The sequence below is a fragment of the Duncaniella sp. genome (genome assembly GCF_029056165.1).
Lineage (GTDB): Bacteria > Bacteroidota > Bacteroidia > Bacteroidales > Muribaculaceae > Duncaniella.
In genome coordinates this window covers 1-115,343 of sequence record NZ_JAIDBW010000030.1, presented here as the reverse complement: position 1 = coordinate 115,343, position 115,343 = coordinate 1, and the positions used below count along the sequence as shown (strand labels likewise).

Annotated in this window: 83 protein-coding genes, 2 tRNA genes and 1 pseudogene (1 of these 86 running past the window's edge); 21 read left to right on the top strand and 65 right to left on the bottom strand. The window is 47.2% G+C overall.

Going from position 1 to position 115,343, the window contains the following annotated elements; genetic code table 11:
- From K2G41_RS06690 to K2G41_RS06640, 12 genes are all read right to left on the bottom strand, one after another.
- A protein-coding gene (locus K2G41_RS06690; protein ID WP_300116655.1) for a macro domain-containing protein crosses the window boundary here: on the bottom strand, positions 1-388 show its 5' portion. The gene continues 308 nt to the left of window position 1, outside the view; 388 of the gene's 696 nt are visible here — the first part of the coding sequence; it begins with the start codon at positions 386-388; the stop codon falls past the left edge of the window.
- A complete protein-coding gene (locus K2G41_RS06685; RefSeq protein WP_300116653.1) occupies positions 385-5,769 on the bottom strand; it encodes a DarT ssDNA thymidine ADP-ribosyltransferase family protein in 5,385 nt (1,794 codons plus the stop codon). The genes K2G41_RS06690 and K2G41_RS06685 overlap by 4 nt, the downstream gene beginning before the upstream one ends.
- Positions 5,759-10,066, bottom strand: a complete 4,308-nt coding sequence (locus K2G41_RS06680) for an AAA domain-containing protein (RefSeq protein WP_300116651.1) — start codon at positions 10,064-10,066, stop codon at positions 5,759-5,761. The genes K2G41_RS06685 and K2G41_RS06680 overlap by 11 nt, the downstream gene beginning before the upstream one ends.
- Positions 10,067-10,098: 32 nt before the next feature.
- On the bottom strand, positions 10,099-11,520 hold the full coding sequence (locus K2G41_RS06675; protein ID WP_300116649.1) for an ATP-binding protein: 1,422 nt from the start codon (positions 11,518-11,520) through the stop codon (positions 10,099-10,101).
- 402 nt (positions 11,521-11,922) lie between these two features.
- Positions 11,923-12,927, bottom strand: coding sequence for a DUF2971 domain-containing protein (locus K2G41_RS06670; RefSeq protein ID WP_300116648.1), 1,005 nt, complete (start codon positions 12,925-12,927; stop codon positions 11,923-11,925).
- A 31-nt stretch (positions 12,928-12,958) separates the two neighbouring features.
- On the bottom strand, positions 12,959-14,395 hold the full coding sequence (locus K2G41_RS06665; RefSeq protein WP_300116646.1) for a phage integrase SAM-like domain-containing protein: 1,437 nt from the start codon (positions 14,393-14,395) through the stop codon (positions 12,959-12,961).
- A gap of 550 nt (positions 14,396-14,945) precedes the next feature.
- A complete protein-coding gene (locus K2G41_RS06660) occupies positions 14,946-16,142 on the bottom strand; it encodes a reverse transcriptase/maturase family protein (protein ID WP_300116645.1) in 1,197 nt (398 codons plus the stop codon).
- A gap of 8 nt (positions 16,143-16,150) precedes the next feature.
- The gene (locus tag K2G41_RS06655) at positions 16,151-17,917 is read right to left on the bottom strand and encodes a hypothetical protein (RefSeq protein ID WP_300116644.1); all 1,767 of its coding nucleotides are present in this window, start codon (positions 17,915-17,917) and stop codon (positions 16,151-16,153) included.
- A gap of 324 nt (positions 17,918-18,241) precedes the next feature.
- On the bottom strand, positions 18,242-18,538 hold the full coding sequence (locus K2G41_RS06650; protein ID WP_300116642.1) for a hypothetical protein: 297 nt from the start codon (positions 18,536-18,538) through the stop codon (positions 18,242-18,244).
- Between the two features lie 496 nt (positions 18,539-19,034).
- Positions 19,035-19,115 (bottom strand): zinc-ribbon domain-containing protein, encoded by an 81-nt coding sequence (locus K2G41_RS12395; RefSeq protein ID WP_366145404.1) that lies wholly within the window; start codon positions 19,113-19,115, stop codon positions 19,035-19,037.
- 320 nt (positions 19,116-19,435) lie between these two features.
- Positions 19,436-20,644, bottom strand: coding sequence for a relaxase/mobilization nuclease domain-containing protein (locus tag K2G41_RS06645; RefSeq protein WP_300116640.1), 1,209 nt, complete (start codon positions 20,642-20,644; stop codon positions 19,436-19,438).
- Positions 20,641-21,036 (bottom strand): hypothetical protein, encoded by a 396-nt coding sequence (locus tag K2G41_RS06640; protein ID WP_300116639.1) that lies wholly within the window; start codon positions 21,034-21,036, stop codon positions 20,641-20,643. The genes K2G41_RS06645 and K2G41_RS06640 overlap by 4 nt, the downstream gene beginning before the upstream one ends.
- A 267-nt stretch (positions 21,037-21,303) precedes the next feature.
- Here K2G41_RS06640 and K2G41_RS06635 point away from each other — a divergent pair, with 267 nt between their 5' ends.
- On the top strand, positions 21,304-21,912 hold the full coding sequence (locus K2G41_RS06635) for a hypothetical protein (protein ID WP_300116637.1): 609 nt from the start codon (positions 21,304-21,306) through the stop codon (positions 21,910-21,912).
- Positions 21,913-22,055: 143 nt separating this feature from the next.
- On the opposite strand, the gene K2G41_RS12390 is transcribed toward K2G41_RS06635, so the two are convergent.
- Together K2G41_RS12390 and K2G41_RS06630 are read right to left on the bottom strand one after the other, a co-directional pair.
- Positions 22,056-22,178: a helix-turn-helix domain-containing protein gene (locus K2G41_RS12390; RefSeq protein ID WP_366145403.1), complete on the bottom strand. Its 123-nt coding sequence runs from the start codon at positions 22,176-22,178 to the stop codon at positions 22,056-22,058.
- Positions 22,124-22,375 carry a hypothetical protein gene (locus tag K2G41_RS06630; RefSeq protein ID WP_300116635.1) on the bottom strand — a complete coding sequence of 84 codons (252 nt, stop codon included), beginning with the start codon at positions 22,373-22,375 and terminating at the stop codon, positions 22,124-22,126. Before K2G41_RS06630 ends, K2G41_RS12390 begins: the two co-directional genes overlap by 55 nt.
- 1,523 nt (positions 22,376-23,898) lie before the next feature.
- On the opposite strand from K2G41_RS06630, the gene K2G41_RS06625 reads away from it, so the two are divergent.
- Genes K2G41_RS06625 through K2G41_RS06615 form a run of 3 tightly spaced genes read left to right on the top strand, consistent with a single transcriptional unit; the run spans position 23,899 to position 27,925 of the window.
- Positions 23,899-25,380: an ATP-binding protein gene (locus K2G41_RS06625; protein ID WP_366145402.1), complete on the top strand. Its 1,482-nt coding sequence runs from the start codon at positions 23,899-23,901 to the stop codon at positions 25,378-25,380.
- Positions 25,381-25,394: 14 nt separating this feature from the next.
- The gene (locus K2G41_RS06620) at positions 25,395-27,089 is read left to right on the top strand and encodes an AAA family ATPase (protein ID WP_300116631.1); all 1,695 of its coding nucleotides are present in this window, start codon (positions 25,395-25,397) and stop codon (positions 27,087-27,089) included.
- A 2-nt stretch (positions 27,090-27,091) separates the two neighbouring features.
- A complete protein-coding gene (locus K2G41_RS06615; protein ID WP_300116629.1) occupies positions 27,092-27,925 on the top strand; it encodes an HNH endonuclease signature motif containing protein in 834 nt (277 codons plus the stop codon).
- Positions 27,926-28,199: 274 nt separating this feature from the next.
- Here K2G41_RS06615 and K2G41_RS06610 read toward each other — a convergent pair whose 3' ends face one another.
- Positions 28,200-29,606 carry a phage integrase SAM-like domain-containing protein gene (locus tag K2G41_RS06610; protein WP_300116627.1) on the bottom strand — a complete coding sequence of 469 codons (1,407 nt, stop codon included), beginning with the start codon at positions 29,604-29,606 and terminating at the stop codon, positions 28,200-28,202.
- A gap of 254 nt (positions 29,607-29,860) precedes the next feature.
- On the opposite strand from K2G41_RS06610, the gene K2G41_RS06605 reads away from it, so the two are divergent.
- Entirely contained in the window at positions 29,861-30,322 is a 462-nt protein-coding gene (locus K2G41_RS06605; RefSeq protein ID WP_300116625.1) for a hypothetical protein, read from the top strand.
- A 753-nt stretch (positions 30,323-31,075) separates the two neighbouring features.
- Here the strand turns inward: K2G41_RS06605 and K2G41_RS06600 are convergent.
- Both K2G41_RS06600 and K2G41_RS06595 read right to left on the bottom strand, forming a co-directional pair.
- Positions 31,076-32,260, bottom strand: a complete 1,185-nt coding sequence (locus tag K2G41_RS06600; protein ID WP_300116623.1) for a hypothetical protein — start codon at positions 32,258-32,260, stop codon at positions 31,076-31,078.
- A 208-nt stretch (positions 32,261-32,468) separates the two neighbouring features.
- On the bottom strand, positions 32,469-32,693 hold the full coding sequence (locus K2G41_RS06595) for a hypothetical protein (protein ID WP_300116621.1): 225 nt from the start codon (positions 32,691-32,693) through the stop codon (positions 32,469-32,471).
- Between the two features lie 660 nt (positions 32,694-33,353).
- Here K2G41_RS06595 and K2G41_RS06590 point away from each other — a divergent pair.
- The 3 genes from K2G41_RS06590 to K2G41_RS06580 all read left to right on the top strand — a co-directional run bounded on the left by K2G41_RS06590 (position 33,354) and on the right by K2G41_RS06580 (position 35,389).
- A complete protein-coding gene (locus K2G41_RS06590; protein WP_300116619.1) occupies positions 33,354-33,863 on the top strand; it encodes a hypothetical protein in 510 nt (169 codons plus the stop codon).
- A 27-nt stretch (positions 33,864-33,890) separates the two neighbouring features.
- On the top strand, positions 33,891-34,445 hold the full coding sequence (locus K2G41_RS06585; protein WP_300116617.1) for a sugar O-acetyltransferase: 555 nt from the start codon (positions 33,891-33,893) through the stop codon (positions 34,443-34,445).
- A 95-nt stretch (positions 34,446-34,540) separates the two neighbouring features.
- The gene (locus K2G41_RS06580; protein WP_300116616.1) at positions 34,541-35,389 is read left to right on the top strand and encodes a GNAT family N-acetyltransferase; all 849 of its coding nucleotides are present in this window, start codon (positions 34,541-34,543) and stop codon (positions 35,387-35,389) included.
- 8 nt (positions 35,390-35,397) lie between these two features.
- Here K2G41_RS06580 and K2G41_RS06575 read toward each other — a convergent pair whose 3' ends face one another.
- From K2G41_RS06575 to K2G41_RS06535, 9 genes are all read right to left on the bottom strand, one after another.
- The gene (locus tag K2G41_RS06575) at positions 35,398-37,512 is read right to left on the bottom strand and encodes a TonB-dependent receptor (protein WP_300116615.1); all 2,115 of its coding nucleotides are present in this window, start codon (positions 37,510-37,512) and stop codon (positions 35,398-35,400) included.
- 14 nt (positions 37,513-37,526) lie between these two features.
- Complete coding sequence (locus tag K2G41_RS06570) at positions 37,527-38,072, bottom strand: sigma-70 family RNA polymerase sigma factor (RefSeq protein WP_300116614.1); 546 nt, start codon at positions 38,070-38,072, stop codon at positions 37,527-37,529.
- The gene (locus K2G41_RS06565) at positions 38,059-38,427 is read right to left on the bottom strand and encodes a hypothetical protein (protein ID WP_300116613.1); all 369 of its coding nucleotides are present in this window, start codon (positions 38,425-38,427) and stop codon (positions 38,059-38,061) included. The genes K2G41_RS06570 and K2G41_RS06565 overlap by 14 nt, the downstream gene beginning before the upstream one ends.
- Before the next feature lie 216 nt (positions 38,428-38,643).
- The gene (locus K2G41_RS06560) at positions 38,644-45,531 is read right to left on the bottom strand and encodes a C10 family peptidase (RefSeq protein ID WP_300116612.1); all 6,888 of its coding nucleotides are present in this window, start codon (positions 45,529-45,531) and stop codon (positions 38,644-38,646) included.
- Between the two features lie 128 nt (positions 45,532-45,659).
- Positions 45,660-49,709: an InlB B-repeat-containing protein gene (locus tag K2G41_RS06555; RefSeq protein ID WP_300116610.1), complete on the bottom strand. Its 4,050-nt coding sequence runs from the start codon at positions 49,707-49,709 to the stop codon at positions 45,660-45,662.
- A gap of 505 nt (positions 49,710-50,214) precedes the next feature.
- The gene (locus tag K2G41_RS06550) at positions 50,215-53,097 is read right to left on the bottom strand and encodes a hypothetical protein (protein WP_300116608.1); all 2,883 of its coding nucleotides are present in this window, start codon (positions 53,095-53,097) and stop codon (positions 50,215-50,217) included.
- Positions 53,098-53,497: 400 nt separating this feature from the next.
- Complete coding sequence (gene rd / locus K2G41_RS06545; RefSeq protein WP_300116606.1) at positions 53,498-53,665, bottom strand: rubredoxin; 168 nt, start codon at positions 53,663-53,665, stop codon at positions 53,498-53,500.
- Between the two features lie 124 nt (positions 53,666-53,789).
- The gene (gene fmt / locus K2G41_RS06540; RefSeq protein WP_300116604.1) at positions 53,790-54,758 is read right to left on the bottom strand and encodes a methionyl-tRNA formyltransferase; all 969 of its coding nucleotides are present in this window, start codon (positions 54,756-54,758) and stop codon (positions 53,790-53,792) included.
- Positions 54,759-54,811: 53 nt separating this feature from the next.
- Positions 54,812-56,194 (bottom strand): TrpB-like pyridoxal phosphate-dependent enzyme, encoded by a 1,383-nt coding sequence (locus K2G41_RS06535; protein WP_300116602.1) that lies wholly within the window; start codon positions 56,192-56,194, stop codon positions 54,812-54,814.
- A gap of 1,805 nt (positions 56,195-57,999) precedes the next feature.
- Between K2G41_RS06535 and K2G41_RS06530 the strand changes: the two genes are divergently transcribed.
- The gene (locus K2G41_RS06530) at positions 58,000-59,331 is read left to right on the top strand and encodes a radical SAM protein (RefSeq protein ID WP_300116600.1); all 1,332 of its coding nucleotides are present in this window, start codon (positions 58,000-58,002) and stop codon (positions 59,329-59,331) included.
- An 88-nt stretch (positions 59,332-59,419) separates the two neighbouring features.
- Here K2G41_RS06530 and K2G41_RS06525 read toward each other — a convergent pair.
- Positions 59,420-59,503: transfer RNA gene (locus K2G41_RS06525), tRNA-Leu, on the bottom strand.
- Positions 59,504-59,818: 315 nt separating this feature from the next.
- A tRNA-Arg gene (locus K2G41_RS06520) sits at positions 59,819-59,893 on the bottom strand.
- Positions 59,894-60,114: 221 nt separating this feature from the next.
- Between K2G41_RS06520 and ung the strand changes: the two genes are divergently transcribed.
- The 4 genes from ung (at position 60,115) to K2G41_RS06500 (ending at position 63,177) form a co-directional block, all read left to right on the top strand.
- Positions 60,115-60,792, top strand: a complete 678-nt coding sequence (gene ung, locus K2G41_RS06515; protein ID WP_300116598.1) for a uracil-DNA glycosylase — start codon at positions 60,115-60,117, stop codon at positions 60,790-60,792.
- Positions 60,793-60,844: 52 nt separating this feature from the next.
- On the top strand, positions 60,845-61,243 hold the full coding sequence (locus tag K2G41_RS06510) for a C-GCAxxG-C-C family protein (protein WP_300116596.1): 399 nt from the start codon (positions 60,845-60,847) through the stop codon (positions 61,241-61,243).
- Positions 61,233-62,516, top strand: coding sequence for a DUF5103 domain-containing protein (locus tag K2G41_RS06505; RefSeq protein ID WP_300116594.1), 1,284 nt, complete (start codon positions 61,233-61,235; stop codon positions 62,514-62,516). Before K2G41_RS06510 ends, K2G41_RS06505 begins: the two co-directional genes overlap by 11 nt.
- Before the next feature lie 70 nt (positions 62,517-62,586).
- On the top strand, positions 62,587-63,177 hold the full coding sequence (locus tag K2G41_RS06500; protein WP_300116657.1) for a DUF3109 family protein: 591 nt from the start codon (positions 62,587-62,589) through the stop codon (positions 63,175-63,177).
- A 201-nt stretch (positions 63,178-63,378) separates the two neighbouring features.
- Here the strand turns inward: K2G41_RS06500 and K2G41_RS06495 are convergent, their stop codons facing one another.
- Together K2G41_RS06495 and xseA are read right to left on the bottom strand one after the other, a co-directional pair.
- Positions 63,379-63,762 carry a hypothetical protein gene (locus K2G41_RS06495; RefSeq protein ID WP_300116592.1) on the bottom strand — a complete coding sequence of 128 codons (384 nt, stop codon included), beginning with the start codon at positions 63,760-63,762 and terminating at the stop codon, positions 63,379-63,381.
- Positions 63,763-63,846: 84 nt separating this feature from the next.
- Positions 63,847-65,145, bottom strand: coding sequence for an exodeoxyribonuclease VII large subunit (xseA, locus tag K2G41_RS06490; protein ID WP_300116591.1), 1,299 nt, complete (start codon positions 65,143-65,145; stop codon positions 63,847-63,849).
- A 331-nt stretch (positions 65,146-65,476) separates the two neighbouring features.
- On the opposite strand from xseA, the gene K2G41_RS06485 reads away from it, so the two are divergent.
- The gene (locus K2G41_RS06485) at positions 65,477-66,025 is read left to right on the top strand and encodes a hypothetical protein (protein ID WP_300116589.1); all 549 of its coding nucleotides are present in this window, start codon (positions 65,477-65,479) and stop codon (positions 66,023-66,025) included.
- Here the strand turns inward: K2G41_RS06485 and K2G41_RS06480 are convergent.
- From K2G41_RS06480 to K2G41_RS06395, 18 genes are all read right to left on the bottom strand, one after another.
- Entirely contained in the window at positions 65,967-67,259 is a 1,293-nt protein-coding gene (locus K2G41_RS06480; RefSeq protein ID WP_300116587.1) for a hemolysin family protein, read from the bottom strand. The genes K2G41_RS06485 and K2G41_RS06480 overlap by 59 nt on opposite strands.
- 39 nt (positions 67,260-67,298) lie before the next feature.
- On the bottom strand, positions 67,299-67,994 hold the full coding sequence (gene lptC / locus K2G41_RS06475; protein ID WP_300116586.1) for an LPS export ABC transporter periplasmic protein LptC: 696 nt from the start codon (positions 67,992-67,994) through the stop codon (positions 67,299-67,301).
- Positions 67,995-68,025: 31 nt separating this feature from the next.
- Positions 68,026-69,267, bottom strand: a complete 1,242-nt coding sequence (locus K2G41_RS06470) for a hypothetical protein (protein ID WP_300116584.1) — start codon at positions 69,265-69,267, stop codon at positions 68,026-68,028.
- Positions 69,257-70,024 carry a type III pantothenate kinase gene (locus K2G41_RS06465; RefSeq protein WP_300116582.1) on the bottom strand — a complete coding sequence of 256 codons (768 nt, stop codon included), beginning with the start codon at positions 70,022-70,024 and terminating at the stop codon, positions 69,257-69,259. The genes K2G41_RS06470 and K2G41_RS06465 overlap by 11 nt, the downstream gene beginning before the upstream one ends.
- Before the next feature lie 58 nt (positions 70,025-70,082).
- The gene (locus K2G41_RS06460) at positions 70,083-70,490 is read right to left on the bottom strand and encodes a hypothetical protein (protein ID WP_300116580.1); all 408 of its coding nucleotides are present in this window, start codon (positions 70,488-70,490) and stop codon (positions 70,083-70,085) included.
- A 96-nt stretch (positions 70,491-70,586) separates the two neighbouring features.
- On the bottom strand, positions 70,587-70,877 hold the full coding sequence (locus K2G41_RS06455; RefSeq protein WP_300116578.1) for a hypothetical protein: 291 nt from the start codon (positions 70,875-70,877) through the stop codon (positions 70,587-70,589).
- Between the two features lie 100 nt (positions 70,878-70,977).
- Positions 70,978-71,862 (bottom strand): 1,4-dihydroxy-2-naphthoate octaprenyltransferase, encoded by an 885-nt coding sequence (gene menA, locus K2G41_RS06450; protein WP_300116576.1) that lies wholly within the window; start codon positions 71,860-71,862, stop codon positions 70,978-70,980.
- A complete protein-coding gene (locus K2G41_RS06445; RefSeq protein ID WP_300116574.1) occupies positions 71,862-72,272 on the bottom strand; it encodes an HIT family protein in 411 nt (136 codons plus the stop codon). Before K2G41_RS06445 ends, menA begins: the two co-directional genes overlap by 1 nt.
- Positions 72,273-72,282: 10 nt before the next feature.
- Positions 72,283-72,753, bottom strand: a complete 471-nt coding sequence (gene greA, locus K2G41_RS06440; RefSeq protein WP_300116572.1) for a transcription elongation factor GreA — start codon at positions 72,751-72,753, stop codon at positions 72,283-72,285.
- A gap of 394 nt (positions 72,754-73,147) precedes the next feature.
- Positions 73,148-74,062: a site-specific tyrosine recombinase XerD gene (xerD, locus tag K2G41_RS06435; RefSeq protein ID WP_300116571.1), complete on the bottom strand. Its 915-nt coding sequence runs from the start codon at positions 74,060-74,062 to the stop codon at positions 73,148-73,150.
- Positions 74,063-74,106: 44 nt separating this feature from the next.
- Positions 74,107-74,712 carry a hypothetical protein gene (locus K2G41_RS06430; RefSeq protein WP_300116570.1) on the bottom strand — a complete coding sequence of 202 codons (606 nt, stop codon included), beginning with the start codon at positions 74,710-74,712 and terminating at the stop codon, positions 74,107-74,109.
- Positions 74,696-77,263: a hypothetical protein gene (locus K2G41_RS06425; protein WP_300116568.1), complete on the bottom strand. Its 2,568-nt coding sequence runs from the start codon at positions 77,261-77,263 to the stop codon at positions 74,696-74,698. Before K2G41_RS06425 ends, K2G41_RS06430 begins: the two co-directional genes overlap by 17 nt.
- Positions 77,264-77,343: 80 nt before the next feature.
- Positions 77,344-77,922 (bottom strand): hypothetical protein, encoded by a 579-nt coding sequence (locus K2G41_RS06420; protein WP_300116566.1) that lies wholly within the window; start codon positions 77,920-77,922, stop codon positions 77,344-77,346.
- A gap of 315 nt (positions 77,923-78,237) precedes the next feature.
- The gene (locus tag K2G41_RS06415; protein WP_300116564.1) at positions 78,238-78,450 is read right to left on the bottom strand and encodes a Phr family secreted Rap phosphatase inhibitor; all 213 of its coding nucleotides are present in this window, start codon (positions 78,448-78,450) and stop codon (positions 78,238-78,240) included.
- 1,118 nt (positions 78,451-79,568) lie between these two features.
- Positions 79,569-81,365, bottom strand: coding sequence for a 30S ribosomal protein S1 (gene rpsA / locus K2G41_RS06410; RefSeq protein WP_300116563.1), 1,797 nt, complete (start codon positions 81,363-81,365; stop codon positions 79,569-79,571).
- Positions 81,366-81,565: 200 nt separating this feature from the next.
- Positions 81,566-81,796, bottom strand: a complete 231-nt coding sequence (locus K2G41_RS06405) for a hypothetical protein (protein ID WP_300116561.1) — start codon at positions 81,794-81,796, stop codon at positions 81,566-81,568.
- A gap of 234 nt (positions 81,797-82,030) precedes the next feature.
- Positions 82,031-83,704: a hypothetical protein gene (locus K2G41_RS06400; RefSeq protein WP_300116559.1), complete on the bottom strand. Its 1,674-nt coding sequence runs from the start codon at positions 83,702-83,704 to the stop codon at positions 82,031-82,033.
- Positions 83,705-83,862: 158 nt separating this feature from the next.
- Positions 83,863-84,231 carry a YccF domain-containing protein gene (locus K2G41_RS06395; protein WP_300116557.1) on the bottom strand — a complete coding sequence of 123 codons (369 nt, stop codon included), beginning with the start codon at positions 84,229-84,231 and terminating at the stop codon, positions 83,863-83,865.
- A 146-nt stretch (positions 84,232-84,377) separates the two neighbouring features.
- Between K2G41_RS06395 and K2G41_RS06390 the strand changes: the two genes are divergently transcribed.
- Positions 84,378-85,484: a DUF4421 family protein gene (locus K2G41_RS06390; protein WP_300116555.1), complete on the top strand. Its 1,107-nt coding sequence runs from the start codon at positions 84,378-84,380 to the stop codon at positions 85,482-85,484.
- A 14-nt stretch (positions 85,485-85,498) separates the two neighbouring features.
- Here K2G41_RS06390 and K2G41_RS06385 read toward each other — a convergent pair whose 3' ends face one another.
- From K2G41_RS06385 to ruvB, 11 genes are all read right to left on the bottom strand, one after another.
- Positions 85,499-86,695: an ABC transporter permease gene (locus K2G41_RS06385; protein WP_300116553.1), complete on the bottom strand. Its 1,197-nt coding sequence runs from the start codon at positions 86,693-86,695 to the stop codon at positions 85,499-85,501.
- A 15-nt stretch (positions 86,696-86,710) separates the two neighbouring features.
- A complete protein-coding gene (locus K2G41_RS06380) occupies positions 86,711-87,865 on the bottom strand; it encodes an ABC transporter permease (RefSeq protein ID WP_300116551.1) in 1,155 nt (384 codons plus the stop codon).
- Between the two features lie 80 nt (positions 87,866-87,945).
- Complete coding sequence (locus K2G41_RS06375; RefSeq protein ID WP_300116549.1) at positions 87,946-88,965, bottom strand: efflux RND transporter periplasmic adaptor subunit; 1,020 nt, start codon at positions 88,963-88,965, stop codon at positions 87,946-87,948.
- 62 nt (positions 88,966-89,027) lie between these two features.
- A complete protein-coding gene (locus K2G41_RS06370) occupies positions 89,028-90,512 on the bottom strand; it encodes a TolC family protein (RefSeq protein WP_300116547.1) in 1,485 nt (494 codons plus the stop codon).
- A 465-nt stretch (positions 90,513-90,977) separates the two neighbouring features.
- Positions 90,978-91,622, bottom strand: a complete 645-nt coding sequence (locus K2G41_RS06365) for a ribonuclease H family protein (RefSeq protein ID WP_300116545.1) — start codon at positions 91,620-91,622, stop codon at positions 90,978-90,980.
- A gap of 25 nt (positions 91,623-91,647) precedes the next feature.
- Complete coding sequence (locus K2G41_RS06360; RefSeq protein WP_300116543.1) at positions 91,648-92,829, bottom strand: hypothetical protein; 1,182 nt, start codon at positions 92,827-92,829, stop codon at positions 91,648-91,650.
- 32 nt (positions 92,830-92,861) lie between these two features.
- A complete protein-coding gene (locus K2G41_RS06355; protein ID WP_300116541.1) occupies positions 92,862-93,401 on the bottom strand; it encodes a shikimate kinase in 540 nt (179 codons plus the stop codon).
- A gap of 124 nt (positions 93,402-93,525) precedes the next feature.
- Positions 93,526-95,016 carry an oligosaccharide flippase family protein gene (locus K2G41_RS06350; protein ID WP_300116539.1) on the bottom strand — a complete coding sequence of 497 codons (1,491 nt, stop codon included), beginning with the start codon at positions 95,014-95,016 and terminating at the stop codon, positions 93,526-93,528.
- Between the two features lie 38 nt (positions 95,017-95,054).
- Positions 95,055-95,480: a DUF2442 domain-containing protein gene (locus K2G41_RS06345; protein ID WP_300116538.1), complete on the bottom strand. Its 426-nt coding sequence runs from the start codon at positions 95,478-95,480 to the stop codon at positions 95,055-95,057.
- A gap of 12 nt (positions 95,481-95,492) precedes the next feature.
- A complete protein-coding gene (locus tag K2G41_RS06340) occupies positions 95,493-95,726 on the bottom strand; it encodes a DUF4160 domain-containing protein (RefSeq protein ID WP_300116536.1) in 234 nt (77 codons plus the stop codon).
- A gap of 127 nt (positions 95,727-95,853) precedes the next feature.
- Entirely contained in the window at positions 95,854-96,870 is a 1,017-nt protein-coding gene (gene ruvB, locus K2G41_RS06335; protein ID WP_300116534.1) for a Holliday junction branch migration DNA helicase RuvB, read from the bottom strand.
- Between the two features lie 207 nt (positions 96,871-97,077).
- Here ruvB and K2G41_RS06330 point away from each other — a divergent pair, with 207 nt between their 5' ends.
- A complete protein-coding gene (locus K2G41_RS06330) occupies positions 97,078-98,328 on the top strand; it encodes a peptidase U32 family protein (protein ID WP_300116532.1) in 1,251 nt (416 codons plus the stop codon).
- Between the two features lie 6 nt (positions 98,329-98,334).
- On the opposite strand, the gene K2G41_RS06325 is transcribed toward K2G41_RS06330, so the two are convergent.
- The 5 genes from K2G41_RS06325 to K2G41_RS06305 all read right to left on the bottom strand — a co-directional run bounded on the left by K2G41_RS06325 (position 98,335) and on the right by K2G41_RS06305 (position 102,741).
- Positions 98,335-99,711, bottom strand: a complete 1,377-nt coding sequence (locus K2G41_RS06325; protein ID WP_300116530.1) for a TlpA disulfide reductase family protein — start codon at positions 99,709-99,711, stop codon at positions 98,335-98,337.
- Between the two features lie 101 nt (positions 99,712-99,812).
- Positions 99,813-100,670, bottom strand: a complete 858-nt coding sequence (locus K2G41_RS06320) for a hypothetical protein (protein ID WP_300116528.1) — start codon at positions 100,668-100,670, stop codon at positions 99,813-99,815.
- Positions 100,667-101,041 (bottom strand): GntR family transcriptional regulator, encoded by a 375-nt coding sequence (locus tag K2G41_RS06315; RefSeq protein WP_300116525.1) that lies wholly within the window; start codon positions 101,039-101,041, stop codon positions 100,667-100,669. The genes K2G41_RS06320 and K2G41_RS06315 overlap by 4 nt, the downstream gene beginning before the upstream one ends.
- An 18-nt stretch (positions 101,042-101,059) precedes the next feature.
- Entirely contained in the window at positions 101,060-101,890 is an 831-nt protein-coding gene (locus K2G41_RS06310) for a hypothetical protein (protein WP_300116523.1), read from the bottom strand.
- Positions 101,887-102,741: an ABC transporter ATP-binding protein gene (locus K2G41_RS06305; protein ID WP_300116521.1), complete on the bottom strand. Its 855-nt coding sequence runs from the start codon at positions 102,739-102,741 to the stop codon at positions 101,887-101,889. Before K2G41_RS06305 ends, K2G41_RS06310 begins: the two co-directional genes overlap by 4 nt.
- 295 nt (positions 102,742-103,036) lie before the next feature.
- On the opposite strand from K2G41_RS06305, the gene K2G41_RS06300 reads away from it, so the two are divergent.
- Positions 103,037-104,134 carry a TlpA disulfide reductase family protein gene (locus K2G41_RS06300; protein WP_300116519.1) on the top strand — a complete coding sequence of 366 codons (1,098 nt, stop codon included), beginning with the start codon at positions 103,037-103,039 and terminating at the stop codon, positions 104,132-104,134.
- Between the two features lie 519 nt (positions 104,135-104,653).
- Here K2G41_RS06300 and K2G41_RS06295 read toward each other — a convergent pair.
- Positions 104,654-105,427: pseudogene (locus K2G41_RS06295) on the bottom strand (rhamnogalacturonan acetylesterase); the annotation flags it as partial.
- Positions 105,428-105,829: 402 nt separating this feature from the next.
- On the opposite strand from K2G41_RS06295, the gene K2G41_RS06290 reads away from it, so the two are divergent.
- The 4 genes from K2G41_RS06290 to K2G41_RS06275 all read left to right on the top strand — a co-directional run bounded on the left by K2G41_RS06290 (position 105,830) and on the right by K2G41_RS06275 (position 115,257).
- Positions 105,830-107,929, top strand: coding sequence for a hypothetical protein (locus K2G41_RS06290; RefSeq protein WP_300116517.1), 2,100 nt, complete (start codon positions 105,830-105,832; stop codon positions 107,927-107,929).
- A gap of 129 nt (positions 107,930-108,058) precedes the next feature.
- A complete protein-coding gene (locus tag K2G41_RS06285; RefSeq protein WP_300116515.1) occupies positions 108,059-111,190 on the top strand; it encodes a DUF4450 domain-containing protein in 3,132 nt (1,043 codons plus the stop codon).
- A gap of 31 nt (positions 111,191-111,221) precedes the next feature.
- Positions 111,222-114,062, top strand: a complete 2,841-nt coding sequence (locus tag K2G41_RS06280) for a glycosyl hydrolase (protein ID WP_300116513.1) — start codon at positions 111,222-111,224, stop codon at positions 114,060-114,062.
- Between the two features lie 61 nt (positions 114,063-114,123).
- Positions 114,124-115,257: a glycoside hydrolase family 88 protein gene (locus tag K2G41_RS06275; protein WP_300116511.1), complete on the top strand. Its 1,134-nt coding sequence runs from the start codon at positions 114,124-114,126 to the stop codon at positions 115,255-115,257.
- Positions 115,258-115,343 lie beyond the last annotated feature (86 nt).

Here is a 115,343-nt window from a genome sequence, read left to right as displayed (position 1 = left end):
GCACCTCAATCTTATCCAAACCGCCATTATGTGTACCTAATAACGGAAATGCTATAGATGTGATCCCCTTTTCTTCGTAAGTGTCAACAAATTTTTGAAGACCTGCTTCTATATATTCCATCTTGCTAGGAAATTTCCAATGAATTTTTGTGGGAAAATTCAATATCCATTGTAAGCCTTCTCTCGATTGCTTATATAGCCATAATTTACCTACAGCAATCTGTCTAGTTTTACATAATTCTCTATACTTCTCATACATTTCCGGGTATCTGAGACGAAAGCCAAGAGCGACCCCCTTGCCCATTACTCCGACGCAATTTATCGTATTAACAATAGTTTGCTTATCTGATGAGAAGATATTTCCTTTCGTGAATGTTATATTACTCATATTATTACAGATCTCAATTGTTCATAACGGCTCCAATACTCAGCAGACATAGCCAAAAGTCCGTTTTCTTCATCGAATATCTTTTCTTTATTTTCATACACAAACATGTGTTCCAGATATTTCAGGCCACCTGCATCTTTTGTATATGAAGCAATATCACATTGATATAGTACCATCTTTAGTTGTAGCAAACATGATGCATCAATCTGGAGATCTTCTGCATCTTTCTTGATTTCATCTTGGAGCATACTACAATCATATCTTCCTTGGAAGAAATTGCCAAGGTGATCATCCTTCAATAGAACTTCAACAAGTTTCAGCTCATAGTCAGTGAAGGGAGCTTTTGACCAGAACTCCCTTATCAAGGAGAGAGTGTGTGTATGCTGGGTTGCTCTGTCCATAGCCTTTCCGATATCATGCATTGCTAAAACCAAACGCATCAAGTCTATATTCATCACTTTTGTGTTTAGTTCAAAGGCATACTTTTCGAATTGCTGACATACGAGTAAAGTGTGTTGTTTAATAATATAATGGCGCACTTTCGTATTATACAATTCTTCAAGTTTTGGCATTATTATTTCGATTGCTGTAATAAGTTCTTCTGGAGAAAACTCATCGTCATCAAAACTAACGCCAAGATACTTTTCGATATCTTCACTACGTGTGTATCTTACTTCACGAACTATAGGTTCGTGCTTATACACCAACCATCTCGGTGAGCGAGCAGCAGGACTCATATTGACGTAATAAACCTCAAAAGGAGTATCGCCAAGTTCTACAGAAACTTCATTAAACAATTGAATAATATTCTTCTTTTCGAATTTGATGTCTTTTGTGTTATGAACCTTAACTTTTGTGATATTATTACTTTCTATCTGGAAAATATAATCTCCATTATATCTTGTGTTTATAGAAAGTTCGTCATTTTCGATATCAAATAAAAGTTGAGGATTTTCATGTTCAAAGACATCCTCTGCTTCATATTTAGAGAAAATATGTTCACATATAGGGTCGTCCTTAAATATTGAACGTAGAATATCCGTCTCTTCTCTATCATAGCAGATAATCTGATAATCATTTATGTCAGAGAAATCGAACTCATTCTTAACCAAAAACTCCTGCTGTTTTTTGTCTCTAACCACCTCGTCATAATTGTTTTGGCTATATAAATGCACAGCATCAATTTTATATGGGTCATCAATTATCCTGTACACACTTGCCCAATTCGTCTGAAGATTGCCGGTGCTATATGAACATAAATTTGCACGTTTAGACAATACTTCCTGCAAATCAAATTTGAAGAATACTGGCATTGGACACATTGGCAAACCATTGCTTAATGCACGCTGGTAATATTTTGTATTTCTCTGCTTACCCAGGCATTCATTATAGAACTGAGTCTGGGTGCCTGTTCTATAGTAAAATCTTGCATAAGGATGTGCTTTTGCTGATCGGTGAACAACAGAACCTGCAGCATCGTATTTCAGAAGCCCAAGTTCATTTGCCCTATTTCTACTCAGAATCTTACGAGTTCGCATTACCTCAATTGCATTAAACATATGGGTAAAATGATACACATATGGCTTTCCATGACAGTTGGATTTCAACTCGTTATAAAATTTCATCAGATTGAATTCCTTCTGAAAAGAACTTTCTACACCAGAGGTTCTAAATGCTGGATTTTCTGATAATGAAACCCAATCCCATCGGTATCTGTATTTGTCAACGATTTCCTGTGTAAACTCAATATTGCCTGATTTTGAAATTCTAGACCAATCAAGTTTCACTTCAAACTTTTCAAGGATTTCTGCAGTAATAATGAAATCAGTTCTTCTGCATACAATAATCCAGTTCAAGTAATCCTTGAACTCATCAAGAACCTCTTCCGTCAACGACAGATTAGGACTATTAGAAATAAAATTCCAATCAAGATATTCTTTATATCTTTCAAGCTCTTTAGGATTGGAGATATCAATGTGGGAACTCTTAGATAATACCTTCCAGTCCAATTTATCTTTAAACGCAAATATGACATTTGCAGCCAACTCTTCACGGCGTGAAATCTGAGACCAATCAATGCTTTTATCTTTTAGAATATTGAGTACTTCCAATGTTGGGTAGAAATCATCACGTTGTGAAATAGTCTTCCAGTTAAGATCTTTATCTATTATCAATCTTAGTAGGTTGGGGGTAAATTCAATATCCTTACGTCGTATAAGCTCATTCCAGTCCCATTCTTTTGTTACTAATGCAATTAGAGTATCTGTATTTAGAATAATCTCCTTTCTCTTTGACAGTATTGCCCAATTCCAATCCTTATCCTTATTTTCTATGATGAACTCTGCTGTAAAAATACAGTCATTTCGAGAGGAAAGTGTAGCCCAATTCCAATCAAAATCTTTATGCTCCATTACAAACTCTGCAGAAAGAGCAAGCGATTTGTTTTGTGAAATAATATTCCAATCCCATGGATATGAAAGATGGGCTGAGATTGCATCAATGCTAAGTCTTACATCTCTTCTTTCAGACAATATAGTAAAATTCAGATATTTATCAAACTTTTCTATATGTTTAATCAGCTCCTTGGGGCGCTTAGGATTATAACTAAAACACTTGCTGTTTTCTGATAGATAGTTCCAATCCCACTCTTCACTTCTGATTTTTAGAATATTATCACACCAGTTAATTGAAGTTAGAGTAGATAGATACTTAAAGTTCCAATCATAATCTTCATTTTCAAGGATAGAAACAACTAAATCCTCCCAATTATTGAAGTCTTTAGCTATATTCTTATCCCATCTTAAGATACGATTCAGTGCCTTTGATGAGGAAAGTGCATCCCAATTTACATGAATACCATCCTCCTGATAATATTGTAGATATTGTTCAATCTCAAAATCAGAGCGATTATAGAGATCGCTATAGTTCCATTCAAATCTAACAGCCCTCAAAGACATGTTTCTCTGTAAAGATATTATGTCTTCAGTTGAGTAGCGCTTTGTGAACAAAGCCCATAAATGTGTATTGTCTTCAATCTTAGACAGAATGATAGCAATCTGTATTCTTATGTTTTCATCGGCAAGATCTTCCTCTGTAAGAATAGTTTGCAGTAGAGACTCCCAGTCCCATGAATCATAATACTCAGGAAGGTTCGATAATATAAAATCGTGTTCTGCACGTAAAGTAATGCATTTCCAGTTCCATCTGTCAACATATAATGACAGATTTTCTTGGATTTTTATTATATCAAGATGTTCTGACAAATAGTCCCAGTCCAGTTTGTCCACCCAACGTTTATCACCTAACTGAGTAATGTTCATACTGGCACAGAAACGCCTGGTCAGGACTTTCCAGTCCCAATTCTTCTCATTAAAGTTCCTACGAATTATGCCTTCAGAGACCTTTTCTGTAACCAATGACCATAGTTCTTTTGCTGATGCAATCGTCCTAAACGAAGAATCCTCATACAATTGATCAACATAATCTTCTCTTAGATTGGAAATTACCACGTCAAGAGTAAGAAAAGTTATGTGTTTCTTGATAAATTCAATATCGTTCAGAACAATATCTCTACGAGACAATTGCGACCACGACCATTTGAAGTCAATATTTGAATCAACGATATGGCATTCTGTAACCGAAGCAGAAATGTGATTTAGACCCTTAACGCTAAAATCCTTTTCTTTATAATGTTCAAAGAACTCAGAGTTCCATACAATATTAGGATTGCATTCAAAGCCATCTGCATAATTAGTAGATTTCCATGTGATGAAGCCCATCTTCTCATGCCAATCAATTAATTCTATTGACCATTGATAATCAGCCTTGTTTGCATTGTAATTGGTTACAAGACGGTCTTTACTCTCAATGACAGCAAAAGCGAACGCACTAGATTCGCAGTATGAATGAACCCAGCTACTGTCAGAGAATGCACGAGGCATCACATCCTCTACATAAATATATTTGCCTAATGCAGATATATTATCAAGGATGAATCCAAGTTCAGAATTCAACGACAGGAATTTCCAGTCCCACTTGCGAGCTGGATATGTGCATATAGATTTTGGATGTAGAGATAAGTATCTTTCCGTTTGAGAATACATAACAAACGGAATGGTTTCGATATATTGAAGAACGAACACGTCTTCCAATTTAGTCATCAATGTCTCCCAGTCCCAATCAATAGTATTATTGTGAAGTTCTGGAATAATAATAATTCTCTTGACAAAATCTATACTACGATTTGCAGACAGAGATTCAAAGTCCCATGGGTACTTTGTGGCATTCTCAACAATAAAGTCATCATCAAATCTTTCCGAAATGACAATCCAGTCTAATGATTCCTCATATTGCTTAAGGTTTAACTTTAATGATTCTATCGGACATACTGACGAAATCTTTGACCATTGGGCTCCGTTTGCAACTTTTGCAATACTGTCAAACAGTCTCTTGTCGTTCCAGTCTAAATACTCACTATCCAGAAAATCATCCAATGACCATACATCCATATAAGGGTACAAAGACTCGTAAGTCAATTTCATACCACTTTCTCTAACCAGGCACAGGTATTCTCCTATATGAATTTTATCACGAATGTATTGAGCGTTACAGTCATTGAACAACAAATCGTTAGCTTTCAACGAGACTTCATCTTGATAGAAGACTATAGGGTACTTTTGACCATTATATTCATATAATCTAAAATCAACATAAGCTTCACCCATTCTTGCATCAGTTGATGCCTTAGCTCTGAAAATCGAAGCACTATCATCTGACTGCAGTAACAAACGCGCCACAAATTCCTCTGGAGTGCCATACAACTCTTCTTCAATTGTATTGTTATTGAAATCATCATAAGGCAACAATTTGCTTCCTTGAATTTTCGATACGATACCAAGAGAGTCTCGGAAAGGGAAATACAGGAACTCCTTTTCTGTCTTTTGAGTCAGGTCAAAGCATTCGTTCAATAGCTGTGCCCCCGAATAGAATTCGTATTTAACACATTTCTTAAGAGCCAATTCTCCTAATGGAGTCACAGAAACCTTATGATCGACATTACTGATCAATGCGAACTTTGTTAGTTCAGAGAGGATTCCGCCAAAGATAGATACCTCTCCGGCATCTTTGTATCTTTTTGGAATCACGTCAAAATCATCCTGAACGTTGAATCCAAGAATACCAGCTAACCTGTTCTCATAGATAGAACCACCGTTATATTTTATGGTCATCAGTAGGACCTTATCCAACTTGGTCAGTTCAACTGTTTTATAGTAGGTAATATAACATGCCGTCTTGTTCAATCTCCACAAACGGAAATTAGAATCTGTGGAACGTGAAGCATAAACGAGCTTACCTTTATTGATAATTTCTTTATAATCCATATTCCTCAGCTGTTAAAATTTTACCATTTTCATGATTGCATACTGTATTGTACACATTATCATAAATTGCCTTTGTTCTAAAGAGTTGGCTGTCACCAACGATTATCAGCAAACGTTTTGCTCGTGACAAAGCAACATTCAATCGGTTTGGAGATTGAGCAAAGCCAAGATCTTCCTGTTTCGGATAACCATCTTCTCCGTATTTCGTATAATTCGGCTTTTGCCCTTTCTCTGTTTGGAGGCAGTGGCTTCTTACCATTGATACAATGATAAGATTTCGTTCCATTCCCTGAAATCTATCTACAGTACTAACTCTTATAGGCATCTCGTTAGGGTTGAATTCTCTTGCCATTTCCATGAGCAGTCGCAATTGCTTACCATAGAATGAAATCAAGCCAATCTGCTTGTCCTCAACACTGCTCCATCTATTATTATACTCATGGAATGAATCCGAGTCGTTCAGCTCACGAAGCAATTTGCGAATAATATCAACCTCTCCATAATTTACTCTTGACGTACCATCAAGCATCTCTGGAGAAGAAGAATCAATCCACAACACATGAACATTGGGATCAATAGGGCCTGCTGTGATACCATGGAATCTTGATGCTCCATTATTGATATAGTCAGGGTCATTGATTCCCAAGTCTTTTGGATAAACCAAACCGCACTCCAAACCACCTTCGTCCTTATAGAATTGTTTTATTACTTCATTTATTGCTGGATGCATTCTGAACTGATAGTTAAAAACGCCTTTGAGTCTTTCATCTATCTGATTGTATAATCGCTCAAAATGCGAAATTTCAAGGACATTGAAGTTTTTGACAACAAAACTCTTCAGTTCTTTTATTCGCTGCAATTCAGTATTGTCATTCGCGTGTTTAATCAGATAATCAAAAGAATTAGTGAATGACTCTTTTGAGATCATTGGAGGCAACTGTCGATGGTCACCAATGATAATATTCTTCTTTCCATAAATCAGAGGTAGGGACAATTCCGCTGGAGTTGCCTTACTTGACTCATCCTGAATTACAACATCAAATCTAATTTTAGGATTGTATTCGTTATCTCTTTGTGAGAAAACTCTTCTATAAGTCTTATAGAATGCGGTCGGAATAAATTTGTTTTTCTTACTCTGAGTAGCTATGTTTTCAGTAAGGATTATGTTTTTCTGTCCAATTGAGCTACATGTTGCACCTATTACATTACAGTTTGCAACGTAGTTGTCAAAAAATAGACCTTTAAGATTGTCTGTTGGATTCTCCAGCAGATCCTCCCATAGCTCTTGAGCTTCTTCTGGCATACCGTCCTTATCCATTCTTCTACTGATGTTCTCCATCCAATTCAGAAGGATTAACTTTTCGGGTGCTTCATAAACAGTATCTTCTACAGCTATAGCAACATCATCGTCGTCATCATCGTCAATGTCAAAAGACTTCTTCTTTACTGTAATGTCTTCACCTTTTGCCCAGCGGTACATGGCGGAATATGAAAATTGAAGACCTTCTGTTTCCAGACGAGACTCGTCACCAATACGGATAGGTTTAACCAAATTGTGATATGGATTCACTACTCTATCTATAGCATTATCAACAGCAAGATTCGTTTCCGATGTTAGCAGAATCCTCGTATTTTGATTCTCACGTACATGTTGCCAAATAAGCTCGGCAATAGCCGTTGACTTTCCAGAACCCGGAGGACCTTGGATTAATGACAATTCTGGAGCAAGAATAGCCTTTGCAATGGCAACTTTTTGTGGCTCATTATTAGCAATCCTTTTATTCAGAAGGTGTTTGTCTACTTCTTGTAGTTCTAATCTGATTTTCTCTTCATAATCCTTAATACCTGCAGCTTTAGAAGCATCAAAGATGAAAGTACCAAGTGAGGAATTCTCTACGTCACGACCTTCTACGATTCGGTTCAACGATTCTTTCAAACGTGCCAGTTTCTCCAAATCGCCCGAAAGGTCTGGAGTTATTTCCGTGACATCAGTGTCTTCAAACAATTGCTTGGTAACTTCATAAAAATCACCAGATATATCTAAGACCAATTCCGGGTAGTTTGCAGTTCTTATCAGTTTGCCGATTTTCAGTCCTCCAACTGTAAAATCAGCACCTTTGAGTTCTCGCGCTGCATCCAGCCTATCCTCTTCTCTGCTGGCAATATCATTGAAATATGCCAGTTTAACTTTATCAGAAGGCACTTCTGATAAAGTACACAAATATCTGGATTGATCAAATGTCTGTAGTTTATGGATTAACTGAGTCTTAAACGTCAATAGGTCTTCTATTTTCTGGAATTCTCGTGAGAATACAAGTTCTGTTCCCTTCTTCTTCAATTCAAGATGCAAATCATTAGAGAAATCATGAAGTTGATTCATGACTTCTGTCATATCTGCTTTTCTATATTGAACGTCGAAGTTGCACTTATGACCGTTCTTGAACAAACCAAAATCAACAAACGGATAGTCTCTGCTCAACTCAGTAAGAAGTTCGGGAAGGCTCTTTTCCTTCCAATTGAAATCTATACCGATTGAAGTACCCTTTGACGATATCGAATGCTCAATTGACGGCTTAAACGATACGTGCAGGTCATCATTAAACTTATCAAGCTCTTCTACCGATGCCCAATCTCTATTCTCACGGTACTTGTAATAGTACTTCTCTGTATAATCATAATTATCCTGACCGAACAATCTTTTCATCAGTTTATTCCAGAGATAGAAGTCAAAGTTAAAATCGGTAGTATCCTTCGTATTAAAGAACTCTGACGATATCATATAAGCAATATCCGAAGCGTCATCACCTTCGTCTTCCACATTCACAACATCATCTGCCATCTCTTCTACCTCTTCTTGCAACTTAGGACGTTTTACATTCTTATAGAAGGTAATTGTATTGCCATTTAGCTTAGGCAGTCCAAGCTTGTTTGCCTGCCAATCATAATTGTTAAGAGCATCCTCATGAATTATAAAGGTAAATTCAACCTTACACATTTGCAATTCAAACACAGGCTTTATCTTATCCAAGAATTCTTGAGAAAAATATCCACCTTCTACAGACACTTGCTTGTCTATACTTACACCTGTGTTCCTTTTCTTCCTATTATTCTTGAATGTTTCAATATTACTCAGTTTAAGACCAGGGCATATTTTCTCCAGATAAACAATTATGCTTGGGTATGTAGGAATGATAGCGGATGCTCTATCAGGCAAAGCCAATTGAAGATTAATGAATTCTTCATTATCCTTCAGTCTGTTTAACTCTTCAATGGATATTTGCAGGCGATTGTTCTTGTCAAAATCATATTCTACTTCCAGCTTATCCAGCAACTGTTTTACACCAGTAAACTGAGCACGTCTATCAACAACGCTGCCATCAACTACAGGGTTGTAAGTGAACGTGACATACTCTTTGTTGGCTTTAGTGCTTATTCTGGCTTTCGCAGATTCATCAAGCTTCTGCCAGTTAGAGATTGGAGCAATGATGTAGCCTTCTTCAAAGTGACAATCTGAAGAATCAATGTCCAAACTATCAATTATCTGTTGTTGCAATTCTTCTGTGGCATCAGAGGTATCAACTCTGACATACAATTTTTCATTGATAATAGTAGTGGTTTCCGGCAAAATAACAATAGGAGCAGTTCTTTGTCTAAGAATTTGTTCCTGTACTTCTGTATGTTTTTGCCATATTTCCTTCAGCAATGCTTTATCAGTAGTTTTCTTTGCTAGATTCTCCTCTACAACAGCTTTTCTGCTTACAACAACATTACGGTAGCCCTTATTTATCTTTATTACTTTAACATCTATAGTCTGACCCACAAAAGTTTCTAAATTCGCCCGGACTATATCAGTCTGAGAACCTGGCATAAATGCTTCTATCCCACAGACATCTACAATTGTGCCGCCCTTTGTACGACATTTAACATATGCTTTTATCGTATCGTTGTTGTCAAGAGCTTCATTTAACCGCTCCCAAGCTTTTAACTCTCTTGCTTTCTTGTGTGACAAAATTAAATTACCTAGACAATCACTTTTTGATTCTATGTATACATCAACGACATCACCAACCTTCAGCTCTGGATTATATATGAATTCATTTGCTGATATGATTCCATCATTACGACTACCTATATTAACCAAAACCTCATGCTGGTTGATGGAAACAACAGTTCCGGAAACTACTGTATCTTCGTCCATAACAGTAGTTTCTTCAGTTGACTCTTTTGTCGATTGTGATGAACCTTGATTGACATAGGCATCCCAATCAAAATCCTCTATTGGTATATTCTTCTCCATGCTTACTAATGTTGTAGAATATAATTCTATGATTATGCGTCCACAAACAAATCATCGGCTGTGACTTGCGAATGGATGCTGTTCATTGAATAGGAGTTCTTCACAAGTCCGGAACTTGTTATCATCGTCAGGGCAATTCCTTTGCGAGTCTTTGTCAGCTGCCGGAATAGAGCTGCCTTGTTGCGCAGATTCTCCATATATTTCTTGTCAATCGTATATGGTCCGTCGGAATATTTAATTTCACAAAGGTTTATTGCTTTATCACTACGGTCAATCAATAGATCTATCTGTGCTCCCAGATGCTCATCATTTGCAGCGGTACGCCATGAGTATTCGTTTGTGATTACACCGCTTATCCCAAGTGCCTTCTTTATCTGATCTGAGTGCAAGAGACATACCCGCTCAAAAGCAAGTCCACACCAGTTATGATATAAAGGTGCAGTCTGTATTTTAGACCAGTAATTGGCATCTGTAATATTCTTTCCATCCATAAAACGGAAATAGAATAACGTGAAATTGTCGACTAACTGATATAGTGCATTCTTTGTCTTTGAACCGATGGCCTGATAACGACGGATGAATCCGCAATTTTCCAGATCTTCAAGATAAGCTGTCAACTTTCCTCCGCTGTCAAGTTTTGCCGAACTAATAATTTCATCTCGGGTCATTCCAACTTTCTTAGTGCCGAGAGCCTTTATTATCTCAACGTAGACTTCCGGTTTTGCAAACAATGACCTATAGAGTTCTTGAAATTCATCTTTCAACTTAGCATTCCTTCCGAAGAATAGTGAGTCAATATTCTGTGTCAGACTCTTATTCCGTTCAAAAAGCGACCAATAAAAGGGGATTCCACCAAATACCATATATCCCTCGATTACCTGTTGGCGGTCCAATGGTAAATCCATTTCTTTTGCATAATCCTCGCACTCCTTCAGATTAAAGGGCTGAAGACAGATTTGATTCGTTAGCCTGTTATGCAACCCACCCCGATTATGAAGAATTTTCTTCACAATCCATGATGTGGCAGAACCACATATTATCAGAAGGATATCGTTTCGAGCAGACGCCCACGCATTCCAGAAATTTTCAAAAGCAGGAAGAAAACTTGACTGACGACCATCCATCCAAGGCAATTCGTCAAGAAATATGACTTTCTTGCCTTCCGGTTTAGATGCAACGAGTTCCCTTAACATAAAGAACGCATCCGTCCAATTTTTGGGAGCAGACTGAGCCTGGCAGCCCTGCGCCAGTAATTCTCTATAGAAATTATGTAGCTGAATCTTAGTCGAAACATTCGGCATTCCTGAGTACGTGAAGGCAAATTTATCAGCAAATAACTGCCTTACAAGAAATGTCTTGCCAACTCGGCGGCGACCGTAGATGGCGATAAACTCTGATCGGTTAGAATGATATGCTTGCTCTAAGAGTTCTATTTCTTGCTTTCTTCCTATCATAGAATTTGTTTTAGGCTGCAAATTTAATAAAAACCCACGAAGGTGCCAAATGTGGGTGTAATTTTGTTGATTTGGCACTGTCGCGGATTAATTAATCTGTATTTCCTACATCAGTGTGCCAAATCGCATATTTTTTACACACATTTGGCACCGTCGTGGATAATAGAAGTAAGATTAGTTTGGTTCGGGCTATATATAGGCCCGATGAACTAAACTATACTATATATGGGCTGATGAAAAGAAAAACATAATCTTAGGGGTTGACTTGGGAGACAACCCCTAAGTCAACCCCCAAGTCACTTCCCCAAGTCAGGGCAAAATTCAGGGCACAAGATAATAAGCGTAGAATTCTAACTTGACGCCAAACGTGAAGAATATGGATCAAGCTAATGAAAATGCGCGTTATTCAATTGATAACGGTCGTATTCTCATCTGGTAATCAGATGAACTCCTATCCAAATACATCTCATACTCTTTCAGCCCTTTCTCAATAGCCATGTTATGCAGGATCTTTTTATTGATCTCTGAAATCCTACTGCCATAGTATATTCCAGTTGGAGCGTATTTCAAACTTGGATGAGTATGAGCTTGATCTGCGGAGTTGATTAGACGCCATTCTTTCTCATAAGCCCATTCTGAAGATTTATACAACGCACTCTTTATCTTGTCCAGTTGATCGATACGATTCATCGGTAATCCTAACATTTTCGCTGTAGCCCAACCCAATAAGTTGGTTGCGTCATATCTTACATCGGAGTATATAACCGGCAGAATCATTATTCCATTAGGCTTAGATAGAATTAAAGATTTCATATCGTATGAGAGCGCAAATCCTTTATGATAATCGGCATAATGCGCCCACATTGTAGAAGATGTTATAGATTCACTGAAGCAAGCATAGGATTCGCTGTCCCGTAGGTCATTTGCAAAGTTTGCTACCATATCCTTGAGCTTCGCTTGAATTTCATGCCAATTAGGTTCTGTCATTTCTCCACCTTCCTCTGCTTCTAACTGCATCTTCATAAAACCCAACATCTGGTCCAACAAAGAGGGTGGGAATAGATCCTTTATATTTTGAGGAATTTCCATGCCTTTCAATAGTTGATCTCTAAATGCATTCATGAAACATGCAATACTCTCAGCGGGACACTTCATTATATCCTCAAAGCTGGGAGAGGTCAGCAGGGAATCATACGGATCGTTGAAATTTTTAGCTCGTGAGAAAAAGATTAGATCCTTGTCAAAAGCACTCAATGAGTATTCGTTAATAGTACGAAAACGGTATAACGGAACCGGCATAACTTCCATTAGAGCATCAGCAATAGGTTGTAAATACGGAGTCATGTCCGTACACGATGCTGGAATTATCGTATCTTCCAACAACTTTATCAATTCATCTTTATTCATAGTCTCATATCTGTATTGAATCTTTTCTTTGTCAGAACACATCTTCTTTCGTACCGTTGACGATTGCGTCTATCTCGTCGGCGATTTCGTCGGAGGAGAGTTTGATGTAGTCCATAAAGGTCTTTTGGGTTTTGTGGCCGCTGACGTGCATCATCTGCACGATGGTAAATTTGTGGGATAGGTACATGTTGGTGATGCCACTGCGTCGAGCGGTATGGGTGGTAACGCAATCGTAACGGGGCATCAGGACTTCGCCTTTATCGTTGCGTTCGACGGACATTTCGCCAAGTTCCTCCTTTTTCTTTTGTTTCATCGTCAGTTTGGTGGGTACTTTAACAGCTAATGTCGGCACTGTTTCCGAGAGGTCTTTCAGTATATCCTTGATATAGCGGTTTAAAATCTGGTCAACAACGGACGGCAGACGATAGTTGTATTTCTCGCATATAGCTTTGAGGTTGGGATTCATTATGGGGATTTTCACCTCGTTGCGTGTTTTCTGCTGAATCAACCGGATTATGGGTGTACCTTTTGCCGTTGTCGTGAAATCCTCCGGCTGGATATTGTTGTAGTCGCTGACACGCTGACAAGTGTAGCAACCAACGAGAAAAATATCACGGACTTGGTCTTTAAGTCCCGTCAACTCCATATCTGCCAATGCTTGCAACTCCGTTTCCGTCAGATATATCTCAACCGCTTTGTCGCTTTCCTCAACTTTACGTTTTGAGAAACAGCTTAATGCACGGTCATTGTTATGCAGACCGTCCTCGTAAGCATAACCAACCATCGCTCTGAAAGAAACAAGGTATTTGTTTACGGAACTACCCATATAGTCCAGTCTCTGCATGTGAACAAGGAATTTTGTTACCAATTCCCTGTCAACGTCTGCCCATGTCAATTTATGGCGAGGGTCGAAACCGTTATAAAGTTTTCGGAAACTGCTCCAAGCCTTACAGCTACCGGGAGTATATGGGTTATTTCCATTGAGACGCTTACCAGTCTTAATGTCATTTACAAAGCGGTCAAGGAAATTCCAGATGTTTGCACGTTCGGCAGCGGCAGCACGTTGAGCCTTTTCTGCTTCCTCGCGCTGCTCCCGCTCCGCCTTTTCTTTTGCCAAAACCTCCGCCTCCTGTTGGCGACGCATAATCTCAGACTTTTCCGGATCAGCGATAGACATTATTTCCTGCTTTACTTTTTCGCGGTCAAATTCCGGGGCATCCATTTCGCGCTTCAGCATAACTTCAATGCGTCCAAGCTTATCATGCAGTTTCGGATACTCCTTACGATGACGCGCCAACGCGTCTTCAGTTGATACCGCAACTTTCCATTCCGGCACCGATACGCGAAGCCGAGTGGTAAACTGAACATCAATCTTGCGTATCGGGTCCTGTACTCTTACGAAGAGAGTTGCCTTATCCTTATTCTCATCCTTTTTTAGGAAATAGAACCTGGAGAGAGTCTTTGCCATAATAGGTAACTTTTATAAATTAGCCGGAATTTCAATAAGTTCGATTCCCGAATGCAAAGATAGTAAACTTTTCATAAGTTACCTATAAAGTTACCTATAAATTTTGAAATTTAACATATCCAAGTAAATTCAGTTTCGTTTAATTGTATTGATAATAAGAATATTAGCGTTTAGAATGGTTCAGACAGATTCATTTCAATTCAATAAAAATGGTGCTGGTAGCACCACAGAAGACCGCTAATTCTCAATGAGTTAGCGGTCTTTCTTTCACCCATACCCCTCCAAGTCACCACACCCGCCCTAATTCACTGAATTATTGCATGTTATGCGTGTTATGGGATACGCACATCTATCCCGCAAGCATTGTAATATATTGATTATCAATATCTAATTTACTATCATTCATCATCATTCGCTGCCGTTCAACCCACCTCTCTCCCCCAAGACAGGTGAGCTTTAACAGACTTTAACTATAATCGAAGGGTAAAAATATGGTGACCTCAGCCAAAATCGCTACTGGTCACCACATTTAAGTTCAATATTGATTAATTCAGTCATATATCATTAACCACTTGTACTTTTCATCAAACTTAGCCGGAGGCAGATAACGTTTTAAACCTTTTCGACTTTGCTTTTCTCTAAATTTTTTGATTTTCTTTGACAAATCTACGGGTTCCCATACACTATCATTAAACGCAGAATTACATAATTTGTTAATTTTCCTACTGAGAAATTGTAGACGCGCATCAGTAATGTGGGTAAAGGCATAATACCCACACCATTGACTTATACAGGTATTGATTTCAACAATCTTATCAGCCGTATCAACTGTTGACTTTACAACAGATTTAATTTTTGTAATAAATCTACTTTGACACTCTTTAGTAAGCAACAGCCTTTCTCCATCGAATTCTACGCCCAAGAATTTTAACTTATTCTTCTTGGAATCAAGCTTAATCTGTGTTTTTGCATCTTTCTCAAAACTTAGTGGATATATTTCAAGATTCCGTTGAGATTTGAGGTAATTCTTTACCCAGCCTAAAATGGAATGAGCTTCGTCAATGTTTCTACAAATAAACACCATATCATCAGCATATCTTACCATTTTAAATCCGTTGATTTTTGATTGCATATCCAACTCAAGCAACATAAGATTACTAAGCACCGCAGAAATGGCATTTCCTTGTGGGATTCCATTTTTTATTTGGGTTAGAGCATCATCGTAGTAATCATTAATCTTCAACTTTGGAGATAAACTTTGGTCAATTAAAGATCGAACAAAACCACGTATATTATACTCATTAAGCAGAGAGGCAAGTATTTCTTTATCAATATTGTCGAAAAACTTACGAATATCCACTTTAAGGATTACTTCTCCTGAAGCATAAAGATACTTTAGTTGCATAAGAGCTTCACGAACTCCTTTACCTTTCTGGTAAGCAAAGCTAATATTGTCAACTTTTGCAAACGACGACTTGAGTTGTTGGGATACATATGAAGCCAATGTTCTTAATACAATCCTGTCATAAAAGGGAGGAATTATAATAATCCTTTGACCTCCATCCTTCTTGTGTTGGGATGAGGGCTTCCACTCTGAAAATTTATAGTCTTCGTTGTTCAGCTGTTTTGTTAAGATATTCAAACGTTTTTGATCATAATTAGATAAATTCTTCTGTAATCCATGCTTAGAATTGCTTTTTGATCGTATAGCTTTGAATGCTTGTTTAAGATTTTGCTTCCAATTCATCTGTACCCTTAATATATTTTTTGAAGTCGTTCCTTGGCAGTTTTATTTCCTTGAGTAGCGGATAGGTACCAATAATATTTCGCACTGTCTAAGTCTTGCTTAATGATTGTTTCATAGTCATCTACCATATGATACCCCATCTTATAGTTCCAACTATAATAGTACGCCTCAGCGTCCTTCTCCCAATGCCCTCCTACTTTAGTTTTATGCCCATCCCTAAAGCAGTCTCCTAAATTTAATTGCCCGTACGAATTGCCATTTTCTGCAGACAAACGATACCACTTGATTGCCTCTCTAATATCAGCTTCTACACCAGTTCCATTTTCATAGCACTGTCCAAGATTATTCTGCGCAGTACTATGTCCCTGCTCTGCAGCTTGTAGATACCAATACGCAGCTTTTTCCATATCATAATACGGATTACAATTATATCCTTCCGTATTATAATTCCACACTTCTCTACTAAAATCATAGCCATTATATCTAAGAGCAATGAGGAATTGTGCATCTGCATTACCGCGTTCAGCAAGTACTGATATCTTAGCCCAGGCCAAAGATGTTAAATCATTTAGATTATCTCGATCTCTCCATTCTTTACCACATCTCGATATGCTATGATAACGTATGATATTATCACACTTAACAAACAAATCATCACCTGTAAGATTATTCAGCTTGGATGTTTCATCCGCCAAGATTCTTTCAGCTTCTTGTTGAGGACGAACTTCATCAAAATAATAACATATTGCACTACAAACTCCTATTATTGCCAGTGATAACAATGAAATAACAATCCATTTCATTGTCCTTTTTATTTTTCCTCTATTGGTTTTAGTCTTAAATAATGACAGTTGTACATGCCTCATTTTTTGAATAAACTGAGCCCATTTATTTCTTATTATTTGAAGGGTATAATCAATTATACTTGATTTTGAACCAACAATTTTACCACCACAATATTTACAAAAAGAGGAATCGGTTTCTATTTTCTTTCCACAGTATCTACAAAACTGCATATCCGGTTGAGTGGGTACGGTATCTACTTTTTCTTCTCCCAATGAAGAGCAAGGAGTTGCTTTGTCAGTTACCGGGTTTTGATTCTCATTAGACGCTTCTTCACTATTTAAACATACAACACTATCATCTATTGATGCACCCGAAAAGGATTTCGCAAAAATATCCAACTGTTCTTCTTTAACAAATTCGATTTCATTCCTATCAGACTGAATAGGCTTATCTTTACGATTGACAATAACTATCCAAAGGATGCAATACAAAATGGGAGATATAAATTCGGGAAAGTCGAAATAGTGGAAATTTGTCGCTGATGCCATAAAAGCATATAGTAACAAGACAACAAAGATTTTTAACACCTTCTTCCACCATTTGCTATGGGAACTCTTGAAATACAGAAAATAAGCACCAATACCAAGAAAGTCAAAGGTTGCCAAAGCCATTGTTAGAGTTGAATTCTGTATTAAAGTTGGATACCCCCAGTAAAACACGGCAGAAGCTAAGCGTATAATTGTATTTGGCCCAATAAAAGGTCCTCTTAACTGTTGCGGAAAATCAACAATAGTCAAGTAATACACAGATACAAAAAGGCATATAATACTAACCCCTATGAGAATCCAGCCTATTACATGCATAACCTTGTGTGGTAGAGGAGTTGCTTCATGGTTATTGTGCTTTGCCATTTTATATAGTGCATAAGCGAACATAATACCAACTATAACGTTAAGTATTAATCTAATATAAAATTGTCCTTCAGTCATAGGTTATAATTGATTTCGAAGTTGATGACTACAATTATTCTTTAATATAACATAAGGTATTGTAACATCTACACTATCGGTAGAAGCAACATTCTTCATTCGATATGTCAGATATGAATGTGATAGTACAAGCATATTCATAAATTCCATCATATTGGCATCTTCGGAAAGGAGCATCGCAAAATTCTCAATAAAAAATGGATTGTTTAGATATTCCCGAATTTCGGGAATTGAAGTCTCCTGCTCATTTGTTTCACAAACAAAAATGACATTATTACTATCATGTAAAATCTTGAGTAAATTTTCACCCTGTCCCATCGTAGATCATATAGAATTAGTTACAATTGTATTAACACAACCAAGATAGTTCGATTCCATCGGAAGACTCAAATTTGCCAGTTTTATATGCGTATCAATAATTGTACAGAGAGCCTCAGTCGGTGATATTCTAATTGATTTCATAAAATCCAAAATATCCTTTCCGGTATAATTCCATTGAAAAATTTTATTACTTGGTGTTTTGAATTCAATACGCATAATTAGTCCCTTGCTATCCAAAAGTTTTGCAAGATTATCCCCAGCATTATGTTGCCCATTCAATGTAATCGCACCATATTTCATAATTTCTCCAATTTCGTTATAGTTATCCTAATAGAACGAGTCTATTGAGGAATCTCCGAAATTTGTAAAATGGTAGATTATAACGTTGGAATCATAGGTTACACAATCTAATTGTCCAATAGTGCCAATCTTGCGAGGTAACTCTATATTCAGTTTTTTAATCGTTTTGATTAATCCCTGTTTGTCAGAAAAAGACATTTTTGGTTTTGGCAGAAACTGCACAATAATAATCGCACCAATAATTATTGATGCAAATATACATAGTATTTGTTTAAACGATATCTGCATTTTAATAATCTACGACAGATACATCAACGGTATTATCTATACGAACAGATCCCTCTATCTCAACCTCATTAGTAACTTTGACTCGTTGGCTTACTGGGATAATTCCCAGATTTTGTAATACAAGTATCCAAATTCCTATTGCTATCGCTAATAAGATTGTTCTTAGCGAAAAATTTGTTGGAATACGAAATTTCCTTCGTTCAGAATTTCATAAGCGATTCTCTGACCCACAATAAGGACAGTATTTGGAGTCGTCGAGTAGGGGTCTATCACAATGCTTACAATTCATATCTAATAATGTATATTTAAACAAAAAGTGGACTACTAAAGCTACGTCGTAATTGGAGGTCCTGAGAAAACCTGTGAGCAGATGTAACAATAGCAGCCCACGCTATTCGCGTGAGGGCCACTATGCCATCTTTGCTCGTAGAAATTTCTCAGGTTTCCAATTACAAGATTAGCATAAAGCTTCCGTATGTCTTGAGAATATCTTGCAATTCTCAACTGCAAAATTACAAAAAATTCTTGATAATACAGTCTAATACTTTAAGAAATCAGGATATTACATACTGAAAATACCTCAAGCTTAATTTAGAATAAGATATTTCGTTACAGTCGTAGTCCTTTCATGCTTTTCTTGGCTTTTTGCTCGTCTCTGTAACGGTGAAGGGCTTCGTCAATGCTGAGACCGGGATGACGGCTCAACCACAATTTGAAATCATCCGATATTCCCTCTCCAGAGACGAAACCTTGATCGTCTTGTACTCCGGCTCTGAAAGAAGGTGATGACAGGGTAATTCCTGCTCCCTGTGATTGTGTACTTGTCGACCGTTGTGGAGCATCAGGATTGGAGCTGTAAAAGCCCGGAATCATCCGATCCGGATCGAATTTGATATACATTGTCGGATGATTACCTTGGCAACCATCAACCCTGATTGTCTTTCCGGCGACATAATCATTGATCTGCGTCCGGGTAAGCTGAACCCCCTTGTAACTTCTAATGGGTACGATAGTGCCATCGGCATACATCCATTTCGACTGCGGATGTAGCGGTCTGTTCTTGCCAAGATGAGCCTTGATATTCCCATAACTGAAACGACGGTCAATCTTGGATGCAGGGAAACGCTTGCCCTTTCGGGTGTACCATAGTCCCTGAACTTCGCTCGATCCTCGCTTGAATTTATATCCCACACCGACACCTGAGGCTTTCAGCTTTGCCTCAAATTGCTCGAATGTTGAGATTGAATTATCATTCCAAGCGTCATCAACGGCATTGAAAATCTCATAGCGGATTTTCTCGTTTCCGCGAAGTTTGTTTACGTTGGTCTGTCGCTTGTTGTCAGAAATATGAAGCCCATATTCTTTTGTCAGGTCAAGACAGATGTCCTTATTTCGCTTATAATCGTTCTTATCGGAGATTGTCTCGGCATGATTATCTATGCGGCTGAACACTATATGGCAATGCGGATAATCCTTGTCAAGATGCTGGACGATTATGTACGGTGTATCTACAATACCCATTCTTTCCATGTACTTACGAGCAATCTCCACCATTTTTGTTTCGTCGATTTTATCTTTATCGTCGGCGTGGAAGTTGAGCGAGATATGACCGACAGGATTTTTCAGACGTGGATTAAGGGCACGGTTATCCTCGAAAGAAGCGATGATATTTTCTCTTCCGTCCAAGTCTGACACATCTTTAAGATCAATTATGCGCCACTTGCTGCATGGCGTTCCGTCAGGATTATCCTTCTTTTTGCGGGTTACATAATCGACACACCCTCCGAAACTGCTGCCTTTTGTAATCTTTCCCATCATAGGCTGTCGGGGGTATCTCGGTAGTTTTTAATCAGTGAAAGAACGAAATTCTTGCAAGCGATCATTTCCTGATATGTACGGATAAACTGCTCGTCATTCGCTCCACCTTTGATTATCGCACTTACAAATTTGGCATTGCGGTTCAGGTTTTCAGCTATGCCCTGAAGGTCGCGGATTGCTTTCACGTCTTTCGGTTTGAGCCGTTCCACCACCTTACAGTGAAGAGCGGCATGGCGCATGTATTCCGAACGGTTGAGTCCGGCAACGAATGCCTTGTCGGTTATCTCCTTGTACTGGTCTATGTCGAGTTTCACCGACACGAGGATTGACTTGCGTTCCTCGGCTGGGAGTTTGGGTCGCCCTTTTGATGGGCGTGAATTGGTTTGTCTCATTGTCTGGGGGATTTAAAGTTTGTGACCATCGGGAGCGGAATGGGGGGCGAGTCGTTTTCGGATTACTTGTAATACGAAAACATAAACTCGCTCCATCCCATTCCGAACCCTACTGATAGTTTCAAACTGCGCGAAACTACGAGGTCTATTCATTGATATTTCTCACTTTGAATACTTGAGTGCAAATGCTTACCGGCATTACAATTTTGATTCTTTGAATAATTAATATTATCTTTGTACCATATTACCATTCTAAGCGTATACCATATGTTTCCTATTGAAAAAGAATTTGGTTTAAAAGAACTCAGATCTCAGTGCGACAATTCCACCTCTCGGATCTTTGGATTTATCATGTATACCCGTAGACATTCATACATCGCAAAAGTGTTAGAGGATATTCACTTTTGGAATGAGCTAGATGAGATTTCAGGACCCCGGTGGCCTATATTTGCAGTAAGACCATTGGAACAAGGGTATTATAGTTATCCGAACTTCCCTCCTGGGTTCATAGGGATGATGGTTCAAACCTGGAGTGAACCGAATGAGAACAGAAAATACCTTGATGTATTCTCCTTAAAAGAATCATCGGACTTGCCATGCTTTATCGTGTTCATTTGGAACGATGATAATGAACTTGAGCAAATAACATTCAAACTTAGCAACCAGAATCAAGACGCTGCGTTTGATTCAATAAGGGAAATTGTATCGATTATCGCAGATGCGGAACAGCAAATAGTCCCAACATATCGTAAAACAGATAGTGTGTTTAGAAATGTAAAAGAAGATTTAAAAGCCCACTTTTTTTATAAAAAACTAAAAAAGTCCTCTAAATATTTTCCTTACATATATGATTTTATATCCAAATTTTTGCCGTAAATAGCTCATGCTGAATAGCCATTGAAATAATAATCATTCCACAGCTAAGCTTTTGTAAAATTTTGTAGTAGATCGTACCGATTCGCTCAAAGCGGTCTTCGGGAATGTCGGATGTGACAGGGTAAATGTTCTCTTTCATTGGCTCAGTCGTTGGTGGAGTTGAGAATATCGGTAACTTCGCTCTGGCGGTAGCGGACACTCTTGCCCACTTTTACGGCGGTAAGTCTGCCTCGCTTGGTGAGATTCCAGACGGAGGTTTCGCCGATGCCGAGTTGCGAGCATACCTCTTCTTGGTCAGTAGATGGTCTTCCTCTGATTTCATGTAGATTGGGAGGAGTTTTTCACGGGTGGCGTCGATTGTGTCAACCACAAGCTGATGGAGGTCGGCAAGGGTGACGTTGAGGAGGATATTGGGAGAGACAGGATCGGTGGCCGAAGCCTGAAGAAGGGAGTACAAATTCATTGCGGTGAAAAAAATGAATTAAATAAAAATCGCCTGAAAACTTACATCTCCATGCCTCCGGCGACAAGATTGAGGCACAAAGACGGTCCGCAAAGGGACATAAGGGTGGCTGTCGGCTTTCTTCCCATTGAAGCCAACATGCAGTGTTGCCAACCCACCGGATCAGCATAAGACGTACCTTGCTATGCCGTTGTCGTCTGTGTCAAGAGACAACAACAATATCTATCCGCCCTATCCGGACGGACATATATCAGGGCTGTCGCAAACTTATAGCGACAAGCACGTCTTTTTCTTAAGTTTTAATAGGGTTTTAGTCGTGACAACGTTTCATTCACACTCCGCGAGAATTCCTGACTTCTAATAATCAGATGTTTACTGCATGACATTAAAAACTTACGCCGCCACTATATCCACAAAATCCGGCGCGTCTTTGTCATTACATCCAACTCTTAAAGTGCTTGAACACACCACAGAGTCTTTCGTTGTCAGGGTCTCAGAAGCCGCAAACTGAGGAATTTTAAGTCCGTTGAGCATCGCTTCCTTAGGGCGAGTTGTTATCGGACTGGCGGGGCGTACCGCCATAATACACGGCTTGTCGAGCATTTCCGGGTCTTGATACCCTTTTCATAGTAGTGTTGCAACATAATCGGGCCCACATCGTCAAGAGCTTCATTCCGGACTAACCTATGTATAATTCAATGTGTCGGACGATGGCATTGCCCTCTCTTGTTACCTAAAGATACGAAAAAATTTTCATATCTGCAAATCTTCAGAAGAAATCCACATTTCTTTTACCTTTACGTTTCACTAGAAATCGTTCCTTTGAACCGTATGGATACAGCAAGGTCAAAGAGCTGAAGGTGTCTTATGGCTGATTATCACCGACAATCTTATCCGCCAGCGGATACGCATAACCATTCAGACCTCTTCGTGTGGTCTGACGCATTCAACGTAGTGCTTCTTAATTCTACATACACCGCCACGACAGAGCATAATAATATTAGAGAATCCATCCTTATGATGGGCTGAAAGCTCTGCTATGGACACATGAGTTATCACCACGATTTCATAACTCAAAATTAGTTCAAAAGGTTCATCCGAAACAAATTTTTTCGGTCTATGTCCGCATTTGTCCGTAAAGGATCCGGTTCGGTCCGCGTAATGTCCGGCATGACCTCTGAATTTCGTCTGCAAAGATACTATCACACTCAGACTACTCCACCATAAAAATATGGGAAATTGCTGAAATAAGGATTATTTTCAAGGATAAGAGCTCCTTCTCATCTCTGATTGCCATGCAAAGTTAAGTCGCACATCTCATATCCTCCAAATTTTTCAGCCCGGATAGAGCATTTGATTGTGCACATCTACCTTATGATGCTCATCTACCTTATGATGCTAATGATAGATAGAGGAATTGGGGACGGCCAGAAAAGGATGGTCCAAACCTTTTAGATAGTCCGAAATATGCTTATAACCCCCCAAATCCACCTTATTTCACCTACTTTTGGGGGATTATAACGATGTTTTCTCGAATATTTTTATTAACTTTGCGATTGAAATTATACTTAATCCCAATGATAATAGGAAGGAAACCAGAACAAAAGGAGCTATTGGAGGCAGCAAACTCAGAATATTCTAAGTTTGTGGCTGTATATGGACGTAGACGTGTTGGCAAAACATTTCTTATACGGGAGACGTTTAACTACTCGTTTACCTTTCAACATACTGGGTTGGCACGTGGAAAAATGAAAGATCAGCTGCTTAACTTCCGCGCTTCCTTGCAGACTGTTTCTGGGAAGAAGTATACTCAGTTCAAAAACTGGTATGAAGCTTTTTTCGCGTTGGAAGATTGGCTCGGGTCATTGCCAGAGGGGAAAAAGATTATTTTTTTCGATGAACTTCCTTGGATGGATACCCCACGCTCCAACTTCATATCCGGATTAGAGCATTTTTGGAACAGTTGGGCATCAGCAAGAAAAGACATTCTTCTTATTGCATGTGGATCGGCAACCTCATGGATTGTAAACAAGCTTATTAATAATCATGGAGGTTTACACAATCGTCTGACAAACAAGATTCTGCTTCATCCATTTACTCTTGCTGAATGTGAACAATATTCAGAAGCTAACAACTTGGGATTAAGTCGTTATCAGATAGTGGAAAACTATATGATAATGGGTGGTATCCCATTTTATTGGAGTTTGCTCAAAAGAGAGTTAAGTATGGCGCAAAATATTGATGCATTGTTCTTTAATCAGGATGCAGAAGGACTTAGTCATGAATATGACCAGTTATATTCATCACTTTTCAATAATCCAGAGCCATACATGAATGTTGTCACAGCACTTGCTAAGAAAAACAAAGGTCTTACTCGTGATGAAGTGGCTAAGGCAAGTGGAATAAAATCCAGTGGAGATCTAACCCGTTACCTTAACGAATTGGAGTGGTGCGGTTTTATACGAAAATATAATTGTATTGGAAAACAATCAAAGGATGCTTTATATCAGCTTATAGACAACTTCACGCTGTTCTATTTTCAATATATGAAAGGTAATAAAAACAATGATTCTCATTTTTGGACTAATAATATAGATTCTTCTTTGCATAGAGCATGGAGTGGATTGGCCTTTGAAAGAGTTTGTCTTCAACATATAGCTCAAATCAAGGAAGCTCTCGGTATATCCGGTGTACTATCTAATGTCTACAGCTGGCGAACAGAGACAGATGAAGATAAAGGTATCGACAAAACTCAGATAGATCTACTGATTGACCGCAACGATGGTGTAATAAATCTATGCGAAATGAAATTCTCCGTGCAAGAGTATGCCATCACTGAAGACGAGGAGATGAAACTCCGCCGTCGTCGTGGTAACTTTATTGAAGCTACCAAAACAAAAAAGGCTGTTCACATTACACTTGTCTCGCCTTATGGACTTAAGAAGAATTCACATTCTGCAATCGCCCAGAATGAGATTATGATGACTTCTTTGTTCAATCGCTAATATTTGATTATAAGATGATTACCTATATAAGATTTCATATTATTTCTAAATGTTTTCAGGATGCATCAAAGACAGTAGGGAAACAGACCCAGCCGATGTTCTTTCTTGAAGAAGATGGATGGAATGATCATGGTTACCACACGATGTATCACTTGCATTATGCAGGCGCCGAGACAGAGGGTATACCAGAATACTTTGGACCAATAAGAATAATGAAATTTGGCCAAAAAGAATATGAATCAAATCTGTTAAGGTTAGAATTTCCCAATCTTTATTTTTCAAATCTGCCCGACACATTTGTATCATTAAGTTTGTCAAAGGAGTTATATTCAAATGTTTGTAAAATCCTTCGGACAAAAGAGAGACGACTTCAATTTATCAAATCTCTAAATCTGCTATTGTCTTCACAAGATAATAGATATGAGCAATTGGAGAATGATGATTGTTTTTCTAAGTCCCTTCTTAGAGATACTACGATTGATAATTATGTACTTACATATGCAAGAAAGTGCCTTCTGTCAGAATATACTAATTATGATTTATTAAAACAATCAATAACTTTTAAATTCAAGGATTATAAGAATAATATAACTTTAAAGTTTGATTACTCAGAAGGAAGACATAATAGCTCTATGCTTCCAAGTAGGATTGTCGCTTTTATTGGAGAAAATGGAAGTGGTAAAAGCACATTACTCTATCGAATTGCAAGATTACTTTATGCTTCCCCCGACCAACGTAGATTAGACGAGACGGTCGTATCAATTCTACCTAATGATATAGGTTTTTCTAAACTTATTATGGTTAGTTATAGTGCTTTTGATAATTTTGCGCTTCCTGGTATCAGTGCTACAGATTATAAGCTAATAGGTGAGGGTCTGAATAACCCAGATTCACGTTTTGTGTTTTGCGGCCTCAGAGATATTAATAAAGAGTATTCGACAAGATTAAACGAAATATCAAAAGAGACTACTGAAAAGCACCACATTGTAGTTAATGAACGCTATGCTACACATTACATCAAAGACCCAGCTACATTGGCTGATGAATTTGTTAGGACTATGGATATAATATACCGGAATAATGAGAAACGCAAAAAGTGGGAAAGCTTTCATCAATATCTAACAGCACTTGGATTATGGGATATTCCATTGTTTTTACAAACGCTCGATCCATTTGAGGGAAAAGATACGCGACATAGTGATTTTAATGCATTATCAACTGGATGGAAATTCGTCTTGCACTCTATATCTGCGATTATTTCGAATATTGAAAATAATACATTATTTTTATTTGACGAGCCTGAAAATCATCTACACCCACCCTTATTATCAACATATCTTACAATCATACGTAATCTGTTGAATGAACATAATTCCGCGATGTTAATTGCTACACATTCCCCAGTCGTAATTAGAGAATTATATAGCTCTAATGTTTTCATCGTACATAGAAATAAAGATGAAAAAGTAATCTTTAAACCCTCAATTCAAACGTTTGGTGCTACTTTTAGTGAAATTCAAGCTGAAGTTTTTAGCCTAAATTCTGATTTAGCAGAATTTTATGATATTATCGATGAGATAGTTAATAGCATGCAAAACGACAATCTAAATAACCCTGAAACTGCAATAAAGCAAATAGAAAAAATATTAGGAGTCGAACTTAGTTTACAACTTCGAGGATATGTAATCTCTCGTATAATGACTATGTAAAGATGTGGAAATTACCTAAACCATCCCTTGAGATTGCGATCTCAGATATTGATGAAGTTATACAAAAATCAAATGGTCAGTTATCTATTAATGACAAGACTGGTCTGATAGAACTATATCATAAATATGATCTTGCTTCTGGTGATATATCAGATGCAGATCATGATTCTTTTAATCATACTAAAGCAGAGGTTATACATAAATTATATACTAAAACCCGGGATAGCTACAAAGGAGAGGGATTAAAGTTTATCCGAAATGAATTATCTCAATCTGTACCTAAATGTCCTTATTGCGGATTTGGCGAGCCAACAACCCTTGATCATTATAAACCAGAAAGTCGGTATAAAGCACTAAGTGTCTGTAGACTTAATCTTGTACCCATGTGCTATAAATGTAACAATTTAAAAACAACTGGCACAAATTTCGTTCATCCCTACTATCAGGTATACCCATCAGGAATTCAGTTTTTTGCAGCTCGTTCTCAATTTATATTTGGATACTATACTTTTGAATTTTACATTGATCCAAGTCATTTAGACAAACGTTTAGCTGGAATTTTAACTAATCAAATATCCATTATACAACTCTCAAATAGATTAAACAAAGAGGCTGGAGAACTTATCCGAGATTTATTTATGAGTAATGTTCCTGAGCGAGATGACATTTTGAATGCAATAATAGAGTCACATCATAGAACCTTTATACAAAAATACGGACTTAACCATTGGAAATCTGTCGTCACTGCGTCATTAAAGAATTGTGCTGATTTTAATTTGAAAAATTTAAAAATATATATTAGAAAGATGGAGTCCCAAAACGACTTTCTAGTATAATTGGCTTAATCCTCAAATAACAAATATTATAAGACGGTATTCGAGTTATTGCTATAAAAGAGCGACTTCATAATGTACACAGATTAGTTGATACATTGATTCCTCAATTCATAGCCCTCATCCATATCTTATTCCTCGTCACTGTTCTTATTTTTAAGATATGGCATTTGACCACATTTTCGGAATAGATGTGTATGATAAATAAACTATCCTTATCCTATCTTGCCACTCCCAAAAGTTGACATAAATGTCACTTTTGGGGAGCAGCATAATTCTACCACATCTCGTTGTCTTTCCTTGCCATCTCTGCAATTTCATCGGCTATCTCCTCGGAGGATAGCTTAATGTAGTCCATGAAGGTCTTTTGGGTCTTGTGGCCACTAACGTGCATCATCTGGAGGATGGTGTACTTGTGGCTCAGATACATATTCGTAATTCCTGTGCGTCTGGCAGTGTGGCTTGTCACGCAGTCATAACGTGGAACGATTACATTGCCATTAAGGTCTGTTTCCGGGGCTATGTTGTCCCGGCGCATTGCATCCTTCTGTTTCATCGTCAGTTTGGTCGGCACTTTTTCTTTCAGTGACGGCACAGTCTCCGATAAATCTTTAAGGATGTTCTTTATGTAGCGGTTCAAGACCTGTTCATTGGCTTTAGGCACGTTATAGTTGTATTTCTCAAAGAGAGCAATGAGATTGTCATTGAGAATGGGGATTGTTACCTCAGTCTTTGTCTTCTGCTGAACGAGGCGAATTATCCTCGTCCCTTTACGGGTGGTCTCAAAATGGTCTTCGTTTAGATTGTTGTAATCACTGACACGCTGACAGGTATAGCAACCAATGAGAAAAACATCACGGATATGATCGTTCTTCCCGGTCAGCGGCATTTCATACAATGCTTGCAGTTCAGCTTCAGTCAGATAGATTTCTACCGCCTTGTCTCGGTCTTCTATTTTGTTCTTTACAATCAGTGATGCCGCGCGTTGGTTATCATGCACACCGTCTATAAACGCAGCGTTGATAAGAGCCTTCAAGTTTGTCAGATGCTTGTTGACAACTTTCGGCATATAGCCATGATTACGCAGATAGTTGATGTAACGAGCAACGAAAGCTCGGTTTATATCTGCCCATTCGAACTGGTGCAATGGATCGAAGCCTTCATAAACTCCGATGTAGCTTTTCCATGCCTTACAGGATCCGGCGGAATAATCGGCACTGCCGATTTTGCGCGCACCGCTTTTGATGTCATCGACAAACTGAACGAGGAATGACCAGATAAGACGATTCTTCTCATCCTCTTTGCGTTTCTTTTCCTCGGCTTTCAATCGTGCCTTTTCTCTCGCTGCCTCACGTTTCGCCAATGCTTTCCTTTCGGCTTCGGCAGCTTCCTCTTTTGCCTTGCGCTCTGCCTCAACTTTTTCAGGCTCGGAAATGTAACGAATATCCATATCAAGAGCCTCGCGGTCAAAGTTGACTTTCGCAAGATACGTCTTTACGATACCCTCAATCTGTGTCAGCTTGGCGTGAAGCTGATAATTCTTTTTCTGATGTGCAAGCCATGCACGTGGCGATGCCGTAGCTTTCAGCCATTCTGATACCTCCACTTGCAGGAGTGTTGAGATTAGCACATCCACCTTGCGGGTGTGGATGCGGATAAAGAGTGTCGCAGTATCTTTCTTCAAGTCCTTATTGCGGACATGAAACAGGGGTCAGCTTCTTCGCAGAGCGAAGCGACTGCGTCGATGACTTTGGAGAGGATGTTGTTGCCATATTTTTGAGGTTGCTAAAAGTTTGAACATTGACGTTCACAGTTATTCACAATCAGTCACTTTGGTTCTGCAAATATAACAACTCAAACCGCTATTTTGCAAATCGGGTCACCACGCAGGTCACTACGTTTTGCGAACAAATATGAAAACTCAAAATTTCAACAAGAATGCTGAATCTTTTCGTAAGCATGAATTTCTTCACTTACGTTCATTTATCCAATGAGTTAAATGACATCTCTTTACAGGATGTTTTTGAACGAAAGAATGAGTTATTCATCAATGAGACATGCGAGCAGACATCTCCGTCTCCATTCTGTACGCCAATGGAGGAATGGCCAATATTGGAAACTGTCAATCGATCAGAGAGAGAATTTGAAAAATTCATTCGGGATTTCATGCTTGACAGAATCGAAAGATACTACAAAGTTTTTATTGCAATGCACGAAAAGAAATCATTTATGTTGTTAGCAAACGTATTGCTTGTCGAACCATTTAATGTTGAGTCAGATGCAGTCTTCTCTTATGAATTTGATTATGCACCGACATTGAAGGAAAAAGAATTACAAACTTTTAAGCGTGACATCGACGATTTAATAACATTCCTATCAAGCGACAATAACCTTCCTTAAGACAGAGGTTGCGATAAGCTGACTATCTACAGGGGGTGATATTCAAAACTACATATATAATCATCATTAACCTCGAAACATTGTGTTCTCAGTTAGAAATGTCTTTAATAAGACTCGCTCAAAATATAAAGACGAAGGAACTTGTAATACTGAAAAACGGCGTATGTAAGTTGCGAAGTAAACCTTAATGATGTTACAGTGCTATCTCTGAGATGTAGTGAACCGAAAAGATTTTGGGAGAATCAAATATTGGAAGCACCACAATAGCACATTTGAATACACTACGGGAAGAATTAATCCTCCTGAGGCGTAGAAGTTAGTTGCTAAACATTCATACCTTTGACTTTCAGTTTGGCTTTTTGTTCGTCTCGGTAACGGTGACGGACTTCATCAATGCTGAGGCCGGAGTGAAGGCTCAACCACAATTTGAAATCATCCGATATGCCTCTGCTTCCTATTCCGAAACCTGATCGTATTGTGCTCCGTCTCTGAAAGTAGGCGATGTCGGAGTGATTCCGACTCCATGCGATTGTATATTCATCGACCATTGCGGATCATCAGAGTTGGAACTATAAAACCCCGGAACCATATGGTATGGATTGAATTTGATATACACGGGCTGACAATTACCTTGGCGACCATCGATCCAGATTGTCTTCATGGAGGCATAATCATTGATTTGTGCTTGAATAAATCGAATACTGCTATACTAAATGAAAGATACTACAATATGTCATCATTATAGAGCTCCTACTAATCATGGCTTTCATCACCGCCAACCACGGCTTCCTGTTGAGATAAATTAGTACGGAATATAGTGTCTTTGTTAAGGTCCTCTCCAAAAGTCGTTTTAAACAATTGTCTAAAACCCTCATTTTTCCTGATTTCTTTAAAAATTGGCCAAGTTCTATAGGCGGTAGCTGTAAATGTCTTACTCCCTGATCCAATTGATTTCATCAATTCTATTGCAGTTTTATAATCATCAAGAAGTACACATTTAGCCATTTTCAATTCAGAATTCCATGCTGAAGAATCTTCATCATTAAGCAGTTTTACACATGCTTCACTATTCCCAAACCATTTATAGGCTTGAGCCATATTTAGTACCATGAATATTCTATTCACATTAACATGTTCAAATTTACTCGTTAAAGCGAACTTCGATAATTCTATGGCAATCTGATACCTCTCTTCAAGGATGAGATCAAAGATAATTGAAATCATAACCTGATCAATTTCCTCAAGGAGAGTCTTGTCTTTTTTTAAAAGAAGACACCTTAAAACCATTTGAGATAGTTTCACTGCAATTTCGTAAAATATGGCATAAGCATTCTCAAAATATTGCCTTGAAACATCTAATTTTTGTCCTTTCTTTATTTCTGAAATATTAGGAACTTGATTAGCTGTGCAAATTTGAATATATTGTGTAGACACTATACCATTTGCATGGACAAATAAATTCCTACGTTGGGTTATTTCAATGAAATTTGCCCAATTATCAAACTGCTTTAATGTTTTAATGGAAAGCTCTTTTGCCAGCCAATCAAATTGATCTTGATGAGAATCTCGTAATATTGTTTCAATCTTTGACTCTATTATTGCTTCTTTTGCTTCTTCAATACTACCATATCGAGATAATTCAGCGAAAGATATTTTTTGCTCTGAATTATTTAATTTCTCCGGACATACCAAATAAACGTTTCTTATAAGTCCTCCAATAAAAGCATCGAAAAGAGAAATTAATGAAACGATGTAACTACGAGGAATTAAGTCAAAGGCAGCTGTCGAGCGCTTTTGTCTATTGTAAAGACGCATAATCTCACGAACTTCTGAAGGTGGCACCTCGAAACTATCCTCCGATGATTCTTTTGTCAGTCCATATTTCTTCAACTTTTCTGAGATTTCCTTACTTACACGTTGCCTCTGCGATCTAAGCATAACTTCGCTGTACTCAAAAGTTTCATAAAGACAATTAATATTCTCTATAAAAGAATTGAGATTCTTTAAGTTATCACTTATGCGAGTATCGTAATCTTTTCTGCATTCATTTTGTAAAATTACTAAAAAATATTGACACTTCAGTCTGAGACTGTGATAATTTAGGTCTTACTGTCTGAAATATGTTTACTTTTATATAAGACAGTAGCTATATTCTCGGTCTTTTGCGACGTTGCTTGGCCTTTTGTTCGTCTCGGTAGCGGCGAAGGGCTTCTTCTATACTGAGACCGGGATGACGGTTCAACCATCGTTTGAATTCTTCGCGGGGCGAAGCGGCAGAGCCGATGACATCTGATATTCCGGCTCCGGAGGCGAAACCTTGATCGTCTTTTACTCCGCCTCTGAAAGAAGGCGATGACAGAGTTATTCCCACTCCTTGCGACTGGGAGGTTGAGGATACTTGGGATGAAGCAGCATGCTGGCGGAATGCATCGGGAATATAACGGCCATCGGGTGACGGTGTTAGTTCATATCGAGGTTGACCAGTCTTAAAATCATACCATATCCAATGATGCTTGCCGACAATTTCATTTGGATTGCAGATATAGGCACATATAGCCTCCCCTTTCTGATAACAGGTGAGTTTATGTGTCGCATAATACTACTAAGGTTAGAGCAGGCTTCTTTCAGGGATAATTTGGATCAAAGACCATGAGACATGCTCATGTGCTAAGAGTGGCCGTAGTTGAGTTTGCACATTGACATTGCTTCCTGATTTGTCAGCATGGGGTGTGGCGGCGGAAGCGTTTGAACGCCTCTTTGTCAAAGTCGCTCAAGCCGTTGTAGAATGCCTCGTATTCGGGATGTACGCACTGAACGAAATGAATTGGCCTGTCAGTTATTGAAGAGGTTTGCTTCCGTGTATTGCGGCGTTGATTTTGGTGTAACCGCTTTTTTCGTAACTTTGCATCCGGAACTCTTGGTTCTACCGGGCGATGCGCCGATTAGCCTGCCATCCATCCGTGACATTTTGAAAATAATAAACGGTAGGCAATCTTGTAAGTCAAGAACGTAATAAACTATAGAAAAAATCATGAAACTGACATCACAATTAGTACTTTCTTCCACATTGGGGTTGCTGTTCACCTCATGCAGTGTTTCCAATCAAGCGTCAGACCGTGTCGCCGATAAAGGGGCGATAAAGTTTGGAGATGGTGTTGATTCCATCAAAGTTGAAGTGTCAACCAAGGTTGGCGGAACACGCAGTATCATCCTGAAAGACAATGCCGATGCTGTAGCACGTTTTGAAAATAAACCTGACAGTACGCTTTCCTCTTCGACAACAGAAGAATTAATTGGACTTGCCGACTCTCTGTTTGTGGAGAAGAACCGTGAGATAATCCTGTCGCAGGAGGATGCCGAAGGACGCACGGGTTATCCCATTTTCACAGTATCTCTCTATAAAGACGGTCAAGGAGAAACTATACGCTACGACATGGGGACACAGGATGGAAATATAACACACTGCACAACCTGCGACATCCATTATAGCCCTGAGTTCCGTCATTTTACTTCCCAAGTATTTGAAATATTAGGACGTTAACATAATACTTCCATTATTCTATATTCCATGAATGAACTGGAAAAGATGCGTCGTGGAGAGCTTGCCGACATGAGCGTGCCTGAATTGCAAGAAAGCTTTATCCATGCGAAAAAACTTATTGCAAAACTTCGGTCCATGAGCTCATACGACGATGGCTACCGTGAATTGCTCAAAGACCTCATTCCCGGAATTCCGGATACTTCGATCGTATGTCCGCCATTTTACTGTGACCACGGTCATGGCATCAGGCTTGGTGAGCATGTGTTCATCAACGCCAACTGCACTTTTCTCGACGGTGCATTCATCACCATAGGCGATCATACGCTTATCGGTCCGGATGTGAAAATCTACACCCCACATCATCCGATGGATTATATCGCACGGAGGGAAAGCAAGGAATATGCCTATCCGGTCACCATCGGAGCTGACTGCTGGATTGGCGGAGGAGCAATCATCTGCCCCGGAGTCACCATCGGCGACCGCTGCGTGATAGGTGCCGGAAGTGTGGTCACCAAAGATGTGCCTGATGATTCCGTCGTGGCGGGTAATCCGGCAAGACCAATCAAACCATCCCGACAGTGAGATTTGAGCGATTGACTTCCCCTTTCAGCCATTTTTTCGATGATGGAATTGCCGATAATGCAATCCCGAAAATTCAATATTCCGCTTAGCCTATAATGAAAATCCGCAGTTTAGAACATACAGATTTCGACACGCTCTTCCGTGGATTTGAAAGAGCCTTTTCCGACTACGAAATCCATTTTGACAAAGATGAAGTCCGCTCCATGCTCATAAGACGCGGTTATGACCCACGCCTTTCGTTCGCGGCTTTCGACAATGGCGAGATTGCGGCATTCACGCTCAACGGGATCGGTCAATTCAACGGTATCCCCACAGCCTACGACACCGGTACTGGGACTGCACCCGAATATCGCGGACAGGGACTCGCAGGTGAAATCTTCACCCATTCCCTGCCGTTTTTAAAGGATACCGGCATACGGCAATACCTCTTGGAAGTGTTGCAGACCAATCAGAAAGCCATCGCCGTCTATCGTCGGATGAAGTTTGAAGTTACGCGCGAACTTGACTGCTTCCGGCAGACCATTGACAGCATCCATACCACCATCAACGTCAATGCCGACTGCCGCATCGGACCGATAGACGTATCTTCCATAAAAGAGGCCGCCTCATTCCGTGACTTTGATCCTTCGTGGCAGAACAGCATTGAATCCATCGTGCGCGGTGAATCATCGCTCACCTGCCTCGGAGCTTTCCTTGACGGAGAATTGGCGGGCTACTGCGTCTTCGATCCCTCGACCGGTGACCTGACACAAATTGCCGTCAGCCCGGAACATCGCCGTAAAGGGATTGCCTCACGCCTTCTCCATGAAGCAATCCCCCGCTTCTCCACTGACTTCATCAAGGTCCTCAACGTAAGCGCGGACAACTCCACTCTCCCGTCCTTTCTCCGGAGCATGAACATCACCCCGGCAGCCAGTCAGTTCGAGATGATATTGCCGCTCTGACTTGACTGTTACTTCGTCCCCGTAAGGATTCCCGAATCGTTGTCCGGCTCGTCATCCCTCACCGTCACATCCCGGCCCTTGCGTCCGAAATCAAGCGACAGATTGAACTTCACGGCTATGTATGAACTGCTGCGTCCGCTATGCGCCTTTGACGTATAGGGTGCAAGAGCCGAGAGATTGCGCGTCTCCATCCAGTAATTCTTCATAAAGGCATTGAACACCCCCAGATGCACCGACCACCTGTCGCGTTTATAACCGGTCATGATCTGATTCATATCCTTTTCCTCAATGATCTCCTCGCCATACATGTAGTTGGCCGGTCCTGACATTATATTGCCGTAGGCAAGCCACTTTCCGTAACTGAAATCCACGCTCAGCCCCACACGAAATATGTTGTGACAATGACGGTAATCCCTGCCATGACTGAAATACCTCATCAGCACCGGCTCGGCCATTATTGACAGATGATCCTTCCACGGACGTAATGAGACAGCACCTCCGACCGTCAGACGCTCAAACGAACGCTGATTGAAATATGTGCGGACGAATCCCCCGTCCTTGAATATCACGGACTCCATTATCGGTTTATTCTCATTGCGGTATTCAATCCTTGGATTAATCCCGATGAAACGGCTCTCGAACGAAATGTCAAACGCCTGCTCCGTCACCCTGAACGGCTTCAGGTCAGGATTGCCGTGCCGTACCATCCCCGCCTGTATCGGCTGTTCTACGTCACTGATTTCCGCTGCCGACGGCATTTTGTAGTCTAGCGATGCCGAATACCGCACAAACCATCCCTCCCGGAATCGGTAAGAGATGTCCATTGACGGCACCACAAATACTTTGTCGATCTTTTTGTCGTCCTGTCCGAGATGACGATATGCGGCCTTTACATTTCCCCTCACACCCCAGTTGCCGAAGCGATCGGTATATTCACCCATAATAGCCGTCTCCGACTGGTTCACGCGCACATTCACCGTTTCCTCCTGTCTGTAAGTGTTGTCAATGAAGGAAATGTTATTGGAAACACCGGCACTCCACACGCGGCTTCCGTTACGCACCTCATACATTCCGATAAACTTCACCGTATATTTATCGCCCTCCACCCGGCTGCTCTCACCGATTCCGTTCTCGGCATACTCATGAAGCATTCGGGAACTCATGTAGGAGGTCTGCCCGTCAAGAATCAGACTACGATTCTCCGACAGCCTGTGCTGATAAAACAGCCCTACATTCGGCCTGACCGAACGCTCTTGCGTATGTTCGGTCACCAGAACCGGCTCTTCCGCATCCGAAATATGCAGCATCGCCCGGCGATCGCCCTCCTCTTTCTCAGGCTCGTAATTCAGATCAAAGCCCACTCGTAGATTGAACACATTGCCCGATGGATGGAGATAATTATAGTTGACGGCACTTTCAAGCCCGTGCTGTCCAACGCTTACCGGCAATCCGTCCTCATGGCGGCTGACGGCGGCCTCCGGATAGTGCCACGTCTCGTCATAATCCCGCAGCCACTTATCTTTTCGTTGGCCGAAATAACTGATGTTGGCTGTCCATACCGAACGTCCCTGATTGTACTGGCCGGCCATATTGTCGATCGAAGCCCAACGACCCTTGGCAAAAGCTCCGAAAGCATCAACCATCAGATTTCCTCCGGAATCATGACGCGAGGTAATGTAATCAATTACCACTGCAGCTCCATCGTATCTCATACCGGGACTGTCGTGATACTCTATTCTCCTTATATCCTCCGGCCTTATGGCAGCTATCTGTGCGGAAGTCGCCTCGACGCCGTTGATGCAGAGCATTACCTCGCCCCCACCCCTGACCTCGACACTATTGGTCAGCGGATTTACAGTGATACGCGACAGCTGCAATTTGCGAAGCAGATCCATTCCGTCAGCCGATGTCCGCAGCATTTCGCCGTCAGGATACATGACCTTCCTGTCCGTCTTGTTTATCACGGAAGCGGCCTTTACGGTAACCTCATCAAGAAGCATCGGAGATATGGAGTAGTCGGCTATTGAGTCACAAGCGATTGAATCAGCAGATATCCATTCGTGAGCACACACGACGGGGGCTGTGGCGCATAGACATGCCCACATAGTAAAAATTTTAAGCATAATGAATTTTGATTTTAGGACTGTGTGATCAAGGCATCGTAAAGATCATGGAATCTTCCGCGCAGATACTTCACAGCATAGTGTTTTCGTGAGAGAAGTGTGGCGACAGGTATCCCAGTAGCGGTGGATATGTCCTTTACCGGTATGCCGTCAAACACCGTCATGCAGAACACCTCGCTCTGTTCAGGAGGCAGATCGGCCAATGCATCGTCAAGCTCCTGCCACACCAAGCGGCGCATAAACACGGTGTCAGGCGCATCCTGTGGAGCGCAGAACAGAGTCCGGGCAATGTCATCACACACCGGATCTTCCATGTCAAACGTCACCTCCCTCTTCTTCCGCCAGAAATTGAGCACCATATTGCGGGACACGCGATAGAGCCATGCCGAGACGCGCTCTATCTCCGATCCCTCTTCGGCTGACGAACGGGCAAGTTGATAAAAGACATCCTGAAGTATATCCTCCGCATCCTCCCTATTGCTGACCTGCGACTGTATGTAGCCCAACAGTCTCGGAGAATACTCGGCGAATACATCCCCTATGTTGTCATTCCGCGTCATCCGCCGGAGTGTGATTATGATTGCGGAATCCGAAATGTCTCATATCCCTGCGCCGACGCTCGATGAATTCGCGCCGCTGCTCGTCGGTCATGCTATGCCAGTGACGGTGCCAATGCGCACGTGAATGGATTATCGCATGAAGACTCCCGAATGTCATGAAAAGCACGATTATGAAACCGCTGCTCAGAAGCTGACCGAGAAGGAACAACCCTACCCCCTGCCAGAAACTTATAGCCGCGAACCCGCACACCGGGGTGACAATGTTGTTCCAAAGCGCAGCGATACCGAGACCCGCAAGTGCAGATGCACCGGCAAGGATCATCAGCAGGAATAATATCTTGATGGTCTTTCTCATAATTCTGTAATTCTTGTTCTGTTATCGTTTCTTTAAGTTCATTAATCAGAGCTGCTCTATCAGTTAAGACACGCGAATCATTATAATATTTTACACCGGTTGAAAAAAATTTCGGGAAAAGTCACTTTTTTCGTGAAAACAAAAAAATCCGGAAGCATCGTTGAAACCGATACTTCCGGACATTACTATTTCAGATTCTTATCGAGAGAAGCTGATTTACTTCACGAGTACCTTGCGGTAGCTGCTGCTGTCCTCAGTGCGGACAACAATGATCACCACACCGGGTTCGAGGTTACCGACAGTCAACTGACCGTTGTCAACCTTGCTTGCCATGGCGATTCTCACACCGGCCACGTCATAAACCTCAACCGACTTCACTGCCGAGAGATCACCCTTGACAGAGATGCTGCCGTTTTCGCAGATCACGTCGTAAGAGTCATCGTAGATCGAACCGATAGCCGAGCTACCCTCGATAGTGATTTCGTAAGGATTGCTGAACGAGCTTACAGGCATTTCCTCGAAGCGCATTGCAGTAGCGGAGAGCATTTCCTCATCCATCGGGGTGATGAAGCGGAAGCTGATGTGATCACCGGCGTTACCGTGAACATTGATCATCACGACTCCGTCAACCCATACACCGACACCGCGGCACTCATTGCCACAGAAGGCAGCCACTGCATACTCTTCTCCATCGACCTTGCTACCGTCTCCTCTTACGAGACAAGCGGTGACAGGCATAACGGATGCATACTTATGGTTGTCGGCCATCCAGACACCACGGGCCTTCGAGGGAGCTTCAGCCCTTGCGGGAGCTTCTTCCTCCGAAGCGGGAGTGAGCGTATAGACAAACTCCTTGTCAGAGTTGCTGAAGTACATGTAACCGACACCGGGTTCGAGGCTCGAAAGCTCACCCTTCCATGTGCCCTCGGCGTCAGCCTGAGCGAAGCCGTCGAGACCGACAAGCATATCACCCTCCTCAGCCTTGAGGTCAGAGAGAAGATCGGCCACGAGCAGACTGCCGTCCTCGATAGGACAGCCGATCCAGTTCCAGCCACGCTGGAGTTTCACGGTAGCGATGGGGTCGAAAGCAACACCTGAAACCGAACCGGTCCAGCCGGCATCGGCTACGCAAACCTTGTAAGCCACGGTCGGGAGGAGTTCCTTGAGGTTACCCACGAGACCAAGCTTCGGATCGCGGATCACTTCCTGAGTCTGCGAAACAATATTGCTGATACCCTTGTCACCGGCGAAATCAGCCACTGCGACTGCGTTCTCGGCGTTGTGTGAGATCCAGTTCCAGTTCTGGGCGAGATCATAGTTCAGGTTCACTTTCTTGAGCTCATAGTCAAGCTCGATGCTTTCAGAAACATTGCCCTTGTACTCGGCGATAGCTTTCACTGTCATGCTCTCGCCTTCCATAGCGAAGGGAGCTTCATAGAGCTTTCTTGTACCGTCGGCCACTGCGGGATCGCTACCGTCGGTAGTGAAGTAGATCGAAGCGCGTCCGGTTGCGGATACGAGCTCAATCTTATCCGAGCGGTAGAGACGGGTACCGTTGACGCTTGCAGCCTCAGGATTGTGGATCCAGAGCGGATGTTCACCGATCGCAAGTTCATTCTTCGCGCTATTCTCGTTGGCGCAGAGATATGCGGCAAACGGGAGCAGAGCAGCGATGGTGTCACCCTCGGCGGGACGGACGAATGTGCTTCCATCCTCGTTGAGCGTGTAGCGCACGACAGTCGAGCGGGCCTCGCCGTCAAATGTTCCGTAGAGCGAGAAGTCCTTACCGGTTGCCACGGTCTCTTCAGGCACGGGAGTAAACACTACGTCATAAACCAGTTCGTCACCCTCTGACTTGCCTTCGGCGAAGAATGTCACGGGAACGGTAGCGAACGGAGCGCATACGTTGGCCATGTAGGGACGGTTGGCGAGGAGCGAAGCCTGCTTGGTCATGGTCTCGGCATTCTCGTCGTCAAACGAGATCAGGTTAATGCCACTGCCTTCGCGCTTGTCGAACTCGACACCATATTCCATACCGGTCGGTTCGAAGGGAAGCATGATGCCCTTCCAGCCGCCGTTCACGTCATTGAAGTCACTGCCGGGGATATCGACTGTGAATGAAATGCGATGCTTGCCGAGGCTGAAGCTTGCGGGAGCATTGAACGGATGGTTGCCGTCGAGCACGATGTCCGATGCGGCCACGCGGTGTCCGTTTTCATTGAGGATAAGGTTGATCGACTCTGCATCGGGGATCTCGTTCTCGCCGACATAGATGATACAGTTGGGGTTGAGACCCTTGAACGAAGCAGCGGTCACGCCGTCGCCGGCAGCTCTTGAAACAGCCTTGCCTACGGACGGGAGGAGGATGCTGGTAAGATTGTCGCAACCTTCGAATGCACCTTCACCGATTTCGGTCACGCCGGGAAGTGTGAGTGATTCGATGTTACCGCAATCCTTGAAGCAGCCTTCGCCGATGACGACAACATTTTCAGACACGATCACATCCTTGAGCTGATCCATGCCTTCGAATGCGTTGGCAGGGATGGTGCTGTTCTCGATACCTGAAAGGTCGAGGCTTTCAAGTGAATCGAACTTATCACGGATAGCTTCGAATGACTCCTCTGTCATGTTACCTGTGAGGGTAAGTTCTGAGAATGTTCCTACGTCCTCCTTATCCATATTGTTGAGGGCTTCGGCAGGAATCAGATCACCCTCCTCGTAGTGGTGAATACCTGAAATTCTGATCCAAGTATCGCCTTGGAGGGCAGGAATGGTGTAGATACCGTTGTTGCCCTCAAGAGTCATTTCTTTCTCCTCATACTCAGGCTTAGAACCGGTCTTGGTCATGACCTTGGTCATGAGGTTGACCACATAGTCGGTGTTGTCGTTAGTATTGCCAAGCTGGAACTTGATCTCGCTGCCCTCACGGTAGAGAACCGGAATTGTGTTTCTATTCGCAAGTTCGAAATATGTCATAGGCACATTTCTCCATTCGCAGCCTTCCGGCATCTCAACGATTTCGGCAGTGACACCCTCGCCGCCAGCCTTGTTCTCAAAGTTGAGAGCATAGTAGAAATAGATATTGATCTCATGATTCTGGAGCATTGTAGGACCGCTCGTAGCGGAATGGTTATAGCGAATGCCCAACTTACCTGCTGTCATACTCCAGTGCTGATAGGGATAGTAGTACTGGCTTCCTACATTATACTGGTATGCGCCGAGGTTGGCGAATACATCAATACCGTTATCATAGATCTTGAAGGGTACACCCGGACGCAAGTGGGTTTTATATTCCTCCTTATAAGACGAACGCTGAACGTTGGGAAGCTCAAACACAATCTCCATATCTGCTGCGCCGACACCAATACTGTTGAGTGCGTTACCGCTGCAGTCAAGAGATTTCGCACGTGACTCGTCAATCTTGATCCAGTAGTAGTCCTTGGCCTCTGCGGGAGCTTTGTAGAGCGAGAGGAGCGACCACCATGTCGAACCTACGCTATAGCTCTCTTCAGAACCCTTGGGAACTTCCAGAGAGATGTTACCTGCTCCGGAGGGGAAGGGAGATACGTTGCCGCAAGTCGGAGCGACTTTGGGCTTGGCGATGATCTTCTTCAGAGCCACGCAGGTTGAGAAAGCACCGTCACCAATGTAGCTTACGTTAGCGGGGATGGTGAGTTCAGTGATCTGTGTGCAGCGTGCGAAAGCATTCTTGTTGATGCGTTCGATGCTGTTGGGAAGAATAACGCTCTTCAGAGCCGACAGAGTGCTTGAGCTTGTGGGCGTGAATGCATTCTCAGGAATGGTATTGCCGGTCATTGCAGCACCCTTGATGGTCACGTCGGCCATATCGAGGTCAATGATTGTACCGGCATTCGCACGGAGTGCATCAAACTCGCTCACGTGCATTGTTCCGATGAGCTTGACACGTTCGGGGCAATCGGCGAGCTTGGAAGCAAGCTGACCTTCCTGAATGTTGAACACCATGTAGTCACCGGCATCGGCGTCGGTCACCATGATGGTGATGTCAAGATCTTCGAGCACGGCAGGAATGGATACGTTGGCGTTGGGAACCTTGGTAGCCTTATTCTCACCGTTGACAGCCACTGTCACGCGCTGTGCGGGATTGATGGCGGAAGCCTTGATGGTGAAAGGCATACCGCGGACAATCTGAGTTGCGCTACCCTCGATTTTTGCGCCGGTAACGCTCGAAGGCATGGTGATGTTATGGTAAATAACGGGGTTACCGATGGCCTCAAGACGGTCAGTGATGGAATCAGCCTCAGCTTGGACGAGCTGCCAGTCCTTCTTGTTGTAGGAAGTGGCGAGACGGAGCTGATTGCCCTCCTTCACCTGCGACTCCTTCACCTGACAATTGAAATTGTAGGTAAGGTTAGCGGCGTTGTTGCTGTAGTAATTGCTTATGATGGTGGAGATGAACTCCTTGATGCCTCCGTTCTTGTCAGTGAGCACAATGCCGTAGAACTTGGCTGCATCATTTCCTTGGGGAACCTTGATGGCATTGGCTCTTACGGTGAACGACTTGCCGACGGGGACATTGACAACCTCGGTTACAAGGCCGATACCACCTGCATCGCCGGTGAGCTTCCAAGTATTGTCAACCGTGGTAGCCGTGGGCTGCTTGAGCTCGACGTGGATGAGGGTGGGAGCATTGACTTTTGCTGTATATGCACCGTTGGCATCAGCATAGAGACGCTGCGCGTTGGCATAGACCTCCATGTTTGCGTCGCCTAAGGTAGCATCGCTCTCGACGCTGAAGCTGTAATCAGCACCGGGGGTGAATTCTGTTCCTTCAGTGATGGGAGTGATCTTGAGACCCTTCTTTTCCTGAATGCTTACATTGTAATGATCGGGAGCGGTAGCGTTCTCCTCGATTACTTCCTTGAAGTCCTGCCAGTACTCCTTGGCCTTATAGGCGGCAGTAGCACCGACGGGAACAACGAGCTTGTCCTGAGGAACACCGCTGAACACACACCAGTTGACCCATGCGGGCGAAGAACGGCGGACGATCACTTCTCTGAGCGACGAGCAACCTACGAAGATGTTGTACTCATAAGTACCTACCGATGCAGGGATCTCGATCGAGGTGAGACCGGTCTGTGCGAGACAGGCGTTCTTGAAAGTAGTGAGGTTCTTGGGAAGGATGATCTGTTTGAGCGAACGGTAGCCTGTGAACGCCTTGGTCGGGATGGCGTTGGCGGGATTTGAACCGGCAGCCACGATGCTCACCTGCGATATGTCGAGGCGGTTGAGCTTCATGCGGTCACGGATGAAGTTGAAGTCATTCGCGTTCATCGTACCGAAGAGTGTGAGATCGACCACTGTGGCAGCCTCCTGCTCGGTGAGGAGATTCTGGAGATTGCCTGCACTGACCCAAAGGGTGCTCTTTGAAAGCACGTCGGCAGCATTCTGCACGATGAGATCGACGGTCTGGTCCTCAAGTACGTTGGTCAGTTTATAGCCGTTGGAGGCATCGGGAGTGAGGAGGAAGCCGTTAGCCTTGACGGAAACAACCTTGTCAGCCGACTTGGGAACTACCTTAAACGTATAGTCACGGCCTTTGATGACGCGGGTGTCGGCAACCGTAACCTCTGCATCCTCGGTCGAAGCGGGAACGATCACGTTGACGTAGGGGATCTCTCCGCCCTTGGCTGCGAACTCTCCGGGTGCGAGCAGGTCACCTGCCACGGGAAGCCAAGCATCTGAATCAGATGCCTTGGTCACGAGGCGGACCACATCGCCGTCGGCAACGGCTGTGCCTGCGGGAAGCTTACCTGTGAAATCGACATATTTCACGATCTGCATCGACACGATGTTGAAGTTACGTCCGTCGTTCAGGAGACACTTCTGCTTTCCGTTTGCATCGAAAAGAGCTATAGAGAGCTTGCCTGAAAAATCGCTGTTGGAGATATTCTTCAGCGCACCCACTCTCGCGGTGAATGATGAAGCTGAAGCGATGTCGGTAACGTCGAGCGTCATACCAACCTGACACTCATCGCTGGTTACGTGGACCGGTGACCACTCGATGGCGTTGGTGGCGGGCTTGATGTTATAGACGATAGTGGTGAGGTCATTGTAGCTGTGTGCCTTGCTTACCACGGGGTTGAGCGCGTCAGAGGCATAGTAGCCGTTGGCCGAACCTCCCCAGCCCCAGTTGATGTGGAAGTAAGGAGTTCCACCTCTCATCTCGTAACCGTCACACACGAACGCGTGACCCGACGATACGTCCTGACCGCTGTAGAGCACGGGACGGCCTTCGTTGATTTCGTTGACGATCACCTCCTCCCAAGCATCCTTGGTCATTTCCGAACGCTTCTTGTAGGAGACGCCGGAGTCATAGCCGAACATTGATGTGAGAGCGTAAGGCACTTTCACCTCAAACGCGCTTGAGCTGGACATGCCGAAATCCGTACCGATAGCGATGGCGGCATCAGCCACGAGAGTGGCCACGACGTCACCTTCTTCAGCGGTGTAACCGCTGCGGTAGTTGTCGGAACGCATGCTTGACCATGAGTAGGTCGTTGCCTCACCGTTCTTGACGAGCGATGCAGGACGTGCTGCAGGGAAGGTGTGATATTTCAGGATTTCCGCAAGTGCCACGCCGACGCAACCTGTCAGACGGCGGTTGGGAATATTGTTGTTGAACGGTGCTTCCTGACTCCATGACGGAGTTTCGAGAAGCCTGCTTTCAACCTCACCGGCACGAGAGACGGGAGCTCTGAACTTTTCGCCGTTAATGCCGAGCACAGGAGTGGAAAGCACTTGGCTCGCAGCATCGGGGATCAGAGTCCATGTCGATGTGTCGGAGTAACCGATCACAGGCATGGCGTTCTCATCGGCCGATACGATCACGAAACCTTTTCCGTCCTTTGCGTTGAATACATAGCAAACCGGATTCGAGGATTCATCTTTGGCTGTGTGGACAAGGGTGAATGCATCCTTGTCGGCCAGACGATGAATTTCGCCAGACTGAAAAAATTCAGCGGCTACATTCTTGGCTTCTTCTACATTGAGCGTCGCAGCCCCCGCAATTGCAGGAGTCGAGCATAATGCAAGAATCAGCGTCTGCTGAATTGATTTAAGCATAGGTTTTTGATTAATTTATTGGTTTATTAATTTCACTTTCTATGAATCATGGTAAGGAGAGGCATTCGTGCACCTTCCGTGTGCCTGTCAGCGCGATGAAAATGCACGAATGCTTCTGTTTTTTAGAATCAGAAACGGATTTCCTGCTTCACCAAAATCTTCTTACCGTTGACGATGTAGAGTCCGGGAGCGAGGCTCACCTCTTCGGGCTTCGCATCCTTGTAGAGGAGCACTCCGTTGAGATTATAGATGGTCACAAGACCGTCCTCGTCAGCAGCGATCTCGTCGATAGCGGACGGGAGATACGAGTATGTGCCGTGGATCTCGACATCGTGATCGGGCATGGTCGCGGGGATTTCCTCTGTCCAGCCGTCAAACTTCATGTTTTCGGGAGCTACGGGGTTGGGAACCTCGATCGGTGCGCCGAATTCAAGTTCGGTTGTCATATAGACCTCATTGTCGATGTAGAAGGTCAGGCGGTAACGGTTAGCGACATAGTATCCGTTGATCTCTAGGTCGTAAGCCGGCATTGTCTCCGGAAGGTTGAACCATCCGCCGAATTCATAGCCATCCTTCTTAGGTGCGGCGGGAGCTTTGACAGATTCGCCGTAGGGAACTTCGATCGTTGAGATAATTTCATCGTCGATCTTGAAGACTGCCTTATAGACATTGACCGTGTATGAACCGGTGATCTCGATATCCTTTGCAGGCATTGTCTCCGGGACATCGGCCCAGCCGTTGAAGGTATAGCCCTCCTTCTCAGGTGCGGCGGGAATTTCAATGGCAGTACCGTAGTCAGCGCGGACGGTGGCGATCACATCATCGCCGATCTTGAAGACAGCCTCGTAAGCACCTGCGGTGTAGCTACCGGTAATTTCAACGTCGCCGGCGGGCATGGTTTCAGGAAGATTGGTCCAGCCGCTGAATGTGTGGCCTTCCTTCTCAGGAACTACGGGTGCTTCGATCGCCTCTCCGTAGGCTACATCAATAGTCGAAATCACTTCATCACCGATCTTGAAGATGGCCTTGTAGATATTTACGACGTAGGATGCGACAACTTCAATGTCATGTCCGGGCATGGTCTCCGGGAGGTAGAACCATCCGTCGAAAGTGTAACCTTCCTTGTCGGGAACTGAGGGAGCGACAATGGGTTCGCCGAAAGGCACTTCGACGATCGAGAGGATTTCGTCGCCGATCTTGAACACAGCCTTATAGACATTGACGATATAGCTGCCGGTGATCTCGATGTTCTTGGCAGGCATGGTAGCGGGAACGTCACCCCAGCCGCTGAAGGTGTAACCTTCCTTCTCAGGTGCGTTGGGAATGTCGATGACAGTACCGAAATCAGCGCGGATAGTGGCGATCACCTCATCACCGATCTTGAAGACAGCCTCGTAAGTACCGGCGGTGTAGCTACCGGTGATTTCTACGTCATTGGCAGGCATTGTTTCGGGGAGGTTGGTCCAGCCGCTGAATGTATGGCCTTCCTTCTCAGGAACTGTGGGAGCCTCAACGGGTGCACCGTAAGCCACATCGATGGACGAGATGGTCTCATCACCGATTTTGAACACGGCCTTATAAACATTGACGCTGTATGATCCCTTGATCGTCAGGTCGGATGCAGGCATGGTTTCGGGAGCATCAGCCCAACCGGTGAAGGTGTAACCTACGATTTCGGGAGCAGTGGGAAGCTCGATAGTAGCACCGTAGGGAAGCTCGGCAGTCGAAACGGTCTCATCACCGATCACAAAGACAATCTTGTAGATATTGACGTTATAGCTACCTGAGATTTCAAGGTCGTAGGCAGGCATGGTTTCGGGGAGGAGGATCCAGCCGCTGAATGTGTGTCCCTCCTGATCGGGCACGGCGGGTGCTTCGATCTTCTCACCGTAGGCCACCTCGATGGTCGAGAATACCTCGTCGCCGATCTTGAACACTACATTGTAAGTATTCACGGTATATGAACCGGTGAGTTCAAGATCCTTGGCGGGCATCGTTTCAGGCAGATCAGCCCAGCCGGCAAAAGTGTAACCTTCCACTCCGGGAACAACAGGGGTCTCGATGGTCGAACCGTAGGATACTTCAATGGTCGAGATGACTTCATCGCCGATCTTGAACACCACCTTATATGTATTGGCGGTGTAGTTACCTGAGATCTCGATATCCTGAGCGGGCATGGTTTCGGGAAGCATGAACCAACCGCTGAAAGTATGACCCTCCTTGTCGGGAGCTGCGGGAGCTTCGATTGCCGCACCGTAAGCTACGTCGATGGTCGAGAATACATCATCGCCGATCTTGAACACGGCCTTGTAAGTATTGACCGTATAAGAACCGGTGACCTCGATATCCTTGGCGGGCATAGTGGCGGGAACGTCAGCCCAGCCGGCAAAGGTATAACCCTCCTTTTCAGGGGCGGCAGGTGCTTCGATGGCTGCACCATAGTCAGCACGGATAGTAGCGATCACCTCATCACCGATCTTGAACACTATTTCATAATTACCTGCGGTATAGCTACCGGTGACCTCGATGTCACCTGCGGGCATAGTAGCGGGGAGATTGGTCCAGCCACTGAATGTGTGACCCTCCTTCTCAGGAACTACAGGTGCTTCAATGGGGCTTCCATAGACAACATCGAGTGTCGAGATTACCTCTTCACCGATCTTGAACACGGCCTTATATACGTTGGGAACGTATGAACCCAGAATCTCAATATCATTTCCGGGCATGGTCTCCGGGATGGTGAACCATCCGTCGAAGGTGTGACCTTCCTTGTCGGGAACGGCAGGTGCGGTGACAGCCTCGCCGTAGGGCACTTCAAGGATAGTCAGGACTTCCTCGCCGATCTTGAACACGGCCTTATATACATTAACTGTATATGAGCCGGTGATCTCGATGTTTTTAGCGGGCATAGTAGCGGGAACGTCAGCCCAGCCGGCAAAGGTGTGACCCTCCTTCTCAGGTGCGGCGGGAATGTCGAGTTCACTGCCGAAGCTTGCACGTATGGTAGCGATCACCTCATCACCGATCTTGAACACGGCCTCGTAAGTACCGGTGGTGTAGTAGCCGGTGATCTCTACGTCATTGGCAGGCATGGTGGCGGGGAGATTGGTCCAGCCACTGAACACATAGCCTTCCTTCTCAGGAGCAGTGGGAGCCTCGATGGTAGCTCCATAGGCAACCTCGGCAGAAGAAATTACCTCATCGCCGATCTTGAATACTACTTTATAGGTATTGACGGTATAGCTACCGGTGATTTCTACATCCTTGGCGGGCATAGTGGCGGGAACTTCGCTCCAACCGTTGAATGTGTGGCCAGCCAGCTCCGGAACGGCCGGAACTTCGATAGTAGCACCAAAGGGAAGCTCACCGGCTGAAACAATCTCTTCACCGATCTTGAACACTACCTTATATAGATTGACGGTATAGCTACCGGTAATCTCAAGATTCTGTGCAGGCATCGTCTCAGGCAGACCGATCCAGCCGCTGAAGGTATGACCCTCCATATCCGACACGCTGGGAGCATCGATCGCCGAACCATAAGGCACCTCGATAGTAGAGATGACAGCATCACCGATCTTGAACACCACTGTATATACATTTACAGCGAAAGTGGCTTTAAGCTCGATGTCACCATTGACAGTGATCTTACGCTCTGCACCCTTGTCGCCGTCGCTCCAACTGTCGAAATGGTATCCTTCAGCCGGGACGGCATTTAGAGTGATCTCACTACCCTCGACATAAAGGCCATTCTCAAATTCTACCGTACCGTTTTCACCGGCCTCGACAGTAACGTTGAAATAGCGGGTCATCACATAGGGATCAGACGGGAGTCCGACTTTCTGATCGGACTTGAAGAGAAACTGTGAGTCCTTGTCTTTTTTCAGCACTGCAGTTTCACCTGTCTTTTTGTCGCGCATCAGGAACTCGATTTCCTCGCCCTCAGGACTATTGCTCCTTATGCGCATGTAGAGACAACTGCCATTGTCAGGCAACTCTAATTTTTCGGCCAATCCCCGGCATTCATCTCCGACGAATGCTCCGATCTCATACGAATCGAGATTCTCGTACTCCTTCGAAGCGAGACTGAAATAAAGACTCATGTCGTAACGATAATCCGAAGGATTCAACGTCCACGATTCTGAACGCAATCCTGCAAACGCCGACAAAAACACTGACATGACTATCACGCACAGTGCTCCAAGCGTCTTGCCTTTTAATTTCCTCTTAAACATAAGTAATTCAAGGTTAATAAAAAAACTATAAATTATAAATAACTCTTTGCGATTCATCTAAGGCCAACAGCCTGTTCAATTCAATCGGAGGAAAGTAGTTTTCATGCATTCAGCCGGAGGACAGACGACTGCGTGCAATAAATCGGAAATAAAACATCATCTTTTGCGAACTAACATCGTGATTATAAGTCGCTCACTTTGACTTACAAGAATATGCCATGTTCGCTGAAATTGTTCGGTTTGCTGCAATTATTCGGTACTGTTCTTATATATCATTTGCAAAGTTAATGATTTTTTTGAATTATCATCACAATCCCCCCAACAAAATTCAGAAATAAAAACCGGAGGCTATACATGATAAAGCCTCCGGAAATGCAATAGTTATTTTTACAAATTCAGATATATCTGATTCAAATATCATTACCACGTGATAAACTGCCGATGTAATCCCTCAATTCCTTATCAGGACTTTCTTGCGGTCAATAATATAGATGCCGGGAGAAAGAATAGAGGGATCAGAGCCGAGATAACGGCCGTCGATCGAATAAATCATTTTAGGTTGTGAATCATCAGTGTCCTCAACGATAGAGTTTATGCCTGAGTTAGCTCCGGGCCACAGGTTCAACGCCCATACCGCCATGTCCTGAGTACCTTTGATTATCACCTCATATTTCTTCTCTGCATCGAGGGCGATTTCCAGTGCATCTGATTGCACGGTAGTCTTTTTACCTACCTCGATATTTGATTCATGCCTGCTGACATCACCGTCGGTTGACTTAACCTCAACGACAAGGTGTCCCGGTGTGGATGCCGCGCCATTGAAATATATTTTGATCTTTTGGGTAGAAGCAAGACGTAGAGTAAGGGAGCGTGATGTGCCTACACGGATAATCTTGTTAGTTCCGTAGGTGTAGCGCGGAACGGTCTGACCGGTCACCGGATCAAGCTCGATGACACCTGTACGATCACTGACATTCATACTCGAACCTGTATGGATGACCCATGAAGAATATTCATTCTTGATTTTCCATTCGTTTTTACCGGTTTCGGCGTTCGCACGCTCCTCGGCAAACTGTGAGGCATCCACGAGTTCAAATCCATACTCCTCATGAGTGATACGGGGGACATGATATGATAGCTCTTGGGGTTTGAGTTCAAAGTTTGCACAGATTTCACGGTCTGCTATAGCCTTGAAGGTATAGTCAGGGTTCGTCGAGAGGATTTCATTAGTCGAAACAAGAGTCCAGTTCTTGAACATATAACCCTCAGCCGGGGTGGCAGAGAAAGTCACCTCCTCATCGAGTAGGGCCGTGATTTCCACGGGGCTTACCGTACCACCCTCCGCCGGGCTGGCTATGGCTTTCAACAGATAGCTTTCCTTGAGAATGCGCTCCTTGATTTCGATATAGTCCGTGCGGCAGCGCATGTTGTCCCGGGCATAGAACTCGATTCGGATTTCGTCACCGGTCGCAAGTGTGATATCCTCGGAAAGGTGCTCCACCATCTTGTTGGAGTTGACAGTGGCAGTCCACTTATCTTTCTGCTCATCGTTCACAAAGAGGGCATAAATACCCTGTCCGACAGATTCATCGAAATAAGCCGTCGTAATGTCATAGCGTCCGTCTTTACCGGTCCAGACATAGCTCAGATAACCGGGGCCCTCGTCACCGACGGTGCAATAACCGTTTGATGCATTTATCCATGACGGGTCGTTTCCTTTTTCAGGGAAGCACAGACCTCCCCTGACAGCATCCTCCGCCTCATTACGTCCGATAATGGCTTTGCTGATGTCCGAACCGAATGTCCATACATCACCAGTCACTGTCGAGCCGTCCTTGGTCTTAGTATCTACGCGCCAATAATATTGCTCGCCGTGACGCAGATTGCCCGGACGCCATGATGTATTGGTCGTGGTTGCTGTAGTGGCATCCGTCATATCGCTGTTTTTCGATATGCTGACTATATAGCTCTCGTCGTTCAGCCCAGCACGCCAAGTCAGGGTAAGCGGTTCGCACGGAGATGTCGCGCCGACAATTTCGTGAAGTTCAGCATGCATATTACCGTTTTCAGGCATAGGGAAACGAGCCTTTGAGTCGGCAGTCGTGAATCGGAATACGGGAGAAGTCTTACCGTCATTCTCACCTCCGACAACCGTAACGTTCCAAAAATAGGTGGTCAGAGGCTCTAATGTGAATGATGCAGGGTTATAATCACTGAGGCTATCTGCCGATTTTCCGATCTGTATTCTGTAGGAAATTGCATTCGTTATGTTACCGCACGTGAGTTCGGTAGAGCCGATGACATTGACCGCACCGTCGCCGGGGAAAGGAATGATGTCATTCTCGATACCTTCGACACATCCCATCTTGGACACAAGACCGGGCACATCTGTCGCCTTATCCATAGCAAAATCGTATGTGAAATAGCTACTGAGATCGAATGCTGTGCTCACGTTGCCTGAGGTACTACCCGTGTTACCGGCAAATTCGTTACCTGAACTCCAGAGAAAACCCCAGTAAGTGTCATCCTCGCCATAGCCCTCGGAATACATCTGACAAAAAGCCTTCTTGACATCCTTGAAGTAGCAATTTTCAACATTGAGCCTTACACGAGCGAATATGCCGACTCCGTAGATGGAGTTACCCTCGTTGTAGTCATTGAAAATATTGCCCAGACCGTAGCCAATGCGAGGATTACGCTGAGCACAGTTGATAAAGGCATTGTGATGGTAGGTGACACGCTGACGTCCGTAATCATTGATATTGCGTGTGCCCGAACTGCAGAGCGATGTCTTGTCGTGATCATGAAACTTACACCATGACACGGTCAGATAGGTCGATCCGACCGTGAAATCCAGCAGACCGTCATAAACATCACTGTCCTCGTTGATACTCGACAGATCGCAATGGTCAATCCATACATGGTGAGTGTTTCGGACGGCGATTGCATCCGGCATGGCCTTTACGATGCGGAGATTACGGATGATAATATTCTGCTGATTCTTTACGTCTATGCCGAGATTGGTGAGCGTTGCACCTTTGCCGCCACCGATAATGGTCTTGTTACTGCTCACCGACACAACATCGTTTGTCTGATTCGACCCTACAAGGTCAGCATCAAGAATGATGACGTAGGGCTGAGAGGCTTTAGCATATTTCTCAAATTCGGAGCGAGTGTTCACATGCACCGTCTCGCCCTTCATTCCGCCGGTGGTGCCCTGACAACCCATATCACTGTAGTTTGCAAAACCGACGAGACCGGTCTGTCCGGCAGCGGGTGACACCGTGGCTGCACTCAATACAAAACCGACAACTGTTTTAATTAAGTTTTTCATCTGTTTAAGGTAAGAATATGAATAATTGTTACTTTTTGCAAAGATAGTATTTTATAATTCGATCCAAAATAAACCAAAAAATTAATTTTGTCATTTATTCTGCAAATATTTTAAATTTCTATAATAAGTTTAGATCTATTCTTCACAAAGGAATATATTTATATTCAGACCGAACAGTAAAATTGAGGAAAAATATGGTAAATTTGACTCAAAATAACCTTTTGACATAAAATTCCCTAAATCATATCACTATAATATTCATATTTATCCTATAAATTCAGCTTCGAAATATTACGCCCCTATACCATACCCCCGTATATGGAAACACGAATCTGGCGCAATTCAACACCGATTATTTTGACGGTGTTGAATTGCGCCAGATTCTGTATTCTATATGCTTTTAGTCTTCTACGGGTTCGAAAAGATCCTTGCCGACTCCGCATACCGGGCATACCCAGTCATCAGGAATATCTTCAAACGGTGTTCCGGGAGCGATACCGCCGTCGGGATCGCCTACTGCGGGATCATAGATCCATCCACAAGGTGTGCAAACGTATTTTTTGTCCATAGTTCAAGTGATTAAGTCGTTAATAATATTGTTTTATACTTGTTTAACACGCATCACTCTCCCATTGTTTACATCTACCTTCAAAAAAGATCTTTCACAGCCTACCGTCGGACCGAACTCCGAATCAAACGAAGCGGGGACTCCCAAGACGGCTTCCGCGAAGGAAATCGGCGGTCGGCATACGGCGTTTGCCCGGTGCTTGCAGACTCAGGATCTCCACCCTCTTTCCGTCACCTGATCCGACATAGAGCTTCCCGTCCTCATAGCTGATCTCGCCGGGAGTCAGAGAGCCGGCGGATGCCTCGTCGATCCGGGTCTCGAAAATCTTCACCGCACCAAGTTCCGCATCATCGTCCATGAGCGTTGACCATGCAGCGGGATAGGGCGAGAGACCCCTGACAAGATTATGGATCTTCACGGCCGGAACGTTCCAGTCGATCTTACAGGTTTCCTTGAAGATCTTCGGAGCAGGCGTGGGCTCTTCCCCTCCGGTCAGCTGATCCTGCGGGATAGTAGTGAGCGTACCGGCTATGATATCATCAATAGTCTTTATGGTAAGATCCGCGCCGAGCATCATAAGGCGGTCATGCACGTCGCCGACATTATCTGTGGGCAGGATCTCGACACGCTCCTGAGCGATGATGTCGCCGGTGTCGATCTCGTGTTTGAGGAAAAACGTCGTCACTCCCGTCTCCCTGTCGCCGTTGATCACCGCCCAGTTGATGGGAGCGGCACCGCGGTAGCGCGGGAGGAGCGAAGCGTGGAGATTGAACGTGCCGAGCCTCGGCATGGTCCACACCACCTCCGGAAGCATGCGGAAAGCTATCACCACGAAAAGATCGGCATCGAGAGCACGCAGTTCATCCACAAATTCCGGATCTTTCAGCTTGACGGGCTGCATGAGGTGCAGGCCGTGCGCGACGGCAAACTCCTTGACAGGCGATTGATAGAGTTTGTGGCCGCGACCGGCAGGCTTGTCAGGCATGGTCACCACGCCGACCACATTGTAGCCGCCATCCACAATCCTCTTCAGGCTCTCGACTGCGAAATCAGGAGTGCCGAGAAACACTATTTTCAGTTCTTCTTTCGTCATAAATGAAAATCAGATTCGTTTTGAGGTCGTTAAAACAAAACACAAACGCCCCCTTATTCCTTCGCCTCAACCGTGCCCGACGCAGCGAAGTTAGCCTCTATATCCTTGTCGCTCACGCTGTAGTTCACGAGGTCACCGGCGAGATACTTGTCGTATGAGGCCATGTCGATGAGGCCGTGGCCTGAGAGGTTGAAAAGTATCACCTTCTCCTCACCCGGTTTGAGTTTCTTCACCTCGCGTATGGTCGCGGCGATGGCGTGACACGATTCCGGAGCGGGGATGATACCCTCGGCACGTGCGAAAAGACATCCGGCTTCGAATGATTCGAGCTGTTCGATATCCACAGCCTCCATCAGGCCGTCCTTCAGAAGCTGGCTGACGATCGTACCCGCACCGTGGTAGCGCAGACCACCGGCATGGATGTTGGCCGGAGCGAACTTATGGCCGAGCGAGTACATGGGGAGCAGCGGAGTGTAGCCGGCCTCATCACCGAAGTCGTAACAGAACTTGCCTTTCGTGAGCTTCGGGCATGACGACGGTTCGGCCGCTATGAAACGCGTATGGGCCTTGCCCTCCTCACCTGCTATCTTGTGGCGCATGAAGGGGAAGGAGATACCACCGAAATTAGATCCGCCGCCGAAACATGCGATCACCATGTCGGGATACTCTCCGGCCATCGCCATCTGCTTCTCCGCTTCGAGGCCGATCACGGTCTGATGAAGCGTCACGTGGCTGAGCACCGAACCGAGGGTGTATTTGCAGTCCGGGGTTGTGCGCGCAAGCTCCACGGCTTCGGAAATAGCCGTGCCGAGCGATCCCTGATAGTTGGGATTGACAGTCAGTATGTCCTTACCCGCGCGGGTTGACATCGAGGGCGAAGGTGTCACCTGTGCACCGTAGGTCTGCATGATGCTGCGGCGATAGGGCTTCTGCTCGTAGGAGATCTTCACCTGATAGACAGCCGCGTCAAGGCCGAAGAGCGACGCTGCGTATGACAGCGACGCGCCCCACTGACCTGCACCGGTCTCGGTGGTCACATTCTTCACGCCCTCCTTCTTGCAGTAATATGCCTGCGGAATGGCCGAATTGAGCTTATGGGAACCCATCGGCGACACGCTTTCATTCTTGAAATAAATGTGAGCCGACGTTCCGAGAGCCTTTTCAAGACCGTAAGCACGCACGAGCGGAGTCGAACGGTAATACTTATACATATCCCTGACCTCCTCCGGAATATCGATCCAGCGGTCAGTCATGTTCAGCTCCTGATCGCAACACTCGCGGGAGAAGATTGGATAAAGATCCTCAGCCTTCATCGGCTCATGGGTCTGCGGATTGAGCGGAGGGAGAGGTTTCACAGGCATATCGGCCTGAATATTATACCACTGGCGGGGGATGTCCTCTTCATCAAGGAAATATCTCTTTCTCTTGTCTGTCATTGTCAAAGGATTAGTTTATCAACGAACCAACTTATCAAAAACTTGAAAATTCCCGACAAATCTTAATTTCTCAACAGATTGTAGATTAAACAACAAATCGTGGATTAATTAACAAGAAATTGAAGAATTAATACAAGAAATTATGGATTGATTAACAAGTTGGTTTATTGATGGATTAATTTATTACTGATTTTATGTGCAAATTTACGCTTTTATCCTTATAATCCCAACAATCACACACATTACCCCCATTATTTACACACATATATTATCCATTACCGAAATACCGGTATATCTATCCATTACTGAAATACCGGTATATCTATCCGTTACCGAAATACCGGTATATCCATCCATTACTGAAACACCGGTATATCTATCCGTTACCGAAATACCGGTATATCCATCCGTTACCGAAATACCGGTATATTTATCCGTTACCGAAATACCGATATTTATCCGTTACTGAAATACCGATATATCTATCCGTTACTGAAATATCAATATATCTATCCGTTACCGAAATACCGGTTGAAAACCGATATATTTGTAGGGACGCGGCGTGCCGCGTATGCCAAATTGAATACATACGCCCTTGAAAAACAACGATAAATATTCATCCAACATTCAAAATCCATATCCCAACAATTTTCCGTATTTCATCCACATTTTATTCATATTTTATTCGTATTTTATTCGTATTTTATTCGTATTTTATTCGTATTTCATCTGCATTTCATTCGTATTTCATCCACATTTTATTCGTATTTTATCCGTATTTCATCTGGCATACGCGGCACGCCGCGTCCCTACAAATATATCCGTATTTTTTATCAATCTAAAATCACAGATCGGCATCACATCAGCCTACTCATCGCTAAACCGCGAAGCGGTGATGCTCTCATAGCCCCACCACGACCGAGCAAAGGCGAGACAAAAAAATTGACCGAAGGGAAAATTTTTTGTCCGCCGGTGCGAGGGAGGCGTGGGGTCAAATGGCATCCCAACCAACGTCGGCGTCGAAGACGTCGGACAAAGAATCAATCCACATCCCCCCACGAGCATATCTCAGACCAAGATACCCACTTTCAAGCAAATTTATAGTGCGAATTATTAATGATCAAAAAATTAGCAATCCCATTTCAAAAATTCATCCAACATCCTACTAACTCTAAAATTATTTTTATACCTTTGCATTTGCAGACCGTCTCGCAGACCACGCCAGTAGGGTTAGGTTTCGCTAACCGAACCAATGCCCGGTCTGGGGTTCAGCGGAGCGGGATGTATAAGGACGCATGGAGAGCGTCCCACATAAATACATAGAAAGCGTTTATCCGCGCTGATTCTTGACCATTGGAAATTCTCGCAAAGTTTCGAATCGTAGTCAAGGATTGTGCAACGGTAGATGCCCGTGGTTATGTAATACCCTGCTTTCGGTATGGTATCTCGATAGAGATATAGCCGAATGCACTTATTGCATATACTGGCGTGGGCTTCTGCGTTGCCGTCCAACTACGATTAGGCAATGCGAGAAGCCTCCAATGGTAGGACGGTAACAGATACAGATTCCTGCGCTTTTTCGTACAATAACCAAACGCCAACGAGGGGATGACCGCGGCATTTTTCAATTTTATGGAAATAGAATACGAGATCTGTGAGAAGCAGGAAGAACAAATCGTTAGTGAGGCATGCTATGGCCGCTGCTGCAAGCATGGTGGCTATGGTAATGATGAATGGTAAAATTTACTTAGTTTAATCTTTTTGATTTGTGTGGCGAATACTGTATCGCCACACAAATAAATATTATGAAAAAAACAATATCCCCACAAACAAAATTCAATATTCCAACTGATATCAGATACATTCGATACTCTGGGAAAATATTAACGATATTTCCTAATATCGCAAAATGGATTGTACTTGACAATGAAGCACAAGTTGGATTCTTGGAATTATTGCGAGATAATAACCTACAAACATCATTAGATCAGTTTGATGGAATAATATCAGATGCACAATGTGTTGTTACGCAAATTATTGCCCGTGGAATAGAGAATCACGATGTTAAAAGTTGTATTTCAGATGATACCAAACAATTGCATTTCTATTTGACAAATGGTTGCAATTTGAGATGTCCGCATTGCTACATGCTCTCAGGTGAAAAATCACATGATGAATTAACGACAACGGAGGTATTTAACATATTAAGAGGTTTTAAAAATAGTGGAGGTGCTTCAGTCACATTTTCTGGAGGAGAAGTATTGACAAGAAATGATTTCATTGAAATTATTAAATACGCTAATTCCTTAGATCTTCGTATTCGAGTACTTACCAATGGGGTTCTGTGGACCGATAAATTAATCCTTGAAGCTTCAAAGTATATTAATGCTGTTCAAATATCAATTGACGGCTACTCGGAAGATTCTAATTCAATCGTGAGAGGAAAGAATAATTTCCAAAAATCTCTGCATACAATTAATAGTTTCATTAGCTTTGGGATATCTACTGAATTAGCAATAACGCCTCCATACTCTAGTGTTAAATACGATGAGTCCGAACAATTTATCCATTTTTGCAATGATCTAATTTCCCGGTATCCATCAAATTTATTTAAAATTAAAATAGCCGAACAAATCATTGACGGAAGAAATGTGCATCTTTCGGCGAGTGAAGCTAAATCATATTATGAATACATTTGCAAAATCAAGTCTGCTATTAATGGCTGGGAATCAGAATTGGAATCTTTCATCCGGGCATTTGATAAGAATGAAATAATGGACAACTGCATGTATGGAGTATTTTCTATTGATTCATCTGGGTTCATGTATTTTTGTTCGAGGATAAGCTCTCTAAAGCCTGTTTGCAATGTGAGAGAAACATCTTTTGATGAAATAACCAAGCTGTCTAGGATAGCACAAAAATTATCTGTTATTGATAATTTCCTACCTTGTAAAAATTGTGAAATCAAATACATCTGTGGTGGCGGATGTCGAATTGACTATTTTCAAGGCTTTACTGATATCACAGATGTTAATAACGTAAATATGAATACTATTGCTCCTCGAAATTGTACAGAAGAAATTAAAAATAGATTTTATCGACTTATGATTGATAGTAATCATAGATTGTTTAGATAATACATTCCCATAAGATCAAGAACGCAAAACAAAGGAATAAAAATCCGTCCGTGAGGCGGTCGGGGACGGCTTCACGGACGGATGACGGTGCTCGAAGCGGGACTCGAACCCGCACGGTCGCAATGACCAAAGGATTTTAAGTCCTTCGTGTCTACCATTCCACCATTCGAGCATCCTTGGTGCATGGGGTATTGACCGTTTGCGATGCAAAGGTAATGCTTTTTTTAATAAATCCAAAACATTGCGGACGGCTAATAACCATAAATCCATTTATTAAAGCTGATTCCTCACGGGGAACTACCTAAAACAATAATCCTAAATCCATTGGTTGCAACTGATTCCTTGTGGTCAAGAACCGAACACTACAACCTCGAATCTATCCGTTGAAGCTCATTCCTCACGGAGAACGTCCCAAAAAAATTTCGTATTGCTACTAACCAAAAATCAGAGGTGCATCCCACAGAATGCACCTCTGATCTACTGATGATGGTATTCCCGTAGGGAGTCGAACCCTAATCGTCGGAACCGGAATCCGATATTCTATCCATTGAACTACGGGAACATGACGGGTGAAACGTTGAGTTTCGCTTCACTGGAATGCAAAATTAGTGATTTTTTTGTATTTTTGCAAAGAAGTAAATTTAATTTTTAACCGCCAGATGCGGGGGAAGCATCCGAACGGCACAGGGCTACATTCTCTCAACCATATAAGAGACAGCCAATAGCCACTCCGGATTTTTCCACAAACTTCAGCCCCGCAAGCACCCAAACGATCACAGACAAATGGATGTAAGGATTGATCCTTCATGGAAAACAGCCCTCGCTGCCGAATGGGACAAGGACTATTTCAGACAACTCACCGACTTTGTCCGCACCCGCTATGCCACGCGTCAGGTCTTTCCGCCGGCCGGAAAGATATTCGCGGCCTTTGACTCCTGTCCTTTCGACAACGTAAAGGTCGTGATCCTCGGTCAGGACCCTTATCCGGGATTCGGACAGGCCAACGGTCTGAGTTTCTCGGTCAATCCCGGAGTGGAGCTTCCGCGCTCGCTCCGCAACATCTACAAGGAGCTTGAGGACGACCTCGGCTGTCCCCCACCCCCGACCGGCGACCTCAGCGCGTGGGCGCGTCAGGGAGTGCTCCTGCTCAATGCCACTCTGACGGTCGATGCAGGTGCTCCAGCCTCGCATCAGAACCAAGGCTGGGAGACGTTTACCGACGCGGCCATCCGCCGTCTGGCCGAGGAGAGAGAAAACCTCGTATTTATCCTCTGGGGGGCATACGCGCAGCGCAAGGGTGACTTCATAGACCGTTCGCGTCACCACGTCATCACCTCGCCCCACCCCTCGCCATTGAGTGCATCGAGAGGCTTTTTCGGAAGTCGTCCGTTCTCGCGGACAAACGTCTATCTCCAGTCCAAAGGAATAGCACCGATCGACTGGTGCGGGACAGCACAATAATCAATCCAATCTTACCATTCATAACCAATCAACACAGTCAGCAACAAAAATAATGAAATACACTCTCGAACAGCGCAAGGAACTGGCCCGCGAACTCCGCAAGCAGGGCAAGAATTGCAGCCAGTGCGTCGCACTGGCCTTTGACGATGTGATCGACGCAGATCCTATCCTCCTCGAACGTCTGGCCTCCGGATTCGGAAGCGGATTCGGCGGACAGGGTGAGGTGTGTGGAGCAATCTCCGGAGCGACTATGGTCTGCGGTCTCGTCTATGACGGCCTTGACCGTCCGGCTCTCTACTCCAAGGTGCGACAGCCTATGGACGACTTCCGCAAGGCTAACGGTTCATACATCTGCCGTGAGCTCAAGCAGCCCGGCCGCCGTCCGTGCATCGACCTCATCACCGACGGCGTGGAGATGCTTCACCGACAGCTTGAAGCCGATGGATTTTAAGAGCCGGATCAAGCGCGTCGGTGTCACTTCGGCCTGTATAGCCTTATGTATGACTGCATTGGCGGAGAGCCTCGATACGTCGCAGGGCATATTCGAGCCATCGTTCCGCACGCTCCAAGTGATTGCCGAAGGTGATGAGTTCGCACAACCGATCATAGCCCTCGGCGATCCGGCAAGCCACCTGACAGTGAGTTTCGACGAAATTGCCGACGACCGCCGATTCATGCGCTACGAACTGATCCATTGCGATGCACTCTGGCAACCGGAAGGACTTGTCGCATCGGAATTTCTCGATGGTTTCAACGAAGGGATCGTCGAGGAATATGAGCATTCGCGTGCCACCCTCGTCCAGTATGTCCACTACACCATCACCATTCCCAACCGCGAGATCACCATTACTGAGCCCGGCAACTATGTGCTCCGCGTCTATGACGAGGCCGACCCTGACCGGACGCTGCTTCAGGCACGATTCGGAGTCTGCGCCTACACGGCCGGAGTCCATGCCGGCGTCAGTCCGCTTACCGACATCGATGCCAACCGCAATCATCAGCAAGTGAGCCTGACGGTGGATCTCCAGCATGCCACAGGTGTGGATGATCCATTCAATGATCTGAAAATCATAGTCAGTCAGGACGGCCGTCACGACAACGAAGTGCTGATGACCACTCCACAGCGCGTCCTTGGATCAAATGTGATCTATGAGCATCTGCGCCAGCTCATATTCCCTGCAGGAAACGAGTACCGACGTTTTGAGACAGTCTCTACGACATATCCCGGCATAGGGGTGGATGCGATAACGTTTGACTCCCCCATCTACAATATGCGCCTCTTCACGGACACTCCGCGCGCGGGACGGCTCTATACCTACGACAGTACCCAGCATGGCCGTTTCTTCATCCGGCAGTCATCCTCATCGCGTCCCGATACCGAAGCGGACTATGTCATGACTCATTTCGCTCTCGAAATGCCCGAACTACCCGATGCTGACATCTTTCTCGACGGCGACTTCACGGGACGCAGTTTCTCACCCCTCTCCCGCATGGTCTATAACCATGCGACAGGTTGCTACGAGCAATCGCTGATGTTGAAACAGGGTGCGTACAACTATCAGTATCTCACCGTCCCCCACGGATCGGAGAAAGGGCTGACAGCCCCTGTGGAGGGCGACTTCTCACAGACCACCAACGAATACACCATCCGCGTCTATCACCGTCCGCGCGGATCGCGCTTCGACCGCCTCATAGGCGCAGGGACGGTGAGCACGGCCTATTGACCGCCATCGCAGTCAAGACCCGACCTCATAACATACTCTAACAAAAATGGAAGAAACCGAAGAAGAAATCATGTTACAGATACAGGATACACTCGTGTCGCTTGACCTCGCGGAGGTCTTTTTCTGCTGCGACATTGAAAAATGCAAAGGCGAATGCTGCATCGAAGGCGATGCGGGCGCACCGCTCACCGAAGAGGAGCGCGACGAGATAGACCGTCTGATCCCGCGTTTCGAGGACAAACTCCTCCCCTCGGCAAAGGAACGGATGGCTGAAGCCGGGACGAGCTATCTCGACCCGGACGGTGACTTGGTGACACAGATAGTCGATGGACGCAACTGCATCTACACCTGCTATGCCCCCGGCGGGATCTGCCAGTGTGCCATCGAGTGTGCCTACAACGAAGGTAAGACAGGTAGTTTCCGTAAACCATCGTCATGCGCACTCTATCCTGTCAGGTTGACTGAATATCCGACCTTCACCGCCGTCAATTATCACCGTTGGAAGATATGTAAATCGGCTGAACAGCTTGGACGCAAGCTCGGAATACGTCTGTATCAGTTCCTCGAAGGCCCGCTGACCGCCCGTTTCGGCAAGGAATGGTATGACGAACTCAAACTGGCCTGCGAAACCTATCTCGAAGAATACGGTCAGGAGAATTGACATTATATGGACGCGCGGCTGGGCTGATGGGAGGTTGATGCGCTTTCATTGAGAGGCTTGGGTCTAATTATCTATTTTGCAATGACCACACAAAGATTCCGCCGGCTTCCTGCGGGTGGTGGAGTGCAGGGAGTCGGCGGAGGAAGATTAGTGTGTGAAATTTATGATATTAGAGAGAATCTAATCATATTGAATAATTGCTTAGTCGAGCTTATCGGCAAGATTTGAGGCCGTGTCAGCAATCGAATTGAGCGCGCTGGCAGCACCTGATTTGATCTTATCGAGCAGCGGAGATGCCTTTTCTTTAAGATCATCAACCTTGTCAGACATAGCGTCCTTTGCGTCAGAGAGTTTATCGGACAATGTATCCTTAGCGTCGGCAAGCTTATCGGCAAGTGTTTCCTTTGCCGCTGCCATACTGGAGGCAGCCTGAGCCTTCGCATCGGCGGCTGTAGCCTCGATTTCCTCCTTGTCAGCTTTGAATTGTGCTTTAGCGGCCACCTCAGCAGCCTGTGCGCTTACTTTTGCAGCCTGTGCGGAAAGCTCTCCTGCACGATCTGCGATATTCTGTTGTATGGAGCTCATAGTAATATTTCTTTTAAAGGGTTTCTAAATGTTTTCTATACCCATACAACAAAAACGTGGCTACTTAGGTTGAGATCCCGATTCTTAAAGAATGTTAGAGCTCACCGTTCCATCAGCGAGAGTAGTCTCGATGGTCATTCCCGGCTTTAGCTCACTCACAGACGTGACGGCACGGCCATCCACACGGGTTATCGAATAGCCACGGCGCAATGTCGCCACCGGGGAGAGCACTTCGATCAGCTCACCTATCGAATCAAGACGGTGACGACGGCGTTCGATGATGGCCGAGGTGACCGATGAGAGCCTTTCGGCGGCCATGTCGAGACGTGAAAGTTCGGGACGCAGCCGTCCGCGCGCCGTCTCGGAGAGCGCAAGCATGGCACGGTCAAGCCTCTTACGGGCAGAATCCACAGCAGCCTGCGGAAGATAAGGCAGACGGGCCGACATATAGGCAAGCTGCTCGCGCGATTCTGCTATCATGGCCGATGCAGTGGCATGGATGTCCGAAGCCAGCATGTCGAGCCGCTCCAGAGCCACTGTGCCACGCCCGATGAGCCATTCGGCGGCGGCAGTCGGAGTCTTGACACGCATATTGGCTACATAGTCCAACACAGTCACGTCGCGTTCATGACCTATACCTATTATCACCGGGAGGGGAAACTGAGCTATGTTGGAGGCCAGATCATAATTCTCGAAAGCGGCGAGATCACTCGTGGCACCACCACCGCGTATGATCACCACGCCGTCCCATTCGTCCTCCTCGGCAGCAATAGCTTCGAGCGCGCTTATGATCGATGGGGGAGCCTGCTGTCCCTGCATAGTCGCGGGGAAAAGACGCGTCGAGAAACGCAGTGCACGCGGATTGGTGTAGAGCTGATGGATGAAGTCACCGTAGCCCGCCGCTCCGGGAGCGGAGATCACGGCTATGCGGAGAGGGACATCGGGCCATTCGAGCGAACGGTTCAGATCCACTACCCCTTCGTCTTTCAAGCGCGAGAGGATCTCCATGCGGAGGCGCAGGAGATCACCCATCGTATAGACGGGATCAATGTCCGTAATGTTAAGCGACAGGCCGTAGGCGGGATGGTAGTTGGCCGAGACGAGCACACGCACTTTCATGCCGCTTGCCAGACGACTTCCGGTAGCAGCCATGAAGTCGCTTTCAATCCGCGCGAAGGCCGATCGCCAGATCGTAGCACGTGCACGTGCTACCGGATCGCCCGTAACGGGGTCTTTCTGAATCAGTTCGAGATAACAGTGCATGTTGCGTCGCACATCGGAGGTCTCGGCCGTCACCCACACGTTTCGTAGCGACGGTTCGGATGAGATCAGCGACGAAAGCCGCGACGTAAACTGTTCAAGCGTCAGAGTATCGGGGGTCATTATCGGAAATCTGTTAATGAGTACGGTTGCACAATAAATCAAGTCTATCACACATATATTCTACGTGATCAATGTCACGTAGATAATCTGCTCCAAAATTTGTTTTATCATAAAAACAACATTATCTTTGCAGTGTTGATCCCCGGTAGCCCCTGTATATCAAGCTATCGGGTTTTGTTTTTATCATATACAAAAGTAATACTTTTATACGATAAAAGTAGCTTTTGTATTTGATTGTTCTAAAGAGTTTTCTCCCTTATTTTTAGGAGTGGTTTTCATTATCGCATCTTTTCGGGGAATGGAGGGGTGTAACTTTGTGGAAAAAAGATTTATGAAAACAAAAACCGATAATAGGGGATCTTGTAAGAAATTTCGCAGTAACGATCCTTCCGGTGAGGGGAAGAATATAGAAAAGAATGGCTCACGAAGCGGAAATGGCCGGACCGGAAAGGTTAATGAAGCGTGGGACAAACCGGTGTCCAAGCGTTATTACGTAAAGTTGAAAGAAAAAGTAAGCCGTATTATTCAGGCTCTGGGCTATGTGAGGGGCTACACGGATGAGCTGATGAAATGTATAGACCGCTATTTGGCCACCAAAGAAATGCCCGTGCGCCGTTATTGCGACGAGGAATTTCTGGCGATATTCTTCACTCTGCGCTACGAAATCGACGAGGCGATAGCACGCTCTGCATCAGCACGACTCAGAGCAGCCGAACGCCGTGTGCGCAAAGAAGCGGGAAAGGAGAAGGGATCAGTTGAAGAAACAAAGCCGAAGGGAAACACGTCACAGTCAGATACCGACGCTCACATCGCGCCGGAAATCACTGCTGTTCGGCCACGGGAGGCTCAGTTTCGACACGTATCAGGTCGAGACGGGTAGCACTGCGGGCTTTGATGGTGAAAATAATTCCGTCGATCTCGATCCTGTCATCCTGCGAGGGAAGTGAGCCGGTCTCATGGATTATATAGCCTGCAAGTGTCTGGTATTCGTCAGACTCCGGAATGTCAAGACGGAACTCATCACGGAGCATACGGACCTCGATACGGCCTGAAAACTCGAACACTCCGGGGGAGATCTCCGATGCGATAAGCCCGTTCTTGTCATGCTCATCCTGAATATCACCGAATATCTCCTCGACGAGATCCTCAAGAGTCACCAATCCGGCTGTACCGCCAAATTCATCCACCACCACGGCCATCGAACGCTTCTCGCTGAGCAGACGGCGCATCATGGTGTTGGCAAGAAGAGTTTCGGGAGCGTAGAGCACTTCCTTGATGTGCTCCTTCCAGTCACACTGGGGATCGAAAAGCTCGGAGACATGGACGTAGCCAACCACGTTGTCAATATCCTCCTTATAGACAAGAATCTTGCTTCGGCCAGACGACGTGAAGAGATCAGAGAGCTCGGCACGGGTTGTGGTATCGATATCGACAGCCACAAGTTCGTTGCGCGGGGCCATACAGTCGCGGAGCTGAGTCTTGGAAAAGTCAAGCGCGTTGTGGAAGATCTTGACTTCATTCTCCACCTCAACTTCCTGCGGATTCTCCAGATCGTCGATCTTGGTCTCAAGATAATCGTTGAGTTCGGTGATCGAAAGCACACCGAGACGCGTATCCTCAGCCTTGATCCCTGCGAGTTTCATAAGGATCTTGGAAAGCCAAGAAGTGAACCATGCGATCGGCGAGAGGACGATATAGAAGAAATAGACCGGGAGTGCCGAGATCCTGAGCGATGTGTTGGGATTGATGCGGAACACTGATTTAGGCAGGAACTCACCCGTAAATAGAATGACCAGTGTCGAGATGATGGTCTGCAGGATAAGGATTACAGCCTGATTGGTGGATATGTGTGACTCGATCCACGGTTCGAGCAACGCAGCCGCTCCCATACCGTAGATGACAAGCACTATATTGTTACCGACAAGGATAGTGGATATGAAGAAATCCGGATGCGAGTAATAACGACCGATGATACGGTTGATGAGGCCTCCACGGCTCGTGTCGAGACCGACACGCACACGGTCAGCCGAGATATACGCGATCTCGACCCCTGAAAAGAGAGCCGAGAAGCAAAGCGATACGATGGACAGGATTAGCCACGCGGTAAGTGTCATGGGATGCTTAACTTGCGGTGTTGGATTTTATATTGTACATTACTGATTGTCATTGACCGAGGCGGTCTCCTCCTCAATGACTTCCTCCTCGTCAGGATCGTCCGGATTATCACCATCGCCACCCTTCGCCTTGCCGTTGCCCCGGAAAGCGTTGGCAGGGAATATGCCGGAGACCTTACGGACATTGTAGCGGGTCATTTTCTCGTCCGAGTCGAAGCCGTAGCCTTCAAGCACACGGTCCTGACGCTCGATATGGATGAATGAATCGGAATAGATCTTGTGGAGCCGCTGATCCCAGAAAAGCTGATTGGTCAGAAACTTCTCGTTCATCACATTGGTGATGTTGACATTACCGTCCAGACGCCAGATCTGCTTGTTCTTGAGATAGACGGCAGAATCAGCGACTACCGTGGCTTCCTGACGGAAAAAATTGTCGAAACGTTCGAGATTCAACCCCTCCGGGAAACGCCAGTAAGGTTCATCGACCTCGTCATAGACATACCAGATGGGAGTCACTATCCGGAATCGGATCACACCGGAATCGGAGATAAGGGTCTCGACATCACGCGTGAGCATAGTCGGGGTCTGTTCGGGATTGACATCCCCCATTCCCACCGGGTTGCTCTCCTTACAGCCGGTCACGCCGACAGCGGCAGCCATAAGCATCAATATGCCTATGACCGGTAGCAGACGCATGGTCCGGACTGATGACGGACTGTGGGATCTCATCCTCATAGATCTACGTGACAATCAGGTTCAGAAAGGATCAACGGAGCTTATTGTGATAGAACCAGACCTGATTGAAGTTGATGCCGAGAGTGATGTGGAAATACTTCTCTTTCAGGAGAGGATCAGGTGTGGCCTGACGCTGTGAATATTCAAAACCGAGGTTTATGAGGGTCTTCTGATAGGCCGGCAGACCGACACCGCAGCTGATGCCGTAGTCCCTCACATGGTTGCCCTGCACCATCATGTAGTCACGGTTGTAGAAACCGCCGAGACGGTAGGCGATGCGTTTCAGGTAACCTGCACGATGATCGGGAGTGTAGCTGAGACCCGCACCGATGCGCCAACGGTTGTCAAACTTCGTATCCGAGAAGTCATCCACCTGACGGAACTTTGCTTTTGACCAATTCTGATAGGTGACATCTACCTCTGCCAGAAGGCGTCCGTTCCAGTCGTATGAGATACCCGCGCCCCAAGTGTCGGGTAGCGAGTAATTGCCGCGAAGATTGACCATGCCGGGAGCGATGGTATCGGGAGCGGCCGACGTGTCGTAATATTTAAGCACGTAAGTCTTTCCGAGGAGTGACTTCGAGGGTGTGTAGGTCAGACCGAAGGTCACTGAATTTTTGCGCGAGATGGGGAGAGTGTATTGCAGACCGAACTGCAGATGGTAGTCCTTGACCTCCATCACCTGCTCGAAAAGTGACTGGGTAGCCGTCCCTGACTGACTTGAATAGACATCATTATAGACGTTGCCGAACAGGTAGCTCACATTGAAACCGACCGAAAGATTGCGGAGGGGCATGATGCCGGCACCGATGTAGAGCTGATTGAGTCCGCCTGTACCCTGATGGGTGGTCACACCGTTGCTGATCTCCGATCCGAACGAATAGCCCACGGATGAATAGGGAACCAGACCGGCACTGACACCGATAATCTTGCTTACGGGGAACTGAATGGTCAGATAATCGAGACCACCGCCCCAGTCATGGGACTTTGCACTCCCGTCCTGACGCCAGAACATCGACAGGTCAGTGCCCATGTCGAAAAGGAATGTCAGCGAATCAGTAGCCGCATAGGCCGCGGGGTTCATGACATTGACCTGAGAGCCGGAACGCATGGCATAGCCAACACCACCCATCTGACGCTGAGCGGATGTGGCATTGTCACGGAGAAGTCCGTAGCCGAACTTCGAGTAAGGGCTGGATGTGTTTTGCGCCGACAGACCGGTAGCCGTAGCGGCGGCAATAAGAGCGAGGATGAGGATTGACTTAATTTTCATTGTATAGCAAAATTCTGTTTAACCCCTTGCTTGCAAGATGTTCATCGACATGAACCTCAAAATCACAGAGGGGGGCGAGATGACGGCCACAGCCTCCGCCAAGCACCACTACGGTGTCTTCGGGAAGACGGCTGCGATAATATCCTATTGAAGCCACGACACTGTAGATGGCCCCCAAGGTCATGGCCGATTCCGTGTCATGGCCGAGGAGGGTGTCATGGAGAGTTGACATGTGTTCGGGAAACGGGAGCAGAGGCAGACGCGCAGTGAAATGATTAAGTGCCTTCAGCTGCATACTTATACCGGGAGCTATGTTGCCTCCGCGATAGACACCCGACGCATCCACGAGATCATAAGTGACGGCAGTGCCGGCATCGACCACAAGGATGTTGCGTCCTTTGAAATCACTCCATGCACCGACGGCGGCAGCGATGCGGTCACAGCCGAGAGTGCGGGGTGTGCCGTAGTCTATCCTGATCGGAAGAGGAGTGGAGGAATTGAGGCGATAGACGCAGCGCGCGAGATGGCTGAGCTTGTTGATGACAGGTCCGTTGTTCTGGACCACCGAGCAGTAGATCGCGCCTGAAAGGGGACGGCCATTGACAAAACTCTCCACGGAAGCGGGTGTGAGCCGCTCTTCGATGACAGTGTCAACGAGCTGCATATCATTCCAAAGCGAGATCTTAGCTTCGGAATTACCTTGGTCTATAGTCAGGTAATTGGCCATTCGTGATGATTTGGGAGCAAAATTACTCAAAATGTGTCAATTTCCCCTCAAATTAAGATGTTTTTTGATTTTACCGCTGTAAGTCTGACTATTTAAGCTTCTGGCGGGGGATCATTACGGATGTGTAGAGGGTCAGGATGCCACCGGCGAGCGTGAACGCGATCCAGTCTTTCGGGCCGACGGAGTCAAGGAAGAGGAACACTGCGCCTACGAGAAAGATGATGGCGGTCCAGACTTCGATGTGGAGCAGACGGCGCAGACGGACGGGTGCGTCCTTGACACGCGGCGCGATTATGCGCCCTGCAAGCAGGATGACAGCACCTGCGGCATAGAGCCACCGCATCCAGCCCTGTCCGACTTTCAGCAACGGAAGCACTGCCGAGATCATGACGGCAAGAAGTCCGACGGTAGCCATAAGCATTGACACTGTCTCGCGGCGTCCCTGTGACGAGGGGGCGACGGCGGCGACTGATTTCTGTTTGTTTTTCTTACTCATATAGGTCTGTTGGGATCGGGGATCGGTCCTGACGGACAGTGTGATTCCTGTAGCATCCAGAATCAATCTCCGGAGACCGGTCTGCACCGGATATTTTTATTCGTAGATATAGACATCCTCATCGGAATGCTGCATGTGGTACTGCTCACGGACTATCCTCTCCATTGTCTCCTTGTCAGTATCAAGCGAGTGGTTGAGCTCGCGGTAATATTCGAGCGTGTCCGTAGCCTCGCTTATCGCATCCTCAAGTTCCGCGATGCGACGCTCCTGCCCGACTGTGCGGAAAAGTGAGTTTTCGTTGACAAAAAGCACGAGCACCGCCACTATCAGAGCGGCGAGCAGCGTGAAAGAGAGATAGCGTTTACACCATGCGTAGAAGTTCTTCATAATCCTGCAGATGTATGTGATGTAGGTTTAGTTTCGGAGGGATATAGGGTATGGTTATGACAGATGGGGAGATGAGCATGTATCGCCGTTCCAATCCTGTTCACGAGAGGACAACGGTCAGCAGAAAACCGACAGCATAGACAAGCATCAGCACGGCAGTCATTCCGAGCAGAGGGTTGAGCCTCGCACCGTCAAGCTGACCGAGGCGAAGCCACAGAGCCGTATGTCCCACAAGGTATATCGCCGGGACAAGCCACCACAGCTGGCTGGAGGCGAGCCACCCCGGAAGGGTGAGGATCAGGGCGAGGATTCCGTTGGCAAAATAGACAGCCCGCATGGCACGCCGCCCAAGGATCACGGCAAGCGTGTGTTTGCCGACACTGCGGTCATCCTCGACGTCGCGGTAATTATTGACTATGAGCACATTCGCGCCCATCAGTCCGATGCCTGCGGCGGCCGCGAAGAGCCACCATCCCCAGAGACCTCCCATCAGCATGTAGGTAAGGCAGACGGGGACTATGCCGAAAAAGCAGATCACGGCTATCTCGCCGAGACCGTGATGCGACAGCGGATAAGGCCCGGTGCTGTAGGCCATGACACCGAGGGCTATCATGACACCGGCCACATACATCCACCACTCACCGTAGAGAGCCACAAGCAGACAACCCACAGCGCAGGCCACGCCGAGGGTTGCGAATGTGGCACGTTTCATGGCTGCGGGTGTGATGTCGCCTTCGGTGACACCGCGGCGCGGGCCTTCACGCCCGACGCGGTCAAACCCACGCTTGAAATCGTAGTACTCGTTGGCAAAATTGGATGCTATCTGGGCAAGCAGGGCAAAGACGAGGCAAAGTATGGCCGGGACGAGGCTGAAATGCCAAGTGGCAAGTCCAAGCCCGACGGAGTAGATGACTCCTGCCAGAGAGACCGGAAGAGTCCGCAGTCTCATAGCCTCGATCCAACATGCCGCTTTGCTCCTTCCCATCAGTCTGCCGGATATAATTCGTCGTATTTAGCTGCGATGCTCTTGGCTATCGCGTCCATCTCCTCAGCGGGAAGCTGACACTTGTGACTGAAATCCATATCAGCTTCCGTGTTGATGGGGATAAGATGGATGTGGGTATGAGGTACTTCAAGACCGATCACCGCCACACCTACACGCTTGCAGGGGACAGCCTGACGGATGGCCTCGGCCACACGCTTGGCAAAGAGAGTGAGCGCGGTGTAATCCTCATCGGAGAGATTGAAAATGTAGTCGTCCTCTTTTCTCGGAATCACGAGCACATGGCCGGGAGCCACGGGGTTGATGTCGAGAAAAGCGTAGTGACGGTCATCGGAGGCGATGCGGTACGAGGGGATCTCGCCGGCTGCGATCTTGCTGAAGATGGTTGCCATATCCGTCAGATCAATAGTTGATTTCAACGATTTCAAACTTCATGAGTCCGGCGGGAACTTTGATCTCAACCATCTCGCCGAGCTTGTGGCCGAGAAGACCCTGTGCGATGGGAGTGCTCGAACCGATCTTCTTTGCCTTGAGGTCAGCCTCGGAGTCGGCCACGATAGTGTATTCCATCACCATACCGTTTGCCACGTTCTTGATCTTGACACGGTTGAGGATCTGGACTTCCTCGTTGTTGAGCTTGCTCTCATCGATGATGCGGGCGTTGGCCACGAGATCCTTGAGCTGGGCGATCTTCATTTCGAGCATACCCTGTGCCTCCTTGGCGGCATCATATTCCGAATTCTCTGAGAGGTCACCCTTATCACGGGCTTCAGCGATAGCTGCTGATATGCGGGGGCGTTCCACTGATTCGAGAAACGCGATTTCTTCCATTTTTTTCTTGTAACCTTCCTTGGTCATGTAAGTTATAGCCATGGCAGTATAAACTTTTGGGGTTTTATTTGTTTGAGTGATTAATTAAGCGTAGTCTATGTGCCGTCACTCAAGGGTGACAGCCACAGGAGGATGAGAGAGAAGAATTTCTCCGGGGAACAGTTAAAAAAGAAGAAATCCCGATGCTTGGAGCTACGAGACCCTAACGGATATGATTGATTATCAAATGTCTAATAAAATATATGGTCAGCCCTTACAGTTGACCGATACAAAGATAGTTACAATAATCCATTCCCCCAACCGAAGGGGGGAGCATTTAACAAAAATTGACTTACAGGATTGGCTTTTCAGCCTCACACATTTTCCCGTCTCTGAAGCCGGGCGGCTTTATGAAAGGACAGGGATGCTTCGGGAAAATTCAATGCGGAAAAACGGGTCAACGCCGATGACTGTTGCGAGGATGAAACATGAGGATGTCCGAACGGAGGGTCGAACGGTCGAGATGAATGTAGATCTGCGTTGTCGCAATGCTCTCATGACCCAACATCTGCTGAATGGCGCGCAGGTTAGCTCCACCTTCGAGCAAGTGGGTAGCGAAGGAGTGACGCAGGGTGTGAGGCGAGATATTCTTACGGATTCCGGCCGCTTCGGCGAGCGATTTCACTATCTGGAATATCCTCATGCGGGTGAGCTTACCGCCACGGCGGTTGAGAAAGAGGATGTCGCGGCAATCGGGCTTGATGTCGAGCATATCGCGGTCACGGAGATAGGAGGCTATCTCCTGAAGCGAGACTTCCGACATCGGGACGAGTCTCTCCTTATTACCTTTTCCCCGAACGACGAGATAACCCTCCTCGGCAAAGATTTTCGAGATTTCAAGACCGACGAGTTCACTGACACGGAGTCCGCAACCGTAAAGTGTCTCCATTATCGCACGGTCACGCTGGGCCTCAGCTTTAAGAGGGTCTATGGCGGCGATCATGTCGTTGATCTCCTCGACCGTGAGCACTTCCGGCAGATGCAGACCGATCTTGGGCGATTCAAGCAAGGCCGTCGGGTCGGGGTTCACATAGTCCTCAAGACTCAGAAAGCGGAAAAACGAGCGCATACCGGAGACGATCCGCGCCTGTGACCTATCGGCTATGCCGAGATCATGAAGCTCGCCTATGAAATAACGCAGGGTATCCACCGTGACATCGCGCAGAGCCACTCCTGACTGGGCAAGATAGTCGAGCAGCTTTACTACGTCGGCATTGTAAGCCTCACGCGTATTGTCGGCCATCCCCTTCTCCATGCGGAGATAAAGGTCATATTCCTTCAACAGACGCTCTATGTCGGTTATGCTGCGCATCGGTTCAACATTTTTCTGTAAATGAGGCTATATATCTGTTTTTTTCAGAAATTGACTTCAAAATCCTGACGAGGTAGGTCGGCACGGCTGAAAAATATAGCCGTACGACGGTTGGTGAAACTCATGCCGAATTTCATCCGGCGAGCGAGCGAGAGATATGACCTGCGGTCGGTATCAAGGATCACCACTACCCCACCCTGCGAGAAAATGCTGTCGATAAGACCGTGGCCGGTTGAGCTATCCTGAGAGGCATCCGCATCATCCGGCGTAATCTTCCTACAGATCAGCATAACCGTAGTGCTTCCGTCAGGCAGAACATCCATGCCGCCTGACTCGATAAGCCTTATGCGTGAGTCGGCAAGCCTGACAGAAGCGGAAATCACTGCAGGCAGATCAGCCTCCACGACCACCGTATCCGGAACGAACTCGCATACGAGGCGGAAGATCAGCGCGGCGCGGCGGAACTCACTCCGGCCGTCCGCAAGTGACCGCAAACGGTCATAACCGTAATAAGGTGACCGCTGACGGAGCACACAGGTGATGAACCGGAAGGCGAAAGGCGAATGAATGCCGAACCCCCGGCTACGCCAAGCACGCTTAATGCGCCGGAAGCCCGGAACGGAACGGTAAAACCTACTTACCTTCACCATCTTTGGCGTGTCCGAAATAACGACGGGCCGCAAACCCCAAGGCTACCGCAAGGGCAATGTAGATCAGGATGACCGCAACCGTAGCAAGAGTGTCGGTGGCGTGGAGCGACGGCGGATCAAAGGTCATCACGATCTCATGGTCACCGGCAGGAACGCGGAGGGCACGCAGCACGTAATCAACACGTCCGAGAGGCACTTCCTTTCCATCGATCGTGGCTGTCCATCCCCACGGGAAATAGATCTCCGAAAAGACCGCCACTCCACCTTTGAGGCTATGGCTGCGGTAGGTCAGGCGATTTGGTGCGTAGGATGTCTCTACAATCGTATCGGCAGGCGACGGGGCGAATGCCTGACCGAGTTTCGGCTCAAATTTCTTGTCGGCCACGGCTACTGTGCGGGGGTTGATCTTGGAAAGCATGTCCATTTCCTCGTCGGGAGTGGCGACATAATCTATGTGCTCGACAAACCATGCGTTGCCGTAGGCTTCGGGGTTTCGAAGCACCTGCCCGTCGAGGCTCACCACGTAGCGTGCATTGAGCATATTGAGCACATTCCAGTCCGCATCCGTCTCCACACCGCGCTGGAAATGCGAGAGGTGACAGTCAATCAGGTCCTGATAGCGGGTAAGCTTGGCCGCATGATAGCCGCCTATCATCTTATGGTAATACGACGGATCGGCACTGCCGAAACGCGGGATGTCCATGACTCGATAGTTCATGTCGGTGTCCTGAAGAATAGCTTCATCGACCGGTGTCTTGGCGATAGGTGCGCCGACGGTGAGCTGCTTGGCCACGAAACTGTCATGGTTGACATAACGCTTGTTGATCATATACAGGTCACCGAGGACGAGCACGGCAAGTACGGTAGCCGTCACTCCAGTGGAGATCTTGCGGCGGAGGAAGGCCACAAGGATAACACCTCCAAGAGCCACGAGGATGAAACTGCGGAGAGCGTCGGAGCTTACGAGACCGAGACGCAGACTCTCCACCGCAGAATAGATCGAAGGATTCTGAAGGCTGAACTGGCGTGCGGTGGCCGCATCGTAGCCCTGCTGCATGAGTGCGCTCGTGATGTAATTGTCGATGTCGCGGTCACTGTCGGAAATCGCGCTACCGAAAAATTCCGGCACGCAGAAACCCAATGCACAGATGAGGAGTGTGATACCGAAACTATAGCAGACAGGCTTGCGGTAACGCTCCCACGCATCGCCGGAGGTCAGAAGCTGCTGCAGAGCCATGACGGCAAGGAGCGGCATGGTAAATTCGGCTATGACCAGAATGCTTTCGACCGTGCGGAATTTGGAGTACATAGGGACAACCGAGAGCATGAAGTCCGTGAACAGCATGGCGTGACGACCCCACGCGAGGACTATCGAGAACACCGTCAGAATTACCAGTGCCCATTTCATCGGTCCGCGAACAATGATGCAGCCGAGGAGGAAGAAAGCAAATATGAGCGCGCCGACATAAACAGGGCCATTAGTACCTTCGGGATCGCCGAAATACTGGCTCATGTAACCGAGATATTGCTGCTGCATGGCATCAAGATTGCCTTCGTTGACCATCTTCTGTGCGTCGGGGAGATCAGTGAGGTTCATAGCCACCATACGGCCTTTCTCCGGCTTGGCCGAGGCACCACCTTTGATGTTAGGGATCAGCAGCGAGAAGGTTTCGGAGGGCTGATAGCTATACTGAGTGATATAGTCCTTGTCAAGACCGGCTGGAGAAGATGCTGACGCACCCTGACCTGACTGGGTAAGCTCGCTGTGGCGACCGCGCATGGTCTCCTTGGCGTATTCGTAGGTAAGATAGAGGCTCGGAGAGTTGGCGGCCACGGCCAGACCTCCCGCGATCACAAGTACACCGGTAGCTATGCCCCACTGGCGGAGCTTACCGCCACGGATAGCATCGATCAAACAGGCGATCATCACACCGAGAATGACAAAAAGGAAATAGTAAGTCATCTGCACATGATTGGAGGCAATCTGCATCATGGCAAAGAGGGCAGCCAACGCGCCACCCGCGAGATAACGTCCGCGATAGCAGAGAACTATACCGGCTATGGTCGGAGGAATGTAGGCAAGGGTAACGAATTTCCAGATGTGACCTGCACCGATGATTATGACGAAGTAGGATGAAAATCCGTAGGCAATCGCGCCGATCAGCGCGACGTACCATCTCATCCTCATGGCAAGAAGCAGAATGAAAAATCCGGTCATCATCATGGCTATCAGTGAGGAAGGCGACGGGAGTCCGAGCGACATCACCGTATCGATCCACTTGTAAAGGCCGCTCGACGGATAAGATGGAGAAATCTGGAAGGTTGGCATACCCGAAAAGAGGGAGTTGGTCCAGCGTGACACTTCACCTGTCTGCTCGGCATAGGCTTTGGCTTCCTGACCGATGGCTACGCCCTGCTGCATGTCGTGCTGACGGAGCTGATTGCCCTCCGATGCATCGGGATAGAAAAATGCGAATGCAATGATGGCGATGATCACCAGACCGCCGAAAAATGTGAGGAGTGAACGGTATTTATTAATAAATTCCTGCATAGGTGTGATAAGTAACTCTTAAAAAAAATCAGATGCAATATGTGTGGAGATTGCTGCTTACTCTATGACTATCCGCGAAATCATTCTGCGGGGCGCAGCTCCATAGGAAGTTCGGATTGAGTCTTGGGTGTCACGGAGTCGGCCTTAACCGTGTCGGCGCGTTCGGCAGCCGCACCGACGAGCGAGCCGTCCTGCATGGAGTCATAATCCCTAAGACGCGAGCGGAATGCCTTGGCAATAGAATCGAAATCAAGTGTGGGATTGGCTGCATGAGCCTTACGGAATGCCTCGCGCGTATCCTTGGGATTGACACTCAAAGCTATGTCATAGACATCCACAAACTTGCGGAGAGTTTCAAGATCGCGCCGTCCCTCGTGCCGCTTGGTAGCATCATTGTGGAGGGTCACGAAAGCCGTAAGCACCTGAACAGTCTGCGCGGGAGTGAAATCATCGACGAAGAGCGACATACTGTCGGCCATCACGGATGCATGCTTCAGATCGCCGGAAGTGAGAGCCTGTTCGAGCTGCGATTTCTGCACCTCGACCTCCTTGGTCTGGGTCTCAGGCACTGTCTCGGTTTTCTTTTCGCCCCCACCGCAGCTTACAGTCATCAGTCCGACAACGGCAACGAGCATTATGATAAGGAAATCTCTTTTCATAATTTCTGTCAATTTTTTAGTCCTCGCAAAGTTACGCATTTAATCCTAAAGAAAAAAGTATGTTTCCCGTCTGATTTCATGATCAGAAGGTGATATATCAGTCAACTGCTGCCGCGAGAACGCATCAAGGCCACGACCCTCGCGGGCCACGACTCCGATGCATGTCCCCCTTTCGATCGTTGACAAAGGGGCATGAAATGTTATTGTTTAGTGTATATGATCAGTGTATATGTATGTTCAGGGGGTGTTTTGTATCAAATCCAAGGGGTGGAAATGTTGCATTTTTTAATCACAGGTCATTCTATCCGAGGGTAATCAGGAATGGTCGGGAAAGGTGACTGATTCACCGCCATTACCTGAATCACCTTCAGTGACTTCATAGGGAGGAACATCATCCGTATTGGTCTTATTTTCGGAGGGAGTGATGTAGGGCATTTCAGGTTCATCATTATCAGAGCATGATGTCATGGAAATGAGTGTAACTGCTATAAAGAGGGCAGACATCAGGATGGAAGACAGCTTTTTCATTGTTCAGGGTTTTTAAAGGGGTTATTTACTTTATTCTTTTTTGGTGGAACGTGACCGTCGTTTTTTCTCCCGGTTTTCGTTCTGTTTTCTGACGCAAAGTTAGGATGAACGTATAAGGCATAAAGAATTTTTTGCCCTGATAATTTTAATCTTTACCCATGTTAATATCCTATATATCAATTGATTAGATATAGGTTAAAATTTCATTTTTTAACCTTGGTATAAGTGGCTTGTTTTCAATGTCTTAGGATTTAGGAGGCGAATATATTGATAGTCAATGTGTTACGCAATTTCATGCCGAGATTTTAATTTTTTTGAGGTAGAAATGTATTTTTATCTCGTTTTTTCGATAGATTTAGAGTTGCGGTTCCTTTGGCCGACGTCTTCGACGCCGACGTTGGCTGGAATGACATTTAACCCCATGCCTCCCTCGCATCGGCGGACAAAAATTTCCCTTCGGTCATTTTTTGTCTCGCCTCCGCTCGGTCGTGATGGGGCTACGAATGCATCACCGCTTCGCGGTTTAGCGGATGAATAGGCAAATTCATCATCCCCCGCCGGTTAATTAGATACATTACCATTTCGCGGTTTAGCGGATGAATGGGCAAATTCATCGTCCCCCCGCCGGTTAATTGGATGCATTACCATTTCGCGGTTTGATGGATGGAGTGGATGATGCGATGCCGATCCGTGATTTTATATTTGGAAAATATATTTGTAGGGACGCGGCGTGCCGCGTATGCCGGATGAAATACGGATGAAATGCCAGATTAAATACGGATAAAATACGGAGAAAGGCAATTGGGATATGGATTTGGATGCTGGGTGAATATTTATTTATCGCTGGTTTTCAATGGCGTATGTATTCAATTTGGCATACGCGGCACGCCGCGTCCCTACAATACTACACATTCCACACAATACTATACATTCAATGCAATAATACATATTCCATACAACGCTACCTATTCATAGGATGTCCGATAAAAAATTGGATCAGAAATTACGCCAAATTGCGAAATATTATGGATAAAAAAACAGGAACCGTCCGAGGGACGATTCCTGCTGATATGTTGGTTGGACGGGATTAGATCCCGACACTTGCCAATCGGCGATTTTTACTTGCCTGCAAGCTTCTGCTTGAGTTCAGCGAGAGCTGAGAGGTCACCGAGAGTGGTCTTTTCGAGAGGAGCATTGAGGGCGGGAGCCTCTTCCTGACGACGGTTGCCACCACGACGGTTGCCAGCTGCCTTCTTGGGAGCTTCAGCGCGTTCGCCCTTCTGCTCATCTTCGAAGATGCGGCTGTGTGAGAGGATGATGCGCTTGCTGTCCTTATTGAACTCGATCACCTTGAAGTTGAGCTTCTCATCGACCTGAGCCTTAGAGCCGTCTTCCTTAACGAGGTGCTTGGGAGTTGCGAAGCCTTCAACACCGTATGGGAGAGCGATGACTGCGCCCTTCTCAACCATCTCGATGATAGTTCCTTCGTGAACAGAACCAACGGTGAATACGGTTTCAAATACGTCCCAAGGATTCTCTTCGAGCTGCTTGTGGCCGAGAGAGAGACGACGGTTGTCCTTGTCGATTTCGAGAACCTGAACGTCGATGTCAGCACCGATCTGAGTGAACTCGCTGGGGTGCTTAACCTTCTTGGTCCAAGAGAGGTCGCTGATGTGTATGAGACCGTCAACGCCTTCCTCGATTTCAACGAATACGCCGAAGTTGGTGAAGTTGCGCACTTTAGCAGTGTGCTTGCTGCCGACGGGATACTTGGTCTCGATGTTCTCCCAAGGATCGTTCTTGAGCTGCTTGAGACCGAGTGACATCTTGCGGTCCTCGCGGTCGAGGGTAAGGATAACGGCTTCGATCTCGTCGCCAACCTTGAGGAAGTCCTGAGCAGAGCGGAGGTGCTGGCTCCAAGACATTTCGCTCACGTGGATGAGACCTTCAACGCCGGGGGCGATCTCAACGAATGCGCCGTAGTCAGCCATAACGACTACGCGACCCTTAACCTTGTCGCCAACCTTGAGGTCTGCGTCGAGGGCATCCCAAGGATGGGGCTGGAGCTGCTTGAGACCGAGGGCGATACGCTTCTTCTCATCGTCAAAGTCGAGGATAACGACATTGAGCTTCTGATCGAGCTGAACCACTTCTTCGGGGTGGCTTACGCGGCCCCAAGAGAGGTCTGTGATGTGGATGAGGCCGTCAACACCGCCAAGGTCGATGAACACACCGTAGCTGGTGATGTTCTTGACAGAACCTTCGAGCACCTGACCCTTTTCGAGCTTGGCGATGATCTCGCGCTTCTGCTGTTCGAGCTCGGCCTCGATGAGTGCCTTGTGGCTGACAACCACGTTCTTGAATTCTTGATTGATCTTCACGACCTTGAACTCCATTGTCTTGCCAACGAAGATGTCGTAGTCGCGGATGGGCTTGACGTCGATCTGAGATCCGGGGAGGAAGGCCTCGATGCCGAACACATCGACAATCATGCCGCCTTTGGTGCGGCACTTGATGTAGCCCTTGATGACTTCGTCTTTCTCAAGAGCCTCGTTGATGCGATCCCAAGAGCGGGCTGCACGGGCTTTGCGGTGAGAAAGGATGAGCTGACCCTTCTTGTCTTCCTGATTTTCGATGAAGACTTCAACAGTGTCACCCACCTTGATGTCGGGGTTGTAGCGGAATTCGCTCATGGGGATGATGCCGTCGCTCTTGTAGCCGATGTTAACCACAGCCTCACGCTTGTTGAGGGCGATGATGGTACCTTCGATTACGTCCTTGTCACGCACGGTGTTGAGCGATTCATCATAGGTTTTGGTGAGTTCCTCACGGGTCTTTTCACCCTTGGTCTCACCCTTTTCGTAGGCTTCCCAATCGAAGTCAGCGATCGGGGAGTTTTTTACTTCTTCAGTCATTAAAAAATGGGGTTAATAAATAAGGTTAATTCTACGTCTGCAGGCACAAGCCCGCAAAACGCTGCAAAGGTAGGAATAAAATTCCAATCCACAAGCGTTTATCACATTGATTTTTCAGCAAGTTTTCAACATTCGGCCACAGATTCCGAGGACACCTAAGCGTAAAAACCGCACTCGATACTCCGTAAAGCATACCGGAGCTACATAGCGTCCTCATCACGACGGGAATTGTAGATGGCAAAATAGGCTACTAAAGCAAGCACACTCGATGAGAAAAACGCCAGACACCACAGGACTTTCATGCCACCCGAAAGCCTGTCGTTGTTCAGACAGAGAGACATTCCGTAGATCATCGGGCCTAATGCGATCACAAGAGCCGCAATCCATAGCAGCACGAGTCCTATAGCCTCAATAAACAATAGCTCACACATAATAATTCAACTTTATGTAAAAAAATAAGTAAGTAACTCTTAAAAAGTTAAATGCAAAGTTCATCATTAATAATCACAACAGCACGCTTTCACGTTGAAATTATTTTAATCCACACAACAGATAATACACTATTATTCAATCAATTAGACAAGGACCGTCTAACAAAATTTCATTCTAGACTAATTCACTGATATGCAACGACTTACGAATTCACAACGCTATTTTACTGATATTCAACAGCTTCCAAGCTCACAAAGAAACCAATCCTTATCCTTAGCATCAGATCCGGAGATCTGATTGATGATCTGTTTCTTCAATTTGTAAGTGGAGTTGCCCTGTATTCCAAGGAAGAGACCGACGGCACGCGCGTTGAGTCCGGCCAATGTAAGGGTTACCAATGTAACATCACGGTCCTTCATCCCCGGAATCTGCACTCTCAACTTTCCGATAATGCCATCCTTACATTCGTCAACCATACGCTCTATTTCTGCGATGTTTTTCGGACGACGTATCTTTTCAAGCTCATATTCTATATTCTTGTAGAATACGAAGTAGTTTTCCTCCGATTCCTGAAGTCCGCTATATTCATTAATAATAGTATTCAGGTGCGAGAAGCGTCCACGAAGCAGATCGCTCACCATTGCTGAAAGCCGTTGTCTTTCGGATCGGTCATAGGTCATTGCAGCACTCAGCATACTTATCTCTGTTTCCTTTTCCGACAGGACACCGATCAATCTTGCCATATCACTGCTTTGTTCTTCCATCCTCTTGTCAAGAACTGTATTGTCGGCTTTCGCTTCATCCAATTCACGTGTAAGGAGCATCACTTCCGTTATTTTCCTATTGATTTCAGCATTCTTTTTCTGAATCCTGTAACGATAAAACAAAATGCCTAAAATCAGGCTTAACGTTATCCCGATCAATGATAGAACCCACTGCTTCCGCGTCTTCTCTTCCTTAAAGAGAGCCATATTTGTCTCATCTTCATAGATGTTTTGCAGGCGTAAAGATAGTGTTCTTCGTATCAAGTCATCATAATGGTTATCAAACAGACTATCCGCCACATTCTTCCATACCTTTCTATCATCCGTCATGCCTGATTTGTCAGCCAGTTTCGCCACGGCAAGTCCATAATGAAGCGAGTCACGCCAATCAACAAGATGCCCACGGGCAAGCGCAAGTAGGGCGGAAGCTCCATCATACTTTCCAAGTTCAGCTTTCACGTTGGCAACATCAGCACACGCAGCTGCATGACCTCCCCTACCCGACATGTGTATCAGCAGCGAGTCACCATAAATCTCTGCCTTGTCAAAATCACCCATGACCGCATGCAGCCCCAATCCCCCAAATGCCTTATCAATCTTAGAAGTCGCTGCGGGAATACTGTCGGTAGCAACCGTGACAGATGAGGATACAGTGTCACATCCTGCATCAAAAACAAATTTCGACAAGGTGGCCAAACGATCCAACTTACCAGCTCCTCCGACAAAATCGACCAGACAATCGATGTGGGGGACAGCATCCCTGATTCCGGGAGCGCGCCCCAACACTTCCGCCAACTCTCTCTCGGCCATAAGGCGCAGCCCCTCATTATCCAAGTCAAGAGCTGTCTTATAGGCACGCAGTGCGGGAACAATAGCATAGGAATAGTCTCCGCTACCCCTAAGCTGTTCACTCCATAAGACAAAAGCCTTTACGGCCAAAGGAGACGGCTCATTTTCACTGAAATATCTCGCACAGGCACTAAGATAGAAATCTTTCGGCACTTTAACAGACAAAGTCATGGACATACGAGCCAGCAAATACCAATAAGTTATCAGCTGACGTTGGGTGGCAGATGAGAGCATCGAATCATCTATACTATCATGGAGCAGATGGTAGGCGGTAGAGTCCGGTGCTGTCTCCAAATTTTCCTCAGCCAGTTCAAGATAATAGTCAAAATTTCTACTCTCCTGCCGGCATGACGAGACAAGGCATAACAAAAGTACACCGAACAATATTTTGGACAAACAGATATGCTTTTCCATACGCATACTACTACTCCAACGCGGTCTGATACGAACCGTCAATCCAATCCCTTACCGAAGGGGAAGAGGGCGAGTTTCATCAGCTTGAAATGCTGGAGGCCGAAGGGGATTCCGATGACTGTCAGACAGAAGATTATGCCCCATAGCAGATGAGTCAGCGCGATGGGCACTCCGCCGACAAACCACCAGATCACATTCATCACTCCGGCGAGGCAACCTGACGGCCACCCGTCATCGACAATGTCAGTCCCGAAGGGCCAGAGGGCGACGAGGGCGAGTTTCAGAGTCTGCAATCCGAAAGGTATTCCGATAATGGTTATCATCAACGCAAGACTCGACACGGCATATTCAACGGCTATCATGAGTCCGCCAAATACCACCCATATTATATTGAGAAGTATTTTCATGTGCAAAATGCTGATTAATTAGCTTTATAGTCCTTTGAGATGGTAAATTTACGACAATACCGAAAAAATTGCAAGGAAATGCGTAATTTTGCAGTTGATTGTCCATGACACTCACGAGGGAACTATTTATTATGCTTAGGATTTTTGTGCGAAATACATTGATCGTAGTCCTGCTGCTCACTTCCGTCATAGCCGGAAGCGCAGAGGCCGCAGCGGAGACTAACCCCTGCGATTCACTGCCTCGCAGCTCCACGAGGTGGATAGGCCAGCTCATAAACAACGGATTCCAGATCCATGACTCGACCATCTGCTATCCGGCTTTTCCGCGCTTCGCACTCAATGTCTATAACTGGGGCGACAAGACTTTCAATTCCTACGATACCGCTTACGTGGTCGGCACAGGCAAAAACTGGAAACTTCAGGGAAAGGCTTACAACTGGATCGAGACCCAGACAATGATTTTTCCGAAAAATTCACTGATCTCGATGCATTCCAACCTTTTTTCGGACGCGGGCGGTTATCTAAGCTTCATGGCCGTGAGCGTGGGCTATATGTGGAACATGGACCGGCTTTTCGATCACGACACACAGCGACGCACATTCAATTTTGACTTCTCGTGCTCACGATTCTTTATCAACTACAGCAAGGTATCGTCTGAAGGAGGCATGATCCTGACACGTCTCGGCGACTATAACGACGGGAAGAAAATTCATTATGATTTCGACGATGCGAAATTGATATCCACTAATCTGGACGCGTATTATTTCTTCAATCATTACAAGTATTCCCACTCGGCCGCCTATTCATTTTCAAAATATCAGCTAAGGACGGCAGGAACTGCACTCGCGGGATTCAATTACAGCGAACAGGATATAAGCATAAACTTTTCGGAACTGCCTCCCGACATGCTGGCAGAGCTTCCTCTCGGCATATCAAAATACCGGTTCCATTACCGCGACATAGCCCTGCTCGGAGGCTACGCGCGCAACTGGGCACTGAGTCCACGGAAATGGCTGCTCAACGCCACACTGTTGGGCGTGGTCGGTTACAAGCGCACTTATGAGGACGACACCGAAGGCGCGCGCAATATGCTCGCAAACGGTTACCGCTTCTCGATGAGCTGCGTATATAACCACGGCGCACTGTTCGCGTCAGCCCAGCTACGGTCATACGGATCGCTGTTCTACAACTCAACTTTCACGCACTTCAACACCATATCGTCACTGACGCTGATCGTCGGAATGAGATTCTGAAGCGCAAGACAGGATCAGCCAACGTCGCCGGTTGTCGGGATGGCCTGAGTCCGCAGTCCACGGGTGGCGAAATAGCGGATAAGGAGCGCGGTCACAAAGTAGAGACCGGTGAGAGCCCATAGACCCCAGTAATACTGGCCGAGGTCGGAGATTGTCGCGCCGTTGCTGTTGATACGGATAAGCGATTCTATGCCGAGTGTGGATGGGACGAGTTCGGAGATCATGTACCAGAACTTGTTGAACGCATAGCGCGGCCATGTGAGTCCTGAAAGGAAGAGGAACACAACGGAGGTGAACACCACCACAAGTAGGCTCGACTCACGTTCGCGGACAAAGACCTGAATGGTCTGGCCGAGGAAGGTAGTGGCGAGGAGCATGACAAACACCATCGGCATGAAGTTCCAGAATGTCCCGACATGGGGCAGGGCGAACATGTATGGGATAATTTCAAGGATGTAGTAGCTCAGCGGAAGGTAGATCATCATATAGCAGAGCGATTTTCCGAGCACAGTCGCAAGCGGACCGGCATTGTAGTCGAGGGGGTCGATGCCACCGTTGCGACGGCGGCGGTCACGGGCAGTGCCGGCAAGCATGGTTATGCCGAGGAGCATACTCTGCTGTAGGATCAGCACGACAACACCGGGCATGACGAAAGACGCAAATCCCTGAGTGACGTCGCCGAGGAAATTGGCCTGAGAATTGACCGGAAGGCCCTCGATGCTGCTCGTGATGAGACCGCCCTGCGCAAGACGCTGTGATGTAATGCGCATAGCCTCGTTCATCTGCACGTCGGTCAGCGAGAAAAGATACTGACGGTAACGGATCATCAGTGAAAGGTCGCAATAGAACTGGGCCACGGCCTGCTCTCCGCGTCCAAGACGCGTGGCATAGTCCGACGGGATCTCGACGACACCGTAACACTTCTTCTCGTGCCAAGCAGTCTTAGCCTCATTGATGTCAGAGGCATAGCCTATGATGTTGAAGGACTGCGTGGCACCGAGCTCACGAACAAGTTCGCGGCTCTCGGCAGTGCGGGAGTTGTCAACCACCACGGTGTCAATCTTCTTGACCACCTCAGGGTTATAGATGAGTGTATAGACCACCGGATAGGCGATGGGAAGCGCGAAGAAGAAGAGGATCACGCCCATGTCCGTAAACACAAGGCGTGTTTCCCGGCGCCAGACTCTGAAAAGACTTTTTAACCAGTTCATAGCGTTGAGTAAAGCTTATTCCACATAGACGGGATGCAGAAGCTGATTGCGCAGACGACGCATACCGATGACGGGAAGAAGAAGGAAGGCCAGAAGGGCCATGTAATAAAATCTTGAATAGTAGAGAGGAATTCCGTTGAGTGCCTGATCAATATAGATGAGGAAATAATAACGGATGGGGACAAGGTAAGAGAAGATTGCCACTCCGCCATACATCTTATCGACCGGGAATGAGAAACCGGCTATCGAGAAGCAAAGGATACCCGTGAGCGAAACAATGCTCAAGGCCATTCGGAGATTGGGGAGCATTTCGGTGATGAAAGCCGCGAAAGCCTGACAGGCCATGACAAGGAGGAGCATGGCAAGGAGCATGTTGACCGGCGTGCAGTTGAGCGGGAAGTGCATGAATCCGAACATCATTGCCTGCATGGCCACCCCGACGAGCGTGAAGATGACCGTCTGCGGCAGGAGTTTGCCAGCAAGCGCGACCGCCATATTGCCCTTGGCCATCGCAAGCCACTCGACAGACGTCCCGGTCTTTTTCTCCTGACAGATGCTGAACACAGTCACAAGCAGGACTATAAGGGCAAGCAGACAGGGAATGAAGGACTGCGAAAGATAGACCGAGTAATTGAGCCAAGGATTATTGAGCGGATGGGAGGTGATCACTAACGGCTGGATCAGTGATCCGGCTTCCTCCTCCCCTATTCCGAGACTTACGAGAGTGGTCTTGACCACGCCGCCGCTCGTGCCGACCGCTATGGTCTTGAATCCCTTGTAAGAGAGCGAGCCGGGGACGAAGATGGTCATATTGGAATAGAACGACAGGGTCGGAGTCTCACCGCTCAGAGCCTTTTTCTGAAAATCGGAAGGAATCAGGAAGAAACCGTAGATCTCACCGCTCCTGACCTGCTGCATGGCCTCATGGAAACTCCGTGGCGAGTGAGAAAGATCGATCAGCTCGCTTGCGCTGAGCGAACGTCCCACCTTGCGTGAGAGCGACGTCTGGTCAAGATCGACCATACCCACAGGGATCTGCAACGGCAGACCCTCACTCATCAGATTGAGAAAGAACAGGGTAAAGCCGAGGGGCACGATAAACATCATGAAGATGTAGATCTTGCGTGATGTGAGCCGGCGGAGTTCGCGTTTGATTATTCTTAGAAGCATGGAGCTATCACGTAAATGTGGAGTTAACTATTTGGAAGATCGGAGAGAGGTGGCGGATCTCACGTCCACACGGTCAGAACTTATTTGAAATAGACCACTGTCATGCCGGGACGGAGTTCAGGAATGGCCTCGACAGTATGAGCCTTGACTTCGAAGGTCTTGCTGTCCCACTGGCCGGTGGCCTTGGTGGCCTGCCATGTGGCGTAAGTGCCGAGGTCACGGATATAGTAGATCTTGGCCTTGGTCTTTTTCTCGCCGAGAGCCGGGATCATGATTTCAATCTCACTGCCCATAGGCATATCGTTGAGGAGTTCCTCGCGGACATTGAAAGTCACCCACTTGTCGCTAAGCTTCAGCAGGCTCATGATCGGCGCACCGAGCGACACGAGTTCGCTTTCTTCGGGATAGACGGCATCGATCTGACCGTCGCACGGAGCAATGAGATACTGATCTTCAAGAAGGCTCTGGACTTCGGCCACACCGCCCTTGGCGACATCCACCATGGCGGCCGCGCTTTCCTTATCTTCTCTCTGCGCGCCTGCCTGTGCAAGACTCAGCTGGCTCTTGGCAGCCTGATGTGCGGCCACGGCTGCGTCATAGGCGGCTTTCGCTTCATCGCGTTTCTGCTCGGAGATCACACCCTCCTTGAAGAGATTCTCCATGCGGGTGTAGGTTTTCTTGGTGATACTTACCGCTGCTTCAGCCTGAGTGGCCATATCGCGTGCGGCCTGAATGATCTGCGAGCGTGTACCTGCATCGATCTTCTGGTTCTGTGTACGTGCCACCGTCTCCATGCCTTCGGCCTGCATGAGCTTGGCATCGGCGAGTGAAGAATGAATGTGGACGAGCGTATCGCCGGCCTTTACCTGATCGCCCTCATGGACATAGAGCTTGACGACGCGTCCGGGGAGCTTGCCGGAAATGCGGATTGAGGTAGCGTCGGCCTGACCTTCGACGATATCCTGCGGCTTGTTGAGGAAACAGAAGCCGAGAATGGCAAGAACGATACAGATGACCACCATCACGCCCATGGCCACCATGAGAAGTTTGTTTTCGCGCTGTTCGGGAGTTGCAGCGGGGTTATTCTTTGTATCTGACATGATTCAGAGAAATTTTATAAGGTTGGGATTTCCGTTTTTTCAATAATTTAAAAGCATGGGGTTCACTTGACCACCGGTGCACTCACGTCGAGACGACCGAGCACCTTGTTGAGATAGACATCGCAGAGATATACGTCTATACGGGCATCGACATTTTCCGAATGAGCCTTGAGCCATGCCGTCTGTGCCTCCATGACGTTATCGACCGTCATCACACCGTCGCGGAAGCCAAGTGTCGCACAGCGTAGATTTTCGTCGGCCTTTGCGAGATTGGTCTCGGTCATGTTGAAAGTCTTGACAGCCTCCTGAGCCTTGAACGAAGCCTGATTGACCTGAAGATCGACGAGATCCTTGGCATTGTCGAGTTCGAGACGGGCAGCTACGGTCTGAGCTTTCGCTGCACGGAGTTTGTTGTAATTTCCACCCCAGTGCCAGATGGGGACGGTGAGCATAGCACCGACGGAGAACATACCGCTGAATTTCTTCTGGAAGCCGTCAAACATGTTAGGATTCGAGAAGGAGTATGAGCCGACGAGGGCGAGATTAGGCATCATCGACGCACGGGCCACATTTTCCTTTTCCTTATATATCTTAACGCCGAGTTCGAGGGCACGGAGATCGTCACGCGAGGAATAGACTTCCTCCATATTGTAGCTTCCGGCTATCGGGGCACTTGCACCGGCAATGGTAGCTGCATCCTCATCAGCAAGGGTGAACACCGTATGGACGGGCATTCCGCACACCTGTGCGAGAGCCATGCGAGAAAGCACCAGTCCGTTATCGACTTTAGTGAGGTCGATCTGAGCGGAGTTGAGCTTCACATCAACCGTCAGCTGGTCGCGCTTGATGGCGACTCCCTCCTTGACCATCAGCGAGACGTTGTGGCTGAGGGTATCGAGCAGATTCACGTAGCTGACCGCAAGTTTCTGTTTGGCCTTCAGCGACACTACCTGCCAGTATGCGGCATCCACGGCATAAACCACATCCTGCGCGGCATTGTCGTGCATCGCACGCGCCAGATTCTCGGCATAGCCGGTGATTTTATTCATGGCGACGATCTTGCCACCCATGAAGATGGGTTGTGTAAGAGTCACGGCGCCGAAAAATACGTTGTGAAGGTCGTAGCTCAATGCCTCCTTTGGCAGAAATGCAACCTCCTCAGGAATGGGTTTTCCATCAACCATCACCGGCTCACCGGTGACAGGATTTTTTACAAAATTGAATTCGTAGCCTTTCTTTTCGAGATCGAACGTCTTGATCGGTAGAAGCTGGTCAGAACCAAGGACTGATACACCTTTCTGATTATACATGTATCCACCGGCAAAGTCAAGCGCAGGAAGATATGCAGCGAACGCCTGATCTTTCTCATAGCCGGCCACCTTGATCTGCTGGGCTGACCGCCTCAGATTCTTATTGTTTTTTAGAGCCATTTCCCGGCACTGTTCGAGAGAGAGCACACTCCCCTCCGCGACATCGGATGTCTGCGCAATCGCTGTGCCGAAAGCCCAGAGTCCAAGTAAAGCGAGGAAAAATCTTCGTGTTGCCATGATTTTTAATAGTTGGAAACTTAGTTGAATACGTGGTGACACCCATACTGGATTTATACTCAGTAGGCGGGTATGCAAATATAACCTCTTTTAACCAATAAAAGTTTAAATTTTTCAAATGAAAATTAAGCGCATAAATTCCAATTATTGGTCAGTTTCACGCATGGCAATTCCCCCGGAGCATCATGGCCCCTCCGCGGTCTTATCTTGGAGGCCGTGTCAAAATATACAAACTTCCAATTGTAGAGCTAATCCTGACACAGCATCGCTCTAAAAAACTACTATAATATTCAATAAATCCCTCCTGTCTCCGCCCTTGTCCAAAAAGCGATCAGTCAAGCAGACATGGGACTACCATCATCACCACCGTAAGCACACTCTGAGCGATAATCCACGGGAGAGAAGCCCTGTCCGATTTAGGCTTATAATGGTGAATGCTGATGAGCACATAAACACTACATTTATTTACTTTCTTCCGAAATCGGCCGGTATCTCACCCCAGTTGGGAGTATCCCACGTGAGGATCGGGTTGGTGATCTCATGGGTCTGAAGCCAGAGGGTAGCACGGCGGATCATCTCGAAAAGCTGAGCATTTTTCGCAGTAGGTTTCAGTGATGTCTTTGGCTGACGGTTGCGCACCCACGAACGTGCTGTCTTCGAGTCTGTATATATAGGTGTATAGGGTTGACCCTGCTTGTGGAGGAGGGCAAGTCCATGGACAAGGGCGAGATACTCACCGATATTATTTGTCCCACCCTCGATCGGGCCTATATGGAATATTCGTTCACCGGTCCGTACCCATACGCCCTGATACTCGACCGGTCCGGGATTTTTCGAACATGCGGCATCAACGGCAAGCGCATCGAGTTTGATCTCCGGGATAGCCTCATAGTTCACCTTGACAGCCGGACCTTTGGCTATGGCCTGCAGGAGTTCGAGCTGTTCGGCGGGATCACCCCTGTAAGCAGCCACAGCTGCCTCCTGCGAGTCGAAACTCTTGAACTTGGCGTTGGGATAGCCCTTGATCTGCAACTGACACTCCTCCCATGAATCGAAGACTCCGGTGGCATGACCGTTCCATACGACGTAGAATTTCCTTCTCGGTGACATTATTACAAATAAGGCTTTAGGGTTTTCAGGAAAGTGTGAGATAGATGCTGATATCGACGCTGCGCATACCGATGGCACGGGCTATGCGCGGATTGACTATGCGGCCGAAGAATGTGAACGTGGCTTTCTGCATACCGGGAAGGAGTTTAAGTGCGTTGCTAACCCCTTCACAGCTGACAATCGAATTCATGAGCGTGAGGAACGTGTTGCTCAAGGCCATTGCGGCAGTGCGCGCCACCGCACATCCGGCATGGGTGAAGCAGACGCGCTCACGTATAGAGGCAGAATTGCTGACGGCAAACGCACCTGCAAGATCAACCGCAAGCATTCCGGGGAAAGCCGCCCCCGTGTCCGATGCGAGGTCAAACGAAAGTACTCCGCGCTTCATCAGTGCCGTCTGTTCACGGCTCACGGCAAATGGCTCATCGGTTGGAGTCACAACGACAACGTCGGCACTGCGGAGAGCGTTTTCAAGAGTGTGGGGATGGAGCGTGGAGGTGATGACCCACGGTCCGAGTTCCTGCTGTGCGCGACGGAGGGAATAGACGTCGTTGTCATACATCCTCACCGTTGATCCGAGTCCGACAGCCGAACGGGCCGCAGCACAGGCCGCAATTCCCGAACCGATGATGAGGGTCTCGCAGGGAATGATTCCGGCCACACCTCCGAGCAGTATTCCCTTGCCCCGCGTAGAGTCGGCAAGCAGCGACGAGGCCATCGCTATGGATGCGCGGCCATCTATCTCGGCGAGAATGTCGGCAAAGGGAGTGCATCCGCGTGAATCCTCAATAAGATCCACCGCTATGGAGATTATGTGGCGGTTAAGTAGTTCGCGTACAGCCTCACGGTTCTGATCCGAAGGTTTGAGCAAGGTCAGGAGCATGGCTCCGCGGCGCATACGCGACACATCGCGTGAGGTCATCGGCGCGAGATGGATCACGATGTCGCTCCGCAGCGTCTCGTCGCGGCTGACAATCTCCACACCTACGCGCATATAACTGTTGTCGGTATAGTTGATGCATTGGGCTGCATTCTCCTGCATTTTCACCCTGAAACCGCGCTCAATGAGCTGTCCCGCAGCCTCCGGGGTGAGAGGGAAACGGCGTTCAAACGGATAGTCACATGCAGGGAGACCGATGACGAAACCTCTGTGGGCCGTACAGGTCTCCTGCGGTTGCTCCTGCGGTGTAGGTATCTCCTGAACCATGATTTTCAGCTGATTTTATAGAGTGTTTAGCCTTACTTTTTGCGAGGGAGGTTGAAGCGGTCTATGAAAGCCTCACATTTGGTCTCGACCTGATTCTCATCCTCAAGCAGTGTAGAGTCAAAGACCTCAGCCGACTTCCCGTAATGAACCATGCGTCTGGCAAGCTGTTCGGTTATGAATCCGTCAAGTTCCTCATCAGTCAGCGAGGCTATGAGCGGACGCTTGTGGCGGCCACGTTTCAGGCGTTCAAACAGCCGTTCGTGTGATGTCTGGAGCAGCACGGTGATTCCGCGTGAGTTCATCAGCGCCATATTGTCGCCGAAGCAAGGCGTACCGCCTCCGCATGCCACCAGCACATTGTCCATATCACTGATCTCAAGGAGCATACGACGTTCGAGATCACGGAAAGCAGCCTCACCGTCCTCGGCGAAAATCTCACGGATTTTCTTTCCGGCCCGTTCTTCGATGTAGTCATCGAGATCAATGAAACTGATATCGCACCGCTGTGCGAGGGCTTTGCCGAGGGTGGATTTCCCACTGCCCATGTAGCCTATAAGGAATATTGCCTTCATCGGATTCATTCAACGTTTGATCGTTCTTTTTTTAACTCATCTGCAAATTTAGCCATTTTTTCGGCTCTTTTTTCATTATCGCATCAAAACTCCTGATATTCATACTTTACAGATATAAATTTCCCTACCTCCTGCGTGGGATGAGGTCGCGGAAGGTGATGTGTTCCATGCGCATGGCCATGAAAATGTAGGCAAGGAGAAGGGGGGTGCGGATGATCATGTTGAGCCACGGACGATTGCCGAACGCTATCAGTTCGGCAATAAACCACAGCAGGACGGCACTGAGAAAATAGAATGTCAGACGCGGAAGATTATAGTTGATCGGATATTTGATCTGTCCCATGACATAGCTTACCACCATCATTGTTCCATAGCAGGCAAACGAAGCCCAAGCACAACCCATGTAGCCGTAGCGAGGCACGAGCACTACGTTGAGCACCACCGTTATGGCGAGGCCGAGAAGAGAGAACCACATGCCCCAAGCCGTTTTGTCGGTGAGCTTATACCAGAGAGATAGATTGAAGAATATCCCGAAGAAAAATTCGGCAATCATAACTATAGGCACTACTTTCAGACCGCTGAAATAACTCGCGGCGATGAAGTGGCGCAGTATGTCGAGATAAAACATCACGGCAAGGAAAATAATCATACCGAAAATGACAAAATATTTCATGGCATCGCTGTAGCTCTGCAGCTGATCCGCACCGCGCTCTTTGGCTCTCGCAAAGATAAACGGCTCGTAGGCGAAGCGGAATGCCTGAATGAACATCACCATCACAATGGCTATCTTCAGGTTCGCACCATAGATACCCAGCTGCGACATTGCCTCGGACTTGTCGGTATATAGCAGCGGAAAGAGGATGGAGTAAAGTGTCTGATTCATCACACCGGCTATTCCGAGCACGAGCAGTGGAGCTGAATAAATAATCATCTCCCGCCACAGACGCGGGTTGAACTTATAGGGGAAACCACGGAGTTCGGGCAGAAGCAGCACGACGTTGATGACCGATGTGACCATATTGGCAAGGAAGATATAGCCTATGCCGAAATCCGGATCATAGAACCACGCGATCCACCCCGGTGCCTGTTTCCACAGCCACGGACAGATCAGGATGAAGAAAAGGTTGAGCCCGATGTTAAGCCCTATATTTATAAGTCTCAGGGCCGCGAAACGCATAGGCCGCTTACGGAAACGCAGGTAGGAAAACGGCAGAGCCGTGAAAGCATCGCAGGCGACGGCAATGGCCATCATCACCACGTATGATTCATGCAAGGCCGAGTGCATCGCTCCGGATATCGGCTTGATGAAGATAAGCACGAGTGCAAGAAATGCTGTCGAACTTACCGCCAACGAAATCAACGATGTCGAATAGACCTCCATCGGATCTTTGTAACGCTCATGATTTGCGAAACGGAAGAAGCCTGTCTCCATTCCGTAGGTCAGGACTATGAGAGCAAGAGCCACGATGGCATATATGTAGCTCACCACGCCGTATTCCGACGATGGAAACATCTGCGTGTAGAGCGGCACCAGACACCAGTTGAGGAAACGCCCGATGATGCTGCTCAAGCCATAGATGGCCGTATCCTTGGCAAGCGATTTTATTCCAGCCATTGATTAAAAAATATACTTGTTTGAAATGGGTTAATCAATCACAATACGGCGGCCGACATTTCCTTACCTATAGCGATAATGCCGTCACGGATCTTCTTCAAAATTGATTCTGAAGCCTTTACAACTCCGAATTTCAAGCGTGCGAGCAGAGTCCAGTGAATACCGATATAGTCGGCAAACGCTTTCATGTCAAGATACGGAAACCTTGAAAGCAGACGGTTGACCTCATTATCATAATCAACCGTTTCTTCCTCAAAGAAATTCGAAATATGGATATCCTCGTCAAGTCCATCCCAACGTATGCTCCTGTTTTCATCCCACAGATAAAACGCATTCCTCTCAGCATCCGTAGCATAGAACAACGCCGGAAACACCTCCAAGGGAAGGGCACGCTCCTGATCATCAGAAGTCAAGATCCATATCCGTCCATCGGCAAACCATAATTTTTGTATGGATTGTTTCATCTTAATACCTTTTTAACCAAACACTTTATGCCATTCGGCGATTATATCATCCTGATAGAACTCCACAGTTTCCATGGCCTTCTTTATAGTCTGGGATTTCAGTCCATTGTTCTCTATAAGCTCAATCTCAGGTGAAACCTTGATCTTTGCTGATTTTCCCTGATACTCGATATGAACATGAATCGGTTCATGATCATTAGGATAGAAGAAAAATCGTATTCCGAATATATAAAGTACTGTCGGCATTATACTGACCTGATTTTGTGGTTTATTATCTTAAATGGCTATGATACAGGCTGTAGGGACGCGGCGTGCCGCGTATGCCGTATGACCTGCGAAACGTTTGGTTGGACCAACTTCCACTACTGCGCTATCAGAACAAAGCTCCCATGACCGTCGGGGGATTGATCTTCAGATGTGTATAGGCAAGTGATGTCACCTCGCGTCCGCGTGGAGTGCGCCGCAGGAATCCCTCCATGATAAGGAAAGGCTCATAAACCTCCTCGATTGTGTCCTGCTCCTCACCGATAGCAGTGGCTATGGTTGAAAGTCCGACAGGGCCACCCTCAAACTTATTGATCATGGTCAATAGCAACTTATGGTCCATCTCATCGAGTCCGTAGCGGTCTATGTTGAGGGCTTCGAGTGCAAAACGTGCAATCTCCGGTTCGATGTCACCGTTGCCCTTGACCTGCGCGAAATCACGCACACGGCGCAGAAGTGAATTAGCTATTCGGGGAGTACCTCGGCTGCGCAATGCAATCTCGTGGGCCGCCTCAGCCGTGCATTTGACACCAAGAAGAGCCGCCGAACGGAGTATGATACGTTCGAGCACCTCATGGTCATAATATTCAAGATGACAGTTTATGCCGAAACGCGCACGCATCGGAGCTGTCAGCATACCCGAACGAGTGGTCGCACCGACAAGTGTGAAAGGCGACAGCGAGAGCTGCACCGAACGCGCTCCCGGCCCCTTGTCTATCATAATATCAATGCGGTAGTCCTCCATTGCCGAATAGAGATATTCCTCCACCACCCTGCTCAGACGGTGGATCTCGTCGATGAATAGCACATCGTTCTCCTCCAGCGAGGTGAGTATGCCAGCAAGATCGCCGGGCTTGTCAAGTACAGGTCCGGATGTCACCTTGAAATTCACGCCGAGTTCATTGGCTATAATACCGGCAAGCGTGGTCTTGCCGAGTCCGGGAGGGCCGAAGAGGAGCAGATGGTCAAGGGCCTCGCCACGCATCCGTGCAGCCTGCACGAACACTTTGAGGTTCTCGACCACTTTTTCCTGACCGTTGAACGAGTCAAAGTACGAGGGGCGCAACGCCTTCTCGAAATCTTTGTCAGCACTCAAGCGGTCATGTATGTCAAATTCTGAATCCATTTGCTTAGTTTTGCTACAAAGTTACACAAAAAGCGTGATTTTCCACACCTACCGGCAGGAAAGCATCTCCATACCGCCGCTTATTTTGGAGATAATTCCAATTTTGGCTAACTTTGCCTAACAAGAATTTACTTTGGCTTAAAGCTCCGTGAAAAAAATCCAATCATTTTGCCACACACCCAAAGCCATCCATACACAGCAGAAGTAATGAATAGAAAAGATTTTGAAATAATGGCTCCTGTCGGGAGCTACGAATCACTCCACGCCGCCATCGAGGCCGGAGCTGACGCAATATATTTCGGAGTCGAGGGTCTCAACATGCGTTCCCGTTCCTCCGTCAATTTCACTCTTGACGATCTCCGCAACATCGCATCGATCTGCGACGAAGCCGGAGTGAAAACCTATCTCACCGTCAACACCATCATCTATGACGGCGAGCTTGACAAAATGCGCTCGGTGATCGACGCCGTAAAGGAAAGCGGCATATCCGCCATCATTGCAAGCGACATCGCCGCCATCTCATACGCCCGCAGTATCGGTGTCGAGGTCCACATATCCACACAGCTAAATGTGACGAACATCGAGGCCGTGAGATTTTTCGCACAATTTGCCGACGTGATGGTGCTCGCCCGTGAACTGAATCTCGATCAGGTCAAGGCGATCGCTGATGCCATCGAACGTGAGGATATCCGCGGACCGAAAGGCGAGCGCATACGCATCGAAATGTTCTGCCACGGTGCGCTCTGCATGGCCGTGTCCGGCAAATGCTACCTCAGCCTCCACGAGATGAATTCAAGTGCCAACCGTGGTGCTTGCACACAGATATGCCGCCGAGGCTACACGGTAACTGACCGTGAGACAGGCGATGAGCTTGCTGTTGAAAACAAGTATATCATGTCGCCCAAGGATCTCAAGACCATCCATTTCCTCAACAAAATGATCGATGCCGGGGTGAGAGTGTTCAAGATCGAAGGTCGTGCCCGCGGACCGGAATATGTGAAAATCGCTGTACAATCATATTCCGAGGCTATCGACGCTATCTGCTCAGGCACATTCACTGACGAGAAGATCCAACGCTGGGACAATGAGCTGTCGAAGATTTTCAACCGTGGATTCTGGGACGGTTACTATCTCGGACAACGCCTTGGCGAGTGGTCGGCAAAATACGGCTCGTCGGCCACCCGCGTGAAACGCTATGCCGCCAAAGGTGTGCGCTATTTCCCGAAACTCGGCGTAGGCGAATTCGTGATGGAAGCCGGCGAACTGCATGTCGGCGACGAAGTTGTCATCACCGGAACTGATACCGGGGCAATCATCCTCACGGTCGAGGAGCTGCGCCTCGAATACGACCCTGTCCCGATGGTCAAGAAGGGTGACAACTTCTCCATAAAAGTTCCCCGCAAGATACGTCCATCCGACCGCCTCTACATCTGGGAGAAGACTGGAATTGACAATTGAACGTGATCACTTGACATTCGTCCGGAGGAAATCGAAGATCTCCGGATTGCCCGGACGCGGTGGATCGTTATTGACAATCGATCCGTCGGGAGCTATGAGATAAAACGAAGGGAAACCTCCGGCAGCCAGACGGCTCATGATCTGCTCCGCCGAATCGTCGTCAGGAATGATATAGTGAAAACTATTGGACGGAAATCCTGCCATCAACATCTTCCGCCATGCTGAAGGATCGGACTTCATGGCCACGCTGACAAACACGACGTTGTCATCCTTGAAGAACTGTGCGACTTCAGGCAGACTTTTATGCGCCATGAGGCAAGGACCGCACCATGTGGCCCAAAGGTCAAGATAGACATACTTTCCGGCATATCGCTCTTTCAAGAGCTCAGCAAGATTATTGAAGTTTGTCGCCTTCGATTGCCCGTCTGCGAACTCATATATGTAGTCGTTCAGGATCATATCTGTAAGTTGTGGATTCGTATCATCCTCCTGCGCGGGAGCGAGGGCGGCAAGAGAAAAAAGAGCGGGATCGATCGTTAAAGGTTCATCTGCACCCTCCAACAGGTAGGAATAGAACAGGTCGCGTGTGAGGCTCTTGGGATAGGTCTCGGTAAATACTGTCAATAGTGAATCTGCATTCTCGGTCGTATGAAACAATGATGAGAGATAATTACTTACATGAGGGAGGTACATCAACTCCTTGCAGTTCTCATCGTTACCGATTTCAAAAACACTGTCAGTGAATATCGACAGTCTATCACTGTACGGCATCCGGCCGATATTATCCATGGCTGTGTTTGCTACAGAAAAGAGGGCACAGCGTTCGATCAGCTCCCGCACGTCAGGACGGAGCCCGACACTGTCGGAATATGCGGCAATCACCTTCCGATCCGAGTCGATTTTTCTGTACAGGTCCTCCCTGAACTCATCGGTACTCCTTGTCGGGTCGGAAAATTCCTTATAGAACCCACCGGTGAGAGATTTGTATGCTTTGCTGAACTGATTGTTGAATTCAGCTCGGTCACCACTGAATTTCGGCGCGGAATTGAGATCGGTAGCATCAATTTCAATGTACAGTGAATCGCCCGGCTCTGCGTATGCCCCGTAAAACTTACGGTCATAATATATAGTGAAGTCATGGCCGAAAGGAATATTCATTTCCGTTGAGAAGCGTCCTAAAGAGTCAAGGTTCGTCGCATGACGCTTTATCTTTACAGGGTTACATTCAATCGGCGTGATGACCCGCGCTGATTTTTTCTGGAGATTTTTGACCTGACCGGAGATCTTCACCGGAGGCACTGTTTGTGTCTGTGATGACAGGACCGGTATGGATATGAGGATACCCACACCGGTCAAGAGAAGCTTAAATATGTTTGAAATCATTTCACAATAAGCCTAATTAACAAATTATTTAGATGACGCAAAAATAAGGAAAAGTCGCATCAATTCAAATTTATCCGTGCAACTTCTTTATAATTGCCTAATTAATTCGGAGTATTGATCGGAGTTAGCTCCGATGGCTGACTTACAATGATATTTAGAGTAGCTTTTGCGTTCTCAGGCAGCCATTTCAGTGAACCGACATTGGCCTTTGTCAAATAGAGTTCAGCGTAACGGTTGTTCTTCTTACTGCCACGTACTTCCATGACCTTTATGAAACCACTGTCGTCACAGCAATCCACATTTACTTCATGTGATGGCATGGACATGGTAAAAAGTCCTATGACTGAATTTGAAAGTTTCAAATCACGCAGATTCCTGCCGTAGCAGCGGACGGTATCGATGTCACAACCGTCAAGTGTCAGGTCCGATCCAGTGCGGACATTAAGGCCCGGTGCATGAATATCATTGAGCCACACGGAGGTTGAACGATTGGTCACACTGCCAAGTTTCATGTCAGTAGGGAGGATCACACTCAAAGGCAACATCTCTGACCCGACTACCAGTCGCTTGATCTTTGAAAGTTTCATGATTGAATCGTTTATGGATGAGAGATCGGCTGCGAGGAAAAGCGTGTCATTTCTCACTATCATGGTGACAATCTTTCCTCCTGATTCAGCTGTCCTGAGGAGCGGGGTGCTCACCGAATCGGACATACTGACGGCCACGCCCTTGAAAGTGATTCTCTGACGGTCCTTAGTGACATCCTCATAGACTATGTGGCCGAACTGAGCTTCGATCGGCTCTTCAACTGTCTTGACATCAATCATTTTGCTGATATCCCCCTCTTTATCATATTCAGTCATTGGAATCTGATGGCTGATGCAAAACAGACAGGAGACGGCGATAAGCAGGAAGCCGGCTATGAAAGCCCCCAGCATTATATATGTTGTACGTTTCATTTACTTTTTTCCTTTAGATAGTTTTCATACATTGTTTTCGCTTCTTCGGGTGTGATGTCGAGAAGCATCAGTTGATGGAAGAAATACTGCACCTCTCCGTTAAGGAAAGTCTCGCGGCGACCATTTATTATTACCTCACGGGCATTGTCGGCGATGAAGAATCCGATGCCGCGACGGTTGAAGATGACACCGAGACGTTCGAGATGCTCGTAACTGCGCATGACGGTGTTGGCGTTGACCTCAAGCGAGGCCGCATACTCACGGACAGAGGGGATGCGCGCTCCGACCTGCAGAAGTCCGGTCAGTACATCGTCAGAGATCTTGTCGGCTATCTGGAGATAGATGGCCTTGTTATTTTCCTTGAATACCATATATGATTTGCCTCCTTTCTACCAACGCACTATTGTTTCCGCCTCACGGAATCGCATGAACGTCAGGCAATAGTTGAACAGACTCAATACTGTCAGTGCCAATACTACCAAAGTAGCGACCAAATCACCGTTTTCAAGCCATTCGGGTGCGACAAACATAGTGTCGGGCTTTTCAAGCAGATCGTAAAACCAAAAGTCGAACCATCCATATATTAATCCGAGGGCAAACAGCGAGACAAACGTCTTCAGGAACGAGACACGCGGCCAGACAATGGAACCGAGAAGGAAAAACGACTGCACACAAAAGAAAGTCATGATCCCGATAAGCGAGAAATGTTTGAAAGCTATCTCCTCGGAATGGAAAAAGAGCTTATTCCAGTCAAAGGTGCTGACCTCAATATGATAATTCATGTCAATGAACGCTACCCTCACCCAATCGGCGAACATGGCGAAAGCCACATAGATTATGAAAAAGCAGGGGACGGTAACAAGCCATTTCACCATGAATTTCTCGAATTGAGAAGCCGGAATCATGATTGACGAGAGGGCTGAAGGAGCAGAGGAGAATGATTTGAAAGCTGTGGATGCGACATAAGCCCCGGCGAAAAACATAATAATCGTAAAGAATATCACTTCCGTCAATGCCATCCGTTCACTTATATGCCTGAGCCATTCCGGATCAATGTCATCCCCTCCCTGAAAATTGGTTACGGCATAAAAAAGTCCGATGATGATGAGTGCACCGAGGAGGCCGCCGAGTGACAGGAGTATCTTGCGCCAGTTCTCGCGCACATCATGGTTGATCAGCAGACCGAAACGCTGCATATTGAATATCTGATTCTGGCTCATTGGTTCAGGTTGTTACGGTTAAACATATCTTTGATTATCTCCGGCTTGGCAAGCGAAAGCTCAAAGAGGATTTCAAGATTGAGTTCGGTTTCAGCACCGTCATCGTTGACCGTGACGACGGATGCTCCTTCAAGCGACGGCTGCGAATAGAGAGCCGATTCAATGACCGAGGGTGATGCTGTCTCAAAAAATTTGAGTGTATCCGTGACCCTATCGACGCGCTCGTTGAGAAGCACATGGGAGTGATCCATGATGATCACGTGGTCGAGCAGACGGTCGATGTCGCGCACCTGATGGGTGGAGATGATGATGGACCGCTCGTCGGTCATATTGCTTGCAATAAAGCGGCGAAACGCGCTCTTACCGGGAATATCGAGTCCATTTGTCGGTTCGTCCATAAGCAGCAGCGACGTATTGCAGGCGAGGGCGAAACTCATGAAAGCTTTTTTCTTCTGCCCCATCGAGAGCGCGCCGAGATTAAGATCCGTGTCCATATCGAAGATCTCCAGATGACGGCGCAGATCCTCGTAAGAGAAACGGGGATAGAACGAAGCGTTTGCTTTCAGATAATCCTTGAGTGGAATGCGGGGGAGCACGAATTCTTCGGGTACAATAAAAATATCGGAGAGGGTTTCGGGACGGCGCAGACGGGTATCGACATCATTGAACAGTATCTGTCCATTTGTCGGCGTAAGCGCACCGGCTATAAGATAGAGCAATGTTGACTTTCCTGCACCGTTTCTGCCAAGGAGTCCATAGACGCCACCGGCATTGACCTTCAGAGAGAAGTCATCCAGAATCCGACGATCATTGCGCCGGTAGGAGAATGTAAGGTTATCGACTTTAAGCATGATGGTGTATTAGTATAATAGTACACCGCAAAGGTAGAACCGTTTTTTGAATTATGCAATAGCCGGAGGGAATTTTTTGCGTCGTCAGTAAATTTTTTTTGCAAGGATATTCCGATCGTCCTATAAAACTAATCTAAATCAAATCTAACTATCATTTTAATTCAAATTCTTTGATTTAAGCATAAAACCACCTATATTTGCAGGCTGATAGGAATTTACAACCTTGCAACCGGATAAACCGCCGGAGGCCGTGACCGCCATGCACGACAGATATTTAATATAAAGCATATATGAAATGAAGCCATCCAATATTCTCAATCCCCACCGCATCATGATCACAGTACTGCTGTCAGTCATCGGGACTGCCATTGCCGGAGCTGCGATACTGCGTGTGGTGTTCCGACAGGAACGCCCGGAGAGGATCATGGTCGAACGCCGGCTGACCGACCGTGAGAATCCCTATTCATATCATTACTTCCGCGACACCGTCAAGGTCAGGGACTCCGTGGTGCAGCTGCGCCTCAACATCACCCAGCCCTACGACATCTCCGTGAGGGCCATAGGTTCGGACAGGCCGGGTTCACGAGTTGTCCCGATAGGCACGGATGATGAGTTAACCCTGACAATCGACTCACTGATAGAGCGTGGCCACTACAGCGGTACTGAATTTACTGACAGCCTTTATTCATTCTTCCGTCAGGAAAGCGAATTTCTGAAACGCAACGAAAATTCCGGTGAGAACATGATGGCTCTGCGCGACCGGTTTTTAGGACCGTTCGCCCTCTCCCACAAAGCCACTCCGGCCGGTATCATCGCCCTCTCATATTCGTCGGACTCCGTCAAGGCCAGATATTTCGACGAACTTGATCCTGCCCTCGAATACAGCGTGGCGGCAAACGAATACGTGAGTCTGCGCAACCGTGCCCGCGCCGTCCAAGCCATCATCAATGCCCACTCCGGCATGACAGTCGGAAAAGTAATGCCTGATTTTGCCCTCCCCGACTCCACCGGACGGATCGTGACTCTCAGCTCCATGCGCGGCGGTTGGGTGCTCGTTGACTTCTGGGCCACATGGTGCGCGGTGTGCATCCGCGGATTCGCTGACCTGCGGCAGTTCTCGGCGGAGTGTGGCGACAGGTGCAAGGTAGTGACCATCGACATAGACGATCAGGATGTGATCTGGCGTCCCTTCATCGCCGGTCACGACATGCCGTGGATCAACCTCCTGAATGATCCTACCGATCATAGTGAATCTAACCCTGTCAATGCCCTCGGCATAAACTCCATCCCCGTCACCATGCTCATTGATCCCGACGGAAAGATAGCGGCTCTTGAACGCGGGTCAAAACCCGGATTTCTCGACAAAGTAAAGCATATTATAGGTATAGATTAGCCGTCCCTAATTGATTTCAATTAGTAAAATGACCCTCCGGCCACGAAATTACTTAAATTTAGGTATGGTGGAGGAGGAAATATGGCAGTAATTTTGCATCATGTAAGAGGAACATTGTCAGATAGACCTCTTCACAGACTTTACAAGATTAATTTATACGATAATTTATACGAAATTTGATAAAAAACACTTGGACAATACAAGTCAGGCTCAGTCAATATGACGCTGACAGAGCGTCAAGACGACAGACTTCTGTAATCTATTTTTGAAATTGATGCTATTGTTTAAAACGGCGTGGCCGATGGTTGTGAAACCCTCCCCCACGCCGGTTTTTTATTTCCCAATTTTAAATGAAATTCAGTATCAATTGTAGGGACGCTGCGTGCAGCGTATGCCATGTGGCCTGTGGTTCAGGCAGATGTATTTCATCCGGCATACGCTGCACGCAGCGTCCCTACAATTATAAATATTATGAAACGGCCGACGGGGCTATCAGTCGTTCAGGTTATAGACCGTGCGGCGGATGTAAGGCCGGAGGGCGGGGACTTTCTCGGCAATGCCGTTGATGGCAAGACGCGACACCACTATACCACCATATACATTAAGGTGAGTGTTGTCGATGCGTCCGTTGGGTGCAAATTCATACTTACCAACCGGCATCCACATGAACAGAGCCTTCGAACTTTCAGGTCCGAGATCCTGAACGAGTTCATGAGTCAGGGCATTCATATCGACAAAGGGCACATTCAATTCCTCGGCCACATTGCGCGGAGCTATGCGGTAATCGCCGTGGGTATCGGCAAGAGAGTCACCTTCCATCGGATAACCTTCAAGCCCTTTCTTCCATGTCTTCTGACGGTCATCGGTCTCGGCTGCCGCAATACCGTTGGCCGGGAAATTACGGCGGACAATCGAGTTCATGAGTATGGGGTTGCCACCTTTCTCACGTGTCTCATTGACAAACTTCTTCAGGTTGGCATCGAAAGTAGAACCCGGATCGGTGTGACGGTCGGGCTTCGGTTTTTCGTCATTATGGCCGAACTGAATGATCACATAGTCACCGGGACGTATCTGATCACGCACCTTATCCCAGCGGCCTTCATCAATGAAGCTCTTGGAACTGCGGCCATTGACGGCATGATTATCGACCTTTATTGCCCCTTCGAGATAAATGGGAAGCATCTGTCCCCAGCCACGCTCCTGATTTTCCTTGTCGAGAGGTTTGTTGGCCATGGTCGAGTCACCGATCATAAAGACAGTTATTGTATCTGAAGGAACTTGTGCCACAGCCATTGCCGGGAGCGAGAGGGCTACTAAAAGGGATGAAAGAAATTTCATGATAATGAAGTTGATTTTATTTAAGGTGGAGTTAACAATTCCGGTTTGTCGCCGAAGCCAAAATCGATGCAATCTGACCGACGATTCTGCAAAGTTAGCCATAATCTCAATTTCAAGCCTCATAGATATCATAAGAGGCTTCGGCTGATTAATATTTTTTAACACGATGGTAAATTCAATCCACTGCGCAGCTCAACTGATTGATTATGTATATTGGATTTGATTGCTTGGAGGAAAAATGTTATCTTTGCAGAGAATCTAATCAAGGAATGCCGTGGCCGAAATCTCCGACGGCTTGTGACGGCTATGATTTTTTCACCTTAAAACTGACCATTTTTCATAGACTTATTAAGACCGATGACATTAAAAAATCTATTTTACGCCGCTGCGTTCTCGCTTTCGCTGCCGGCTTTTGTGGCATGTCAGAGTGGCATTGACCGTCATGCTCTCGTTGAGCGCAACAATCCTCACATTACAGAAATTGACACTCTGGCCTCACTATCCGTAGGCAACGGCGAATTTGCCGTCACCGTCGATGTGACCGGTCTTCAGTCATTTCCCGAACTTTACAGCAATGGTGTGCCCCTGGGCACTCAGAGCCAATGGGGCTGGCACAGCTTCGGCAATCCCGACAGTCTGAAATTTGAAGAAACTCTCAAGGACTACGATTTCGGACGCGGACGCATGGAGCCCTATTCCGTACAGTTCAACGAACCGGGTCGCAACCGCGACGCCGCCAACTGGTATCGCGTCAATCCCCACCGTCTCCATCTCGGCGCGCTCGGCTTCGCTGACCTGAATCCTGATCAGCTGTCCGATATAGACCAGACCCTCGATATGTGGAACGGAGAAATCCGCTCTGACTTCAAGGTGGATGGGACTCCGGTCAGTGTGCGCACCTACGTGCATCCCGACAAGGATATGCTTGCCGCATCAATCAAGTCAGAAAAACGTCTGCCCGTGGCACTGCGTCTCCCCTATCCCACCGGAGGCCACTGCGACGATGCCTGCAACTGGGACGCCGATTCACTCCACATCACTGAGATCATAAGTTCGGACGATAACCATGCCGTGATCCGCCACACACTTGATTCGACTTCATATTACATCAACCTCGCGTGGACCGGAGCAGAAGCTCCCGTGATGACAGGCCGCAATGTGGCCACAATCACTCCGACAGCCGACGAGTGGACCATAACAGCCACCTTCACTCCGGAGGAAAACAACGAAGTCAATCCCTCCGTCGCCGATACACGCAAAGCTTCGTCGGATTACTGGACAGCTTTCTGGAAGGACGGCGGAGTCGTAGATTTCAGCCACTGCACCGATCCCCGCGCCGCAGAACTCGAACGCCGCGTGGTCCTCTCGCAGTACCTCCTCGCCATCCAGTGTGCCGGTTCGACACCTCCGCAGGAGACAGGCCTGACCTACAACTCATGGTTCGGAAAATTCCACATGGAGATGATCTGGTGGCATCAGGCACAGTTCGCCCTGTGGGGTCACGAGGACCTTCTCAACCGCACTCTCCCTTGGTATGAAAGCTCTGCCGGAGTCGCACGCGACATTGCCGAGCGTCAGGGATTCAAAGGTCTGCGCTGGATGAAGATGACAGATCCCTCAGGTATTGAAGCCCCCTCGAAAGTAGGATCATTCCTCATCTGGCAACAGCCCCACCTCATCTATCTCGCCGAGCTTGCCTACCGTGCCGGTCAGGACACAGCCGTGATCAACCGCTACTATGATCTCGTGCAGGGAACGGCTGAATTCATGGCCGACTTCGCCGACAAGGATTCACTTGGCCGCTACACTCTCCACGGAATCATCCCCGCGCAGGAGACCCTCCGCGCAGCTGAGACCGTCAATCCTCCTTTCGAGCTGTCTTACTGGCATTTCGCACTCAATACCGCACAGAAGTGGCGCGAACGCAAAGGTGAACCCCGTATCGAGGAATGGGACGAGATCATAGCCAATCTCTCGCCCCTCGCCGCCAAGGACAGCCTCTATCTCGCCGCTGAAACCGCCCCCGAAACCTACAGCGACATCCGTCTGACCTCCGACCACATGGCCGTGCTTGCAGCCGTAGGCATCCTGCCTTCATCGCCCCTCGTGAAGCCCGACATCATGGACAACACGTTTGACTGGGTGTATGACAACTGGAACTGGGACAAGACTTGGGGTTGGGACTACCCGACTACTGCAATGAACGCCGTGCGCCTCGGTCACCCCGAAAAGGCTATCAACGCACTGCTCATGGACAAGCGCACCAACACCTACCTCCCCAACGGTCATAACTATCAGGACAACCGTCTGCGCTGCTATCTCCCCGGCAACGGCGGTCTGCTCACAGCCGTTGCACTCATGTGTGCCGGCTGGGATGGTTGCGAGATCGAGAATCCGGGATTCCCGAAGGACGGCACATGGGATGTACGCTGGGAAGGCATCAAACCCATGCCATAATTTCAGTTCAGAGTTTAAAGTTTAGAAAATCGAGTTATCTTTAACGGTATAACCATTGGAATCAGGCCGCGGCTTCAGGTACAACTTTCACGCACCTGAAGCCGTCGGCTTAAAATCCGATAAACAAGCATGATACAGCGAATCATAACCACAATTTTTCTTGCAGCTACGATCACTATCGTTTCCGGAGCTGAATCCCGTCCACGCCATTATGTGCCTGACGGCAATTCAGTAGTGACAACCGACGGCGGAGCGCGTTTCAACCGCGCTCTCTACGGCGCACATTCCGGATTCCGTATGGACTGTTCCGACACTCCTGAATTCGGCATCTATCTCCCGCGCATGGGAGGCAACCTCCTCCTGACATTACCTGAGGGGAAATGCACCGCGCGCTACACTCCGGGCCGCATGGACTACGAGCAGGGTGGCGTCAAGGTCGAAGCCCAAGTGATGCGCAGCAAGGATATGGCTCTGTGGGCAATCACCAACACTACCGATCATCCGGTCAGTGTGCCTGTACGCTTCGGAGGCGTGGCCGAGAAGAAGTTTTACCGTGAAGGTGACCTCGGAGTGGATGATCCGACATGCTTTGATCTCAAACCGGAATACTGCAAAGGCAACGTATATACCGTTGACGGAGACCTCATCAACGTCGAGTATGGTGCAAAGGAACGTAAGAACCTCACACTCGTCATACCTTCAACGACTTACCACATCAACTCTCTGCCGGCCTACGAAGGTGTCATCGACCTCAAGCCGGGCGAGCAAAAGATTATAGCTCTCTTCCCTCCCGGTAATGTCCCGTCGGAATCGCTTGGCCAGCTGCTCGCACAGGCCGAAAAGGAACGTGCCGAACTGGCTGCAAACGTCGAGTTCTCCACTCCCGATGCATGGCTCAACCCTATCGGCGGGGCACTTGCTGTTGCTGCCGACGGAATATGGAGCGGTGAGGCATGGCTTCACGGCTCGATCGGATGGCGCACACCTCATCTCGGATGGCGAGGCGCATACGTCGGAAGCGCAATCGGCCGTCATGATCGTGCGCTGACCCATTTCAACACTTACGCGTCCAATCAGATCACCGACATACCACCGGTGCTCAGCCATCCGCGTCAGGACTCTACCCTCAACCTCGCGCGTGCAGAAAAAAAGTGGGGCACACCCATGTACAGCAACGGCTACATCTGCCGCCGTCCCGGAAAGAAAGATGAGATGTCGCACTACGACATGAACCTTGTCTATATCGACGCCATGCTCCGCCATTTCCGTCACACAGGCGACACGGCTGCCATGCGAAAGCTGTATCCGGTGGTGAAACTCCATCTCGATTGGGAAAAACGCAATTTCGATCCCGACGGCGATCACCTCTATGATGCCTACTGCTGCATCTGGGCCAGCGACGCACTCTATTACAGCGGAGGTGCCGTCACCCACTCGTCTGCCTACAATCTTTTCGCCAACAGACTCACGGCTCAGCTTGCCGAGGCCATCGGTGAAGATCCGACTCCCTATCTGCACGAAGCTGAAGGAATAGCTGCTGCCATCGACAGTGTGCTCTGGATGCCCGAACGCGGACACTGGGCCGAATACCGCGACAAAGGCGGACACCAACGCCTCCATCCCTCAGCAGCATTGTGGACCATCTACCATGCCATAGATTCCGAGATAGCCGACCCCTTCCAAGCATACGCTGCGACTTGCTATGTCGATCGGGCCACCCCTCATATTCCTGTCAACGGCGAGGGGGTCGAGGATGGTCTCTACACCCTATCGACCACCAACTGGAAGCCCTATTCATGGAGCATCAACAACGTAGCCATTGCCGAGGTTATGCATACGGCCCTCGCCTATTGGCAGGCCGGACGCAACGAGGAAGCTTACCGTCTGATGAAAGGCGTGGCGATGGACAACATGTATCTCGGAGCTTCACCGCTCAATTTCGGACAGATCAGTCACTATGATGCAGCCCGTGGTGAGTGTTACCGCGACTTCGCCGACCCGATCGGTGTGTGGGGCCGTGCGCTGACCGAAGGTCTCTTCGGAGTGCGTCCCGATCTGCTTGCGAAAGATCCCGTTGTGAGACTCATCCCCGGCTTCCCCGCCGAGTGGAATGAGGCTTCGGTCAATCTTCCCGACCTGTCCTATTCATTCAGGCGCGACGGAAAGAAAAATGTCTATACGGTCAACAACCGTTACGGCAAAGGCTCAACACTTGAACTGACAGTCCTGGCCAACGGTGTGAAGAGCGTGAAAGTCAACGGCAAAAAAGCTGCTTGGAAAGTAACTGAAAACTCTATCGGAACTCCACGTATAACAATCAACGCCGGAACTGCCCCTGAACTCGTCATAGAAATCACGGAAGCCGCAAGCTTCAATCCGTCGGCTACCGGACGCACGCGTCAGGAAGGGCCGGTGACTTTCAGCGAGATGACTGACGGCACTCTAACATGGTGGAATGCGGAAGTCGCCGCAGATGCACTATCCACAGCCGGTCCGGTAGCACCCGACGGGTTCGATGACATACGTGCCGAACTCTGCGAGACCACTGACCTTACGCCGTCCTACAATGCCTCTGTCACCGACATATTCCGCAATGAATATCTGTCACCCCGTCCCGATGTCACCACTCTCCAGCTCCCCAAACAAGGCATCGGCGAATGGTGTCATCCCAAGCTCACAGCCGACATCGATGACTCCGGTCTCCGCGCACGTCTCGCCGCCGAGGGTGGCATATTGAAAACCGAGACCGGCATACCGTTTGCCCTCCCGGCTGAAGGAAGCAACATTCTTTTCACATCACTTTGGGATAATTATCCTGACAGCGCGAAGATCAATCTTTCGGGACGCGGATCTCACCTCTATCTACTAATGGCAGGTTCGACAAACCACATGCAGTGGGGCATTGAAAACGGACTGCTCCGTGTCCGCTATACCGACGGAACAGAGGAAGTGACACCGCTCGTCAATCCCCACAACTGGACACCGATCGAACTCGACTTCTATCACGATGAAAATGCCTTTGCGAAAGCTCCCGGCACACAATCGCCCTACCGTCTGCATCTCAAGAGCGGCCGCATGAGCCGTAATCTCGGTGACGAACTTGGCATCAAGGGAGTGGCCGACCGCTATATCGAAGGCGGTGCGGGCGTGGTTCTCGACATCCCTGTCGATCCCTCGCGTGAACTTGAATCACTCACCCTTGAAACCCTTTCGGGCGACGTAGTGATCGGCCTCATGGGTCTGACCATCCAACGTCCGTGAGACATTAACATCAACCCTCTTCATCAAAACAATGAATAATCATCTGAAAAGCCTCATAGCATTAGGCCTCCTCTCGTGGAGCGCGGTAAATGCATCGACTCCCGCCCAGACCGCTTCCGATATCACCGACTGGTATCCGGTGACGGTTGAGAACCGTCCATTCGTCCGCTGGTGGTGGCTCGGCAGTGCGGTAGATCCCGAAGGGCTCACCTTCAATCTCGAAGAATTTTCGAAAAAAGGTCTCGGCGGAGTTGAGATCACACCGATCTACGGAGTCAAGGGGAATGAAGCCAACGACATCCGTTATCTCTCCCCGCAATGGATGCAGATGCTTGACCATACTATTTCCGAAGGCAACCGCCTCGGACTGCAGATCGACATGAACAATGGTACGGGCTGGCCATTCGGAGGACCGGAAGTCAGCACGGCCTACAGCGCGCGCAAACGAGTGGTGGAGAAACTGACGGTAGCCCCCGGAAAGAAATTTACCGGAAAAATCGTCCCCTCGGATGCCAAGCAAGCTCCGGTAGCCACTCTGCAGGCCATCATAGCCTGCAACGGGGACAGGCGTATAGACATCACCGAAAATCTTCGCCCCGATTCCGTTCTCGTATGGAAAGCTCCCAAAGTCAAGAAGCAGAAGGGTGAGAAAGAAGCGGCTGACTGGACTATATATGCCATATTCTCCGGCCGTACATTCCAGAAGGTGAAACGCGCTGCTCCCGGTGGTGAGGGACTGGTCGTGAATCACTACGACAGTGTAGCCGTCAACCATTACCTTGACCGTTTCGAGAAAGCGTTTGCAAGCTCAGGCTGTCCAGTGCCCGATACCTTCTTCAACGACTCGTATGAGGTATATGGATCAGACTGGGCCGACAATATTCTTGATGAATTCCGCAAGGACCACGGCTATAGCCTTGAACTCTACATGCCGGAATTTCTTGACGAAAAGAATCACGATGATCTCCGTTCACGCGTGGTCCGTGACTATCGCGCGACACTCGCACGGATGCTCCGCGACAATTTCACGGATGTATGGATGGCCCGTGCCCACGCCAAGGGTGCGAGAATCCGCAACCAGAGCCACGGATCGCCCGCTAACATCATAGATCTCTACGCAGCCGTGGATATTCCCGAATGTGAATCCTTCGGACAGACCGACTTCAATATTCCCGGACTGATTCAGGATGGCCCGACCCGACCGAGCGACTCTGATCCGGCTGTGCTCAAATTCGCCTCGTCGGCTGCCCATCTTACCGGTAAACCTCTGACTTCGGCAGAAACACTGACATGGCTTACTGAACATTTCCGCACATCGCTCTCACGCTGCAAGCCGGAACTCGACCAGATGTTCTGCTCAGGCGTGAACCACGTATATTTCCACGGAGCACCCTACTCGCCAAAAGGAGCGGCTTTTCCCGGATGGATGTTCTATGCCTCCATCAACATGTCGCCTACCAACAGCATCTGGCAGGACGCCGATTCTCTTTTCGGCTACGTCAGCCGCTGTCAGGCATTCCTCTCAGCCGGCAAGCCGGATAATGATTTCCTCCTCTACTTCCCCATCGAAGAGATATGGCAGCGTCAGGGAGGCAATCCCTACCTGATGTTTGACATACACAAGATGCAACAGCGCATGCCCGACATAAAGCAGGCGATCGCCGACATAATCGAGGCCGGTTATGATGCGGATTATATCTCCGATGCCCTTCTTGATGGACTTCAGGTGACATCTGACGGCAACATCAATTCACGCGGAGGAGCCGATTACCGCGCCATACTTGTCCCTCCGGCCAAATTCATGCAACCCGAATCATTGAAGCGGATCATGGATCTCGCCGAGGCCGGTGCGACAGTAGTGTTCGTCGCAACCCTTCCTTCCGATGTCCCCGGTCTGGCATACGTGGATCAGCGCCGTCAGGAGCTCACAGATCTAAGGGATAAACTCCCCGCCGTAGGACGCTACGCCACATCCACCCCGTTCGGAAAGGGCCGCATCATCACTTCGCCTGATTTTGCCGAAGCGTTGAGCCTTACAGGTGTAAAACCGGAAACAATGCGTACGGCGGATGGCCTGTCGCTCATCCGCCGCCGAAACGAGGCTGGCGGTCACAACTATTTCATTGCCCTGCTCCAGAATCGGCCTCTTGACGGCTGGGTCACTCTCACCGCTCCCGCCGCCTCTGTGGAGATTTTCGATCCTGTGAGCGGTCGCAAAGGAATGGCGCAGACACGCACATCCGCTAACGGAGAGACACAGGTGCGTCTCCAGCTCCTGCCGGGTGAATCCACCATGCTCAAGACTTTCCCAAAGGAGGTTTCGGGCGAGTCTTGGGCCTATGTCGAGGATCAGGGTGAACCTATAGTTATCGACCGTGGCTGGAACATAAGCTTCCCAAAAAGCGAACCGGCGATAGAGGGTACATTCGCAACCGACACCTTGACCCAATGGTGTGCATTGCCAGATCCGAACGCCACGATAAATTTCGGAACAGGACGCTATACAGTTGAATTTACCATCGATGATCCGAACGTGGCTGACGAGTGGCTTCTCGACCTCGGCGAAGTCCGCGAGAGTGCCGATGTGAGGATCAACGGTATCCCCGCAGGTAAGGTCTGGAGTGTCCCCTTCACTCTACGCGTGGGGAAATATCTGCGTCCGGGCAAAAACACGCTCGAAATCGATGTGACCAATCTCCAAGCCAACCGCATAGCCGACTTTGAACGCAGAGGAGTGAATTGGCGCATATTCAAGGATGCTAATATCGCATCCGTAACCAATGCCAAGCAGTTCACTTTCGGCGATTGGCCCACTATACCTTCCGGTCTCAACTCGCAGGTGAAACTCATCCCGCTCACTCTTTCAAAGTGAACTGTTTCCGACATAATAAGAATCAATAATTTACCTTTTCCATTATAAACCACATCAACCAATGAAAAAGTTACTGCTATCAGTCCTGACACTGATCTTCCTGCTCCCGGCGACAGCTGCTGACCAGCTTCCGCCCCGCGAACAGACATTGAAAACTCTCATCAAGGTCAACGATCTCTATCTGAAAAATCATCCTGATCCCCTGCTCGGCATACCCTATTACTCCCGCAAGAAAGTTTATGAGGCCAACATCTGGACCCGTGCGGTCTATTTCGAAGGTCTCATGGCTCTCCATTCGATCTACCCTGACAACCGCTACTATGACTATGCCTACAAGTGGGGCGACGGATTCAAGTGGGGTATGCGCCGCGACGATACCACAACCCGCAACGCTGACAATTACTGCTGCGGACAGACCTACATCGATCTTTACCGCCTCACTCCCGAACCCAAGATGCTCACCAAAACAAAAGCATGCATGAACATGCTCGTCAACACTCCGCAGGTGGATGACTGGACTTGGATCGACGCCATACAGATGGGTATGCCCCTGCTTGCCAAGATGAGTGCCGAGACAGGCGACCCGCGTTACAACGAAAAGGCTTGGCAGATGTATGAATGGTCACGCAACACCCTCGCCGGCGGTCTTTTCAACGAAAAAGAGGGCCTGTGGTGGCGCGACAAGGATTTTGTGCCTCCCTACAAAGAACCCAACGGCAAAAACTGCTACTGGTCACGCGGAAACGGCTGGGTCGTAGCGGCTCTTGCCAAAGTCCTTCAGGAACTTCCTGAAGACGCTCCTCACCGCGATGTATATATCAAGGATTTCAAGGCTATGCTTGACGCAGCCGTGAAATGTCAGCGTGAGGATGGTTTCTGGAATGTGAGTCTCCATGATGAAAGCAATTTCGGAGGCAAGGAGACCACCGGTACAGCACTTTTTGTCTATGGTATGGCTTGGGGTATCAACAACGGCATCCTCGACCGTAACAAATATCTCCCCGCCCTCACCAAAGGCTGGAACGCTATCGTGAACGAGGCTATCCACCCCAACGGATACATCGGTTATGTACAGGGAACCGGCAAAGAACCCAAGGACGGCCAACCGGTAGCCTACGATTCAAAGCCCGATTTCGATGATTACGGCACCGGATGCGTGCTCCTCGCCGGATCGGAAGTCTATAAACTCCAGTAATAATGTAGGGACGCGGCGTGCCGCGTATGCCGAATGAAATAGTTACAGCCTATGTTTCAGGCGGATGTATTTTATTCGGCATACGC

Coding starts and splice junctions, on each gene's coding strand:
- K2G41_RS06685 (WP_300116653.1), bottom strand. CDS start 5,769: ATGGATTATAAAGAAATTATCAATAAAGGTAAGCTCGTTTATGCTTCA.
- K2G41_RS06680 (WP_300116651.1), bottom strand. CDS start 10,066: ATGGAGAAGAATATACCAATAGAGGATTTTGATTGGGATGCCTATGTC.
- K2G41_RS06675 (WP_300116649.1), bottom strand. CDS start 11,520: ATGATAGGAAGAAAGCAAGAAATAGAACTCTTAGAGCAAGCATATCAT.
- K2G41_RS06670 (WP_300116648.1), bottom strand. CDS start 12,927: ATGAATAAAGATGAATTGATAAAGTTGTTGGAAGATACGATAATTCCA.
- K2G41_RS06665 (WP_300116646.1), bottom strand. CDS start 14,395: ATGGCAAAGACTCTCTCCAGGTTCTATTTCCTAAAAAAGGATGAGAAT.
- K2G41_RS06660 (WP_300116645.1), bottom strand. CDS start 16,142: ATGAATTGGAAGCAAAATCTTAAACAAGCATTCAAAGCTATACGATCA.
- K2G41_RS06655 (WP_300116644.1), bottom strand. CDS start 17,917: ATGACTGAAGGACAATTTTATATTAGATTAATACTTAACGTTATAGTT.
- K2G41_RS06650 (WP_300116642.1), bottom strand. CDS start 18,538: ATGAAATATGGTGCGATTACATTGAATGGGCAACATAATGCTGGGGAT.
- K2G41_RS12395 (WP_366145404.1), bottom strand. CDS start 19,115: ATGAATTGTAAGCATTGTGATAGACCCCTACTCGACGACTCCAAATAC.
- K2G41_RS06645 (WP_300116640.1), bottom strand. CDS start 20,644: ATGATGGGAAAGATTACAAAAGGCAGCAGTTTCGGAGGGTGTGTCGAT.
- K2G41_RS06640 (WP_300116639.1), bottom strand. CDS start 21,036: ATGAGACAAACCAATTCACGCCCATCAAAAGGGCGACCCAAACTCCCA.
- K2G41_RS06635 (WP_300116637.1), top strand. CDS start 21,304: ATGTTTCCTATTGAAAAAGAATTTGGTTTAAAAGAACTCAGATCTCAG.
- K2G41_RS06630 (WP_300116635.1), bottom strand. CDS start 22,375: ATGAATTTGTACTCCCTTCTTCAGGCTTCGGCCACCGATCCTGTCTCT.
- K2G41_RS06625 (WP_366145402.1), top strand. CDS start 23,899: ATGTTTTCTCGAATATTTTTATTAACTTTGCGATTGAAATTATACTTA.
- K2G41_RS06620 (WP_300116631.1), top strand. CDS start 25,395: ATGATTACCTATATAAGATTTCATATTATTTCTAAATGTTTTCAGGAT.
- K2G41_RS06615 (WP_300116629.1), top strand. CDS start 27,092: ATGTGGAAATTACCTAAACCATCCCTTGAGATTGCGATCTCAGATATT.
- K2G41_RS06605 (WP_300116625.1), top strand. CDS start 29,861: ATGCTGAATCTTTTCGTAAGCATGAATTTCTTCACTTACGTTCATTTA.
- K2G41_RS06600 (WP_300116623.1), bottom strand. CDS start 32,260: ATGCTTAGATCGCAGAGGCAACGTGTAAGTAAGGAAATCTCAGAAAAG.
- K2G41_RS06590 (WP_300116619.1), top strand. CDS start 33,354: ATGAAACTGACATCACAATTAGTACTTTCTTCCACATTGGGGTTGCTG.
- K2G41_RS06585 (WP_300116617.1), top strand. CDS start 33,891: ATGAATGAACTGGAAAAGATGCGTCGTGGAGAGCTTGCCGACATGAGC.
- K2G41_RS06580 (WP_300116616.1), top strand. CDS start 34,541: ATGAAAATCCGCAGTTTAGAACATACAGATTTCGACACGCTCTTCCGT.
- K2G41_RS06575 (WP_300116615.1), bottom strand. CDS start 37,512: ATGCTTAAAATTTTTACTATGTGGGCATGTCTATGCGCCACAGCCCCC.
- K2G41_RS06570 (WP_300116614.1), bottom strand. CDS start 38,072: ATGACGCGGAATGACAACATAGGGGATGTATTCGCCGAGTATTCTCCG.
- K2G41_RS06565 (WP_300116613.1), bottom strand. CDS start 38,427: ATGAGAAAGACCATCAAGATATTATTCCTGCTGATGATCCTTGCCGGT.
- K2G41_RS06560 (WP_300116612.1), bottom strand. CDS start 45,531: ATGCTTAAATCAATTCAGCAGACGCTGATTCTTGCATTATGCTCGACT.
- K2G41_RS06555 (WP_300116610.1), bottom strand. CDS start 49,709: ATGTCAGTGTTTTTGTCGGCGTTTGCAGGATTGCGTTCAGAATCGTGG.
- K2G41_RS06550 (WP_300116608.1), bottom strand. CDS start 53,097: ATGAAAAACTTAATTAAAACAGTTGTCGGTTTTGTATTGAGTGCAGCC.
- rd (WP_300116606.1), bottom strand. CDS start 53,665: ATGGACAAAAAATACGTTTGCACACCTTGTGGATGGATCTATGATCCC.
- fmt (WP_300116604.1), bottom strand. CDS start 54,758: ATGACGAAAGAAGAACTGAAAATAGTGTTTCTCGGCACTCCTGATTTC.
- K2G41_RS06535 (WP_300116602.1), bottom strand. CDS start 56,194: ATGACAGACAAGAGAAAGAGATATTTCCTTGATGAAGAGGACATCCCC.
- K2G41_RS06530 (WP_300116600.1), top strand. CDS start 58,000: ATGAAAAAAACAATATCCCCACAAACAAAATTCAATATTCCAACTGAT.
- ung (WP_300116598.1), top strand. CDS start 60,115: ATGGATGTAAGGATTGATCCTTCATGGAAAACAGCCCTCGCTGCCGAA.
- K2G41_RS06510 (WP_300116596.1), top strand. CDS start 60,845: ATGAAATACACTCTCGAACAGCGCAAGGAACTGGCCCGCGAACTCCGC.
- K2G41_RS06505 (WP_300116594.1), top strand. CDS start 61,233: ATGGATTTTAAGAGCCGGATCAAGCGCGTCGGTGTCACTTCGGCCTGT.
- K2G41_RS06500 (WP_300116657.1), top strand. CDS start 62,587: ATGTTACAGATACAGGATACACTCGTGTCGCTTGACCTCGCGGAGGTC.
- K2G41_RS06495 (WP_300116592.1), bottom strand. CDS start 63,762: ATGAGCTCCATACAACAGAATATCGCAGATCGTGCAGGAGAGCTTTCC.
- xseA (WP_300116591.1), bottom strand. CDS start 65,145: ATGACCCCCGATACTCTGACGCTTGAACAGTTTACGTCGCGGCTTTCG.
- K2G41_RS06485 (WP_300116589.1), top strand. CDS start 65,477: ATGAAAACAAAAACCGATAATAGGGGATCTTGTAAGAAATTTCGCAGT.
- K2G41_RS06480 (WP_300116587.1), bottom strand. CDS start 67,259: ATGACACTTACCGCGTGGCTAATCCTGTCCATCGTATCGCTTTGCTTC.
- lptC (WP_300116586.1), bottom strand. CDS start 67,994: ATGAGGATGAGATCCCACAGTCCGTCATCAGTCCGGACCATGCGTCTG.
- K2G41_RS06470 (WP_300116584.1), bottom strand. CDS start 69,267: ATGAAAATTAAGTCAATCCTCATCCTCGCTCTTATTGCCGCCGCTACG.
- K2G41_RS06460 (WP_300116580.1), bottom strand. CDS start 70,490: ATGAGTAAGAAAAACAAACAGAAATCAGTCGCCGCCGTCGCCCCCTCG.
- K2G41_RS06455 (WP_300116578.1), bottom strand. CDS start 70,877: ATGAAGAACTTCTACGCATGGTGTAAACGCTATCTCTCTTTCACGCTG.
- menA (WP_300116576.1), bottom strand. CDS start 71,862: ATGGGAAGGAGCAAAGCGGCATGTTGGATCGAGGCTATGAGACTGCGG.
- K2G41_RS06445 (WP_300116574.1), bottom strand. CDS start 72,272: ATGGCAACCATCTTCAGCAAGATCGCAGCCGGCGAGATCCCCTCGTAC.
- greA (WP_300116572.1), bottom strand. CDS start 72,753: ATGGCTATAACTTACATGACCAAGGAAGGTTACAAGAAAAAAATGGAA.
- xerD (WP_300116571.1), bottom strand. CDS start 74,062: ATGCGCAGCATAACCGACATAGAGCGTCTGTTGAAGGAATATGACCTT.
- K2G41_RS06430 (WP_300116570.1), bottom strand. CDS start 74,712: ATGGTGAAGGTAAGTAGGTTTTACCGTTCCGTTCCGGGCTTCCGGCGC.
- K2G41_RS06425 (WP_300116568.1), bottom strand. CDS start 77,263: ATGCAGGAATTTATTAATAAATACCGTTCACTCCTCACATTTTTCGGC.
- K2G41_RS06420 (WP_300116566.1), bottom strand. CDS start 77,922: ATGAAAAGAGATTTCCTTATCATAATGCTCGTTGCCGTTGTCGGACTG.
- K2G41_RS06415 (WP_300116564.1), bottom strand. CDS start 78,450: ATGAAAAAGCTGTCTTCCATCCTGATGTCTGCCCTCTTTATAGCAGTT.
- rpsA (WP_300116563.1), bottom strand. CDS start 81,365: ATGACTGAAGAAGTAAAAAACTCCCCGATCGCTGACTTCGATTGGGAA.
- K2G41_RS06405 (WP_300116561.1), bottom strand. CDS start 81,796: ATGTGTGAGCTATTGTTTATTGAGGCTATAGGACTCGTGCTGCTATGG.
- K2G41_RS06395 (WP_300116557.1), bottom strand. CDS start 84,231: ATGAAAATACTTCTCAATATAATATGGGTGGTATTTGGCGGACTCATG.
- K2G41_RS06385 (WP_300116553.1), bottom strand. CDS start 86,695: ATGAACTGGTTAAAAAGTCTTTTCAGAGTCTGGCGCCGGGAAACACGC.
- K2G41_RS06380 (WP_300116551.1), bottom strand. CDS start 87,865: ATGCTTCTAAGAATAATCAAACGCGAACTCCGCCGGCTCACATCACGC.
- K2G41_RS06375 (WP_300116549.1), bottom strand. CDS start 88,965: ATGTCAGATACAAAGAATAACCCCGCTGCAACTCCCGAACAGCGCGAA.
- K2G41_RS06370 (WP_300116547.1), bottom strand. CDS start 90,512: ATGGCAACACGAAGATTTTTCCTCGCTTTACTTGGACTCTGGGCTTTC.
- K2G41_RS06365 (WP_300116545.1), bottom strand. CDS start 91,622: ATGTCACCGAGAAGGAAATTCTACGTCGTATGGAACGGTCATGCCACC.
- K2G41_RS06360 (WP_300116543.1), bottom strand. CDS start 92,829: ATGGTTCAGGAGATACCTACACCGCAGGAGCAACCGCAGGAGACCTGT.
- K2G41_RS06355 (WP_300116541.1), bottom strand. CDS start 93,401: ATGAAGGCAATATTCCTTATAGGCTACATGGGCAGTGGGAAATCCACC.
- K2G41_RS06350 (WP_300116539.1), bottom strand. CDS start 95,016: ATGGCTGGAATAAAATCGCTTGCCAAGGATACGGCCATCTATGGCTTG.
- K2G41_RS06345 (WP_300116538.1), bottom strand. CDS start 95,480: ATGAAACAATCCATACAAAAATTATGGTTTGCCGATGGACGGATATGG.
- K2G41_RS06340 (WP_300116536.1), bottom strand. CDS start 95,726: ATGCCGACAGTACTTTATATATTCGGAATACGATTTTTCTTCTATCCT.
- ruvB (WP_300116534.1), bottom strand. CDS start 96,870: ATGGATTCAGAATTTGACATACATGACCGCTTGAGTGCTGACAAAGAT.
- K2G41_RS06330 (WP_300116532.1), top strand. CDS start 97,078: ATGAATAGAAAAGATTTTGAAATAATGGCTCCTGTCGGGAGCTACGAA.
- K2G41_RS06325 (WP_300116530.1), bottom strand. CDS start 99,711: ATGATTTCAAACATATTTAAGCTTCTCTTGACCGGTGTGGGTATCCTC.
- K2G41_RS06320 (WP_300116528.1), bottom strand. CDS start 100,670: ATGAAACGTACAACATATATAATGCTGGGGGCTTTCATAGCCGGCTTC.
- K2G41_RS06315 (WP_300116525.1), bottom strand. CDS start 101,041: ATGGTATTCAAGGAAAATAACAAGGCCATCTATCTCCAGATAGCCGAC.
- K2G41_RS06310 (WP_300116523.1), bottom strand. CDS start 101,890: ATGAGCCAGAATCAGATATTCAATATGCAGCGTTTCGGTCTGCTGATC.
- K2G41_RS06305 (WP_300116521.1), bottom strand. CDS start 102,741: ATGCTTAAAGTCGATAACCTTACATTCTCCTACCGGCGCAATGATCGT.
- K2G41_RS06300 (WP_300116519.1), top strand. CDS start 103,037: ATGAAGCCATCCAATATTCTCAATCCCCACCGCATCATGATCACAGTA.
- K2G41_RS06290 (WP_300116517.1), top strand. CDS start 105,830: ATGACATTAAAAAATCTATTTTACGCCGCTGCGTTCTCGCTTTCGCTG.
- K2G41_RS06285 (WP_300116515.1), top strand. CDS start 108,059: ATGATACAGCGAATCATAACCACAATTTTTCTTGCAGCTACGATCACT.
- K2G41_RS06280 (WP_300116513.1), top strand. CDS start 111,222: ATGAATAATCATCTGAAAAGCCTCATAGCATTAGGCCTCCTCTCGTGG.
- K2G41_RS06275 (WP_300116511.1), top strand. CDS start 114,124: ATGAAAAAGTTACTGCTATCAGTCCTGACACTGATCTTCCTGCTCCCG.